99 protein-coding genes, 4 pseudogenes and 1 riboswitch (2 of these 104 only partly in view) are annotated in these 115,343 nt (G+C 67.8%); of the genes and pseudogenes, 30 read left to right on the forward strand and 73 right to left on the reverse strand.

What is annotated here, in order from left to right; translation table 11 throughout:
* The 4 genes in view from ACWDPV_RS10425 to ACWDPV_RS10440 are tightly spaced (at most 35 nt apart) and all read left to right on the forward strand, a layout consistent with a single transcriptional unit that may run on beyond the window.
* Window positions 1–1,937 carry the 3' portion of a glycosyltransferase gene (locus ACWDPV_RS10425; RefSeq protein ID WP_449742890.1) on the forward strand. Its footprint begins 136 nt before the window's first position, so 1,937 of the gene's 2,073 nt are visible here — the last part of the coding sequence; the start codon falls outside the window, past its left edge; it ends in the stop codon at window positions 1,935–1,937.
* Complete coding sequence (locus ACWDPV_RS10430; RefSeq protein ID WP_449742891.1) at window positions 1,934–4,150, forward strand: hypothetical protein; 2,217 nt, start codon at window positions 1,934–1,936, stop codon at window positions 4,148–4,150. The genes ACWDPV_RS10425 and ACWDPV_RS10430 overlap by 4 nt, the downstream gene beginning before the upstream one ends.
* Window positions 4,147–4,344, forward strand: a complete 198-nt coding sequence (locus ACWDPV_RS10435; protein WP_449742892.1) for a hypothetical protein — start codon at window positions 4,147–4,149, stop codon at window positions 4,342–4,344. Before ACWDPV_RS10430 ends, ACWDPV_RS10435 begins: the two co-directional genes overlap by 4 nt.
* Window positions 4,345–4,379: 35 nt before the next feature.
* Window positions 4,380–5,270 (forward strand): glycoside hydrolase family 16 protein, encoded by an 891-nt coding sequence (locus ACWDPV_RS10440; RefSeq protein ID WP_449742893.1) that lies wholly within the window; start codon window positions 4,380–4,382, stop codon window positions 5,268–5,270.
* Window positions 5,271–5,315: 45 nt separating this feature from the next.
* On the opposite strand, the gene ACWDPV_RS10445 is transcribed toward ACWDPV_RS10440, so the two are convergent.
* Both ACWDPV_RS10445 and ACWDPV_RS10450 read right to left on the reverse strand, forming a co-directional pair.
* Complete coding sequence (locus ACWDPV_RS10445; RefSeq protein WP_449742894.1) at window positions 5,316–6,713, reverse strand: lipopolysaccharide biosynthesis protein; 1,398 nt, start codon at window positions 6,711–6,713, stop codon at window positions 5,316–5,318.
* Window positions 6,710–7,561, reverse strand: coding sequence for a glycosyltransferase family 2 protein (locus ACWDPV_RS10450; protein ID WP_449742895.1), 852 nt, complete (start codon window positions 7,559–7,561; stop codon window positions 6,710–6,712). The genes ACWDPV_RS10445 and ACWDPV_RS10450 overlap by 4 nt, the downstream gene beginning before the upstream one ends.
* A 176-nt stretch (window positions 7,562–7,737) precedes the next feature.
* On the opposite strand from ACWDPV_RS10450, the gene ACWDPV_RS10455 reads away from it, so the two are divergent.
* Window positions 7,738–8,562, forward strand: coding sequence for a 2-amino-3,7-dideoxy-D-threo-hept-6-ulosonate synthase (locus ACWDPV_RS10455; protein ID WP_449742896.1), 825 nt, complete (start codon window positions 7,738–7,740; stop codon window positions 8,560–8,562).
* On the opposite strand, the gene ACWDPV_RS10460 is transcribed toward ACWDPV_RS10455, so the two are convergent.
* The 3 genes and pseudogenes from ACWDPV_RS10460 to ACWDPV_RS10470 all read right to left on the reverse strand — a co-directional run bounded on the left by ACWDPV_RS10460 (window position 8,563) and on the right by ACWDPV_RS10470 (window position 10,202).
* Window positions 8,563–8,694, reverse strand: a complete 132-nt coding sequence (locus tag ACWDPV_RS10460; protein ID WP_449743009.1) for a hypothetical protein — start codon at window positions 8,692–8,694, stop codon at window positions 8,563–8,565.
* Between the two features lie 28 nt (window positions 8,695–8,722).
* Window positions 8,723–9,211, reverse strand: a pseudogene (locus tag ACWDPV_RS10465) (glycosyltransferase family 2 protein); the annotation flags it as partial.
* Window positions 9,212–9,215: 4 nt separating this feature from the next.
* Entirely contained in the window at window positions 9,216–10,202 is a 987-nt protein-coding gene (locus ACWDPV_RS10470) for a glycosyltransferase family 2 protein (RefSeq protein WP_449742897.1), read from the reverse strand.
* A gap of 124 nt (window positions 10,203–10,326) precedes the next feature.
* Between ACWDPV_RS10470 and ACWDPV_RS10475 the strand changes: the two genes are divergently transcribed.
* Both ACWDPV_RS10475 and ACWDPV_RS10480 read left to right on the forward strand, forming a co-directional pair.
* Window positions 10,327–11,148 carry an SDR family oxidoreductase gene (locus ACWDPV_RS10475; RefSeq protein WP_449742898.1) on the forward strand — a complete coding sequence of 274 codons (822 nt, stop codon included), beginning with the start codon at window positions 10,327–10,329 and terminating at the stop codon, window positions 11,146–11,148.
* A 34-nt stretch (window positions 11,149–11,182) separates the two neighbouring features.
* On the forward strand, window positions 11,183–12,322 hold the full coding sequence (locus ACWDPV_RS10480) for a lycopene cyclase family protein (RefSeq protein ID WP_449742899.1): 1,140 nt from the start codon (window positions 11,183–11,185) through the stop codon (window positions 12,320–12,322).
* A 77-nt stretch (window positions 12,323–12,399) separates the two neighbouring features.
* Here the strand turns inward: ACWDPV_RS10480 and ACWDPV_RS10485 are convergent.
* Both ACWDPV_RS10485 and ACWDPV_RS10490 read right to left on the reverse strand, forming a co-directional pair.
* Window positions 12,400–12,684: pseudogene (locus ACWDPV_RS10485) on the reverse strand (polynucleotide kinase-phosphatase); the annotation flags it as partial.
* A pseudogene (locus tag ACWDPV_RS10490) lies at window positions 12,618–12,770 on the reverse strand (3' terminal RNA ribose 2'-O-methyltransferase Hen1); the annotation flags it as partial. The pseudogenes ACWDPV_RS10485 and ACWDPV_RS10490, both read right to left, overlap by 67 nt.
* A 199-nt stretch (window positions 12,771–12,969) precedes the next feature.
* Between ACWDPV_RS10490 and ACWDPV_RS10495 the strand changes: the two are divergent.
* Window positions 12,970–14,682, forward strand: a pseudogene (locus ACWDPV_RS10495) (flavin-containing monooxygenase); the annotation flags it as partial.
* A 52-nt stretch (window positions 14,683–14,734) separates the two neighbouring features.
* On the opposite strand, the gene ACWDPV_RS10500 reads toward ACWDPV_RS10495, so the two are convergent.
* The 8 genes from ACWDPV_RS10500 to ACWDPV_RS10535 form a co-directional block, all read right to left on the reverse strand.
* On the reverse strand, window positions 14,735–15,091 hold the full coding sequence (locus tag ACWDPV_RS10500; protein ID WP_449742998.1) for a DnaJ family domain-containing protein: 357 nt from the start codon (window positions 15,089–15,091) through the stop codon (window positions 14,735–14,737).
* Window positions 15,092–15,181: 90 nt separating this feature from the next.
* Window positions 15,182–15,613, reverse strand: coding sequence for a metal-sulfur cluster assembly factor (locus ACWDPV_RS10505; RefSeq protein ID WP_449742900.1), 432 nt, complete (start codon window positions 15,611–15,613; stop codon window positions 15,182–15,184).
* Window positions 15,610–16,080, reverse strand: coding sequence for a Fe-S cluster assembly sulfur transfer protein SufU (gene sufU, locus ACWDPV_RS10510; RefSeq protein ID WP_449742901.1), 471 nt, complete (start codon window positions 16,078–16,080; stop codon window positions 15,610–15,612). Before sufU ends, ACWDPV_RS10505 begins: the two co-directional genes overlap by 4 nt.
* On the reverse strand, window positions 16,080–17,360 hold the full coding sequence (locus tag ACWDPV_RS10515) for a cysteine desulfurase (RefSeq protein WP_449742902.1): 1,281 nt from the start codon (window positions 17,358–17,360) through the stop codon (window positions 16,080–16,082). Before ACWDPV_RS10515 ends, sufU begins: the two co-directional genes overlap by 1 nt.
* 56 nt (window positions 17,361–17,416) lie before the next feature.
* Window positions 17,417–18,190, reverse strand: a complete 774-nt coding sequence (gene sufC / locus ACWDPV_RS10520; protein WP_449742903.1) for a Fe-S cluster assembly ATPase SufC — start codon at window positions 18,188–18,190, stop codon at window positions 17,417–17,419.
* A gap of 105 nt (window positions 18,191–18,295) precedes the next feature.
* Window positions 18,296–19,477 carry a Fe-S cluster assembly protein SufD gene (gene sufD, locus ACWDPV_RS10525; protein ID WP_449742904.1) on the reverse strand — a complete coding sequence of 394 codons (1,182 nt, stop codon included), beginning with the start codon at window positions 19,475–19,477 and terminating at the stop codon, window positions 18,296–18,298.
* Window positions 19,477–20,931 carry a Fe-S cluster assembly protein SufB gene (gene sufB / locus ACWDPV_RS10530; RefSeq protein WP_449742905.1) on the reverse strand — a complete coding sequence of 485 codons (1,455 nt, stop codon included), beginning with the start codon at window positions 20,929–20,931 and terminating at the stop codon, window positions 19,477–19,479. The genes sufD and sufB overlap by 1 nt, the downstream gene beginning before the upstream one ends.
* Window positions 20,928–21,761 carry a helix-turn-helix transcriptional regulator gene (locus tag ACWDPV_RS10535; RefSeq protein ID WP_449742999.1) on the reverse strand — a complete coding sequence of 278 codons (834 nt, stop codon included), beginning with the start codon at window positions 21,759–21,761 and terminating at the stop codon, window positions 20,928–20,930. Before ACWDPV_RS10535 ends, sufB begins: the two co-directional genes overlap by 4 nt.
* Before the next feature lie 160 nt (window positions 21,762–21,921).
* Between ACWDPV_RS10535 and mptB the strand changes: the two genes are divergently transcribed.
* From mptB to ACWDPV_RS10555, 4 genes are all read left to right on the forward strand, one after another.
* Window positions 21,922–23,721, forward strand: a complete 1,800-nt coding sequence (gene mptB / locus ACWDPV_RS10540) for a polyprenol phosphomannose-dependent alpha 1,6 mannosyltransferase MptB (RefSeq protein ID WP_449742906.1) — start codon at window positions 21,922–21,924, stop codon at window positions 23,719–23,721.
* 79 nt (window positions 23,722–23,800) lie between these two features.
* Window positions 23,801–24,883 (forward strand): ABC transporter ATP-binding protein, encoded by a 1,083-nt coding sequence (locus tag ACWDPV_RS10545; protein WP_449742907.1) that lies wholly within the window; start codon window positions 23,801–23,803, stop codon window positions 24,881–24,883.
* The gene (locus ACWDPV_RS10550; protein WP_449742908.1) at window positions 24,880–25,677 is read left to right on the forward strand and encodes an ABC transporter permease; all 798 of its coding nucleotides are present in this window, start codon (window positions 24,880–24,882) and stop codon (window positions 25,675–25,677) included. The genes ACWDPV_RS10545 and ACWDPV_RS10550 overlap by 4 nt, the downstream gene beginning before the upstream one ends.
* A gap of 55 nt (window positions 25,678–25,732) precedes the next feature.
* Complete coding sequence (locus tag ACWDPV_RS10555; RefSeq protein ID WP_449742909.1) at window positions 25,733–26,752, forward strand: COX15/CtaA family protein; 1,020 nt, start codon at window positions 25,733–25,735, stop codon at window positions 26,750–26,752.
* Window positions 26,753–26,824: 72 nt separating this feature from the next.
* On the opposite strand, the gene ACWDPV_RS10560 is transcribed toward ACWDPV_RS10555, so the two are convergent.
* A complete protein-coding gene (locus ACWDPV_RS10560; protein ID WP_449742910.1) occupies window positions 26,825–27,199 on the reverse strand; it encodes a hypothetical protein in 375 nt (124 codons plus the stop codon).
* Window positions 27,200–27,329: 130 nt separating this feature from the next.
* On the opposite strand from ACWDPV_RS10560, the gene ACWDPV_RS10565 reads away from it, so the two are divergent.
* Window positions 27,330–27,839: a phosphoribosyltransferase gene (locus ACWDPV_RS10565; RefSeq protein ID WP_348803735.1), complete on the forward strand. Its 510-nt coding sequence runs from the start codon at window positions 27,330–27,332 to the stop codon at window positions 27,837–27,839.
* A gap of 53 nt (window positions 27,840–27,892) precedes the next feature.
* Window positions 27,893–28,858, forward strand: a complete 966-nt coding sequence (locus ACWDPV_RS10570) for a quinone oxidoreductase family protein (RefSeq protein WP_449742911.1) — start codon at window positions 27,893–27,895, stop codon at window positions 28,856–28,858.
* A 36-nt stretch (window positions 28,859–28,894) separates the two neighbouring features.
* On the opposite strand, the gene ACWDPV_RS10575 is transcribed toward ACWDPV_RS10570, so the two are convergent.
* Window positions 28,895–29,797, reverse strand: a complete 903-nt coding sequence (locus tag ACWDPV_RS10575; RefSeq protein ID WP_449743000.1) for a heme o synthase — start codon at window positions 29,795–29,797, stop codon at window positions 28,895–28,897.
* Between the two features lie 628 nt (window positions 29,798–30,425).
* Between ACWDPV_RS10575 and tkt the strand changes: the two genes are divergently transcribed.
* Genes tkt through pgl form a run of 5 tightly spaced genes read left to right on the forward strand, consistent with a single transcriptional unit; the run spans window position 30,426 to window position 36,911 of the window.
* Window positions 30,426–32,504 (forward strand): transketolase, encoded by a 2,079-nt coding sequence (gene tkt, locus ACWDPV_RS10580; protein ID WP_449742912.1) that lies wholly within the window; start codon window positions 30,426–30,428, stop codon window positions 32,502–32,504.
* Window positions 32,505–32,551: 47 nt separating this feature from the next.
* The gene (tal, locus tag ACWDPV_RS10585) at window positions 32,552–33,673 is read left to right on the forward strand and encodes a transaldolase (protein ID WP_449742913.1); all 1,122 of its coding nucleotides are present in this window, start codon (window positions 32,552–32,554) and stop codon (window positions 33,671–33,673) included.
* On the forward strand, window positions 33,612–35,222 hold the full coding sequence (zwf, locus tag ACWDPV_RS10590) for a glucose-6-phosphate dehydrogenase (protein WP_449742914.1): 1,611 nt from the start codon (window positions 33,612–33,614) through the stop codon (window positions 35,220–35,222). The genes tal and zwf overlap by 62 nt, the downstream gene beginning before the upstream one ends.
* A gap of 34 nt (window positions 35,223–35,256) precedes the next feature.
* Window positions 35,257–36,171 carry a glucose-6-phosphate dehydrogenase assembly protein OpcA gene (locus ACWDPV_RS10595; protein ID WP_449742915.1) on the forward strand — a complete coding sequence of 305 codons (915 nt, stop codon included), beginning with the start codon at window positions 35,257–35,259 and terminating at the stop codon, window positions 36,169–36,171.
* The gene (pgl, locus tag ACWDPV_RS10600; RefSeq protein ID WP_449742916.1) at window positions 36,171–36,911 is read left to right on the forward strand and encodes a 6-phosphogluconolactonase; all 741 of its coding nucleotides are present in this window, start codon (window positions 36,171–36,173) and stop codon (window positions 36,909–36,911) included. Before ACWDPV_RS10595 ends, pgl begins: the two co-directional genes overlap by 1 nt.
* An 18-nt stretch (window positions 36,912–36,929) precedes the next feature.
* Here the strand turns inward: pgl and ACWDPV_RS10605 are convergent, their stop codons facing one another.
* From ACWDPV_RS10605 to ACWDPV_RS10680, 16 genes are all read right to left on the reverse strand, one after another.
* Window positions 36,930–37,712: an ABC transporter permease gene (locus tag ACWDPV_RS10605; protein ID WP_449742917.1), complete on the reverse strand. Its 783-nt coding sequence runs from the start codon at window positions 37,710–37,712 to the stop codon at window positions 36,930–36,932.
* Between the two features lie 125 nt (window positions 37,713–37,837).
* Window positions 37,838–38,668: an ABC transporter ATP-binding protein gene (locus ACWDPV_RS10610; protein ID WP_449742918.1), complete on the reverse strand. Its 831-nt coding sequence runs from the start codon at window positions 38,666–38,668 to the stop codon at window positions 37,838–37,840.
* A gap of 19 nt (window positions 38,669–38,687) precedes the next feature.
* The gene (locus ACWDPV_RS10615; RefSeq protein ID WP_449742919.1) at window positions 38,688–40,787 is read right to left on the reverse strand and encodes a glucose PTS transporter subunit IIA; all 2,100 of its coding nucleotides are present in this window, start codon (window positions 40,785–40,787) and stop codon (window positions 38,688–38,690) included.
* Window positions 40,788–41,065: 278 nt separating this feature from the next.
* Entirely contained in the window at window positions 41,066–43,900 is a 2,835-nt protein-coding gene (gene ppc, locus ACWDPV_RS10620) for a phosphoenolpyruvate carboxylase (protein ID WP_449742920.1), read from the reverse strand.
* Window positions 43,901–44,050: 150 nt separating this feature from the next.
* Window positions 44,051–44,290: a preprotein translocase subunit SecG gene (gene secG / locus ACWDPV_RS10625; protein ID WP_348803724.1), complete on the reverse strand. Its 240-nt coding sequence runs from the start codon at window positions 44,288–44,290 to the stop codon at window positions 44,051–44,053.
* Between the two features lie 119 nt (window positions 44,291–44,409).
* The gene (gene tpiA / locus ACWDPV_RS10630) at window positions 44,410–45,231 is read right to left on the reverse strand and encodes a triose-phosphate isomerase (protein WP_449742921.1); all 822 of its coding nucleotides are present in this window, start codon (window positions 45,229–45,231) and stop codon (window positions 44,410–44,412) included.
* Complete coding sequence (locus tag ACWDPV_RS10635; protein WP_449742922.1) at window positions 45,228–46,439, reverse strand: phosphoglycerate kinase; 1,212 nt, start codon at window positions 46,437–46,439, stop codon at window positions 45,228–45,230. Before ACWDPV_RS10635 ends, tpiA begins: the two co-directional genes overlap by 4 nt.
* A 36-nt stretch (window positions 46,440–46,475) precedes the next feature.
* On the reverse strand, window positions 46,476–47,492 hold the full coding sequence (gap, locus tag ACWDPV_RS10640) for a type I glyceraldehyde-3-phosphate dehydrogenase (protein WP_348803722.1): 1,017 nt from the start codon (window positions 47,490–47,492) through the stop codon (window positions 46,476–46,478).
* A gap of 182 nt (window positions 47,493–47,674) precedes the next feature.
* The gene (whiA, locus tag ACWDPV_RS10645; RefSeq protein ID WP_449743001.1) at window positions 47,675–48,652 is read right to left on the reverse strand and encodes a DNA-binding protein WhiA; all 978 of its coding nucleotides are present in this window, start codon (window positions 48,650–48,652) and stop codon (window positions 47,675–47,677) included.
* 104 nt (window positions 48,653–48,756) lie between these two features.
* On the reverse strand, window positions 48,757–49,761 hold the full coding sequence (locus tag ACWDPV_RS10650; RefSeq protein ID WP_449742923.1) for a gluconeogenesis factor YvcK family protein: 1,005 nt from the start codon (window positions 49,759–49,761) through the stop codon (window positions 48,757–48,759).
* Window positions 49,758–50,657, reverse strand: a complete 900-nt coding sequence (gene rapZ, locus ACWDPV_RS10655) for an RNase adapter RapZ (RefSeq protein WP_449742924.1) — start codon at window positions 50,655–50,657, stop codon at window positions 49,758–49,760. The genes ACWDPV_RS10650 and rapZ overlap by 4 nt, the downstream gene beginning before the upstream one ends.
* Before the next feature lie 62 nt (window positions 50,658–50,719).
* Complete coding sequence (gene uvrC / locus ACWDPV_RS10660) at window positions 50,720–52,813, reverse strand: excinuclease ABC subunit UvrC (RefSeq protein ID WP_449742925.1); 2,094 nt, start codon at window positions 52,811–52,813, stop codon at window positions 50,720–50,722.
* 565 nt (window positions 52,814–53,378) lie between these two features.
* Entirely contained in the window at window positions 53,379–53,852 is a 474-nt protein-coding gene (locus ACWDPV_RS10665) for a PH domain-containing protein (RefSeq protein WP_449742926.1), read from the reverse strand.
* Window positions 53,853–53,884: 32 nt separating this feature from the next.
* Window positions 53,885–54,370, reverse strand: coding sequence for a 6,7-dimethyl-8-ribityllumazine synthase (ribH, locus tag ACWDPV_RS10670; RefSeq protein WP_449742927.1), 486 nt, complete (start codon window positions 54,368–54,370; stop codon window positions 53,885–53,887).
* Window positions 54,367–55,659 carry a bifunctional 3,4-dihydroxy-2-butanone-4-phosphate synthase/GTP cyclohydrolase II gene (locus ACWDPV_RS10675; protein ID WP_449742928.1) on the reverse strand — a complete coding sequence of 431 codons (1,293 nt, stop codon included), beginning with the start codon at window positions 55,657–55,659 and terminating at the stop codon, window positions 54,367–54,369. Before ACWDPV_RS10675 ends, ribH begins: the two co-directional genes overlap by 4 nt.
* Window positions 55,659–56,300, reverse strand: a complete 642-nt coding sequence (locus tag ACWDPV_RS10680) for a riboflavin synthase (RefSeq protein WP_449742929.1) — start codon at window positions 56,298–56,300, stop codon at window positions 55,659–55,661. The genes ACWDPV_RS10675 and ACWDPV_RS10680 overlap by 1 nt, the downstream gene beginning before the upstream one ends.
* A gap of 54 nt (window positions 56,301–56,354) precedes the next feature.
* Window positions 56,355–56,508: riboswitch (FMN riboswitch) on the reverse strand.
* A 145-nt stretch (window positions 56,509–56,653) separates the two neighbouring features.
* Between ACWDPV_RS10680 and ACWDPV_RS10685 the strand changes: the two genes are divergently transcribed.
* Window positions 56,654–56,926 carry a lipopolysaccharide assembly protein LapA domain-containing protein gene (locus ACWDPV_RS10685; RefSeq protein WP_449742930.1) on the forward strand — a complete coding sequence of 91 codons (273 nt, stop codon included), beginning with the start codon at window positions 56,654–56,656 and terminating at the stop codon, window positions 56,924–56,926.
* 51 nt (window positions 56,927–56,977) lie between these two features.
* Here ACWDPV_RS10685 and ribD read toward each other — a convergent pair whose 3' ends face one another.
* Genes ribD through map form a run of 3 tightly spaced genes read right to left on the reverse strand, consistent with a single transcriptional unit; the run spans window position 56,978 to window position 59,524 of the window.
* Window positions 56,978–57,994 (reverse strand): bifunctional diaminohydroxyphosphoribosylaminopyrimidine deaminase/5-amino-6-(5-phosphoribosylamino)uracil reductase RibD, encoded by a 1,017-nt coding sequence (gene ribD / locus ACWDPV_RS10690; protein WP_449742931.1) that lies wholly within the window; start codon window positions 57,992–57,994, stop codon window positions 56,978–56,980.
* A 26-nt stretch (window positions 57,995–58,020) separates the two neighbouring features.
* Window positions 58,021–58,713, reverse strand: a complete 693-nt coding sequence (rpe, locus tag ACWDPV_RS10695; RefSeq protein WP_449742932.1) for a ribulose-phosphate 3-epimerase — start codon at window positions 58,711–58,713, stop codon at window positions 58,021–58,023.
* A gap of 43 nt (window positions 58,714–58,756) precedes the next feature.
* Window positions 58,757–59,524, reverse strand: coding sequence for a type I methionyl aminopeptidase (map, locus tag ACWDPV_RS10700; RefSeq protein ID WP_449742933.1), 768 nt, complete (start codon window positions 59,522–59,524; stop codon window positions 58,757–58,759).
* A 77-nt stretch (window positions 59,525–59,601) separates the two neighbouring features.
* Between map and ACWDPV_RS10705 the strand changes: the two genes are divergently transcribed.
* A complete protein-coding gene (locus ACWDPV_RS10705) occupies window positions 59,602–59,868 on the forward strand; it encodes a helix-turn-helix domain-containing protein (RefSeq protein WP_449742934.1) in 267 nt (88 codons plus the stop codon).
* Window positions 59,869–59,993: 125 nt separating this feature from the next.
* Here the strand turns inward: ACWDPV_RS10705 and ACWDPV_RS10710 are convergent, their stop codons facing one another.
* The 8 genes from ACWDPV_RS10710 to mihF all read right to left on the reverse strand — a co-directional run bounded on the left by ACWDPV_RS10710 (window position 59,994) and on the right by mihF (window position 68,491).
* Window positions 59,994–61,466, reverse strand: coding sequence for an RsmB/NOP family class I SAM-dependent RNA methyltransferase (locus ACWDPV_RS10710; protein ID WP_449742935.1), 1,473 nt, complete (start codon window positions 61,464–61,466; stop codon window positions 59,994–59,996).
* Window positions 61,463–62,404: a methionyl-tRNA formyltransferase gene (gene fmt, locus ACWDPV_RS10715; RefSeq protein ID WP_449742936.1), complete on the reverse strand. Its 942-nt coding sequence runs from the start codon at window positions 62,402–62,404 to the stop codon at window positions 61,463–61,465. Before fmt ends, ACWDPV_RS10710 begins: the two co-directional genes overlap by 4 nt.
* Window positions 62,405–62,448: 44 nt before the next feature.
* A complete protein-coding gene (locus ACWDPV_RS10720; RefSeq protein WP_449743002.1) occupies window positions 62,449–64,386 on the reverse strand; it encodes a primosomal protein N' in 1,938 nt (645 codons plus the stop codon).
* 78 nt (window positions 64,387–64,464) lie between these two features.
* Window positions 64,465–65,676, reverse strand: a complete 1,212-nt coding sequence (gene metK / locus ACWDPV_RS10725; protein ID WP_449742937.1) for a methionine adenosyltransferase — start codon at window positions 65,674–65,676, stop codon at window positions 64,465–64,467.
* 104 nt (window positions 65,677–65,780) lie between these two features.
* The gene (gene coaBC, locus ACWDPV_RS10730) at window positions 65,781–67,070 is read right to left on the reverse strand and encodes a bifunctional phosphopantothenoylcysteine decarboxylase/phosphopantothenate--cysteine ligase CoaBC (protein ID WP_449742938.1); all 1,290 of its coding nucleotides are present in this window, start codon (window positions 67,068–67,070) and stop codon (window positions 65,781–65,783) included.
* A gap of 15 nt (window positions 67,071–67,085) precedes the next feature.
* Window positions 67,086–67,385: a DNA-directed RNA polymerase subunit omega gene (gene rpoZ, locus ACWDPV_RS10735; protein ID WP_348803699.1), complete on the reverse strand. Its 300-nt coding sequence runs from the start codon at window positions 67,383–67,385 to the stop codon at window positions 67,086–67,088.
* A 129-nt stretch (window positions 67,386–67,514) separates the two neighbouring features.
* The gene (gene gmk, locus ACWDPV_RS10740) at window positions 67,515–68,153 is read right to left on the reverse strand and encodes a guanylate kinase (RefSeq protein WP_449742939.1); all 639 of its coding nucleotides are present in this window, start codon (window positions 68,151–68,153) and stop codon (window positions 67,515–67,517) included.
* Window positions 68,154–68,176: 23 nt separating this feature from the next.
* Window positions 68,177–68,491 (reverse strand): integration host factor, actinobacterial type, encoded by a 315-nt coding sequence (gene mihF, locus ACWDPV_RS10745; RefSeq protein ID WP_020791706.1) that lies wholly within the window; start codon window positions 68,489–68,491, stop codon window positions 68,177–68,179.
* A gap of 551 nt (window positions 68,492–69,042) precedes the next feature.
* On the opposite strand from mihF, the gene ACWDPV_RS10750 reads away from it, so the two are divergent.
* Window positions 69,043–70,914 (forward strand): alpha-amylase family protein, encoded by a 1,872-nt coding sequence (locus tag ACWDPV_RS10750; protein WP_449742940.1) that lies wholly within the window; start codon window positions 69,043–69,045, stop codon window positions 70,912–70,914.
* A 41-nt stretch (window positions 70,915–70,955) separates the two neighbouring features.
* Window positions 70,956–71,399, forward strand: coding sequence for an SRPBCC family protein (locus ACWDPV_RS10755; protein WP_449743003.1), 444 nt, complete (start codon window positions 70,956–70,958; stop codon window positions 71,397–71,399).
* Window positions 71,400–71,515: 116 nt separating this feature from the next.
* Here the strand turns inward: ACWDPV_RS10755 and ACWDPV_RS10760 are convergent, their stop codons facing one another.
* The 12 genes from ACWDPV_RS10760 to ACWDPV_RS10815 form a co-directional block, all read right to left on the reverse strand.
* The gene (locus ACWDPV_RS10760; protein ID WP_449742941.1) at window positions 71,516–71,677 is read right to left on the reverse strand and encodes a hypothetical protein; all 162 of its coding nucleotides are present in this window, start codon (window positions 71,675–71,677) and stop codon (window positions 71,516–71,518) included.
* A gap of 37 nt (window positions 71,678–71,714) precedes the next feature.
* Window positions 71,715–71,846, reverse strand: a complete 132-nt coding sequence (locus ACWDPV_RS10765) for a hypothetical protein (RefSeq protein ID WP_449742942.1) — start codon at window positions 71,844–71,846, stop codon at window positions 71,715–71,717.
* A gap of 19 nt (window positions 71,847–71,865) precedes the next feature.
* Window positions 71,866–72,687: an orotidine-5'-phosphate decarboxylase gene (gene pyrF / locus ACWDPV_RS10770; protein ID WP_449742943.1), complete on the reverse strand. Its 822-nt coding sequence runs from the start codon at window positions 72,685–72,687 to the stop codon at window positions 71,866–71,868.
* A complete protein-coding gene (carB, locus tag ACWDPV_RS10775; protein WP_449742944.1) occupies window positions 72,684–76,019 on the reverse strand; it encodes a carbamoyl-phosphate synthase large subunit in 3,336 nt (1,111 codons plus the stop codon). Before carB ends, pyrF begins: the two co-directional genes overlap by 4 nt.
* Window positions 76,019–77,194 (reverse strand): glutamine-hydrolyzing carbamoyl-phosphate synthase small subunit, encoded by a 1,176-nt coding sequence (gene carA, locus ACWDPV_RS10780; RefSeq protein ID WP_449742945.1) that lies wholly within the window; start codon window positions 77,192–77,194, stop codon window positions 76,019–76,021. Before carA ends, carB begins: the two co-directional genes overlap by 1 nt.
* Window positions 77,191–77,829 (reverse strand): PH-like domain-containing protein, encoded by a 639-nt coding sequence (locus tag ACWDPV_RS10785; RefSeq protein WP_449742946.1) that lies wholly within the window; start codon window positions 77,827–77,829, stop codon window positions 77,191–77,193. Before ACWDPV_RS10785 ends, carA begins: the two co-directional genes overlap by 4 nt.
* Window positions 77,826–79,151 (reverse strand): dihydroorotase, encoded by a 1,326-nt coding sequence (locus ACWDPV_RS10790; protein ID WP_449742947.1) that lies wholly within the window; start codon window positions 79,149–79,151, stop codon window positions 77,826–77,828. The genes ACWDPV_RS10785 and ACWDPV_RS10790 overlap by 4 nt, the downstream gene beginning before the upstream one ends.
* Window positions 79,148–80,128, reverse strand: coding sequence for an aspartate carbamoyltransferase catalytic subunit (locus ACWDPV_RS10795; protein WP_449742948.1), 981 nt, complete (start codon window positions 80,126–80,128; stop codon window positions 79,148–79,150). Before ACWDPV_RS10795 ends, ACWDPV_RS10790 begins: the two co-directional genes overlap by 4 nt.
* Entirely contained in the window at window positions 80,128–80,715 is a 588-nt protein-coding gene (pyrR, locus tag ACWDPV_RS10800; RefSeq protein ID WP_449742949.1) for a bifunctional pyr operon transcriptional regulator/uracil phosphoribosyltransferase PyrR, read from the reverse strand. Before pyrR ends, ACWDPV_RS10795 begins: the two co-directional genes overlap by 1 nt.
* Window positions 80,716–80,814: 99 nt before the next feature.
* Window positions 80,815–81,288: a transcription antitermination factor NusB gene (nusB, locus tag ACWDPV_RS10805; protein WP_449742950.1), complete on the reverse strand. Its 474-nt coding sequence runs from the start codon at window positions 81,286–81,288 to the stop codon at window positions 80,815–80,817.
* Window positions 81,289–81,303: 15 nt separating this feature from the next.
* Window positions 81,304–81,867 (reverse strand): elongation factor P, encoded by a 564-nt coding sequence (gene efp, locus ACWDPV_RS10810; RefSeq protein ID WP_348803683.1) that lies wholly within the window; start codon window positions 81,865–81,867, stop codon window positions 81,304–81,306.
* 37 nt (window positions 81,868–81,904) lie between these two features.
* The gene (locus ACWDPV_RS10815; protein WP_449742951.1) at window positions 81,905–83,011 is read right to left on the reverse strand and encodes a M24 family metallopeptidase; all 1,107 of its coding nucleotides are present in this window, start codon (window positions 83,009–83,011) and stop codon (window positions 81,905–81,907) included.
* 126 nt (window positions 83,012–83,137) lie between these two features.
* Here ACWDPV_RS10815 and ACWDPV_RS10820 point away from each other — a divergent pair, with 126 nt between their 5' ends.
* A complete protein-coding gene (locus ACWDPV_RS10820; RefSeq protein ID WP_449742952.1) occupies window positions 83,138–83,641 on the forward strand; it encodes a B-4DMT family transporter in 504 nt (167 codons plus the stop codon).
* A gap of 149 nt (window positions 83,642–83,790) precedes the next feature.
* Here ACWDPV_RS10820 and aroB read toward each other — a convergent pair whose 3' ends face one another.
* The 6 genes from aroB to ACWDPV_RS10850 all read right to left on the reverse strand — a co-directional run bounded on the left by aroB (window position 83,791) and on the right by ACWDPV_RS10850 (window position 89,851).
* Window positions 83,791–84,915 carry a 3-dehydroquinate synthase gene (gene aroB / locus ACWDPV_RS10825; RefSeq protein ID WP_449742953.1) on the reverse strand — a complete coding sequence of 375 codons (1,125 nt, stop codon included), beginning with the start codon at window positions 84,913–84,915 and terminating at the stop codon, window positions 83,791–83,793.
* Window positions 84,912–85,490 carry a shikimate kinase gene (locus tag ACWDPV_RS10830; RefSeq protein ID WP_449742954.1) on the reverse strand — a complete coding sequence of 193 codons (579 nt, stop codon included), beginning with the start codon at window positions 85,488–85,490 and terminating at the stop codon, window positions 84,912–84,914. Before ACWDPV_RS10830 ends, aroB begins: the two co-directional genes overlap by 4 nt.
* A complete protein-coding gene (aroC, locus tag ACWDPV_RS10835) occupies window positions 85,487–86,695 on the reverse strand; it encodes a chorismate synthase (protein WP_449742955.1) in 1,209 nt (402 codons plus the stop codon). The genes ACWDPV_RS10830 and aroC overlap by 4 nt, the downstream gene beginning before the upstream one ends.
* On the reverse strand, window positions 86,683–87,120 hold the full coding sequence (locus ACWDPV_RS10840) for a prepilin peptidase (protein WP_449742956.1): 438 nt from the start codon (window positions 87,118–87,120) through the stop codon (window positions 86,683–86,685). The genes aroC and ACWDPV_RS10840 overlap by 13 nt, the downstream gene beginning before the upstream one ends.
* 137 nt (window positions 87,121–87,257) lie before the next feature.
* Window positions 87,258–88,151 (reverse strand): shikimate dehydrogenase, encoded by an 894-nt coding sequence (locus tag ACWDPV_RS10845; protein WP_449742957.1) that lies wholly within the window; start codon window positions 88,149–88,151, stop codon window positions 87,258–87,260.
* On the reverse strand, window positions 88,148–89,851 hold the full coding sequence (locus ACWDPV_RS10850; RefSeq protein WP_449742958.1) for an endolytic transglycosylase MltG: 1,704 nt from the start codon (window positions 89,849–89,851) through the stop codon (window positions 88,148–88,150). Before ACWDPV_RS10850 ends, ACWDPV_RS10845 begins: the two co-directional genes overlap by 4 nt.
* Here ACWDPV_RS10850 and ACWDPV_RS10855 point away from each other — a divergent pair.
* On the forward strand, window positions 89,835–90,059 hold the full coding sequence (locus ACWDPV_RS10855; protein ID WP_449742959.1) for a hypothetical protein: 225 nt from the start codon (window positions 89,835–89,837) through the stop codon (window positions 90,057–90,059). The two genes, ACWDPV_RS10850 and ACWDPV_RS10855, sit on opposite strands and share 17 nt — an antisense overlap.
* A gap of 186 nt (window positions 90,060–90,245) precedes the next feature.
* Here ACWDPV_RS10855 and ruvX read toward each other — a convergent pair whose 3' ends face one another.
* The 8 genes from ruvX to aspS all read right to left on the reverse strand — a co-directional run bounded on the left by ruvX (window position 90,246) and on the right by aspS (window position 105,740).
* Complete coding sequence (ruvX, locus tag ACWDPV_RS10860) at window positions 90,246–90,677, reverse strand: Holliday junction resolvase RuvX (protein ID WP_449742960.1); 432 nt, start codon at window positions 90,675–90,677, stop codon at window positions 90,246–90,248.
* Window positions 90,677–93,346 (reverse strand): alanine--tRNA ligase, encoded by a 2,670-nt coding sequence (gene alaS, locus ACWDPV_RS10865; protein ID WP_449742961.1) that lies wholly within the window; start codon window positions 93,344–93,346, stop codon window positions 90,677–90,679. The genes ruvX and alaS overlap by 1 nt, the downstream gene beginning before the upstream one ends.
* 231 nt (window positions 93,347–93,577) lie before the next feature.
* A complete protein-coding gene (locus ACWDPV_RS10870; protein ID WP_449743004.1) occupies window positions 93,578–94,978 on the reverse strand; it encodes a replication-associated recombination protein A in 1,401 nt (466 codons plus the stop codon).
* Between the two features lie 8 nt (window positions 94,979–94,986).
* Window positions 94,987–96,291: a hypothetical protein gene (locus tag ACWDPV_RS10875; protein ID WP_449742962.1), complete on the reverse strand. Its 1,305-nt coding sequence runs from the start codon at window positions 96,289–96,291 to the stop codon at window positions 94,987–94,989.
* A gap of 113 nt (window positions 96,292–96,404) precedes the next feature.
* A complete protein-coding gene (locus ACWDPV_RS10880) occupies window positions 96,405–97,499 on the reverse strand; it encodes a transglutaminase family protein (RefSeq protein WP_449742963.1) in 1,095 nt (364 codons plus the stop codon).
* Window positions 97,496–100,306 (reverse strand): circularly permuted type 2 ATP-grasp protein, encoded by a 2,811-nt coding sequence (locus ACWDPV_RS10885; protein WP_449742964.1) that lies wholly within the window; start codon window positions 100,304–100,306, stop codon window positions 97,496–97,498. Before ACWDPV_RS10885 ends, ACWDPV_RS10880 begins: the two co-directional genes overlap by 4 nt.
* Window positions 100,303–103,770: a transglutaminase family protein gene (locus tag ACWDPV_RS10890; RefSeq protein ID WP_449742965.1), complete on the reverse strand. Its 3,468-nt coding sequence runs from the start codon at window positions 103,768–103,770 to the stop codon at window positions 100,303–100,305. Before ACWDPV_RS10890 ends, ACWDPV_RS10885 begins: the two co-directional genes overlap by 4 nt.
* A gap of 122 nt (window positions 103,771–103,892) precedes the next feature.
* Window positions 103,893–105,740 carry an aspartate--tRNA ligase gene (aspS, locus tag ACWDPV_RS10895; RefSeq protein ID WP_449742966.1) on the reverse strand — a complete coding sequence of 616 codons (1,848 nt, stop codon included), beginning with the start codon at window positions 105,738–105,740 and terminating at the stop codon, window positions 103,893–103,895.
* 190 nt (window positions 105,741–105,930) lie between these two features.
* Between aspS and ypfJ the strand changes: the two genes are divergently transcribed.
* The 4 genes from ypfJ to ACWDPV_RS10915 all read left to right on the forward strand — a co-directional run bounded on the left by ypfJ (window position 105,931) and on the right by ACWDPV_RS10915 (window position 109,658).
* Window positions 105,931–106,803, forward strand: a complete 873-nt coding sequence (ypfJ, locus tag ACWDPV_RS10900) for a KPN_02809 family neutral zinc metallopeptidase (protein ID WP_348803663.1) — start codon at window positions 105,931–105,933, stop codon at window positions 106,801–106,803.
* 89 nt (window positions 106,804–106,892) lie between these two features.
* Window positions 106,893–108,485 (forward strand): DUF885 domain-containing protein, encoded by a 1,593-nt coding sequence (locus ACWDPV_RS10905; protein ID WP_348803928.1) that lies wholly within the window; start codon window positions 106,893–106,895, stop codon window positions 108,483–108,485.
* 33 nt (window positions 108,486–108,518) lie between these two features.
* Window positions 108,519–108,791, forward strand: a complete 273-nt coding sequence (locus ACWDPV_RS10910; protein ID WP_449742967.1) for a hypothetical protein — start codon at window positions 108,519–108,521, stop codon at window positions 108,789–108,791.
* Between the two features lie 45 nt (window positions 108,792–108,836).
* Window positions 108,837–109,658: an alpha/beta hydrolase family protein gene (locus ACWDPV_RS10915; RefSeq protein WP_348803661.1), complete on the forward strand. Its 822-nt coding sequence runs from the start codon at window positions 108,837–108,839 to the stop codon at window positions 109,656–109,658.
* A 585-nt stretch (window positions 109,659–110,243) separates the two neighbouring features.
* Here the strand turns inward: ACWDPV_RS10915 and hisS are convergent.
* Window positions 110,244–111,512, reverse strand: a complete 1,269-nt coding sequence (gene hisS, locus ACWDPV_RS10920; protein WP_348803659.1) for a histidine--tRNA ligase — start codon at window positions 111,510–111,512, stop codon at window positions 110,244–110,246.
* Window positions 111,509–112,267 (reverse strand): MBL fold metallo-hydrolase, encoded by a 759-nt coding sequence (locus tag ACWDPV_RS10925; RefSeq protein ID WP_348803657.1) that lies wholly within the window; start codon window positions 112,265–112,267, stop codon window positions 111,509–111,511. Before ACWDPV_RS10925 ends, hisS begins: the two co-directional genes overlap by 4 nt.
* Before the next feature lie 349 nt (window positions 112,268–112,616).
* On the opposite strand from ACWDPV_RS10925, the gene ACWDPV_RS10930 reads away from it, so the two are divergent.
* Window positions 112,617–113,561: a peptidylprolyl isomerase gene (locus tag ACWDPV_RS10930; protein WP_348803927.1), complete on the forward strand. Its 945-nt coding sequence runs from the start codon at window positions 112,617–112,619 to the stop codon at window positions 113,559–113,561.
* A 115-nt stretch (window positions 113,562–113,676) separates the two neighbouring features.
* Here ACWDPV_RS10930 and ACWDPV_RS10935 read toward each other — a convergent pair whose 3' ends face one another.
* Window positions 113,677–115,343, reverse strand: the 3' portion of a protein-coding gene (locus ACWDPV_RS10935) for a RelA/SpoT family protein (protein ID WP_449742968.1). The gene runs 841 nt beyond the window's last position; only the last 1,667 of its 2,508 coding nucleotides appear in the window; the start codon falls outside the window, past its right edge; its stop codon occupies window positions 113,677–113,679.

A 115,343-nucleotide genomic window follows, 5' to 3' on the forward strand; every position in this document is an offset into this window, starting at 1 on the left:
AGCTCGGCACGGACGACCGCCTCATCGTGGTCGCCGACCACAACGATGAGCTGCTCGGCTGGGTGAAGAGCCGGGTCCACGACGATGCGCGTCGGGTCGACGTGGTGCCCAACGCCCACGCCCGCGGCCTGTCCGGCGCCCGGAACACCGGGTTGGACTGTTCGGACGAGGACGTGCTCGTCTTCCTGGACGACGATGCGGTCCTCGCCGACGACGGTCTGGCGGCGGTGCGCCGCGCATTCGCTGACCCGTCCGTCGTCGCCGTCGGCGGAGCGGTCACACCGCAGTGGTCCGGCGGCACCGCACCCCGCTGGTTCCCCGACGAATTCGGTTGGGTCGTCGGCTGCGACTACCGCGGCATCGCCAACGACGGCGCCGACATCCGCAATCCCATCGGCGCCGCCATGGCGGTGCGGCGGTCGGCGCTGGCGGAGATCGGCGGTTTCGCCACCGAACTCGGCCGCGTCGGTGACCTTCCGGTGGGCTGTGAAGAAACACTCATGGGAATCGAGGTGCATCGCACGTTCCCGCGGGGGCGCGTGATCCGCGACGCCGGATTCGGCGTCGCCCACAGCGTCTCAACCGATCGCGAATCCACCCGCTACTTCCTGCGGCGGTGCCTCAACGAGGGCAAATCCAAGGCCGTTCTGTCGAGGATGGCCGGTTCCGGCGACGCGCTGTCGGCCGAGACCTCCTACGTGCTGCGGACCATCACCTCCGGCGTGGTGCGCTACCTCTCCCACGTTCTACGCGGCGACCCCGCCGCCGCCGCCCGCCTGGCGATGATGATCATCGGGGTCGCGGTCACCGCCGCCGGCACCGCATGGGGCACCGGCGCCGGTGCACGCCGGCGCGCCGCCGCCGACTCCCGGCTCGTGCCGGCGCGGTCACGGCGTCGGCGGGCCTCCTCGATCGCGCCCGACGATCTGGTGACGGTGGTGATCCCCACCATCGGCCGCGACCTGTTGATCGACGCCGTGGATGCCGCTCTGGCACAAGACCATCCGAACATCGAGGTCGTCGTGGTGGACAATCGCCCGGGCTATGGCCGGGTACCGACCATTCTCGCGGATCGGCACGATCGGCGTCTGCGCATTGTCAATGAGACCTTCCCCGGCATCTCCGCGGCGCGCAACGCCGGAATCCGTGAGGCCCGCGGCCGCGTCGTCGCTTTCACCGACGACGACGCCAGACCCGCGGCGGACTGGGTGTCGACCATCGTCAGGGCGTTCACCGACGATACGACCGGATCGGTGGGGGCGGTCACCGGACGCGTGGTCGGGATCGACACCCCCACCGAACTCCAGGAACTGTTCGAGGATGCCAAGGTCTTCGACAAGGGCTCCGACGCGACGATCTGGGCCCTGACACCCGACCCGGAGCATGTGGCCGCCGGTGTCGCCGGGTCGCACAACTTCTTCTTCCCCTACACCGCCGGACAACTCGGCAGCGGCAACAATCTCGCCCTCGACGTCGAGATCCTGGACGACACCGGCATTTTCGACGAACGATTGGGCACCGGCACCCCGTCCAACGGCGGCGAGGACCTCGATCTCATGCGCGAGATCATCCTGTCCGGATGGGCCATCGCGTACCGGCCGGATGCGGTGGTGACCCACTATCACCGCGACAACATGGACGATCTGCGGACCCAGGCGTACGGATACGGCACCGGCATGTCGGCGTCGGTGACCAAACTGCTGTTCTCCCGCCACGCCGTCGCCGTGGCCAAGCGGATCCCGGCCGGACTCTGGGCACTGCTCGTTCCCGGGTCGGAGAACACCTCGGCGTTCTCGCGCGCCCAATGGCCTGCCGAACTGCGCAACCTGGAACTGCGGGGCTACCTCGCCGGCCCACTGCTGTTCGGCCGCGGGCACCTGCGCTGCCGTGACCGCCGGCGACAGGTCACCGGGCCAGGGACGGATCGCTCGTCGTGACACTCACACTCCACCGCTCCTCCTCTAGGCACACCACACCGGATGCACCCATCGCCTACGGATTTCCGCCCGGTGGGTCGCTTGTCGTCGGTGGGGTGCTGGCCGCAACGCTTCTCGTGCTCGACCTGCTGGACGGACTCGGTGCCGACCCACTTCCCACCGCCGTCCGCGCGCTGCTGGTGTTCGCCGGCATCCTCACCCTTCCGGGCATCCCGATCGTCGTGGCACTGCGGATCCCCGGGCGGGCGCTGTCGGGCATCCTGATCCCCGCCATCTCGCTGTCGGTGACCGTCCTGCTGACCCAGACCACGATCGTCGCCGACTGGTGGAGTCCCGTACGCACACAGGCGATCCTGGCCGCCGGTTCGCTCGCCGCGTGCATCTGGGCCCGTCGCACCCTGCCCACCCACACCCGCACGGGATCATTCGGTTTCGACCGATCCCACTGGACCCGGCGACGCGCGATCGCACTCGCCACGCTCGCCGCGTCGCTGGGATGTTTCGGGCTGGCCGTCGCCGATCTCGATGTCGCCGACACCGGCCGCTTCGGGGTCATCTCCGCCCTCGACCCCGTCTACTTCCTCGGACTCGGACTGCTGGCCGCGGTCATCGTGGCGGCATTGCTGTCCCGGCGACTCGACACACTCGTCCTCGGCGCCGTCACCGTCGTGACAGTGGCCTACAACTCGATGTTGGTGGGTGGCGCCACCGGCGAGACGTCGATTCCCACCTCGTTCGTCCATCGCGGCTTCATCGACGTCCTGGCCGCCAGTCACCATCTCCCCGACCAGATCAACGCCCGTTTCAGCTGGGCCGGATTCTTCGCGATGTCGGCGCACGTGAAGGTCGTCGGCGGGATCGATGACCTGACGCCGGTGTTGCTGTGGGCGCCGTTCGTCGCCGGGGTCGTCGTGTCGTTCGGCATCTACGCGATCGCGATCGCCATCACCGGACGTGCCCGGCTGGCCTGGGTGTCGGTACTGCTCTACCACGGGTTCAACTGGTACCAGCAGGATTACTACTCGCCGCAGTCCATGGCGATCATCGGATACACGGCCATCCTCGGAACCCTGCTGTGGCAGTTGCGCACCGCGCCGTTGCCGGGACTCGAGGGTGGGCGGATCGCGCGGATCATCAACGGATTCCGCCGAACTCCCGGTCGGGTGCCGGGCTTCGGTCCGGGCCGCACGGTGGGCATCGAAGTGGTCCTCGTCGTGATCATCGCCGGCAACACCGTGTCTCACCAGATGACGCCCATGCTCACAGTGCTGGCGCTGGCGGCCTTCGCCGCGACCGGGACCACCCGCTACCGCACCCTGTGGCTCGCGGCCGGACTGATCTTCGCCGCCTGGTTCTCCTACGGCGCCACCGACTTCTGGCTCGGGCATCTGCAGGGCCTGGTCGACGAGGTGGGCAAGGTGGGGCAGTCCGTCGAGGCCGGCGTCGGCGATCGTCTCAGCGGCGATCCGACGTACACCCGCATGCAGTACCTGCGCATGCTCGCCTCCGGTGGCTTCGCCGCAGTCGGATTGATCGGCTGGCTGATCTGGCGGTCGAAGAAGGCCTGGTCCGTCGGCGGGTTGCTCTGCGCCGCGCCCTTCGTGCTCGTCGCGTTGCAGAGTTATGGCGGCGAGATGATCATCCGCTGCTTCCTGCTCGCGTCCCCGGTGCTGGCACCGTTCGCTGCGCTGGCGCTGGCCGCGGGCGGCGCCGGACTGCGGCGACGGCTACGCGCTACCCACTTCCGATATCTCGGATACGCCCTGCTGTGGGCACTGGTGATGATCCTGGCGCTGCTGGAGACCACCAACCGCGGCCTGAACACGGCGTTCGAGGCGACCGCCCGCGACGAGGTCACCGTGACCGATGAGTTCATCGCCTCCGTCCCACCGGACGCCACGGTGATGAGTTTCAGCTACGCACCGCAGAGCACCGGCGTGCGGCGCATCCTCGACCCACACGGGCCGCGGTTCTCCTTCATCGACTCCTTCCCATGCCTCGACAACGTCGCGCAGTGCGCCCGCGAGCGATGGCCGGACTACATCTACGTGACCAATCAGGGATTGAAAATGCTCGAACTGCAATACGGCCAGTCACCCGACGCGCTCCGGGACGCCATCGACGGGCTGATACGGACCGGCGAGTATCGTCTCGTCGTCCGCACCGAGAATGTCGAGATCCTGCGCGCCGGAACACCTCTGGAGGGCCAGTGAGCATCACCGTCGTTCTGCTCGTGATCAGCGCGGTACTGCTGGTGCTGGGTGCGGCGCTGCGCGAGGTCGAGGTGGGCTCCGACGGCGCCTCCCGCCGGGGCGCGCCGGCCCACCGACTCACCCTGGTCACCGCCGGATGCGTCATCGTGGCGGCGTGTCTGACCTTGCAGCGGTTGGCGGAAATGGCACTGTGAGGCGCCATGGACACCGCCGAACACGTTGTCTGGCCATGGTCATCGGCATCATCACGTCGGCGATGATCAGCAATGGATGCACCGTCGGCGACGGCGACGGTCTCCACAATGCCGCCCAGACGACGTGTCTGAGCGACCGCGGCCCGGACGGATCGGGTACCACCCCCGAGACCGTCGATCGGGCCCTGTGGAAACGAACCTTCCTCGACACATTCGACCGGTGCGACCTCGGCGACCAGTGGGGCACCTACTCCGGCAGTCCCGGGGGCAATCCGGTGGGTCAGTGGGATGTCTCGATGGTGTCGGTCGACGACGGCGTGATGCGCCTGTCGGGCAAGAAGACCCCCTCCGGATGGGTCACCGGCGGCGTCTCGAACTACCCGGTCACCCAGACCTACGGACGCTGGGAGATCCGCATGCGCGCGACGCCGAGCGCGGATCTGTCCTACCACATGCTGTTGTGGCCCAAATCCGACGAGTGGCCACCGGAGATCGACTTCGCCGAAAGCATCGCCTCACGGCGAGACGCGATCTCGGCGTTCGTGCATTGGAAAGACGACGGGGAGAACCACAAGGCACAGGCGGATGCCACCGGCGACTTCGCCGACTGGCACGTCGTCGGTGTCGAATGGCTACCCGGCCTGATCCGATACCTCCTCGACGGCAAGGTATGGGCCGAGGTCCGCTCGGCCGAGATGGTACCGACGGTTCCCATGTGGTTGGGCATGCAGGTGGAGGCCGGCGCATGTGAACGGCGCGCCGACTGGGGAATGACACCGTGCGCCGCCGGTGACCCGCGTCCGGTCACCGCCGAGGTCGACATCGACTGGGTGGCGGTCTACGCACCGGTCGATGACGTGGCTGCGTTCACCCGCGCCGGATACCTCCAGCCGACCCCGGGAGCAATCCAACTCCACGACAAGTGATCTCGAGACCCCAACGTGCGCCGGCCTGCGATCGAACGAACCCAATCAGGCCGCGATGCGCTCCGGAGTCGACGACGCGACGACGGGACGCAGCGGGGCGCGTCCCCATACCGCACGCGCCACCGGAATGATCACCAGTGCCGCCGCAGTGCCCTCGGCCAGGATCATCGCCCAGCCGGCGGCAACCAGGCCGTGCTCACCAATCCATAATGCGGTGGCCGACAACATGATCGTGGCGCTGATGATCTGCACGACGAGCGCCGGCCACAGCCGGCACCGTACCCGGGAGATCGCGACGTAACACAGTCCGACCGCCGCCAACGGCAGAGCCACCGCTCCCAGGCGCAGGAGCGGCGCACCGTACTCGGCGTAGTCGGGGCCGGCCAGGCGCAGGAACAGCGGACCGATCACCTCGAAGCCGACGGCCGCCAAGGCCGCCCCGCCGATCATGATCGCCACGAACAGTCGTGTGAGACGCAGTGCCGCAGTCGAATCGGGCCCCGAACCGAAACCACCGTCGGCGTCTCCGCCGGGTCGGCGATCGACGCCGGCGGCGCTCATCGACGCGACGTACGGTCCCAACATCATGGTCAGCAGCACCAGCACCGCACTCACCAGTGACCAGACGATCGAGAAGTAGGCGTTGTGATCCGCGCCGACCCGTGCGATCACCACGGAGGGCAGGATCAGCGGCGTGATCGCACTCGCGATGTACACGCCGTAATTGCCGGCCAGGAACCGGCCCTGATCGCGCAACGGCGGCATCAGGGTCGCATCGGCCCGCGCAACCCGACGACGGAGTTCCCGTCCGGCGAACCACCACAGGACGCCGCCGGCCACCGCCGCCGTGACGATCCAGGTACCGACCAGCCCTGCGCGGCTGGCGAGTCCGGCGAGGGCGATCGCGGCGAGGAGTTTGACGGCGGCGTGGATGACGTTCTTCTGCGCTGACCACGTGGCCCGGCCCATGGCGATGCTCAGGTGATCGAGCAATGCGAAGGACGAGAGGACCATCACCACAACCGGGAAAAGAACCAGTTCGATTCTGCTGGTGAACATTTCATCGGTGGGCCCGACGAGCAGGAAACCCGTCGCGAGCACCGCACCACAGGTGGCGCCGATGCCGAGTCCGAGGGTGGGCAGGACGTAGCCCCGTCGACCCGCCACGGGCAGGAATCGCTCGAGATATGCACCCAGACCGAGGTTCCCGAATGCCGAGAGCATCGTGGCCGTGGTGATCACCGCCGCCGCGGCCCCGACCTCGCGAGCCGGATACAGGCGGCCGGCCACCACCCAGTAGACCAATCCGAGTGCCGCGGTGAGCATCCCGGATACGGCGACGGCGACCGACGTTTTGGCGAGCCCCGCGGATTCACCCGGCGCGTGCTGTCCCGATCCGCGCTCCCCCGGACCCGGTTCGCCTGCGACGCGGGCGGCGATCACCCCGCGAGTTCGTCGGAGACGACCTCGACGGCCGCCCCGGCACGCACGCCGTGCCGCGCTGCCGCGCGGTGGCTCCGCCAGTGCTTGAACTCCTGATTGATGGTGCGCAGCACCCGCATTCCGTCGCTGTAGGCGTTGAGGTTGCTGCGTCCGTGCAGACGCGGGCCCTCGAAGCTGCCGACCTCGGTGATCGCGAGTCCGGCGGTGGCCAGCCGGACATTGATCACCGTCTCGATCTCAAAGCCGTCACCCCACTGGGCGCGGCTGTACTGCGTCGGCGGCAACTCGATCTGCTCGGCGTGACGAGCCCAGAAGGCGTTGTAGCCGTAGCACAGGTCGGTGAACTTGGTGTGGAAGTACACGTTGACGATGGTGTTGAGGACCTTGTTGCCCCACCGCCGCAGGGTGGTGATGTCGGTGCTTCCGCCACGTCCGACGAAGCGGCTGCCCTTGGCGAGATCGGCCCCGTCGATCAGGGCGGTGACGAACAGCGGGATCTCGGCCGGGTCGGTCGAGCCGTCGGCGTCGATCATGACGATGATGTCACCGGTACATGCCTCGATACCGCAAGCCAGAGCGTTGCCCCTACCCGACCTCGACTGAGTGACGAAAGTGGCTTCGGGCCAGAGCTTTTGGGCGACGGCGACGGTGTCGTCGGCCGAGTTCCCGTCGACGAAGACGATCTGGTCGATGTCGTCGGGCATGCGGAATGCCACGTACGGGAGGTTCTTGGCCTCGTTCATGGCCCGGATGATGACCGACACACTCGGACGGCCCGTGCTGGCGTCGGAGATCGGCGACACCTCGGGCGATCCGGTCGAAGTGTCGGCTCGCGGGGTCTCGTGCATGCGGTCCCTACTCGTTGGGGTCGGTACTTCCTGAAGCTTGGCTTAGATTAAGCCTAAAGGTTAGGCTAACCAAAGACCAGCCTGGAGTCGCGCTTCTCACGTCGGCGGAAGCCGATGGCCAAGAGGATAGCCTAGCCTAAGCACAGGTTGGGAACCAGGCATTCAGGAGCACGTTGATGAGTACATTCGTGGACGGCCATCGCCGCCCAGCACCCACGGGCGGCAAGGCGATCCGGCTGTCGAGGATCGCCGACCCGACCACGCTGCGGTCCCAGATCGTGCCGATGGACCATTCGATCACCCTCGGTCCCCTCGGACCCGTCCAGCACACCGAACGCATGGTGCGCCTGCTGTCGGATTCCGGTTGCAACGCTGTGGTGTTGCACCGAGGCCGGGTGGGACAGGTTTCCCCGGCCACCTTCGCCTCCATGGGTCTGATCGTGCACCTGTCCGCCAGCACCTCCTTGGGACCGGATCAGGACGCCAAAGTCCTTGTCGGCGGCGTCGATTCGGCACTGCGCAGCGGAGCCGACGCGGTCAGCGTGCATGTCAACATCGGCTCCGGGACCGAGAGTGGCCAACTCGAGGACTTCGCGGCGGTCTCCCGGGAATGCGAGACGCTCGGCGTTCCCCTGCTCGCGATGATGTACGCGCGCGGCCCGGCGATTCCCAACCGGCCCACGACGGCAACGTTGGCGCACCTCGCCGCCATCGCCACCGACCTCGGCGCGGACATGATCAAGCTGGACTACGCCGAGTCGGCCGAGGCCATGCGCGCGGTCGTCGACTCCACCCCGGTACCGATCTACGTCGCAGGCGGCGCGACGCGCGATGACGACGACGCCATCGCATTCGGCGCGCAGGTGCTCGAGAGCGGGGTCGCTGGCCTGAGCTTCGGCCGCAACATCTTCGGGGCGGAGAACCCCTACCGGGTGGCCAACACTCTCGCCGATCTGGTTCATCGGCGCAGCGTCGGTGTCTCGACCCTCGAATCCGCCTGATCACCAGGGCAATTCCACCCGGCCATTCGCCCCGACAGCCCACATCATCGGCAGAACAGGAACACCCATGTCTTCGACCACCTCCAACGAGATCGTCGTCACCGACCAGATCATCCCGGAATCCGGCGTCACGCCGCATCCCTTCGCGTTCGACGACGTCGCGGCGCATCATCACCGAAGCGCCGCACAGACATCCGGCCAGCAGCAGCCGGTCGCGGCACGCACGATCGGTTCGCGGCATCCGCACCTGGACCGACATCGCGTCGAACAGTTCATAGTCGGTGCCGCACGCGATCCCGTCGGGATGGGCGGCAAACCACTGCAGCTGGGCGCGCAATCGGCCCGGCGGGCAGATGTCGTCGGCGTCCATCCGTGCGATGTAGTCGCCGGTGGCCTCGGACATCCCACGGTTGAGCGCGGCCACCAGGCCCGCATTGGGTTGCGAGATCACCCGGATCCGGGGGTCGGTGAGGGTGGCCAGCTCGGCCATCCCGGCATCGGTGGAGCCGTCGTCGATCACCAGCAGTTCCAGATCGTCGACGCCCTGCGACAGGATCGATTCCGCCGCCTCGACGATGTATCCGGCCGCGTTGAAGGCCGGCATCAGCACGGTTACCAGCGGCGCCCGGCCACCATCGGCGTTCACCATCGGGTCACCGCCACCTCAGCACCGCCGAATACAGTCCGGGGACAAGCTTCACCAGGACCGCAAAGATCATCTCGCGGAGGTATTTTCCGGCCCACAGGGTCGGCAGGTCACCCAGTGAGATGTCGTCGCGGACCCGGGTCAGCGCGGTCCGATACAGATCGGAGCGATGGCCCGACGCATGCGCGGAACGCATCGCGACATGGGTCACCGATGTGAGCACCTCGCGATACCGGAAGCCGACGAAGTTCCGCCACCACCCCGCATCGCGGGTGGTGGCGCAGATCAGTTGGCGGACATCGTCTTCGACGACAAAGAGATCGAGCGTCGAAGGACTCAAGGCGGTCGACAGGGAACCCTCGCGGTAGAGGTAGCGGTACAACGGCTCCGCCACGAGGGCCACACGTTCCATCGACAGGGACAATCGGACGCTGGTGGCGAAGTCCTCATACGCTTGATCCTGTGCCCACGGTCGCTCACCGAGAATCTCGCGGCGGAAGAGTTTGGTACAGGCGTACGCCTTCGCCCGCCCGCACAGGATCTCCCGGGCATACTGCTCGCCGGTGAGGACCGCCTCGGGCGGTGACGCCTCGTCGATCTGGAGTACCACACCGTTCTCGTCGACTCGACGCGTCCTCGTCACGCCGATCTGCGCGTCGTGTGTGGTCATCGCGGCCACGATCCGGGCGACGAAATCGGCGTCGGCCTCGTCGTCGCTGTCGAGAAACCAGACGAGATCGGTCTGGACCGCCGCCAGTCCGGTGTTGCGGGCCCGTCCCAACCCCCCGTTGCGTGATTGCCGGATCAGGCGGTACTCGCGTCCGGCGTCGTCGAGTGTCTGCCGGGCGACGGGAACGGAATCGTCGTCGCCGCAGTCGTCGACGATGACGATCTGGTCGACGGGATAGGTCTGTGCCAGTACCGATTCGATGCAACCCTGGACATAGGGAGCACTCCGGTAGACCGGAATGATGACACCGACGCTCGGCTTCACGCGGCACACCCCTCCTTCCCGGTCCTGCCGATTAAGGATAGCCTAAGCACATTCACATGCCGCGGGCGGGATTGCGGGAAACACCTCGTGCACACGCCGCCGCGGCCGCACGTAGGGTGACACTGTGACCGACACCACTGCGACGACCGACACCACCGCGCGTGCGAACACCGCATTCCCCGCTCCTGACCTCACCGGTCGTTCGGCCCTCGTGACTGGTGCGAGCCGTGGCATCGGCCTGGCCATCGCCACCGAACTCGCCCGCCGCGGCGCCGCCGTTGTCATCACCGGCCGCAAACCCGACCCGCTCGCCGAGGCCGCCGCGGCGATCCACGCCGGGGTACCCGATGCCACGGTCACCGATGTACCCGGCAACACCGGCGACGCCGACCACCGCACTGCCGCGGTCGCGGCCGCCGTCGCCCAGGGCGGCATCCACATCCTGATCAACAACACCGGGATCGCCCCGACCGCGGGCCCCCTGATGGATGCCGACCTCGACGCGGTGCGCAAGACCTTCGACACCAATGTCGTCGCCGCACTCGGTTTCATCCAGGAGGCATACCGGGCCGGGATGGCCGAGACCGGTGGCACCGTCGTCAACGTCGTGTCGGTCGCGGGACTTCGGTCCACCGGCGTGATCGCCGCATATGGCGCGTCGAAGGCCGCGCTGATCCGCCTTACCGAAGAGCTGGCGTGGGAACTGGGCCCGGCCGGGATCAGGGTCAACGCGATCGCCCCGGCGATCGTGCGCACCAAGTTCGCCGATGTCCTGATCAGTGGCGACAACGGGGCCAAGGCGATCGCCGGTTACCCCACCGGTCGCCTCGGCGAGCCCGAGGACATCGCCCGCGCGGCGGCGTTCCTCGTCGGCGACGAATCATCGTGGATAACCGGGGAGACCCTCCGGGTGGACGGCGGCCTGATGTCCACCGGTTCGATGTGAGCGCGCCGGCCCCGTCGTCGACGTCATCGGCCCGATGAGCAGCACATCCGTAATCGTCGTGGGCGCGGGCCCGTCGGGCCGTGCCCTGAGCCACCGGCTCCTGCACCACGGGGTCGCGGTGACTCTGATCGATCCGGCGCCGCACCGGCGCTGGACGCCCACCTATGCCGCCTGGACCGACGAGCTGCCCACCTGGGTTGGCGGTGACATGGTCGCGGCCCGCGTCGACTCGGTGTCGGTTTATGCGTATCGGCGGCGAGACATCGCCCGCGGCTACACCGTCTTCGACACGCAGCGACTACAAAACGGACTCTCCATCGACGATGCACACGTGGTCGACGCGAAAGCCGTGGAGGTACAGACTCATTCGGTGATCACCGACGACGGCGAGTCGATCACCGCCGACCACGTGATCGACTGCCGCGGCACCTCGGCCCGTCACCTGCCGCGCCAGACCGCCTACGGTGTGATCGTCGGAGACGACGACGCGCGCCGCGTGCTCGACGGATCGCCGGCCATCCTGATGGATTGGCGCGCACCGGAACACACCGCGCCGTGGCAGCACGGTGGACCGTCGCCCTCGTTTCTCTACGCCGTGCCACTCGGTGCGGACACGGTCCTGCTCGAGGAGACCTGCCTGGTGGGCCGGCCCGCACTCAGGATTCGTGAGCTGCGCGACCGTCTTGCCCGTCGTCTCGCGGCCTATGGCCTCGCCGACGCCCGCCTCCGCGGCTCGGAGACGGTGGCGTTCCCCATGCTGCCCGACACCCGAACACCCTGGGAGACAACTCCGTTGACCTTCGGTGCGGCCGGCGGGCTGCTCAACCCGATCAGCGGGTACGGGGTGGCCACCGCGTTGCGCTGTGCCGATCTGCTGGCGCGCGGAATCCGCGACGGGGATGATCCCACCGAACTGCTGTGGCCCTTCTCGGCGCGCCAGGTGTGGCGACTGCGATTGCGCGGTCTCGGGGTGCTACTCGGCCTCGATCCCGCACAAACCGTCACCTTCTTCGCCGCGTTTCTCGCACTGCCGGTGAGCGCACAACGCAGCTACCTCAGTGAGCGCACCGATCTGGCCGGCGCGCTGGCAGCGATGCGATCGGTCTTCGCCGCACTCGACCACCGCACCCGACTCCGGTTGATGCGTGAGGTCACACGCCCCGGGCTCGGTTGATCACTCCCGTGAGAGCGCCGTCAATGTGTGGCCAAGCGCTGTCAACGTGAGGCGGGCGCTGCGCACGGGCCTGGCGGTCAGAGGCGGGTGTCCACCGGCTCGGATTCGAGGGCCAGCACACCGAAGACGCATTCATGCACCTGCCACAGCGGGGCACCCTCGACGTGACGCGCCAGTGCCTCCCTGCCCAACCGGTGCTCACGCGCGGCCATCGACCTCTTGTGCCGCAGGTCGCGGGATAGCAGGCGGCCAAGATCGTCGAGGTAGCCGGGGCCGTAGATGATGCGCAGGTAGCCCGGCACACGGTCGGATCGGCCACCGGATAGAACACCGTCGCCACGCCCTGGCTGGTCTCGAACCGCTGGACCCGGTCGGGATGCTTGTGCAGTAGGAAACCCAGATTGGTGGCGGGCGTCGTCGGGTCATCCGAGCGTGCCTCGATGGTCATGAACACACCGCAACGATAGCGATGCAGGCAAGCCATTTCGGGTTCCGAACCACGTGCCGACTATCGGTTTTGCGTGGTTTGCGCTGGTCACGCAAACCGAGGCCGAGTTGGGCGGACTTCGGGATAATGTTAGCCTTCCCTAACGTGCGGCCTCGATGTGTGTGAGGCCGAGTCACGTTGCACTCCCGGAAGGCATCACATGAAGGTCTGCGTCGTCGGCGCCGGTCCCTGCGGACTGACCACCATCAAGCAACTTCTCGACGAGGGCCACGAGGTGGTCTGCTTCGACAAGAATCCCTCCTCCGGCGGCATCTGGCTGCGCGAGGGTGACGACGGCTCCACGATGAAGGCCTATGACAGCCTGATGCTGACCATCTCCATGAAGCTGATGGCCTACTCCGATTTCCCCTTCCAGGGTGGTCGCGTCTTCTATTCGCGCCGTGAGTATTTCGAGTACTTGCAGGAATACGCGACGACCTTCGGCCTACACGACCACATCCGGTTCGGTCACGAGGTCACCGATATCGTGCGCAAACCGTCGTCGTGGACGGTGACCGTGCAGCACAACGGCGTCGAGACGATCGAGGACTTCGACGCCGTGGCGGTGTGCTCGGGGCCGTTCAAGACCCCGCATCGCGACATCCCCGGTCTGGAGAACTTCACCGGCGAGATCGTCCACTCCGCCGAATACCGCGACAACGAACGGTTCCGCGGCAAGAAGGTCCTGGTGGTGGGGATGGCCGAATCCGGTGCCGACATCGTGCGAGAGGTCGGCGACGTCGCCGACGAGTGCACTCTCGCGATCCGGTCCTACACCTATCTGCTGCCACGCATCTTCAACGGCACCCGGACCACCGACAACGGCACGGTCCGCTCGCACCATCACGAAATGCTGGACCGCTCTTCGCATTACCCGTTCGCCCTGGACACGATCTGGGGCCGCAGCCCGATCGCCAAGGCGGTGTTCGGGGTGGTGTCGGTGGTCCTCGGTGTCCTCACCACCGCACTCGGCGCGGCCCGGGTCTACCGCGACAGGCTGATCCCGTCGATGCGCGCCGCGCAGCCGGAACTGAACCCGATGCGCGAGGCCGTCGATCCGCCCAAACTCGACATCGGCACCGAGCACAACGACGCCAACTTCGAGATGATCCGCACCTGGAATCGCCGCTCACACCCGAACGGCAGTTGGGCGCAACGTGGGATCTTGTGCAAGAACGTCAGTTTCATCCCGCATCTGGTCAGTGGTCGCATCACCCTGAACGACGCCGGCATCTCCTCCTCCGACGGCAACACCGTCACTTTCGGTGACTCCACCGTGGGCGAGTACGACACCATCGTGTTGTGCACCGGCTTCACCAAGGAGGAGTTGTCAATCGGCGACCTGCAGGTCAAGGACGCCAACGTGCGCAACCTGTACAAGCACTTCCTGCATCCCGAACATCAGGGAACCGCCGCATTCATCGGTTTCGTCCGTCCGTTCTCCGGCGGCATCCCGATCTGCGCGGAGATGCAGGCCCGGTACTTCGCCCGCGTGCTGAGCGGAAAGCTCACTCCCCCAGCCGATCTCGACGAACGCATCGGCCGTGAGAAGGAATGGGAGGAGCACTGGACCGAGTTGAGTCCCCGCCACACCGAGGCCATCCCGTCGCAGGTCCTCTACCTCGACGCGCTCGCACGCGAGATCGGCTGCCTGGTACCGATGAGCATGATGCTGCGCAACCCGAAACTGTTCATCCAGTTGTGGTTCGGCTCGTTCAACCAGGCCTGCTATCGCATCGTCGGACCGCATAACCGCGGCCGGGCGGCACTCGACGACCTGTACTCCGAGATCGTCGACAACCGACGCGAGATGGCCTTCCGCATGTCGACGTTGCGGTTCCTGCCGACCGATGTGCATCCCGAACACATGATGTCGCAACGGTTCTCGCGGGGCAGTTGTCACACCGGGCGGGCGGGACGTGCGCTCAGCGCAGTTCGCGCCACCGGGCCACCATGTCGTCGACGTCGATGGTCCGCGCGACGATGTGCGACGCCGGCCCCAGGCTCGGACGTAACCGATCCTGTTTCACCCGCTTGTTGTAGTCGTCGAGGATCGCCCGCACCGCCTGCTCGTCGGAGATGCCGCGCAACGACTCCGGGAATGTGTCGGCTTCTTTGCGCAGTTGCAGAGTCGGCGGTAGCAGGGCGGTGGAGTCGAGTTCCTCGTCGCGGATCTTCTGCTTGGCCCACCAGTCGGGATCGTCGAGTCCGGACAGGTTCAGCGGCTTGCCCATGCCGGGGAGATTGTCGAAGTCGCCGCGTTCGGTGGCCTCGCGGATCATCTTCTCCACGCGATCCTCGTGCCGCTGCGGTTTCCACCGGCGGACACGACGGAAGTGCCCCTCCGGTGGATCGGTCCTTTCGGTCACGCCTCAGACGGTGAAACCGAGGGCACGCAGTTGCTCGCGGCCGTCGTCGGTGATCTTGTCCGGGCCCCACGGCGGCAACCAGACCCAGTTGATCTCCATGTCGGTGCACAACCCGCTGCTGACCAGGGCCGACCGCGACTGATCCTCGATCACGTCGGTCAATGGGCACGCCGCCGACGTCAACGTCATGTCGATCTTGGCGACCGCGTCGTCGGTGATCTCGATGTCATAGACCAGACCCAGATCGACGACGTTGATCCCCAACTCGGGATCGACGACATCGCGCATCGCTTCTTCGACGTCCTCCAGCAGCGGCAGCGACGTGCTCACCGGCGCTGGTACCGCAGTGGTCGGGACCTCGGTGCTCGGCGCCTCGGTGGTTGTGGTGCCGGTGTCTGTGGCATCGATTGCCGTCTGATCAGTCTCGTTGCTCATGCGAGTTCCGCTCGTTGTGTCTCAATGGATTCCACCGACTGGGCCAGTGCGTCCTTGAACGCCAGCCAGCCGAGCAGCGCGCATTTGACGCGCGCCGGATACTTGCTCACACCGGCGAAGGCGATGCCGTCACCGATCACGTCCTCGTCGCCCTCGTCCTTACCGCGTGAGGTCATCATGGCGTTGAAGGATGCGATGGCGGCCAGCGCGTCGTCGAGGCTGCGACCCACGATCTGGTCGTAGAGCACCGATGTCGACGCCTGCGAGATCGAACATCCCTGTCCGTCGTAGGAGACGTCGGCGATCGTCTCGCCGTCGTCGCTCAGCGCCACCCTCAGGGTCACCTCGTCACCGCACGTCGGGTTCACGTGATGGACCTCGGCGCGGAACGGTTCCCGCAGTCCGCGACCGTGCGGATGCTTGTAGTGATCGAGGATGACGTCCTGGTACATCTGCTCCATCCGCATCAGCCGGCCACCCCGAAGAACTTCTGCGCCGTGCGGATGGCGTCGGCGAGGACGTCCACCTCGTCGAGGGTGTTGTAGGCGGCAAACGATGCGCGTGCCGTCGCTGCGATTCCGAAGCGACGATGCAGGGGCCAGGCGCAGTGATGGCCGACCCGGATGGCCACACCTTCGTCATCGAGAATCTGCCCGAGATCGTGGGCGTGGATGCCGTCGACGACGAAGGACACGGCTCCGCCCCGGTTCTCGGTGGTGGTGGGACCGATGATGCGCAGTCCGTCGATCTCAACCAAACGTGTCAACACCCGGTCGACCAGCGAGTGCTCGTGGGCGGCAACGGCATTCATCCCCAACAGCGACAGGTAGTCGACGGCGGCACCGAGCCCGACGACCTGCGAGGTCATCGGCACACCGGCCTCGAACCGCTGCGGCGGTGCCGCATACGTCGAGACCTCCATGGTGACGGTCTCGATCATCGATCCGCCGGTGATGAAGGGCGGCAAGGCATTCAGCAGTGCGCTCTTGCCGTAGAGGACCCCCACCCCGGATGGCCCAAACATCTTATGCCCGGAGAATGCGGCGAAATCGACGTCGAGCGCCGCGAAGTCGACCGGCATGTGCGGCACCGACTGGCAGGCGTCGAGCACCACCAGCGCGCCGACCTTGCGAGCACGGCTCACCAGTTCGTCGACGTCGGCAACGGCACCGGTCACATTCGACTGGTGCGTGAACGACACCACCTTCACCGTCTCGTCGAGCACCAGGGAGTCGAGATCGATGCGGCCGTCATCGGTCACGCCGTACCAGCGCAGGGTCGCACCGGTGCGCCGGCACAACTCCTGCCACGGAACGAGATTCGCGTGATGCTCGAGTTCGGTGATCACCACGGTGTCACCGGCACCGAGCGCGCGTCCGCCGAAGACGGCGGCGCTGCGGTCGTCACCGAGTGTGTAGGTGACCAGGTTCAGCGACTCGGTCGCGTTCTTGGTGAACACGATCTCGTCGACGCCCGCACCGACGAACGCGGCGATCTTCTCGCGCGCCTGTTCGTAGGCGTCGGTCGCCTCCTCGGCGAGCTGATGCGCGCCACGGTGCACGGCGGCATTGCGCGTGGTCAGGAACTCGCGTTCGGCGTCGAGAACCTGTACCGGGCGCTGCGAGGTGGCCCCGGAATCCAGGTACACCAAAGGTTTGTCGTCGCGGACGGTCCGTCCCAGAATCGGGAAATCGGCCCGCAGTGACGCCACGTCGAAGCCTGCCACCGGTGCGGCGGAGAGAGTCACGACGCCTCCTTCACGATGATCTCGGTTCGGTGATCGGCGATCCCGGTGAGCCCGACTCAGCGGGCCGCGGCCGCCGAGGTGAAACGCACGTAGCCGTTCTCCTCGAGTTCATCGGCCAGCTCCGGACCGGCGGACTCCACGATTCGACCGCCCACGAAGACGTGCACGAACTCGGGCTTGATGTAGCGCAGGATGCGAGTGTAGTGGGTGATCAGCAGGATGCCGCCGTTCTCGGCTTCCTTGTAGCGGTTCACACCCTCGCTGACCACGCGCAGCGCGTCGACGTCGAGACCGGAGTCGGTCTCGTCGAGAATCGCGATCTTCGGCTTGAGCAGGTCGAGCTGCAGGATCTCGTGGCGCTTCTTTTCGCCACCCGAGAAGCCCTCGTTGACACTGCGTTCGGCGAACGACGGATCGATCTCGAGCGCGGTCATCGCCTCCTTGGTCTCCTTGACCCAGTGACGCAGCTTCGGTGCCTCACCGCGGACGGCGGTGGCGGCGGTGCGCAGGAAGTTCGACATCGACACCCCGGGCACCTCGACGGGATACTGCATCGCGAGAAACAGACCGGCGCGGGCCCGTTCGTCGACGCTCATCTCGAGGACGTCCTCACCGTCGAGGGTGATCGATCCCGAGGTCACCTGATACTTGGGATGCCCGGCGATCGCATAGGACAGCGTCGACTTACCGGAACCGTTGGGGCCCATGATCGCGTGGGTCTCACCGGAACGAACCGTCAGGTTGACGCCCTTGAGGATGTGGATCGGCTCTGCCTCGGAGTCGCTCTGGGCGACGTCGACATGCAGGTCGCGGATTTCGAGTGTGCTCATTGGTCGTGGTCTTTCGTTGTGTGGGCTGGGTGATCTCGATACGGGCCCCGCTACGCTCGGGCCTACTCGATCAGCGGGTGGATACGACGAGGGGGCCGCAGACGCTCAGGTGCCGGCGTTCTCGAGTTCGGCTTCCACCGCCGCCTCGAGGCGTTCTCGCAGATCGGGGACCGAGATCTTGGCGATGATCTCGCCGAAGAATCCACGGATCACCAGACGTCGGGCCTGATCCTCGGGGATTCCGCGGGCCTGCAGGTAGAACAGCTGCTCGTCGTCGAAACGTCCGGTGGCACTGGCGTGTCCGGCGCCGACGATCTCGCCGGTCTCGATCTCGAGGTTGGGCACCGAGTCGGCGCGGGCCCCGTCGGTCAGGACGAGGTTGCGGTTGAGTTCGAAGGTGTCGGTGCCCTCGGCCTCGGGCCGGATCAGCACGTCGCCGATCCAGACGGTGTGCGCCTCCCTGCTCCGGTCGCTCGGATCGCCTTGCAGCGCACCCTTGTACACCACGTTCGAGCGGCAGTTGGGCTGGCTGTGGTCGACGAGCAGACGCTGTTCGAGATGCTGTCCGGCGTCGGCGAAGTACAGACCCCACAGTTCGACATCGCCGCCGGGTGCGTCGTAATGGACCACCGGTGACAGGCGGACGAGGTTGCCGCCGAGACTGACCGCGAAGTGGCGCACCACCGCGTCGCGCCCGACCTTGATGTGATGCGCGGCCACATGGACGGCGTCGTCATCCCAGTCGTGCACGTTGACCACGGTCAGTGACGCCTGGTCGCCGACCACGAACTCGACGTTTTCGGCATAGGTACCGCCCCCCTCCTGGTCGAGGACGATCACCGCCCGGGAGAAAGGCTCCAGCCGAATCTGGATGTGCCCGTAGGCGACATCACCCTCACCGGGCCCGGTCACCCGGATGGACACCGGGTCACTCAATTCCACTTCCTTGCCGACGGTCACCACGGTGGCCTCGTCGAATGTCGAATATGCTTGCGCCGCAACCCGATCGAACGGAACGCCACCATCGCCGAGGCGGGGATCGTCACGTTCGACGGTCTCGGCGGTGACGCCGTCAGTGACACCGTCGACGGTCACCTTCGCGATCGCGGTGGCGGTCGCCGTTCCGTCGTGCAGTCCGCGCAGGCGACGGAACGGGGTGAACCGCCACGCCTCCTCGCGGGGGCTGGGAACCTCGAACGCGTCCACGTCGAAGGACGTGAACTGTTCGCCTTTGTTGACCGGGGCGGCCGCATCGGGTGCGGTCACCGGGAGTGTGGGGTCCGCCATCAGCCGACGGCTCCTTCCATCTGCAGTTCGATGAGCCGGTTGAGTTCGAGGGCGTACTCCATCGGCAATTCCTTCGCGATCGGCTCGACGAAGCCGCGCACCACCATCGCCATCGCCTCGTCCTCGGTCAGGCCACGGCTCATCAGGTAGAAGAGCTGATCGTCGGACACCTTGGAGACGGTCGCCTCATGACCCATCGTGACGTCGTCCTCGCGGATGTCGACGTAGGGGTAGGTGTCGCTGCGGGAGATCGTGTCGACCAGCAGCGCATCGCATTTCACCGTCGAGCGGCTGCCGTGCGCACCGTTGTTGATCTTGATCAGGCCGCGGTAGGAGGCGCGGCCACCGCCACGTGCGACCGACTTGGACACGATGTTGCTCGACGTGTTGGGCGCCAGGTGCACCATCTTCGATCCGGTGTCCTGGTGCTGCCCCTCGCCGGCGAATGCCACCGAGAGCACCTCACCCTTGGCGTGTTCGCCGGTGAGCCACACGGCCGGGTACTTCATGGTGACCTTGGAGCCGATGTTGCCGTCGATCCACTCCATGGTGGCGCCGGCCTCGGCCTTGGCGCGCTTGGTGACCAGGTTGTAGACGTTGTTCGACCAGTTCTGGATGGTCGTGTAGCGGCACCGCCCACCCTTCTTGACGATGATCTCGACGACGGCCGAGTGCAACGAATCGGTCTTGTAGATCGGCGCGGTACATCCCTCGACGTAGTGCACGTAGGCACCCTCGTCGACGATGATCAGGGTCCGCTCGAACTGACCCATGTTCTCGGTGTTGATGCGGAAGTAGGCCTGAAGCGGGATGTCGACGTGCACACCCGGCGGGACGTAAATGAACGATCCGCCCGACCACACCGCGGTGTTGAGCGCGGAGAACTTGTTGTCGCCGGCCGGGATCACGGACCCGAAGTACTGACGGAACAGTTCCGGGTGCTCCTTGAGACCGGTGTCGGTGTCGAGGAAGATCACGCCCTGCGCCTCGAGATCCTCGCGGATCTGGTGATACACGACCTCCGACTCGTACTGCGCGGCGACGCCGGCGACGAGGCGCTGCTTCTCGGCCTCGGGGATGCCGAGCTTGTCGTAGGTGTTCTTGATGTCCTCGGGAAGCTCATCCCACGTGGTGGCCTGCTTCTCGGTGGACCGCACGAAGTATTTGATGTTGTCGAAGTCGATGCCGTCGAGTTCGGCACCCCAGTGCGGCATCGGCTTGCGATTGAAGATGCGCAATGCCTTGAGGCGCTGTTCAAGCATCCACTCCGGCTCACTCTTCTTGCCCGAGATGTCGGCGACGACCGCGTCGGACAGGCCGCGCTGCGCACTCGCACCCGCGACATCGGAATCGGCCCAGCCGTATCCGTAGTTGCCCAGCGAGGCGATTGTCTCTTCTTGCGTGAGCGGCGCCGCCTTGTCCGGGGCGGCGACCGAGGGATCGGTGACTGTCATCGCGAAGCCTTTCGACTCGTGGTGGGGCGAGCGAATGCGGGCTGTGCATCGCTCGTTTGTGCATCTGCGGAGCCCGGTGGGCTCGAGGGGACCGGCGGCGGCGACGTTGCCGATGACCCGTCGGGAGGTGGATCCGGATGAGGCAGTGGTACATGGGTGGTGCAGGCGCAATCGCCGTTGGCGATGGTGGCCAAACGCTGCACGTGGGTGCCGAGGAGTTCGGTGAACACCGCGGTCTCGGCCTCGCACAGTTCGGGGAACTCGGTGGCGACGTGGGCAACCGGGCAATGATGCTGACAGATCTGCATCCCCGAACCGACCTGGCGGGTGTTGGCGGAATAGCCGGCGCCGGTCAGGGCGTCGGCGATGTCGGTGACGGTACCGGCGACGGCGTCGGCGTCAGCCGCCGGAGTCACCTCGGCGACGATGCGCTCGACGCGCTCCCGCGCGAATTCCGACACGGCCGCCGACCCGCCGAGATCGCGCAGCTTGCGCATGGCGGCACCGGCGAGATCGTCGTAGGCGTGCCGCAGTTTTCCGCGTCCGGCGGCGGTGATCTGGAAGAACTTCGCCGGACGACCACGTCCACCGCGATGGCCGAAGGCCGCCGAGGCCTCCTCGACGTCGCCCGCCGCGGCGAGCGCGTCGAGGTGTCGACGGACGCCCGCGGCGCTGATGCCGAGGCGCTCACCGATCTCGCCCGCGGTCAGCGGACCGTCCTCGACGAGGAGATTCACCACTGCCGCCCGGGTTTGACCGTCGGTGTGCACACCGGCATGCGCCGAGTCGGTCGACGACACGACCTCACCGCGCACTGATCCACCTGGCATGGTTTTCACAACACGAGTGTGACGTAAATGATTCCCGGGTTCCAGCAAGGGTGCCCTTAGCGGCGCTCATCACAGTACGACTGCGACCACGATGCGGCCGACGTGGCACACCGTCGTGCGGCGTCGATGACCTTGAGTGGCGATGACCTAGAGTCGTCGTGTGCCAGAAACCACGGTGCTGCGTCGGGCACTGGATTACGTCGGATTGAGCAAACCCGCTCGATCGACGCCACGCGACCCCGACACACGCGGTGGATACGGCGTGAGCATCGCCAAGATGCACGACCGTGAACGTGAGGTCGGGCCACTCGATGCGGCCGAGAACCGACGACTGACCCGCATCAAACTCTTCGGTGCGACGGGCACGATCCTCATGCTCGTCGGTTCCCTGGCCACCGGGCAGATCCCGGTGCTGCAGAATCCCGTGGCCGGTGTCCGCGTGTTGTCACTGCCGTCGCGGATGTGGAGCACCGCGCTGACCCTGTCGATCGGCGGCACCATCATGCTGGTGGTGGCCTGGCTGTTGATCGGCCGGTTCGCCGTCGGCCGGTTCAGTGTCGAGGTCCTGCACGGACGAAGCCCGGAACGCCGCATGACCCGCGCACAGGCCGACCGGACCCTGCTGCTGTGGATCGCCCCGATCGTCATCGCCCCGCCGCTGCTGAGCAAGGACATCTACTCCTACCTGGCGCAGAGTGCGATCGCCTACCGCGGGATGGACCCGTACACGGTCAGCCCGCTGCGCGGACTCGGTGTCGAGAACACCCTGACCCGCTCGGTGCCCAACCTGTGGCGCGACACCCCGGCGCCGTACGGGCCGTTCTTCATCTGGATCGGCAAGGGCATCACCGCGCTGACCGGGGACAACATCACCCTGGCGATCTTCGCGCACCGGATCGTCGCCCTGATCGGCATCGCCCTGATCGTCTGGGCATTGCCCCGACTGGCGCGGCGATGCGGTGTCTCCCCCGTCGCCGCGCTGTGGCTCGGCGCGATGAATCCGCTGGTCATCCTGCATCTCGTCGGCGGCATCCACAACGAGGCCCTGATGCTGGGCATGATGCTCGTCGGTATCGAACTCTCGTTCCAGGCGATCTACGGCGCCGATCCGCTGTGGCCGCCCGGTGCTCGACTGCCCAGCCGGGCGGGCTGGTTGCTCGTCGCGGGCGCGGCCATCATCTCGATGAGTGCGCTGGTGAAATTCACCTCGATCCTCGCGCTCGGCTTCGTCGGAATCGCCCTGGCGCTGCGCTGGGGCGCGACACTTCCGGCGCTGCGACGTGCACCGCCGGGCCAGTGGTGGCCGCGCTCGCGCCGGACCGTTAGGGCACTCGTCGCCTCCGCCGGACTGCTCGCCGTCATTCTCGCGGTGGTGATGGTGCTGGTCTGCCTCGGCACCGGCCTGGGCTTCGGCTGGACCAAGACCCTCTCGACGGGCGCCGTGGTGCGTTCCTGGATGTCCATGCCGACGCTGCTGTCGGTGTCGGCCGGTCGGGTCGGGGTGTTCCTCGGCCTCGGCGACCAGACACAGGCCATCCTCGATGTCGTACGGCCCCTCGGGCAGCTCATCGCCGCGATCTTCGTGGTGCGGTGGATGCTGGCGACGCTGGCCGGCCGGTTGCATCCGCTGGGCGCACTCGGGGTGTCGATGGCCACCGTGGTGGTGTTCTTCCCATTCGTCCAGGCCTGGTACCTGTTGTGGGCGGTCATCCCGCTCGCCGCCTGGGCCACCCGTCCCTGGTTCCGGATCGCGACCATCTCGGTCTCGGCGATCATCGCGATCGTCGTCATGCCGACCAGTTCCAACACCAGCGGCGTCGTCCTCGCCCAGGGCCTGCTCGCCGGTGTGATCATGGTCGCGGTCATGACCGCCCTGTTCTTCGAGGACTGGCCGTGGCTACGCAGGCGACGGCGCAGGTCCGGCGACCGCGCCACCGAGACGACGCCGACCTCGACGTGATCGGCACCGCGTCAACGAGCAAGCGCCGACGGCTGCCGTGGTTTTTTCCCTGCGCCCACGAGGGCATAGTCTGGCCCGTGTGCGCAGCGCGACCCACCCACCGTCGAGCGACGATCCGATGACGGGTCGTCCGCACGATGGTCGCCCGCAGGGCACTCGTCGGGACGGTCTTCGTCAGGACGGTGGTCCTGACGGTGCTGGTCCACACAGCGCGTCCGCGCCGAGGGCCACCGACAACCACGACGTCGAACCCGCCCTGCGGATCCGCGGACTGGTCAAACGCTTCGGTGGACACACCGCCGTCAACGGTCTCGACCTCGATCTCGCCGCGGGAACGGTCCTGGCACTGCTCGGACCCAACGGTGCCGGCAAGACCACGACGGTGGAGATCTGCGAAGGGTTCCAGACCGCCGACGAGGGAACGGTGCGGGTCCTCGGACTCGACCCGACCCGTGACAACAACGAACTCCGCCGGCACATCGGAGTGATGTTGCAGGGTGGCGGGGCCTACCCCGGTGCGCGCGCCGAGGAGATGCTCCGACTGTGCGCCGCCTACAGCGCCGATCCGATCGACCCGGATTGGCTGCTCGACGCACTGGGCCTACGCGACGCGGCCCGCACCCCATTCCGGCGCCTGTCCGGCGGCCAGCAGCAACGGCTCTCGTTGGCCTGCGCCATCATCGGCCGGCCGGAGTTGGTCTTCCTCGACGAGCCCACCGCGGGCCTCGACGCCCATGCCCGGCTGGTGGTCTGGGACATCATCGACCGGCTGCGCGGCGACGGTGCGGCCGTCCTGCTGACCACCCACCTGATGGACGAGGCCGAAAACCTCGCCGACCATGTGGTCATCATCGATCGGGGCCGGGTCGTCGCCGACGGCTCACCGGCCGACCTCACCAGCCGTGGGGCCGAGAACGAATTACGCTTCACCGCGCCCCGCGGCCTCGACCTGACGCTGCTCGAGTTGGCCTTGCCCGAGGGCTACCGCTGTTCGGAGACCGGACCGGGCAACTACCTGGTGCTGGGCACGGTCACGCCTCAGGTGCTGGCGACCGTCACCGGGTGGTGCGCGAAGATCAACGTCCTGGCGACCGATCTGCGGGTCGAGACCCGCAGCCTCGAGGATGTGTTCCTGGATCTCACCGGACGGGCACTGCGATGACCGGCCTGACCACGAATCGATTCCCGGCAGGCACCTTCACGCCCGGCGCCGGCGCGGCGTCCCTGCCCAAGATCCTGGCCGCCCAGACGCGCCTGGAACTGCGCCTGCTGCTGCGTAACGGCGAGCAACTGCTCCTCACGATGTTCATCCCGATCACGCTGCTCATCGGGCTGTGTCTGCTGCCCCTCGACACCGATCTGGGCTCGAGCACCGCCGAACGCGCGGCGACGTTCGTCCCCGCGATCATGACCGTCGCGGTGATGTCCACGGCCTTCACCGGTCAGGCGATCGCGGTCGGCTTCGATCGTCGCTACGGAGCGCTCAAACGGCTGGGGGCGACCCCGATCCCGCGGTGGGGGATCATCGCCGGGAAGTCGTTGTCCGTCGTCGCCGTCGTGGTGATGCAATCGATCATCATCGGCGCGATCGGCGCCTCCTTCGGCTGGCGACCCGGCCTCGCGGGGCTGGCGATCGGTGCGGTCGTCATCGCGATCGGCACCACCGCCTTCTCCGCACTGGGTCTGCTGCTCGGCGGCACCGGTAAGGCCGAGGTCGTTCTCGCGGTCGCCAACCTGCTGTGGTTTGCCATGGTCGGGATCGGCAGCGTCGTCATCATGGAGTCGCGGATCCCCACCGCCCTGTGGTGGATAGCGAGATGCATTCCCTCCGGTGCCCTGACCGAGGCGCTGGAACGCGCCACGCACAGCCAATTCGACGTCTTCGGCGTCGTGGTGCTGATCCTCTGGGCGGTCGTCGGCGGCACCGCCGCCGTGCGCTGGTTCCGATTCGAGTGATCTCATCAACCCCTGACCCGATAATTCTCACAGCCCCCACGACGACCGGACCGCGATGACCACCTTCGACAAATCCACTTCCGACAAATCCGGTGCCACAACGGCCGGCACATCCGACGCCGCGACGACGGCGCCCTCGGGATTCGCTCGGATCCCCGGATTCGGCCGTCCCACCGCGCGTTTCGTCCACCGGTGGGCCGTCGCGCTGCTCGTGGCCAACGTCGGGATCGTCGTCACCGGCGGGGCCGTGCGGTTGACCGGATCCGGCCTCGGCTGCCCCACCTGGCCGCAATGCACCGACGGATCGTTCGTGCCGCATCAGGCGCTCGGCTACCACGGGGTGATCGAGTTCGGCAATCGCATGCTCACGTGGGTGTTGATCGCCATCGCCATCGCCACCTGGGTGGCGGTGTGGCGGCAGGCGTCATCGCAACGCCGCAATCGGGTGTTGGTCACCCTGCTCGCGCTGGGTATTCCGTTCCAGGGGGTCGTCGGCGGCATCACGGTGCTCACCGATCTCAACCCGTGGGTGGTGTCGCTGCACTTCCTGCTGTCGATGCTGCTGGTGTCCGGGGCCACCGTCCTGGTGTTCCGCACCACCCCGTATCCGCGGGAACAGTCACCGGCGGGCCTCGCCTCCCGGACCGGGTTGCTGCTGTCGTGGGCGGTGTATGTGGTGACGTGGGTGGCCATCTACCTGGGCACGGTGGTCACCGGATCGGGCCCGCACGCGGGCGACGCCGAGGCCCCCCGCAACGGCCTGACGCCGTCGCAGACCACCCAGCTGCACGCCGACTCGGTGTTCGTGCTCATCGGGCTGGCCGTGGCCGCGGTGGTGGTCACCCGGGTGATGCGACTCCCCCAGTCCCGCGCCGCACTGATCTACGTCGGGCTGCTGGCACTGCAGGGCGTCATCGGAGTGGTGCAGTACAGCACCGACCTGCCGATCGTGCTGGTGTTGCTGCACATGCTCGGAAGCGCGCTTCTCCTGATCGGAGCCACCTGGCTGGTGCTGTGGTTCGGGCAATCCGAGCGGTCGACCGCCGAAAACGTCACACCCGTCCCGGTTCCCTGACACCCGTGCGGCCCAGAGGACGATCCTCGGCGCCGCACGGGTTCGGAGTACGGACGTGTGGTTCTCAGTACGTCAGAGTATCGCCTGGTTACGCGGCTTCGGGAAACGCTTCTGGTGGGCAACCCAACCGGCCATCTGCCGGTAGTGACCGGGCTTGACGTTCGTCGACGAGGTCAGGTCCCGATCCCATTCACCGATCTCGAGTCCGTCGACGGCCTCGACGACGGCGGCGGCGGTGTCGATGTCGTCGACGACGCGGTCACCGAGAATGCCGCCATCCCGACCGACCAGGGTGATGCGGACACCGGCCGCGCCGATCGGCTGCAGGACGGCCGTCGCCGACCCGCCCTCGCGGGCCACGAACTTCCGGATCGAGGAGACGACCTCGCCGGGCAGTGACGCCTTCGGGGCCGGTGCGGCAGGGGCGGATTCGGGCTGGTCGCTCATGGTTGACGAGCATACCGGCGAGCGGGTCACCGGCGACCATCCCCTCGCCGCGAGTGTGAGCGGAGTCGCTGCCCACCCCGAATCCCGCTCTCACCGTGTACTCCGCCGTGTTCATTGGCACAGTTGAGCAATGTCGAGCATCGAGAACACCGACCGCGAGATCCTCACCTGGGAGTTGAACGGGGTGGCCTGCCGGGAACTGGCCCAACAGGTCGCCGACGACGGATTCGTCCCCGACATCATCCTGGGCATCGCCCGGGGCGGGCTCATCCCGGCCGGGGCGATGGCCTACGCCCTCGACTGCAAACTGATGATCTCGCTCAACGTCGCCTTCTACACCGGTGTCGGCGAGACACTCGCCGAACCCGTGATGCTGCCGTCGTTGCTGGAGAGCAGTGGCCTGCACGATCAAAAGGTCCTCGTCGTCGACGACGTCGCCGACTCGGGCAAGACGCTGGCCCTGGTCGATGACTACTGCGAACATCAGGGGCGCGTCGCCGAGGTCCGCAACGCGGTGATCTATCAGAAGCCGCACACGATCACCACACCCGACTACTTCTGGCGAATCACCGACAAGTGGATCAACTTCCCGTGGTCGGTTCAGCCGCCGGTCACCGGAACGGGGCTCGCCGACTCCTGACGGCATCAACCCGGCCCGAACCGGTGGATCCACCCGCGGTGTAGAAACGAGACATGCGAGCAATCGAGGTCACCCGACATGGCGGTCCGGACGTTCTGAGCTATGGCACCGTCGACGATCCGATCCCCGCTCCGGACGAGGTGCTCGTGCGGGTCGCTGCATCGGGAGTGAACTTCATCGACACCTACCTCCGGCGTGGCCTCTACCCGTCCGCGCCGCCGTACATCCCGGGCAGCGAGGGCGCCGGTGACGTCGTCGCCGTCGGAGCCGACGTCACCGACCTCGCCGTCGGTGACCGCGTCTGCTGGTGTGACACCCCGGCGAGCTACGCCGAACTCGTCGCCGTGCGCGCCGCCCGAGCTGTGCGCATCCCCGACGGCGTCTCCGACCAGGTGGCGGGTAGCTCTCTGCTGCGCGGACTGACCGCGCACTACCTGCTCGACGGGAGCGCCCATCCGTCGGCCGGTGACGCGATCCTCGTCCACGCCGGCGCCGGCGGGGTGGGTCTGATCCTCACCCAACTCGCCAAGCGCAAGGGTCTGCACGTCATCACCACGGTGTCCGGCGACGAGAAGGCCGAGCTCTCCGCGGCCGCGGGCGCCGACCACGTATTGCGCTACGGCGACGACCTCGTCGAACGGGTACGCGGACTCACCGACGGTGCAGGTGTTCGCGTCACCTACGACGGGGTGGGCGCCGACACCTTCGATCAGTCGGTCGCGATTACCGGCATCCGCGGCATCGTCGTCCTGTTCGGCGCAGCCAGCGGACCCGTGCCGCCGTTCGATCTGCAGCGTCTCAACGCGGCCGGATCACTGTCGGTGACCCGCCCCACGCTGGCCCATTTCATCGCCGACACCGAAGAACTGCGGTGGCGGGCATCGGAGTACCTCGGGGCCATCGCCGACGGTCTGGAGGTGCGGGTGGGCCAGCATTATCGGCTGGCCGACGCGGCGCAGGCACATACCGATCTGGAGGGGCGGGTAACCACCGGAACCTCGGTCCTGCTGCCGCGCTGAGCAGCTGCCCCGCTGAGCGGTTGTGCGGGCCCGGCCTCATAACAGGTCGGCGATGATCGGCAGGTTGACGACGGCGTCGATCGCGAGGCCGCAGAAGAGCACCGCGAGGTACTCGTTGGATTGCAGGAAGATCTTCAGCGGCGTGACCTCGGCACCGTTGCGGGTGTCGCGGTACAGCTTGTGCACCCGGCTGAGGAACCAGGCACCGGCGAGGACCGCCACCGCGGCGTAGATCCAGCTCGCGGCCGGGATCAGCACCAGCGAGGCGATGACCGTGGCCCAGGTGTAGAACATCATCTGCCGGGTCACATACTCGTCGGAGGCGATGACCGGCAGCATCGGCACGCCGGCGGCCTTGTAGTCCTCGCGGTAACGCATGGCCAGCGCCCACGTGTGTGGGGGCGTCCAGAAGAAGATCACCAGGAAGAGCACGATCGGCTGCCAACTGAGCGACCCGGTGACCGCGGCCCAGCCGACCAGGGTCGGCATGCACCCGGCGGCGCCTCCCCACACCACGTTCTGCCAGGTGCGACGCTTGAGGATCAGGGTGTAGATGCCGACGTAGAAACCGATGGTGGCGGTCACCAGCAGCGCGCTGAGCAGGTTCGCGGCGAAGTACAGCACCAGGAACGACGCCACCCACAGCAGCAGGCCGAACACCAGCGCACTTCGGGTCGCGACCGCACGGCGCGCCAACGGACGGCGGGCGGTGCGGCGCATCTTCTTGTCGATGTCGGCATCGGCCACCATGTTCAGGGTGTTCGCGCTCCCCGCGCCGAGCCACCCACCGATCAGGGTGAAGGCGATGACCGCGATGTCAACGTGGCCGCGGGAGGCCTGCAGCATCACCGGGATGGTGGCCACCAACAGCAACTCGATGACCCGCGGTTTGGTGAGGGCGATGTAGGCCATCACGGTCGCGCGGGCGCGGCCGATCAACGAGGCGCTGTCCGCGCCGACCGGCGCAGTGTCGGCGGAGCCCGTGGTGCCGTGGGAGTTCGTGGTGCCGTGGGAGTCCGTGGTGTCCTCGGCGGTCACCCGAACCTCGTCGGGCGCGCCGTCCCGGGAAGCAGGCCGGCGAGGCGCGGGGCCGTGGGATGCGCTGCCGTGGGAGGAGGTGTACCGGGAGGCGGCGGCGCCTTCTCCGCTCGCACGTTCCCCAATCCTCACGTCCACTCCTCGCCTGCCCTGGCCGTCTGTTGTCCGGGTGATCGCGTCACGCTCCCTGCCCGCAGGTACACGGTGGTCCGGTGGAGAACCGACCTGACGTCTCACGCCTCGTGGCACATCCAGGGCAGTTGTCCGACTCCAGAAATACTGCGCCACGGCTACTACACAGCATGGTAGACCGTGTGGTTCTCGATCGAAGAATTGAGTGTCGTCACCGTCGAGTCCCTCGGGTGCCGGGCACCGGTCCGGTCGGGCCGATTACTCTGGGTCAGGTGAGGCCCTGCCGATGTCCACGCACGCCGGTTCCGATCCCGGTGTGTCGGCGCGTCGGCCCCCGGTCACAGCATCACCGCACCCCCTCGCATGCACCCCGATAGCAACAGGAGACGGCACCACCGTGGCTGACACAGACGAGATCCGCGAACTCACCACCGCGGTTCACCCGCAGGACTGGACCGAAGTCGATTCTCGCGCCGTGGACACCGCGCGTGTCCTCGCCGCGGACGCCGTGCAAAAGTGCGGGAGCGGCCACCCGGGCACCGCGATGAGCCTGGCGCCGCTGGCCTACACGCTGTATCAGCGGGTCATGCGCCACGACCCCGCCGATGTCGAGTGGGTCGGCCGCGACCGGTTCGTCCTGTCCTGTGGACACTCGAGCCTGACCCAGTACATCCAGCTCTATCTCGGTGGTTTCGGGCTGGAGTTGCCCGACCTCGAGGCGTTGCGCACCTGGGAGTCGCTGACCCCCGGCCACCCGGAGTACCGCCACACCCGCGGCGTGGAGATCACCACCGGCCCGCTCGGTCAGGGCCTGGCGTCGGCGGTGGGTATGGCGTATGCCGCCCGATACGAGCGCGGCCTGTTCGATCCCGATGCCGCACCCGGCACCAGCCCGTTCGACCACTTCATCTACGTCATCGCCTCCGACGGTGACATCGAGGAGGGCGTCACCTCCGAGGCCTCCTCGCTGGCCGGCACCCAGGAGCTGGGCAACCTGATCGTCTTCTACGACAGCAACCACATCTCCATCGAGGACGACACGCAGATCGCGCTGACCGAGGACACCGCGAAGCGTTACGACGCCTACGGCTGGCATGTACAGCACGTCGAGGGCGGTGAGAACGTGACCGCCATCGAGGCGGCCATCACCTCGGCCCAGCAGGTGACCGACCGTCCGTCGCTGATCGTGGTCCGCACCATCATCGGCTTCCCCGCCCCGGACAAGATGAACACCGGCGGTATCCACGGCTCGGCGCTGGGCGCCGACGAGGTGGCCGCCACCAAGAAGGTGCTGGGCTTCGACCCGGAGAAGGATTTCGAGGTCGCCGACGAGGTGATCGCGCACACCCGCACGCTCGGCGAGCGTGGCGCCGCCGCCCACGCGGACTGGCAGAAGAGCTTCGACGCCTGGGCCACCGCCAACGCGAACCGCAAGGCACTGTTCGATCGCCTGTACGCGCACGAGTTGCCGGACGGCTGGACCGACGCGCTGCCGACCTGGGAGCCGGGCAGCAAGGCGCTGGCCACCCGCGCTGCGTCGGGCAAGGTCCTCTCGGCGTTGGCGCCGGTGCTGCCCGAACTGTGGGGTGGTTCGGCCGATCTCGCCGGTTCCAACAACACCACGATGGACGGCGCCGACTCCTTCGGCCCGACCTCGATCAGCACCAAGTCCTGGTCGGCCAACCCGTACGGCCGTACCCTGCACTTCGGCATCCGCGAGCACGCGATGGGCTCGATCCTGTCGGGTATCGCGCTGCACGGCCCGACCCGCGCCTATGGCGGGACCTTCCTGCAGTTCGCCGACTACATGCGGCCGGCCGTGCGTCTGGCCGCGCTGATGGAGATCGACCCGATCTACGTGTGGACCCACGACTCGATCGGCCTCGGCGAGGACGGCCCGACCCATCAGCCCGTCGAGCATCTCGCCGCGCTCCGCACCATCCCTCATCTCGACGTGGTGCGGCCCGCCGACGCCAACGAGACCGCGCACGCCTGGCGGCACCTGCTGACCCGCCGGGATCATCCGGTCGGGCTGTGCCTGACCCGTCAGGGTGTCCCGGTCCTCGAGGGCACCTCCTTCGACGGGGTGGCCGCGGGTGCCTACGTCCTCAGCGATCCCGAGAGCGACCCGCAGGTCGTGTTGATCGGCACCGGTTCCGAGGTCCAGCTTGCCGTCGAGGCCGAGAAGATCCTGGCGGACAAGGGAATTGCGGCTCGCGTCGTGTCCATGCCCTGCTTCGAGTGGTTCTTTGAGCAGGACCAGGCATACCGCGATTCGGTGCTGCCGCCGTCGGTGCCCCGCGTCTCGGTCGAAGCGGGAATCGCCATGCCCTGGTACCAGATCGTCGGGGATTCCGGGGCGATCGTGTCGCTGGAGCACTTCGGTGCCTCGGCCGACTACAAGGTGCTCTTCGAGAAGTTCGGAATCACCGCCGACGCTGTCGCCACCGCGGCACAGGGCGTTGTCGCCGGCTGACCTGGCCGGGCGAGAAGTCCACACCCACGAGAACCCAGGAGAGAATCGTGACCCAGAACGCCAAGCTCGCCGAACTGTCCGCCGCCGGGGTATCCGTGTGGCTGGACGACCTGTCCCGTGACCTGATCTCCTCCGGCGGCCTGCAGGAGGTCATCGACACCAAGTCGGTGGTCGGCGTGACCACCAACCCGTCGATCTTCCAGGCCTCCATCTCCTCCACACGCACCTACGACGCCCAGATCGCCGAACTCGCGGCGCGTGACGCCGATGTGGACGCCACCATCCGCACCATCACCACCGATGACGTGCGTGCGGCGTGCGACGTGCTCGCACCGGTGTACACCGCGTCGGGCGGCATCGACGGCCGGGTGTCGATCGAGGTCGATCCGCGTCTGGCACACCAGACCGACACCACCGTCGCCCAGGCCGTCGAGCTGTGGAAGATCGTGGATCGGCCGAACCTGCTGATCAAGATCCCGGCCACCAAGGCGGGCCTGCCCGCGATCACCCGCGTCCTCGCCGAGGGCATCAGCGTCAACGTGACGCTGATCTTCTCCGTCGAGCGCTACCAGGGTGTGATGGAGGCCTACCTCGCCGGCATCGAGGCCGCGGCCGAGGCGGGCCACGACCTGTCCGCGATCCACTCGGTGGCGTCGTTCTTCGTGTCCCGGGTGGACACCGAGATCGACAAGCGCCTCGACGCGATCGGCACCCCGGAGGCCGTCGACCTCAAGGGCAAGGCCGCCCTCGCCAACGCCCGGCTGGCCTACTCGGCGTATCAGCAGGTGTTCGAGGTCGAGTCCCGGTTCCCCGAACTGCTCGCCAAGGGCGCCAACCCGCAGCGTGCGCTGTGGGCATCGACGGGTACCAAGAACGCCGACTACCCCGACACCCTGTACGTGAGTGAGCTCGTCGCGCCGAACACCGTGAACACGATGCCGGGCAAGACGATGGACGCCTTCGCCGATCACGGCTGGGTCAACACCGACTCCATCATCGGGACTGCCGCTGCCTCCCAGGAGACGTTCGACGCCATCGCGGCGCTGGGCATCGATCTCGTCGACGTCTTCGCCGTCCTCGAGGACGAGGGCGTGAGCAAGTTCGAGGATGCGTGGAACGAACTGCTCGACGCCACCTCCGAGCAGCTCTCCGCGGCGAAGAAGGCCTGAACGCGTGGCGTCGTCCTCGCAGAGCCCGACGTGGAAGAACCCGTTACGCGATCCCCGTGACAAACGGCTGCCGCGGATCGCCGGACCGTCGAGTCTGGTGATCTTCGGTGTGACCGGGGACCTGGCCCGCAAGAAACTGATGCCGGCCGTTTACGACCTGGCCAACCGGGGTTTGCTGCCGCCGTCGTTCGCCTTGGTCGGCTTCGCCCGACGCGACTGGGACGACGAGCATTTCTCCACGGTTGTCCATGACGCGGTGCGACAGCACGCCCGGACCGGTTTCCGGGAAGAGGTGTGGGAACGCCTCGCCGAGGGGTTCCGCTTCGTGCACGGTTCCTTCGACGACGACGACGCCTTCCTGCGGTTGAAGCAGACCCTCGCCAAGCTCGATGAGGAGCGCGGCACGGACGGCAATCACGCCTTCTACCTGTCGATCCCGCCGAAGGCCTTCCCGACGGTGTGTGAGCAGTTGCAGCGCAGCGGTCTGGCCACCGAACGGGACGACCACTGGCGCCGGGTGGTGATCGAGAAGCCGTTCGGTCACGACCTGGAGTCGGCGAAGGAACTCAACGCAATCGTCAACGCGGTCTTCCCCGAGTCGTCGGTGTTCCGCATCGACCACTACCTCGGCAAGGAGACGGTGCAGAACATCCTCGCGTTGCGGTTCGCCAACCAGCTCTTCGATCCGCTGTGGAGTTCGCACTACGTCGACCACGTGCAGATCACCATGGCCGAGGACATCGGCCTCGGTGGTCGCGCCGGGTACTACGACGGGATCGGCGCCGCCCGCGACGTCATCCAGAACCATCTGCTGCAGCTGATGGCCCTCGTCGCGATGGAGGAGCCGATCTCCTTCGAGCCCAAACAGTTACAGACCGAGAAGATCAAGGTCCTCTCCGCGACGCGCCACATCCTGCCGCTTGAGGAGAACTCGGCGCGCGGCCAGTACGGGCCCGGATGGCAGGGCAGCGAACAGGTCCCGGGTCTGCAGGACGAGGAGGGGTTCGCCGCCGACTCGACCACCGAGACATACGCCGCCATCGCCCTGGAGGTGGACTCACGGCGGTGGGCCGGGGTCCCGTTCTATCTGCGCACCGGCAAGAGGCTCGGACGTCGGGTCACCGAGATCGCGCTGGTGTTCAAACGCGCACCGCACCTCCCGTTCGACAAGACGATGACCGAGGAACTCAGCCAGAACGCCCTGGTCATCCGGGTGCAACCGGATGAGGGGATCACGCTCCGGTTCGGTTCCAAGGTGCCCGCGTCGAGCATGGAGGTCCGTGACGTGAACATGGACTTCAGTTACGGCACCGCCTTCACCGAGGCGTCGCCGGAGGCCTACGAGCGGCTGATTCTCGACGTGCTCCTCGGCGAACCCTCGCTCTTCCCGGTCAACGACGAGGTCGAACTGTCCTGGAAGATCCTTGATCCCATCCTGGCGAACTGGGCTGAATCGGGTAAGCCGGACTCCTACGAGTCGGGGACATGGGGACCGGCCTCCGCCGAGGAGATGATGGCCCGGGCCGGGCGGGCGTGGCGGCGCCCGTGAACACCACGGATTCGACGCAACCGGGAGGACACCGATGATCATCGACATGCAGGAGACCTCGACCAACGAGGTTGCCAAGAAGATGGTGCAGGTGCGTGAATCCGGCGGCGCGATCAGCCTGGGCCGCGTGCTGACGCTGGTGGTGGTCGCCGAACACGGCGAACCGACCGAGGCCGCGATCGAGGCGGCCGTCGACGCGAGCAGTGAGCACCCGAGCCGGGTGATCGTGTTGGCGTGCGGTAGCCGCAAGGGCGAGTCGCGACTCGACGCGCAGATCCGGGTTGGCGGCGACGCCGGCGCCTCGGAGGTGGTGGTGCTGGCGATGCAGGGCCCGCTCGCCGATCAACCGCACAGCGTGGTCACCCCGTTCCTGTTGCCGGACTGTCCGGTGGTGGTGTGGTGGCCGGGTGCGGCACCGGAGAATCCCGCCCGTGACCCGATGGGCCGGATCGGCAAGCGGCGCATCCTCGATGCCAGCAAATCCGCTCATCCGGACACGGTGCTCGAGCGTCGCCTGGCGACCTACTCCCCCGGCGACACCGACCTGGCGTGGACACAGATCACCCATTGGCGCGCACTTCTCGCCTCGGCCATCGACCGTCCGCCGCACACCCCGGTGCAGTCGGTGGAGGTCACCGGTCCGGGCCACTCCCCCGGGATCGACCTGCTCGCGGGGTGGTTGCACTGGGCGTTGGGCGTGCCGACCACCCGCTCGATCGGCAGCTTCGAGGTGCGGTTGTTCCGCGACGAGGGGGCCACAGTGCTCTCCATCGATCAGAACGGCAACGCCGTCATCTCCGTTCCCGGTAAGCCCGACGGCCGGGTGGCCATGTTGTCACGTGATCTCCCGGTCTACCTGGCCGAGGAGTTGCGTCGACTCGACACCGATGAGGTCTACGAGCTGTCGCTGCGTGGTGCCGTCGAGGTCGCCCGTCAGGGGGCTGCGTGATGACCACGGAGACACTGGTTTTCGAGGACAAGGCCACCCTTGTGAGTACGGCCGCGAGGCGGTTCGTCGATCTCGTCACCACCGCGCAGGCGCAACGAGGTGTCGCGTCGGTGGTCCTGACCGGGGGCAGCAACGGGATCGCGATCCTCGCCGCGCTGGCCTCCGACAGCGGTTCAATCGACTGGTCGATGGTCGACATCTATTGGGGGGACGATCGTTTCGTCCCCGCCGACGATCCGGAACGCAATTACGGCCAGGCCGTCGAGGCGCTGCTCGGCTCGGTTCCGGTCGATCCGTCCCGAGTCCATCCGATGGCCCCGTCGGACGGACCCCTCGGCGACGACATCGAGGCGGCCACGGCAGAGTATGCGGCCACCCTCCTGGCGGCCGCCGGCGGGGGCGTCTCCCCGGCCTTCGACGTGCACCTGCTCGGGATGGGCGGCGAGGGACACATCAATTCCTTGTTCCCGCACACGCCGGCCACTGCGGAAACCGAGAGAACGGTTGTGGCCGTGGCGAATTCGCCGAAGCCACCGCCTCGTCGCATCACCCTGACGCTACCGGTGGTCAACCGTAGCCGGGCGGTGTGGTTCCTGGTCGCCGGCGCCGACAAGGCGCAGGCCGTCGCCGCGGCTCATGCCGGTGCCGATCCCGCCGACTGGCCGTGCGCCGGAGCCCACGGGACCGAGGAGACCGTGTGGTTCCTCGATCGCGCGGCCGCCGCGGATCTGCCCGACTGAGGCGGCTGACGGCTCGGTTCACTCCCACCGGAAGAACCGGACGGACAGGGCGCCGAGGACCACCGACCAGGCGAGCAGTGTCAGAAGATAGGTCCACGAAGGCCATCCGCCCTGCGCCGAATCGGTGAGCGCCGCGACCGAGGCGCCGCTGGGTGTCGCGTCGGAGATGGCGCGAAGCCACTCCGGCATGCTCTGTCGCGGCCACCACAGGCCGGCGAAGAACTGCAGCACGAAGAAAAGCACGGTGCCGGCGGCCGCGGCGACCTTGTTGTTGGCGAACACCGCCGCGATCATCATGCCCAACGAGATCATGGCGGCTGCCGAGAACACGACCGCGATTGCGAATCCGAGGAGGTTTCGCGGTACCGCCGCGCCGACGATGCCAGGCATGACGACGATGAGGACCACGACCGCGATCTCCACCGCGAACGTCAGGATGACCTGCGCGATCAGCAGTGCCGCAGGGGTTGCCGGAGTGGTGCGCAGACGCTTGAGGATGCCGCGCTCCCGATAGCGCGTCAATGTGTCGGGCAGGATCTGCACGCTGAGCATCACGGACGAGAACATCACCAGGATCGGCTGGTAGACGGCGAACCAGCTGTTCCCGTCCAGGTACGCCTGGGGCTCTCGGGTCGCCGGGATCGCACCGAGCACCACCGCCGCGACCACCGGCAACACACCCACCCAGACCACCAGCATCGGGTTGCGGCGCATCAAGCGCGCTTCGCTGATCAGCAGTGGACGCAGGCCACGCAAACCGGCACGAGAATGCGCATGTCCCAGAAGGGGGGTGGCGGCCATGCCTCAGCCCTCCCCTCGGTCGGCCTCGACCTGTCGGCCGTCTTCTCGATCGACCACCGCCACGAACGCATCCTCGAGCCCCGCCTGATCGACCCGTAGCCGCATGGCCCGCGCACCCTGGTCGTTCAACGCCAGCACCACATCGGTGACGACCTCGGCGTCACCGACCACTTCGACATGATCGCCGTTGTCAACGGTGACGCTGTGCACCGACGGCAGGGCACGCAGGACCGATACATCGATCGGCGCACTGGGTGTGAATCGCAGTTTCTGCGTCGCCAACACCCGGAGGCCAATCCGTCGGGGGTGTCGAGTGCGACCACCCGGCCGTGATCGATCACCGCCACCCGATCGCAGAGATGCTGGGCCTCGTCCATGAAGTGTGACACCAGCAGGATCGTGGTGCCCCGATCGCGCAGTTCGCGCAGCACCTCCCAGACCGCGCGTCGTGCCCGCGGATCCAGGCCGGTGGTGAGTTCGTCGAGAATGGCCAGCCTCGGCTGACCGATCAAGGCGAGTGCCACCGACAATCGCTGTTTCTGTCCGCCGGAGAGCCGGTGGAAGTAGGAGTCGCGAACTTCGTCAAGTCCCAGCCTGGTCAGGAGCATCCCGGCGTCGGCGGGGTCGCGGTAGAACTGCGCGAACAGATCCAACGCCTCGACGACCCTGATCTTGTCGGGCAGGAGACCTTCCTGCGGTTGGATACCGACGACCTCACGCATTGCCGTCTGATCATCTGCCGGGTCATATCCCAGCACGTCGACGTCGCCACCGTCGCGGACTCGTAATCCGCCGATGCACTCGACGGCGGTCGTCTTTCCCGATCCGTTGGGCCCGAGCAGGCCGAAGATCTCACCCTCGGCCACCCTGAACGAGATATCCAGCGCACCCACATCTCCCGGATACACCTTGCGCAGGTGACGAACGTTGATCGCTACCTCGGCTGCGGCCGGCACCCCGCCAGTCTATGGCAGCTCAGGTCGCCGCCGCCTTCGCCTTCGCCTCCACCGCGACGAGCGGATCGCCATGTTTGACCGAGACTGCACCCTGGGCGATCTTGGTGACCGAGGCGAACTTCTTGGTGTTCATCACCACGACGGGAGTGATCAGCGGATAGCCCGCGGCCTCGATCACCGCACGGTCGAAGGTGACCAACGGTGTTCCGGCGGTAACCTTCTGGCCCGCCTTCACCTTGACATCGAAGCCCTCACCCTTCAGTTGCACCGTGTCGATACCGACGTGAATGAGCAACTCGATGCCGCCGCCGAGGACCAACCCGAAGGCATGGCCGGTCGGTTGCGCCGCCACCACCATGCAGTCGGCCGGCGCGTAGACGGTGTCGCCGGACGGGATGATCGCGGCGCCGCCGCCCATCGTGCCGCCGGCGAAGGCGGGATCGGGGACCTCGGTCAGGGAGACCACCGTGCCGTCCAGCGGCGAACCGATGTCGGTGACGTCGCCACCACCGGTCGGCTCCTTGAGACTCATTGCGGCAGGGTCGGAAACGGACGTGGCACCGGCCGTGGCCGGGGCGGCGGTCGCCGCCTCCCCGGCCGCCTGCACGCCCAGGGCGGAGTCGTCGAGCGGAACGGCGCCGGGCGTCTCGAGGCCTTTCGCGCGGGCGGCCTCGAATTCGGCCTGCTGTTCGGGGGTGCGATATCCGGCCAGGATCACCAGCACCATGGCCGTGATGAAGGCGGCGGCCACCGCGATCCCGTACAGTCCGATCGGGTCGAAGGCAGGGATCGTCAGCAACGAGGTGAATACGAAGGCGTTCGTCTTCACACCGCCGCCCACGCCGATGATCACACCGCCGACCAGACAGCCCACGAGCATTCGTGGATATATTCGTTTGAACCGCAGGTGGATTCCGTAGAGCGACGGTTCGGAGATGCCGCCGAGCAGGCCCGCCGCGAGGGCACCGGTGGCGGTCTGGCGCATCTGTGAATCACGCTCCCGCCACGACAGGTACAGGACGCCGGCGGTGGCCCCGAAGCAGGCGAAGTTCCACGCGCCCATCGGCCCCTGGATGAAGTCGTATCCCAGCGTCTGGATGTTGATGAGCATGATGGCGTTGATCGGCCAATGCAGTCCCAACGGCACCATGAACGGATAGGCCAGCGGGATGACGATCGCGAAGATCAACGGGGAGAAGTCGTTGATGGACTTGAGCAGATCACCCAGGCCCGCTCCGACGTACACCCCGATCGGGCCGATGATGAACGCGGTCAACGGGATCATGATCAGCATCGCGAAGAACGGCACGAAGATCAGTTGCACGTTGGACGGGATGAGCTTGTTGAGCAGCTTGTACAGCGCACCGAGCACCGCGGCCATCAGCAACGGCGGGAAGACCTGGGAACTGTAGTCGTTGACGGTCAACGGCAGCCCGAAGACATCGATCGTCTTGACCGTGAAACCGAAGATCGTGTGCGTGGTGGCGATGTCGGCGAACCCGGTGTACGCGGGCAGCATCAACACGGCCATGATCGCGAAGCCCACCCAGGGATCGGCGTTGACCTTCTTCGACGCGTTGTAGGCGATCATCAACGGCAGGAACACGAATACGCACTGCCAGCACAGGTTGATGAACGTCCACGACGGACTCAGCGTGACGCCCGGTGCGTTCCAGGACGGGATGACGTCCAACGTCGCCATCAGCGACATGAAGGTGATGAACAGCGACGCGCCGAGCAGTGCACCGAGAATCGGCCGGAACGAGTCGGACAGGTACTCGAACAGGGTGTCCAGCCAGGCGGTCTTGCCGCGTGGCCCCTGGGCGCGCGCCGCCGCCTTGATGTCGGCGTCCGATGGGGCACCGACGGTCGCCATCGCCGGCAGGTCCATGATCTCGTTGTAGATCGTCTGCACGCCACCGCCGATGATCACCTGATAGCCGGTGGTCGCCTGCGGCACCGCTCCCAGCACGCCGTCGATGGCCTCGACCCGGTCCTTGTCGACTCCGGAGTTGTCGTGGAGCTGGAAACGCAATCGCGTCGCACAGTGGGTGAGGCTGGTGATGTTCTCCGGACCGCCGACCGCCGCGACGATCTCCGATGCCGATGTTGGGGACATGTCTGCACCTCGCAGTCCGAGAAACGCTGTTCATACCCGGACGCGGGCGGTCCCCCAGACGTCTGCAACCGGCCCTGTGACAGTAGAGCGCCGCGAGACAGCCCGTGACCTACTTCACCAAAATCGCGGTTGAATCGGCACCGTCGGTGCGCACCACCCGGTGGAAGTGCACCGAGCATGCACGAAGAGCGGAGACACCCGTTGCCGGGCGTCTCCGCTCTTCGTCACCTCTGTGTGGTTCTTCGTCACCTCTGTGTGGTGCGTGTCCTGGCCGGCCCCTAGCCGCTGTTGCGCAGCGCGGTGGCCAATCCGTTCATCGTCAGCTGGATGCCGCGACGGATGCGCGGCTCGTCGTCGCCGGCACGGAACCTGCGCAGCAACTCCACCTGCAGCAGATTCAGCGGCTCCAGATACGGGAAGCGGTTGTACACCGACCGTTTCAGCGCGGCATTGTCGGCCAGCAGATCGTTGGTCTCGGTGATCTTCGCGTACATCGCGATGGTGCGTTCGTGTTCGTCGACGATCATCCCGAACACCTTGTTGCGCAGTTCCTCGTCGGGAACCAGCTGCGCGTAACGATGCGCCAGGCCCATGTCCGATTTCGCCAGGACCTGCGCCATGTTCGACATGACGGTGCGGAAGAACGGCCACTGCTCGTAGTAGCGGCGCAGGGTCGTCAGCCGCGTCTCGTCGTCGCCGATCCACTGCTCGAAGGCCGAACCCGTGCCGTACCAGCCAGGCAGCATCACCCGCGACTGCGTCCACGACAGCACCCACGGTATCGCCCGTAGATCGGAGATCTTCTCGGTCTGCTTCCGCGAGGCAGGACGCGAACCGATGTTGAGCGCACCGATCTCCGACAGCGGGGTCGAGGTCGTGAAGTACTCGACGAAGCCGGGTGTCTCGTGCACGAGTTTGCTGTAGGCCGAGCGCGCCAGTGCGGCGATCTCGTCCATCGCGGTGTAGGCCTCCTCGGACTCGTCGCCGAGGCCCTCCACATCGAGCAGGGACGACTCGATCGTCGCCGCGAGCAGGGTCTCCAGGTTCCGCTCCGCCGTCACCGGCTCGGCGAACTTGGCGGCGATGATCTCGCCCTGTTCGGTCAGTCGCAACGATCCCTGCACCGCACCCGGGGGCTGGGCCAGGATCGCGTCGTAGCTCGGACCGCCGCCACGGCCGACGGTGCCGCCGCGACCGTGGAACAGGCGCAACCGGATCCCGGCCTTCCTCGCCGCCTCGACCAGGTCGAGTTCGCCGCGATACAGCGCCCAGTTGGCAGCCATGTAGCCGCCGTCCTTGTTCGAGTCCGAATAGCCGAGCATCACTTCCTGCATGTCGGCCTGTGAGGCGACCAGATCCCGGTAGAACGGCAGATCCAGTACCGCCAGCAGGGTTTCGGCACCCTGCTGCAGGTCCTCGATGGTCTCGAACAGCGGCACGATCCGCACCGTGGACACCAGCGAACCGGTCTCGTCGATCTCGATCAACCCGGCTTCCTTGAGCAGGATCATCGGTTCGAGCATGTCGCTGACCGAGGTACACATGCTGATGATGTAGTTCGGCACCGCATGCGGACCGAACTTCGCCACCGCCCGCGCGGCGGCACGCACGATCCCGAGCTCCTTGATGGCCAGCTCGCTCAGATCGGCGTCGGGGCTGGTCAGCGGCCGACGTGCGGTCAGTTCGGCGGTGAGGATCTCCACGCGCTCGGCCTCGTCGAGCGACTTGTAGTCCGGATGTACGCCCGCCCAGGCAAGGAGTTCGGCGATGACATCCTCGTGCATGTCCGAGTTCTGTCGCATGTCGAGCCCGGAGAGATGGAAACCGAAGGTGCGCACCGCCTCCCGCAAGGTCAACAGGCGGTCGTCGGCGATGATGTCATCGCCGGTGGACCGCAGGCCCTCATCGATCACGTCGAGATCGGCGAGCAATTCACCGGCGGTGACGTAGGGCTCGGCGCCGTCGAGCAGGAACAGGTCCGACTGCCGCATCACCTCTTCGCCGAACAGTTCGGTGGCCGTGGCGACGAGGCGAGAGCGGATGTGGCGCAGGGCGCGACGGAACGGCTCGTCGGCGGCGGGGTCCTCCCGCCCGACCCCGGCGAGTTCGTAGATCGGGTCATCGGCCGAGATCAGCCGCGTCGACATGCTCAATTCCTGTGCAAGACTGTGTAATTCATTGAGATGATGACCGACTGCGGTACGCGCGGCCAACGTCGTGGCCATCTCCACGATCTCGGCGGTGACGAACGGGTTGCCATCGCGGTCGCCGCCGATCCAGGATCCCATCCGCAGCATCGGCTCGTCGGCGAGACCGGCGTCGGGGTACGCCGCGCGCAGCGACTCCCGCACCCCGGTGTTGATCGTGGGGATCACGTCGAAGAACGCGGCGTCGTAATACCGCAGCCCGGAACGGATCTCGTCCTGGATGGTGAGTCGCTCAAGCCGGATCAGCGCGGTCTGCCACAGCGTGAGGATCTGCCGGCGCAGCCCCTGAATGACCTCGTCGGCCTCCGACGGTGTCAATTCGGTGCGGTCGCGGTAACGCATCAGTTCGGTGATTCGGTTCTGCGCCTCGAACACCGAACGACGACGTGTCTCGGTGGGGTGCGCGGTGATCACCGGGACGACCGTCGCGTCCGCGAGGGACGCCCCCACCTCGGCGTCGGACAGATCGGCGGCGGCGAGTTTCGCGTAGGTCGCTGCCAGGCTGCTGTCCTGCGGTGGGTCGCCGGCGCGCACGTGGATCGCGCGGCGACGCTCCCGGTGGATGTCCTCGGCCAGGTTGGCCAGCAGGGCGAAGTTGCTGAAGGCGCGGATGACCGGCATCGCCTTGTCGAGGTCGAGATCGGTGAACAGGTCGGCCAGTTCGGCCCGATCGATCTCGGCGCGGCGGATCTTGAACGCGGCCACCCGGGCGTTCTCGACCAGATCGAACACATCGGTTCCCGAGTGCTCCCGCACCATGTCGCCCAGGATCCCACCGAGGAGCCTGATGTCCTCCCGGAGAGGCTCGGTGAGCGCACGGCCCTCCTCGTCCACGGTGATGTGGTCGACGATGGGAATCGAGGGACGCCAACCCGGAGCGCCTGCGGACGGGTTCGATTGAGTCATGGGTGCAAGTATTCCGCGTCGACATCACCGTGGCATCTCGGGACAAGCCTCGTCACACAAACGCAAAGTGGCCCGGTTCCCCCAAGTCGGGAGACCGAGCCACGATGACCAGGCCGATCGCGGCCGGTCGAGCAGATCAGACGGAGCAGATCAGGCGGACAGCTTGATGTCGACGCCGATGCCGATGATGAAGATGAACCAGATGAGGCCGACGAAGATGGTCAGTCGGTCGAGGTTGCGCTCGACCACGCTGGATCCGGACAGACTGGACTGCACGCCGCCGCCGAACAGCGACGACAGGCCGCCACCCTTGCCCCGGTGCAGAAGAACCAGGATCACCAGCAGCACGCTGGTGATGATGAGGCCGATATCCAGCACAGTTTCGAGCACGGCGTAGGAATTCCTCTTCGATCGTCGGTGCGCACATCCCCCGCGGATGCACATCTGGGCAGGCCAGATCACCGTCAACGATGACCCGGCCCGCCCAGTGTACGCGTCGGAACTCCCCGTCAGGGCAGCGGGCCGCCCGCGGCGATCGCCGAGAGCGTCGCGAACTCATCGGCCTTGAGCGACGCCCCACCGACCAGAGCCCCGTCGACGTCGGTCTGACCGACGATCTCGCCGACGTTCTTCGAGTTCACCGACCCCCCGTAGAGCACGCGGACCGACGCGGCGGTCGACTCGTCGGCGATCTCCGCCAGCGCTGCTCGCACCGCGGCACACACCTCCTGTGCGTCGGCGGCACTGGCCACCCGCCCTGTGCCGATCGCCCAGACCGGCTCGTAGGCGATGACGACCTTGCCGATGTCCTCGGCCGACAGCCCCGCCAGCGATCCCTTGAGCTGGGTGACGTTGTAGGCCACATGCTCGCCGGACTCGCGGATGTCGAGTCCCTCACCGATGCACACGATCGGGGTCAGACCGTGCTTGAGTGCCGCTTTGGTCTTGGCCAGCACGACCTCGTCGGTCTCGGCGTGCATGGTGCGGCGCTCGGAGTGCCCGACCACCACGAAGGTGCATCCCAGCTTGGCCAGGAACGCCCCACTGATCTCACCGGTGTAGGCACCCGAATCGTGTTCGGACAGATCCTGCGCACCGTAGGTGAGCAGCAACTTGTCGCCGTCGACGACAGTCTGTACCGATCGGATGTCGGTGAACGGCGGGATCACCGTCACGTCGACCTTCTCGAAGTACTTGGCCGGCAACGCAAATGCGATCTTCTGAACCAGCGCGATGCCCTCGAGGTGGTTGAGGTTCATCTTCCAGTTGCCGGCGATCAGGGGTTTGCGGGCGCCGGGAGCCAAGCGAGCGGGCCCTGTTGATTCGCTCATGATTCCAGCACCTTCAGACCGGGGAGTTCCTTGCCCTCCAGGTATTCCAGCGACGCTCCGCCGCCGGTCGAGATGTGTGAGAAGTCGTCGTCGGGGAGCCCGAGGGTCCGCACCGCCGCGGCCGAGTCACCGCCGCCGACCACCGAGAACGCGCCGCCGGCGGTCGCCGCGGCGATCGCCTCGGCCACGCCCTTGGTGCCCGCGGAGAACTTCTCGAACTCGAATACGCCCGACGGGCCGTTCCAGAAGATGGTCTTGGCGCCGGAGAGCAGCGCGGCGAAGCGCTTGACCGACTCGGGACCGATGTCCAGGCCCATCCAGCCGTCGGGGATGGCGTCGACGGCCACCGTGTCGGATTCGGCGTCGGCGGCGAACTTGTCGGCCACCACCACGTCGACCGGCAGGTGGATCACGTCGCCGAACCGCTCCAGCAGGTCCTTGCAGACGTCGATCTGATCCTCCTGCAGCAGCGACGATCCGACCGAATGCCCTTGCGCGGCAAGGAAGGTGAAGGCCATCCCGCCGCCGATCACCAGGGTGTCGACCTTGGGTGCCAGCGCCTCGATGACGCCGAGTTTGTCCGACACCTTGGAGCCGCCGAGAACGACCGCGTACGGACGGTCCGGATCCTCGGTGAGCGTCGAGAGCACCTTCACCTCGGCTGCCACCAGTTCACCCGCGTAGTGCGGGAGCAGCTTGGCGACGTCGTAGACCGAGGCCTGCTTGCGGTGCACCACTCCGAAACCGTCGGACACGAAGGCACCGTCGTCACCCACGAGTTCGACGAGCGCCTTGGCGAGGGATTCCCGTTCGGCCTCGTCCTTTGAGGTCTCCCGCGGATCGAACCGGATGTTCTCCAGCAGCAGCACGTCGCCGTCGGTCAGCCCCTCGGCGCGGGCGAGCGCGTCGGACCCGACCACGTCCGCGGCGAGTTGGACGTTGCGGCCCAGTTCCTCACCGAGGCGCGCGGCCACCGGCGCCAATGAGTACTTCGGATCCGGTTCGCCCTTCGGCCGGCCGAGGTGAGCGGTGATGATCACCTTCGCCCCGGCTTCGATGAGCGCCGTCAGCGTCGGCAGAGAGGCGAGGATGCGGCCCGGATCGGTGATCGTCGATCCGTCCAGCGGGACGTTGAAGTCCGACCGAACCAGCACCCCGCGACCCGAAACGCCTTCGGCCAGAAGGTCTTTCAGAGTGGGTACACCCATTGCAGCGTTACTCCGTTGAGGTTGTGGACGTGTCGATCAGAGCGACTTGCCGACCAGGCCGGACAGGTCCACGAGGCGGTTGGAGTAGCCCCATTCGTTGTCGTACCAGGAGACGGCCTTGACCTGATTGCCGATGACCTTGGTCAGGCCCGCGTCAAACAGCGACGAGTGCGGATCGGTGACGATGTCGCTGGAGACGATCGGTGCGTCGTAGTACTTGAGAATGCCCTTGAGCGGCCCGTCGGCGGCGGCCTTCATGGCGGCATTGATCTCGTCGGCGGTCGCGGACTTCTCCAGGATCGCCGTGAGGTCGGTCACCGAGCCGGTCGGGATCGGCACGCGCAGTGCGTAACCGTCGAGCTTGCCCTTGAGTTCCGGCAGCACCAGGCCGATGGCCTTGGCCGCACCGGTCGAGGTGGGCACCACGTTGATCGCGGCGGCGCGCGCACGGCGCAGATCCTTGTGCGGACCGTCCTGCAGGTTCTGATCCTGGGTGTAGGCGTGCACGGTGGTCATCAGACCGGAGACGATGCCGAACTCGTCGTTGAGAACCTTGGCGAACGGCCCGAGGCAGTTCGTGGTGCACGACGCATTGGAGATGATGTTCTGGCTGCCGTCGTACTTGTCGTCGTTGACGCCCATGACGATGGTGATGTCCTCGCCGCTGGCGGGGGCGGAGATGATGACCTTCTTGGCACCGGCATCGATGTGGCCCTTGGCCTTCTCCGCCGCGGTGAAGATACCGGTCGACTCGACGACGACGTCGACACCGAGGTCTCCCCACGGGAGGGCGGCCGGGCCTTCCTTGACCTCGAGCGCCTTGATGCGCTGGTCGCCGACAACGATGAAATCGCCGTCGAGGGAGACGTCCTGCGGCAGGCGTCCCAGGATGGAATCGAACTTCAGCAGGTGAGCGAGAGTCGCATTGTCAGTGAGGTCGTTGACTGCGACGATCTCGATATCGGTGGTGCCCAAAGCCTTTTGCGCCTCTACGGCACGGAAGAAGTTGCGGCCGATGCGGCCGAATCCGTTGACGCCTACCCGAACAGTCACTTGATCGCTCCTTAGCGTTGGTCTCGGCGAGGACGAGGCGCCCGCGCCGCTCCGGTGGGCCGGTCCGCTCCTGGCAGACCGACGTCACCATCAGCCTAGTGGGACGCCCAATCGATGGCAGCCCGACGGGTCGATTAACGCTGCCCGGCCCGGTGGGGTGATCGCCTGGGTCCGGCGTCGCCTCACTCGTCCTCGAGCAGTTCCGAGGTGACCGCGGACTCGGTGTCCGGGAGGCCCTCGGCGTGTGCCTTCTTGTCCGCCGTCGACAACAACCGCCGAATCCGGCCGGCGACCGCATCCTTGGTCATCGGCGGGTCGGCGAGCTGGCCCAGTTCCTCCAGCGACGCCTGTCGGTGTGTGATCCGCAGATGTCCGGCCGCGGCGAGATGGTCGGGCACCTCGTCGCCGAGGATCTCCAGGGCCCGTTCCACCCGGGCGGCCGCGGCCACCGCGGCCCGCGCCGAACGACGCAGGTTCGCGTCGTCGAAGTTGGCGAGCCGGTTGGCCGTCGCGCGCACCTCACGGCGCATCCGTCGCTCTTCCCAGATCAGCCGGGTGTCGTGGGCACCCATCCGGGTGAGCAGCGCCCCGATGGCCTCGCCGTCGCGGATCACCACGCGGTCGGCCCCGCGGACCTCCCGGGCCTTGGCCGACACCCCGAGACGTCGGGCGGCACCGACGAGCGCCAGCGCCGACTCCGGTCCGGGGCAACTCACCTCCAGCGCCGAGGAACGTCCCGGCTCGGTCAGTGAGCCGTGCGCCAAAAACGCTCCGCGCCAGGCGGCCTCGGCATCGGCGACGCTGCCGCCGACCACCTGGGCGGGTAGCCCGCGAACCGGCCGGCCGCGCAGGTCGAGCAGTCCCGTCTGTCGGGCCAGACCTTCGCCGTCGTTGGTGACCCGCACGATGTAGCGGGCGGTCTTGCGCAGACCTCCGCCTCGCAGGACGTGCACCTCGGAGGTGTGTCCGTACAGATCGTGGATCTCGCGACGGAGGCGCCGGGCGACGTTGCCCATGTCGACCTCGGCTTCGACGACCACGCGACCACCGACGATGTGCAGTCCTCCCGCGAATCGCAGTAATGCCGACACCTCGGCCTTACGCGGGTTCACCTGCGTCACGGTGAGCCGACTCAACTCGTCCTTCACCGCAGCAGTCATCGCCACCGGTCCCTGGCCTCCTGTCATCGACTCACACCCACACCGGCCGCACTCACGACCGCCCCCCGTATTGCCGCCCGCCCCCGCATTCTCGTCCGCACAGCCTATCGGCTGAGTTCACGTAAGCACAGTTGCTTCACCAGGGCAGCGACTTTGACCGGGTCATGGACGTGGCGTCCCGGCACGGCGAGATCACCCACGTCCACGGTCGCGCCGAACTGTGCCGCCGCACGTTCGAGGTGTTCCCGCTCCCGGCCGGCCGGCACCGAGGCCTCGTCCACGACGACGTGATCGATCCGCAGCGTATCGGCATGTGCATGCAACACGTGCAGGTGCCGCTCCACCGAGAAACCGGGCGTCTCGCCCGGCTCGGGCGCCAGGTTGACGAACAGGATCTTGCGGGAGTTGCTGCGCCGCAACGCATCCAATTGATCAGGAACCAGCACATGCGGGATCACGCTGGAAAACCAGGACCCCGGGCCGAGTACCACCAGATCTGCCTCGTCGATCGCGGCCAGTGCCGGTTCACACGCAGGCGGATCGTTGGGTATCAGCCGCACCCGACGTACCTTGCCCGGTGTGGTGGCAACCGCGACCTGCCCACGGATCACTCGCGAGATCCGCGGATCCGATTCCAATCCCGAGACATCCGCCTCGATCTCGAGTGGCACCGCCGACATCGGCAGGACGCGGCCGCCCACGTCGAACACCCGCATCATCTCATCGAGCGCGGTCACCGGGTCGCCGAGAACTTCGGTCAGCCCGGCCAGCAACAGGTTGCCCACCGGGTGACCTGCCAGCGCCCCGTAGCCACCGAACCGGTGCTGCAGTGCCTCCGCCCACAATTCGTGCCGGCGCCGACCCTCGGCCCGATCACCGTCCGACGACATCTCCTCGAGTGCTGCGGGGGCGCACATCAGGGCCGCGATCGCCATCCGCAGATCGCCCGGCGGGATCACGCCCAACTCGCCACGCAGCCGCCCCGATGAGCCGCCGTCATCGGCGACGGTGACCACGGCGGTGATATCGGGACTCAGGTAGCGCATCGCCGTCAACGTCGCATACAGGCCGTGCCCGCCGCCGAGCGCGGCGATCTTCATCGACGTCATTCGCGTCCCAGATCCCGATGCATCACCCGGACGTCGTAGCGGGCCGCGCCGCCGTCGTCGGCCAACGCCCGAAGATGGCGGGCCAACTCCTCGGCAATGGCCACGCTGCGGTGCTTGCCACCCGTGCATCCGATACCGATCGTCATGTAACGCTTACCTTCTCGCAGATAGCCCTTGCCCACCACACCGATCAACTCGGTGTAGAGATCGACAAATCGTCCGGCTTCCTCCTGACCGAGGACATAGTCGCGGACCGGCGCGTCGCGGCCGTTGAGTTCACGGAGTTCGGCGACCCAGTACGGGTTGGGCAGGAACCTGACGTCGGCGACCAGGTCGGAGTCGATCGGGAGACCGTACTTGAATCCGAAGGACTGCACCGCCACGCTCAACCTGGAGTTGGCGTCGTGCGGATACGAGTCCTCCACCACCTCACGCAGTTTCGCCACGGTCAGCGAGGAGGTCTCGACGACGAGGTCGGCGGTGTCCTTGATCGGCGCCAGGATCACCCGCTCCCGCGCGATGCCCTCGATCAGGGTTTCACTGCCCTGCAGGGGATGTCGGCGACGAACCTGTTCGAATCGGCGGACCAACACCTGATCGGAGGCGTCGAGAAACAGCACCCGCGTCTGCGTTCCCGATTCCTCGAGTACCGAACGCAGGGAACGAACCTCATCGCCGAGCGATGAATCGGTGGCGCGCAGCACCATCGCCAGACGCAGGATGGGCGGGTCGCTGTCACGCACGACGTCGACCATCGTCGAGATCAGCGCCGGCGGCACGTTGTCGGCGACGTACCAGCCGTCGTCCTCGAGCACATTGGCCACCGTCGAACGCCCCGCGCCCGACATGCCGGCCACGAACAACACCATCAGGGAGTCGCCGTCGTCGTTGCTCATGGATACTCCACTCACTCGCTGGTGGTCTGCGGGCGCTGGGCCCGCCTGATCATTGCCGGTCGTCATCGGGTGCTGCTCGCTTCCGGGGTGCTGTGTTCGACATTGTGGTTCGGACCGGGCTGTTCGGGAGCTCCGGAGGTGACACCGACCGTGTCCGGATCAGCAGTGTCCGGACGGGCCGTGACGTCGGTGGACGCGGGCTCCGACTCGGTGGTGTCGGCGGCCAGCGCGTCGTGCACCACGGTCGCGGTGGTGACACCGATCCCGGGGACCTGGGCGATGTCATCGACCGAGGCCTCCCGCAGACGCGCCACCGAACCGAAGTGGGTGACCAAGGCGTTGCGCCGGGTGCGGCCGAGACCGGGCACGCCGTCGAGGACCGACTCGGTCATCCGTCTGCTGCGCTTGCTGCGATGGAAGGTGATCGCGAACCGGTGCGCCTCGTCACGGACCCGTTGTAACAGGAAGAGCGCTTCGCTCGACCGTGGCAGGATGACCGGTTCGTCGTCGCCGGGAACCCAGATCTCCTCTAGTCTCTTGGCCAGGCCGATGACCGCGACGTCGGTGACGCCGAGTTCGTCGAGGACCGCCGCGGCGGCGTGTACCTGGGGCGCGCCACCGTCGACGACGAAGAGGTTGGGCGGATAGGCGAAACGCCTGGGCTTGTGGGTATCCGGGTCGATCACCTGCGAAGCGACACCCTGCTCCTGATCGGCTCGATGCCGCAGGAAACGACGCCGGGTGACCTCGGCGATGGAGGCCACGTCGTCGGAGCGGCCTTCCCCGGCCGCCTCGCGGATCGAGTAGTGGCGGTAGTCCGACTTGCGGGGCAGTCCGTCCTCGAACACCACCAGCGACGCGACCACGTCGGTCCCCTGGACGTGGCTGATGTCCACGCATTCGATGCGCAGCGGCGCCTGATCCAGGCCGAGACCCTCTTGGAGTTCGGTCAACGCCGCCGATCGCGTGGTCAGATCACCCGCGCGACGTAACTTGTGCTGCGCCAGGGCCTCTGACGCGTTGCGTTCGACCGTCTCGAACAGGGCCTTCTTGTCACCACGCTGCGGCACTCGCAGGCTGACCCTGCTGCCCCGCAGGTCGGAGAGGAACTCGGTGAGCTCATCGACCTCGGCGGGCACGGCGGGGACCAGCACTTCACGCGGAACCGACTCCCCGCGGGCACGGTCGGAACCGACGGATACGGTGGCGTCGAGATCGACCTGCGCACCATAGAACTGGGTGAGGAACTGCCCGACCTGCTCGCCGAGCGAATCGTCGTCGGACTTCTCGACCACCCATCCCCGTTCACCGCGGACACGTCCGTCTCGGACGTGGAAGATCTGCACCGACACCTCGAGGTCGTCGCCGACCATGGCGATGATGTCGGCATCGGTGCCGTCACCGAGGACCACCGCCTGCTTCTCCATCGCCCGCCGCATGGCGCCGAGGTCATCCCGCAGTCGGGCCGCGCGTTCGAAATCGAGTTCCGTTGCCGCCGCGGTCATCTCGCGTTCCAGACGTTTCATCATCTGGTCAGTGCGGCCGGCGAGGAAGTCACAGAAATCGTCGACGATCTCGCGGTGTTCGGTGGCGGAGACCCGCCCGATGCAGGGCGCGGCGCACTTGTCGATGTAGCCGAGCAGGCACGGGCGATCGATTTGTCGGTGACGTTTGAACACCCCGTTCGAGCATGTCCGCGCGGGAAAGACCCGCGTCAGCAGGTCGACGGTCTCACGGATGGCCCACGCATGTGAGTACGGCCCGAAATAGCGCACGCCGCGTCGCCGGGGACCGCGGTAGACGAACAGCCGCGGATACTCCTCGTTGAGGGTGACCGCGAGCATCGGATAGCTCTTGTCGTCGCGGTAACGGACGTTGAAGCGCGGATCGAATTCCTTGATCCAGTTGTACTCGAGTTGGAGTGCCTCGACCTCGGTGCCGACGACGGTCCACTCCACCGATGCGGCCGTCGTCACCATCTGCCGGGTACGCGGATGCAGCGACACGATGTCGGCGAAGTAGGAGGTCAGCCGCGACCGCAGATTCTTGGCCTTACCGACGTAGATGACCCGCCCATGGGTATCGCGGAACTTGTAGACGCCGGGATCGGTGGGAATCGTCCCGGGCGCGGGACGGTAGGTACTCGGGTCGGCCACCACTCCAGGCTAGTCGTCCGTCCCGACAGGCGGGTCGCTCACTCGTCGCGCGGCCCCGACATGTCGGTCCAGACCCTCAATCCATCGGTCGAGCCGGGCGGAGCGCTAGCGTTGGCCGCCGCACTGAGCTCCGCCGACACAAAACCCCTGTCCGCCGGGCCGAGCTTGCCGTGGTCGAGGTCGAGACCCGGTGAGACAAGACTGAAACCCTTTCCACCCCAACCTCATCGGGCCATACACACCCTGCGGATAGAAAACACTTGCGAGTGGCGATGGGAGTCCATACGAGAACATATACGCCGCAACGGCTTTCTCGGGGGGAGGTGACATCAGCATGACAGACACCACCGACACTCCCCCTATGTCACGACCACTGCAGTTGATGCATCAACTCTCCGAGATCTTTGATGAGTTGGCCGAGACTCCGATGACCGCCTGCTCGGACCTCGAGGTGGTAGGGGCGGCGACACGCGGCGGCTATCGCTCCGGACCGGCTCGAACCAGCAGATCAGGGTACGCTCGCCGACCCACGTCGACTCGGCCAACCAGGTTGGGCTCTGGCTTCTTATCGAGTAGACCTGCGGTAGCGCTGTTCGATCTGGCGATAGCGCTCCATCGCGGCGACGGCGCGCTCACCATCCCCCGCCTGGATCGCGAGGACGGGCACGTGCTCATCCGCAGGAAGCTCGAGTTGGCCGCCGAACCCCTTGTCGGGGTAGGTCAATCCACGCACCTGATCCCAGGTGAAGAGTCGCTCGGTGGCGAGATTGCGAACCGACACCCCCCTGCTGCCCACTCGTAGCCGAGGTCTGGTGAGCAACATGCACGCACCAGCGATCACGATGCCGATGGTGATCACGGCGGCCTGATCCGACCAGCCGATGTTGTCGGGGCCGGTGTTGGAGATGGTCAGCAACAGCCCGAAGGTGATGTGGATGATCAGGACCACGACGGCGGCCGCGACCGCGATGACAGCGAGCCGACGCGAACGGTAGTCCATGTCCCACTCCGCGCTGCCGGTATCGGATTGGCCGGTCATCTTGGTATATCCGAGGTTTCGCGCCGCATCACTCACGAGGAGACGCCGGTACGCAGCGACCGCAAGGTCAACGCCGACGCCAACGCCGCGGTGGTGGCCTGAGCTCCCTTGTCCTCCTTGGAATCCGGGAGTCCGGCCCTGTCGAGGGCCTGTTGTTCGGTGTTGGTGGTGAGCACGCCATTGCCGACCGGTGTCGACTCGTCCAACGAGACGCGGGTCAGACCGGCGGTGACCGCGTCGCAGACGTAGTCGAAATGTGGTGTCTCACCCTTGATCACGACACCGAGGGCGACCACCGCGTCGTGGGTTCGGGCCAGTGCCTGCACGATCACGGGCAGTTCGATCGCCCCGGCGACGTGCACGATCGTGGGGTCGGTCACGCCATGCTGCTCGGCGGCACGAACGGCTCCGTCGAGCAGTGCGCGGCAGATCGTCTCATGCCATTGCGAGGAGACGATCGCCAGTCGCAGTGCGCCCGCATCGCCGAGGTCGAGGGTGGGTTCGCCGTGACCGCTCACGCGAGATCCCCGTCCCCGGCCGCCGCCGGCGCCTCCCAGGTGTCCAGCCCGGTCAGATCGTGACCCATCCGGTCGCGTTTGGTCTGCAGGTAACGCAGGTTCTCCTTGTTGGCACGTACCGGCATCGGGACCCGTTCGACGATATGCAGTCCGTAGCCGTCCAGGCCGACGCGCTTGGCCGGATTGTTGGTGAGCAGACGCATCGACGACACACCGAGATCGACAAGGATCTGAGCGCCGAGACCGTAGTCGCGGGAGTCGGCGGGCAGGCCGAGTTGCAGATTGGCGTCGACGGTGTCGGAGCCGGCGTCCTGCAGCTGATAGGCCTGCAGCTTGTGCAGCAGACCGATGCCACGACCCTCATGCCCGCGCATGTAGAGGACGATGCCGCGTCCCTCGTCGGCGACCATCTCCATTGCGGCGTCGAGTTGCGGACCGCAATCGCAGCGCAGTGAGCCGAACACGTCACCGGTGAGACACTCCGAGTGCACCCGCACCAGCACATCGCTGCCGGTGCCGTCCTCGCCGGCGATGTCGCCCTTGACGAGCGCGATGTGCTCGACGTCGTCGTGGATGCTGGTGTAGCCCACGGCCCGGAAGTCCCCGTGGCGGGTGGGGATTCGCGCATCGGCCACACGAACGACGTGCTTCTCGTGGCGGCGACGCCAGGCGATGAGGTCGGCAATCGAGATCAGTGCGAGGTCATGTTCGTCGGCGAAGATCCGGAGCTCGTCGGTCTGGGCCATCGCGCCTTCGTCCTTTTGCGACACGATCTCGCAGATGACACCGGCGGGGGTGAGTCCGGCCAGCCGGGCCAGGTCGACCGCGGCCTCGGTGTGGCCGGGACGGCGCAACACACCGCCTTCCTTCGCACGTAACGGCACGACGTGACCCGGCCGGGTGAAGTCCGCGGGCCCGGTCGTCGGGTCGGCGAGCAGGCGCATCGTGACCGAACGGTCGGCGGCGCTGATACCGGTACCTATGCCCTCCTTCGCGTCGACGGTGACGGTGTAGGCGGTGCCGTGCTTGTCCTGATTGATCGAGTACATCGGCGGCAGACCGAGCCGATCGCAGTCCTCACCGTCGAGCGGGACACACAGATACCCGGAGGTGTAGCGCACCATGAACGCCACCAACTCGGGGGTGGCCTTCTCCGCGGCGAAGATCAGGTCGCCCTCGTTCTCGCGGTCCTCGTCGTCGACCACGACGACCGCCTTGCCCGCGGCGATATCGGCGATCGCACGTTCGACCGTGTCGAGTTGGACTCTCTCGGTTGTGGTGTCACTCATCACTTCGCCTCTGTCTTGCTCTGGTGTTCGGTCTTCGTGTTCTGGGCGCTCTGCAGTCGCTCAACGTATTTCGCGATGACATCGACTTCGAGGTTGACCACAGCGCCCACCGATGCGGTACCCAGGTTCGTTTCCTGCAACGTTGTCGGGATCAGCGAAATTTCGAACCAGTCACCGGTGTCGTCGACACCGACGGCGGACACGGTCAGGGACACCCCGTCGACGGTGATCGAACCCTTCTCGACGAGGTAGCGACTCAGATGCGAATCCATGCCGATCCGTACGACCGTCCAGTTCTCTGACGGGCTGGTGGCCCGGATGGTGCCGGTGCCGTCCACATGTCCCTGGACGATGTGCCCACCGAATCGGCCGCCCGCGGGCATGGCGCGTTCCAGGTTGACGGGACTGCCGGGCTCGAGTCGGTCCAGCGAACTGCGGTGCAGGGTTTCGGCCATCACGTCGACGGTGAACTTCTCGTCGTCGTATTCGACCACCGTCAGACAGACACCATTGACGGCGATGGAGTCGCCGAATCCTGCGTCGGAGGTGACCAGCGGGCCACGGATGGTGAGTCGGGCGGCGTCGGTGAGGTCGTCACGACCGACGAGTGAACCCAATTCTTCGACGATGCCGGTGAACACCTGCTCCTCCTGTCGACCTTCACTCGGGAGCGGACAGGACGGCGCCGGTCGCCGTCATGTTCTCTCGCATCCGGACTGTGACCGTCGGCTCCGGAATCACACCGGAATCTGCTGACCCCGTCGGTGAGACGGGCGCTCGCGGGCTCGGTGCCGCAACTGCGACGCCATCACCGCCGGTGGGGAGTTTCACCCCGCCCCGAGAACGTACGACATCGACGCTAGCACGTGGGAAAACGCCGAACCAGTACGCCGGTCCACTTACGGTTCTCGCCGGGGTCGGGCGGGTAACATCACGCCGTGGATTGTCCCGGGCCGCTGCAGTCGGCCCGGCACTCGAGAAGGGCAACGCGAACATGGCCGATCCCAGAACGACGACGTCTCCCGGTGCGTCGCGACGCTCCCCCGGAAACGTGGTTGCCGGACTGCTGAAACGCTTTTGGCTCCCGCTGATCCTGATTGTTGCCGCGGTGATCTTCATCGCCCAGAACACCCAGCATGTCAGCGTCGACTTCCTGTTTCTGCAGATCAGTTCCTGGCTGTGGTTGATCCTCACGATCGTCGCCGTCGGCGGGGTGCTCGCCGGGTGGATTCTGGGCCGCAACGGAGCGCGAAAGAAGTCGGACTGACACCCGGCGGGCTTCGTCGTGAGGCGGCCCGGACCGGATCGGTGCGACGACTCAGTTCGACAACCGCGGACAGCGGCAGGTCAGCAGGATGTCGTCACCCAGTCGTTCGATTCCGTCGAGTCGCAGTCGGGTCGCATCCGACAGGGTGGTGACCGCGTCGCTGTGCACCGCTGACGCCCCGGCACCGAGGACGGTCGGGGCGAGGTAGGCCTCCACCTCGTCGACGAGGCCGGCGTCGAGGAACGCCCCGATGATGCGGGGACCGCCCTCCACGAGCACCCAGGTGGTGTCATCGAGTGCGGCGAGAACCTGCTCCGGGTCGTGGGTGTGGACGTGGCGGAACTCACCGAACGGACGGCTGATCGCCGCACCGTCCGGAATCTCTCTGTGCCCCACGGCAACCCGGATCGGCTGCCGGTCGGAGAGGGAGCCGTCGGGCAGGCGTGCCGTCAACGCGGGATCGTCGGCGAGCACGGTGCCGGTGCCGACGATGATGGCGTCGATCTCGGCGCGCTGCCGGTGCGCTCGGGCCCGGGCGACGCCACCGGTGATCCACCGACTCGTTCCGTCCGGGGCGGCGATGCGGCCGTCGAGGGTGGCAGCGATCTTCGCGGTCACCAGGGGCCTGCCGTACTGCTGCCGAAACAGCCATCCGCGCAACGGGCCCGACCGTGCGGCCGCTTCGCCGACGGCGTCGATCACCTCGACGCCCGCGGCGCGTAAGCGGTCGGCGCCACCGGATGCGGTGGGATTCGGATCGGCGACCGCGTAGACGACCCGACGCACGCCTGCCTCGATGAGCGCCACGGCGCACGGCCCGGTGCGGCCGGTGTGGTTGCACGGTTCGAGTGTGACCACCGCGGTCGCGCCGCGGGCGGCCTCACCCGCCGCCCGCAATGCCATCACCTCGGCGTGCCCCTCGCCGGCGCGTTGGGTGTGGCCGCGCGAGATCTCGGTGCCGTCGTCGGCGATGATGAGCGCCCCGACCGCCGGATTGGGTCGGGAAAGACTCAGCGCCAGAGACGAATAGGCGATCGCGTCGGCCATCGCCGCGTCGAGGACGGTCATCGGGGGCGCCACGGCGTTGCTCGCGGCTAGTCGACGCGCGCTGCGGCGGCCTTCTCGCGGAGCGCCGCCACCGCAGCTCCGGCATCCTCGGCTCCGTAGACCGCCGACCCGGCGACGAAGCAGTCGACGCCGGCCTCGGCCGCCTCGGCGATCGTGGCGTCGGCGATGCCCCCGTCGATCTCGACGAGCAGGCGCAGATCGCCGGAGTCGATGACCTTGCGGATCTCGCGGACCTTGCCGAGCACCTCGGGCATGAACTTCTGACCACCGAACCCGGGTTCCACACTCATCACGAGCAGGGTGTCGAACCCGCGCAGAATCTCCAGGTAGGGATCGAGCGGCGTGCCGGGCTTGATGGCCAGCCCGGCCTTTCCACCGGCAGCGCGGATGTCCTTCGCGACCGAGACCGGGTCGTCGGTGGCCTCCGCGTGGAAGGTGACGTTGTAGGCGCCGGCCTCGGCATATGGCGGGGCCCAGCGGCCCGGGTCCTCGATCATCAGATGACAGTCGAGCGGGATGTCGGTGGCCTTGAGCAGGCTTTCGACGATGGGCAGCCCCAAGGTCAGGTTGGGGACGAAGTGGGCGTCCATCACGTCGACGTGCAACCAGTCGGCGCGCGAGGGACCGGGACCGGACACGGCGGCGGCCTCGGCGGCCAGATTGGCGAAGTCGGCCGACAGGATCGACGGCGCGATCATCGGGGCAATCGGGGAACTCATGGCAGACAATTTACGCGGCCGGTGGTCGTACGGTGGGCACCGGTCACTCGGGCAGCGTCAGGATGCGCGGTCCGTCGTCGGTGATGGCGATGGTGTGTTCGGAGTGCGCGCCGTACGAGCCGTCGGCCAATCGCAGCGTCCAGCCGTCCGGGTCGGTGACCAGCTCGTCGGTGCCCAACCCCCACCACGGTTCGAGCGCCAGGGTCATTCCGGTCGCCAGTTTCAGCCCCCGATGCGGCCTGCCCCGGTTGGGGATGTGTGGGTCCTCGTGCATCGTCTTTCCCAGGCCGTGCCCACCGAAGTCGGTGTTGACCCGGTAACCGCCTCGCCGCGCGACCGCTCCGATCGCGGCGGACACGTCGCCGAGCCGATTGCCCGGCAGCGCGGCGGCGATACCGGCGTCGAGGGCGGAGCGGGTGGACGCGACGAGCGCGTCGATCTCGGTGGTCGCCGTTCCGACGGGAACAGTGATCGCCGAATCGGCGACCCAGCCGTCGATCGACACGGCGAGGTCGAGGCTGAGCAGATCACCGTCGGCGAGAACGTAATCGTGCGGAAGGCCGTGCAGCACAGCAGCATTGACGGACAGGCAGATGACATTGCGGAACGGCCCACGCCCGAAGGACGGCGAGTAGTCCCAGTAGCACGACACCGCTCCCCGCTCGTCGAGCATCGTGCGTGCGTGGTGTTCGAGATCCAGCAGGTTCACGCCGGGTTCGGCGCGTGCCGCGAGTGTGTGGAGCACCTCGGCCACAAATCGGCCCGTCACCGCCATCGCGTCGATCTCTCGGGGTGACTTGAGTTCGATCATGCCGGGCAATCCTTCGGTCGTCGGTATTTCAATACCAACGTACCAGGAGCGGTAAACAAATACCGTAGGCTGGGGACATGGTCCGCATCCCCCTGACACCGGAACAGATCGAGGCAGGCTGCCGACTCGGCGCCCTCTTGCGTTCCCAGCGCGCCGGCCGCGACCCGGAAGCCGTTGCGCGACAAGCCGGTATCTCGCCGGAAACCCTCCGCAAGATCGAGGTGGGGAGGATACCGAGTCCGAGCTTCGGGACCGTCGTGGCCATCTGCGACGCCATCGACCTGCCGATTCAGGTCGCGGTCGAGGTCTGGCGAAACGGTCCGGCAACGTCGGTCGCAATGTAGTCAGGTCGCAGCCACTCCGCTGACAGCGCTCTGCCCGTTACCTGACAGGTCCTCGAGCGCTGTCAGTATGTGGGCGAGCGCTGTCAGTGTGTGGGCGAGCGCTGTCAGTGGGTGAGCGAGCGCTGTCAGTCCTTGGTGATCGCCGCGAGGAACATGGCGTCGGTGCCGTGGATGTGCGGCCACAGCTGCACGTGCGGACCGTCGCCGACGTTGTCGGCACCGACCAGCGGACGCGCGTCGAGTTGCCGGGCACCGTCGACGGACGCGACGACCTCGTCGACCACACCGGTGGTCTCGGCGGGATGCGGTGAGCAGGTCGAGTAGACGACGATGCCTCCGGGCCGGACCAGCCGCAGCGCCTCGTTGAGCAAGTCCTTCTGCAGCGCAACGAGTTCCGGCACATCACTCGGCTGCCGACGCCAGCGCGCCTCGGGGCGACGACGCAACGAGCCCAAGCCGGTGCACGGGGCGTCGAGCAGGATGCGGTCGAAGCCGACAGCCAACCCGGTGTGTTCGACGATGCCGCGGGCGTCGGCCACATGCACGTCGACGGGCAGGTCGCGCACCACCCCACGGATCAGGTCGGCGCGGTGGGCGCTGACCTCGATGGCGTCGAGGTGGGCGTTGTCGATGTCGGCGATCGCGCCGATCAACGCGGCCTTGCCACCCGGTCCGGCGCACATGTCCAGCCAGCGTCCGCCGTCCTCGCCGATGTCGGCGACGGTGACCGCGCGGGCGACGAGCTGGCTGCCCTCGTCCTGTACACCGGCGTATCCCTGCCGGATGGCCTCGACGTCGCCCGGGTCGCCACCGGGGAGGTAGACGCAGTACGGCGAATAGCGACCGACCTCTCCCCCGCTGGTCAACGCCAACTCCTCGGCGGTGATGAAGCCCGGCCGGGCGACCAGATGCACCGGCGGGCGCTCGTCGTCAGCGGCCAACGCCGCCTGCAACTGCCCGTACGACCCGCCGAGCGCGTCGAAGAACACCTCCGCGATCCACCGCGGATGCGCGTAGCGAAACGCGAGATTGCCGAGGAGATCCTCGCTCATCGGCGGGGCGAGTTCGTCGGTCCACAGATCTTCGTCGCGTTGGGACACCTTGCGCAACACCGCATTGACGAATCCGGCCGGACCCTGCCCGTCCTCCGCACGCACCAGGTCGACCGATGTCGACACCGCCGCGTGTGCACCGATGCGGGTGCGCAACAGCTGATAGGTTCCCAGCCGCAACACGTCGAGGAGCTTGCCGTCGATCTCGGCGACCGGACGTCCGGCAGCCGCGACGATCACCGCGTCGAGAAGCCCCTGGGCGCGCGCGGTCCCGTAGGTCAGTTCGGTGGCCAGGGCGGCATCCCGCCCACTGATATGACGCTCCCGCAACAACTTCGGTAACAGGAGGTTCGCGTAGGCGTCGCGTTCGCGCACCGCGCGTAATACGTCGCGGGCGGTGGCGCGGACCGGGTCGACGGCCTTGTCACGGATCTTGGGATCGCCGCGGCCATCGCGGCCCGGCCCGGTGCGTCGCTGCTGTGCCCGAGGCTGCCCGCCGCGTCCGCGGCCCTGATCGCCGTACCGGTCTCCGCGCGGTCTGCTCACCCGAACACACTCCCCTCATCCAGTCGCGCGCCGCGCGCCCAATCGGTGGCCGGCATCGGCTTCTTGCCGGGTGCCTGGACCAGCCCGAGCCGCACCGGCGCGGTGGCAGTGCCCACGTAGACGGCCTTCTTGGTCAGATGCAGGGCCCCGGGAGCCAGCGCCTCGGGGGCCTGCGGATCGCCGGCGGTCAGGGCCACCGGACCGAGTTTCAGCCGCACGTCGCCCAGCGTCGTCCAGGGTCCCGGCGCGGGTGTGTGCGCACGAATCCGACGGTCCACGATGTGCGCGGGCAGATCCCATCGCACCGCCGCATCATCGACCTCGACCTTGGGGGCGTGGCTGATCCCGTCGGCGGGCTGCGGTTGCGGCACCAGCCGGCCCGCCTCGATGCCGCCGAGTGTGTCGGCGAGCAGGCCCGCGCCCGCCTCCGCCAGCCGGTCCAGGAGGTCACCGCTGGTGTCGGTGGCGCGGATGGTCTCGGTGAGCACGCCGTACACCGGTCCGGTGTCGAGGCCCTTCTCCAGCCGGAACGTGCTGGCACCGGTGGTCTCGTCGCCGGCGGCGATGGCGGCCTGCACCGGGGCCGCGCCACGCCACGCCGGCAGCACCGAGAAGTGCAGATTGATCCACCCGTGGGTGGGCAGTTCCATCAACGCCGGCGGTACCAGTCCCCCGTAGGCGACGACGGCGCCCACGTCGGGGGCCCACTGCGCGAGGGTGTCGGCGACCTCCGGCTCGGACAGGCGGCGTGGGGTGAGGACGGGAATCCCGTGCGTGTCGGCGAGTTCGGCGACCGGCGCGCGACGCACCTTGCGTCCGCGACCGGATACCGCATCGGGACGGGCGATGACGCCGACGATCTCGTGAGCGGGATCATCGATCAGCCGCTGCAGTGACGGCACCGCCACCTGCGGCGTTCCCGCGAACACGATTCTCACGTGTCATTCCTCCTCATCGCCGGCACATCTGCTCACATCACAACTCATCCGATGGTAGGCGGGTCGACCTGAACGCGGATCGGTCCGGTCTGTCGCGCCGCGTTGCGATGGACCTGTGCGGCCGCCAGCGCACGTGCGAGGTCGCGGCCGTGACGCCGATCGGTGCGAACGAGGAGTCGCTCGATCTCCCCGAGGTCCTCCCCATCGCTACCCGGAGGTGGACGGACGCCGTCGGGCAGCGGCACCGGCCCGAGCACGTCGGCCCCGGACGGAAGGTCCAGCAGGTCCATGAAGGTGTTCACCGACTCGGCGGGGCCGTCCACCGAGGCCATCGTGACGGCCGGCGGGAATCCCAGTTCGGTGCGGTGATCGAGTTCGGTGACCGCGAATCCGACCGGGTCCCAACGAATGACGGCCTGAACCGCGGGCAGCGACGAGTCGGCCACGATGACCACTGCCCCACCGTCGCGTCGGGACCGCACCTGCGCACCGATGGCCAGCCACCTGCGCACGGCGTCCTCCCCGGCACGCAGATCGGCGCGGTCGAGTTGTGCCCAGGTGTCGAGGATCACCGCGGCTCCGTATCCACCCGGCGCCATCGGCTCGGCACCCGGCGTGGCCACGACGACCCGCTTGCCCGCGGGCACCTCGTCGATGACGGTGCTCCCGCCACTGGTCACGACGGGCACCCCGGCGAACGCGCGGCCCAACTCCTCGGCGGTGCGACGCGCCCCGAGGGTCAGGGCCCGCACCGCGGTGCCCCCACATTCCGGACAGCGAAACGACATCTCGGCACGCCCACACCATCGGCAGCTCAGGGCGCCGTGCGCGTCCATCTGAAGCGGACCGTGACACGCCCGGCACCGGGCATGGGTGCGGCACTTGGCGCAGGCCATCGACGGGATGTATCCGCGTCGGGGAACGCTGAACAGTACCGGAGCACCCTCGGCGAGGGCCCTGCGCGCGGCCTCGAAGGCGACCGCCGGGATGCGGGCGGTACGGGCCAGCGGGTCGCGGGCGATACGGACGTCCTCGTCGGTGATGGCCTCCACGGCCGGACTGCGGTCCCGCACCACGGCGCGGTCGGCGACGAGGTCGTGGGCCCACCCGGACGAGACCAGTGCCTGGGCCTCCGCGGTCCGCGCGAAGCCACCGATGACCAGCCCGGCCTGCTCCTGATGGGCACGTAGCACCGCGACCTCACGGGGATGCGGGTACGGGGCGCGGGGTTCGTTCAGGCTGTCGTCACCGTCATCCCAGACCACGATCAGACCCAGGTCGTGGACGGGGGCGAAGATCGCCGATCGAGTGCCCAGCACGACGTCGGCGACACCACGCCGCGCCGCCAGCCACCGGCGATATCGCGCGGTCGGCCCCAGGCCGGCCGACAACGTGACACAGCGGTCGCCGAGCAGGGGTTCGCACGCCGCCGCGACCCGATCGAGGTCACGTTGATCGGGCACCACCATCACCACTCCGCGGCCGGCGTCGGCGGTGATCGCGGCCAGGTCGGCGAGTCGTTGTGGCCACGGTTCCGCCGGAGCCGCCTGCCACACCGCACGCGGCGCACCCGCGGCCAACGATTCGAGAAAAGACGCACCGGTGCGGTAGGTCGTCCAGTGACTCCGGTCGGGGACGACGATGGCGGTGGTCGGCGGTGGGCTCGGCTGCGCCTCGGTGCGCGCATGGCGTGGTGGCACGGCCAGCCGCAGCACGTCCGACATCGTTCCGGCGTACCGATCGGCCACCGCGCGCGCGAGGTGGCCGATCGGCTCGGTGAGTACCGGCTCCGCGGACACCACCCGATCGAGGAATCCGAGCTTGCCCTCATGCTCGGACACCTCGACCCGCTCGAGCAGGAATCCGTCGACGAGGCGTCCGGCGAAACGTATCCGGACCCGCACGCCGGGGACGGCGTCGGCGTCCTGGTCGGTGTCGATCAGATAGTCGAACGGGCGATCGAGGTGCGCCAGGCCGAGCATCGGCAGCACCTTGGCGATCGGTGCCGTCGCGGCACGTTCACGAGCCCCGGCACGCGTGGTACCGGCCACGAATGTGCGTCAGAGACCGGCGGCGGCGCGCAGCTTCTCGGCGCGATCGGTGCGCTCCCACGGCAGATCGACATCGGTGCGACCGAAATGTCCATATGCGGCGGTGGGACCGTAGATCGGACGCAGCAGATCGAGGTCGCGGATGATGGCCAGGGGACGCAGATCGAAGACCTCGGAGATCGCCCGCTGGATCGTGGCCGGGTCGGTCTTCTCGGTGCCGAAGGTCTCCACGAACAACCCGACCGGCGCGGCCTTGCCGATGGCGTAGGCCACCTGGACCTCGATTCGGTCGGCCAGTCCGGCGGCGACGGCGTTCTTGGCGACCCAGCGCATCGCGTAGGCGGCGCTGCGGTCCACCTTCGACGGATCCTTGCCGGAGAAGGCGCCACCGCCGTGGCGGGCCATGCCGCCGTAGGTGTCGACGATGATCTTGCGGCCGGTCAGTCCGGCGTCACCCATCGGTCCACCGAGGACGAACTTGCCGGTCGGATTGACCAGCAGTCGCACTTCGGAGGTGTCGAGGTCGGGCAGTTCGAGGTCGGCGAGGACGCTCTGGAGGACCTGTTCCCGCAGATCGGGGGTGAGCATCTTCTCGAGATCGATATCGGCGGCGTGCTGGGTGGAGATGACCACGGTGTCCAGGCGGACCGGCTTGTCGCCGTTGTATTCGATGGTGACCTGGGTCTTGCCGTCGGGTCGCAGGTAGGGCAGCACACCGGACTTGCGGACCTCGGTCAGGCGCCGCGACAGCCGATGCGCGAGGGCGATCGGAACCGGCATGAGCTCGGGGGTCTCGTTGGTGGCGTACCCGAACATCAGACCCTGATCGCCGGCGCCCTGGGCGTCGATCTCGTCCTCGGAGATTCCGCTGCGGTTCTCGTGGGAATTGAACACCCCACCGGCGATGTCGGGTGACTGCGCGCCGATCGCGATGTTCACCCCGCAGGAGGCGCCGTCGAAGCCCTTGGTCGACGAGTCGTACCCGATCTCGAGGATCTTCGCGCGGACGATGCCGGGGATGTCGACGTAGGCGTCGGTGGTGACCTCACCGGCGACGTGCACCTGACCGGTGGTGACGAGCGTCTCCACCGCGACGCGGGCCTTGGGGTCGTCGGTGAGGATGGCGTCGAGGATCGAGTCGCTGATCGCGTCACAGATCTTGTCCGGGTGCCCCTCGGTGACGGACTCGCTGGTGAAAAGGCGTGACGCGCTGCTGGTCATCGGATCCTCTCGGGTCATGTCGGCGGTTCACCCCGACTGTCGGGGGCCCTCTCCGGTGGTGGTGTCAAAACTACTAGAGCGGTGTGACACGGGTGGTTCGGGTGTCAGGCGCCCGATCCATCAGGCACCAGCGAACGGACCGCGTCAAGAATCCGGCTCGCCATGAGTGTTTTCGATCCCGGCGGCAACGCCGTTTCCTCCCCCGTCGCCGCGAGCAGCCACCCGGTGTTGTCCTCGGTGCCGAAGGCCCTGCCATCGCCGACCGCGTTCACCACGAGCAGGTCGCAGCCCTTGCGCTTGAGTTTCGCACGTCCGTGGTCGAGGACGCCACCGGTCTCGTCGCCGGTCTCCGCGGCAAATCCGACGATGACCGTGTCGCCGGCGATGTCGCCGGCATCACGCGCCTGCACCAGTCCGCGCAGGATATCGGGATTGGTGGTCAGTTCGATGGGCGCGGGACCCTCGTCACCCTTCTTGATCTTCGACTCGTTCATCGTGACCGGGCGGAAGTCGGCGACCGCCGCGGCCATGATCACCACATCGGCGTCCGCGGCGTGCGTCGTCATTTCGTCGGCAAGCTCGCGGGCGGTGGAGATCGGCACGATGCGCACCGCGGGCGGCTCGCCCGCCCCCTTCGTGGAACCGGCGACGACGGTGACCGATGCGCCGCGTTGGGCTGCGGCACGCGCCAACGCGAAACCCTGCTTTCCGGAGCTGTGATTGCCCAAAAACCGCACCGGGTCGAGGGCCTCGCGGGTACCGCCGGCGCTGATGAGCACCCGCAGGCCGGTCAGATCGTAGGGCAGCGCCTCGGCGCGATCGAGGAGCAGTTCACCGATGAGGGCGATCTCCTGCGGTTCGGGTAACCGGCCGGGACCGGAGTCGGTCCCGGTGAGGCGGCCCGACGCCGGGGTCATCACGACGTTGCCCCGGTCCCGCAGGGTCGCGACATTGGTCTGGGTGGCCGCGTGACGCCACATCTCGGTGTGCATCGCCGGTACGTAGAGCACCGGGCACGTGGCCACCAGCAGGGATGCGGTCAGCAGGTCGTCGGCGCGTCCGGCCACGGCACGCGCCATCAGGTCGGCGGTGGCCGGGGCGATGATCACCAGGTCGGCGTGCTGCCCGAGGCGGACGTGCTCGACCTCGTCGACCCGCTCGAACACCTCGGTGCTGACCGGGTTCCCGGACAGCGCCTCGAAGGTGGCGGCACCGACGAATTCCAGCGCGGCGCGCGTCGGGATCACCCGGACATCGTGCCCCGCCTCGGTGAAGTGGCGGATCAGCGAGCACACCTTGTAGGCGGCGATCCCGCCTCCGACGCCGATCAGGATGCGTTTGCGGCCCCGCGCAGTGGAACTGGTCGGGGCCGCGTCTGCCGTCACTCCGGTCATCACCGGCGGCGAGCTCTACTCGCCCTCGGTGTGCTCGAGCAGGTCGGAGTGGATCTCACGCATCGCGATCGACAGCGGCTTCTCCTGCAGACCCGGCTCGACCAGCGGGCCGACGTACTCGAGGATGCCGTCACCGAGCTGGTTGTAGTAGTCGTTGATCTGCCGCGCCCGCTTGGCCGCGTAGATCACCAGCGCGTACTTCGACGACGCCCGCTCGAGCAGATCGTCGATGGGTGGATTGGTGATACCCAGCGGAGTGTCGTAGGCCGGTGCGTCGGCGATCTCGGTCATGTCGAAATTGGTCTGTGCGCTCACGCGAACTCCTGCCGTGGTGTGCGGATGTCGATCAGGCGGCCTGGTGCCGGGCGGTCCCGCTTCGGGTCGGCCCGACCGCGCTGGGTCTCTGGGTCCCGGACGGACGTGCCGCTCGGGGGTTGTCGGCGATCAGTGACTCGGTTCGGCACTCCGGTGCGACCCGGGATGCGTCTCCGGTCGATGCTGATCAGGCCCGACCAGCAAGGATACCAATTCATCGGCCGCGGAGTCGACTCGGGAGTTGACGATCACCTCGTCGAACTCGCCTTGCGCGGCCATCTCCGTCCGTGCGGTCGCCAGTCGGCGGTCGATCTGCTCGGGACTCTCGGTCCCGCGCCGACGCAATCGGGCCTCCAGCTCGTCCCAGCTCGGCGGTGCCAGAAACACCAGCGTGGCCTCCGGCAGTCGTCGCCGGACGTTGCGGGCGCCGACGAGGTCGACCTCCAGCAGGACCGGCACACCGGAGGCCAGGGCCTGTTCCACGGGACGCAGCGGCGTCCCCGAACGCTGCAACCCGCCGTGGATGTCGGCCCACTCGAGCAGTTCGTCATCGGCGATCATCCGGTCGAACTCGGCGCGGCTGACGAATCGGTAGTCACGTCCGTCGACCTCGCCCGGTCGCGGGTCGCGGGTGGTGGCCGACACACTGAACCAGAGGTTCGGGACCGCGTCGCGGACCCGCGCGACCACCGTCGATTTCCCCACGGCAGAGGGGCCGACCAGAACAACCAGCCGACCCCTCGTACGTGTGGGTAGCGAACCCGTCACGCTGCCGTTCTCGGCGTCGTGACTCAGGAGCTGAACTTCTCGAGCAGCGCCTTGCGCTGACGATCACCGAGGCCACGCAGGCGGCGCGTCGGGGCGATCTCCAGCTCGGTCATGATCTCCTGTGCCTTGACCTTGCCCACCTTGGGCAGGGCCTCGAGCAGGGCAGAGACCTTCATCTTGCCCAGGATCTCGTCTTCTTCGGCGTCCTTGAGCACCTGCTTGAGGTCGGTGCCGCCACGCTTGAGGCGCTCTTTGAGCTCGGCGCGTACTCGGCGTGCGGCAGCAGCCTTCTCCAACGCAGCGGCGCGCTGCTCGTCTGTCAACTGGGGAAGCGCCACGGTTTCCTCCGTCTTTCGTTCTCGATCTGGACTGCACCGGCACCGTGTGGTGCCCGGTGGCGTGTGGCCGCTCGGCTCGGGTGCTCATCGGTCTCGATGACCAAGCACTCGCCGTAAGGGCGCGGCGAAAGCGACCGTACCCATCTGAGCAGGCATTTGCGAGGGCCACCCCGGGTTTGCGTCGCGGGGGCGATGCTGTAGGCGGCTCACGAATCGGCCGCGTGGCCGCGGCACGATCGTCGACAACGCTACCCCATCGCCGACGTACATCGTGCACATCACCGCAGGTGACGGGCCTGTCGTTCGGCGCACGTGGCTGCCCGTCGCTTCTCCGGTTCTGTCGCGGCGACCATTGCGGCTGAGCCCCGTGTGACGTGTGGGACATCGACGGACGGGTCGAACTTTCTTCGGCCCGCCCAGCGTGTCGTGCGGCGATGCGACCTCGCATCGCGTGTCGGCGCCGTCGGTTACTGTCGGCACATGCGACGGTGCACCGGGCCAGAAACCAGTCGATCCCGCGCCCACACCCGGCCCGGGATCGGGTCACCGGGGTGAGCACCTGGGCCCTGCGGGTCGAGCGCTACCGTGACGACCTCGTCGACGCCGTCACCCAGGTCTACGGCGCGTCGTCGCGGCCCACCCTGATCCCCCGACTTCTCGGTACGGCCGAACGCGCCTTCGCGGCCCGATCCGCCGACCTTCGCGAACTCGACGAACGCCGACTGCTGCGACCCGACTGGCTCCAGCAACCCGACATGGTCGGCTACGCCGCGTACACCGAACGGTTCGCCGGCACCCTGGCCGATGTCGCCGACCGCGTCGGCCACCTCCGCGAACTCGGCGTCACCTATCTGCATCTGATGCCGCTGCTGGCGCCGCGTCCCGGTGACAACGACGGCGGATACGCAGTCGCCGACTACCGTCGCGTGCGTCCCGATCTCGGCACCACCGACGATCTCGCCGCTCTCGCCGCCATCCTGCGGGCGTCGGGGATCAGCCTCGTCGTCGACCTCGTGCTCAATCACGTGGCCCGCGAACACGAGTGGGCACGTGCGGCCGTCGCCGGCGACCCGCACTATCGTGACTACTTCCTCACCTTTCCCGACCGCGACGAACCCGACCGCTACTCCGCGACGTTGCCGGAGGTCTTCCCCGATTTCGCCCCGGGGAACTTCACCTTCGACACCGAGATGAACCGGTGGGTGTGGACGACATTCCACTCCTGGCAGTGGGATCTCAACTGGGCCAACCCCGACGTGCTCGTCGAGTTCGCCGAGATCATTTTCTTCCTCGCCAACCTCGGCGTGGAGGTGGTGCGCCTGGACGCGATCGCCTTCCTCTGGAAGCGGATGGGCACCGACTGCCAGAATCAGCCCGAGGTCCACGCCATCACCCAGATCCTGCGCGCACTGACCCATATGGTGGCTCCCGCTGTCGCGTTCAAGGCCGAGGCGATCGTCGGGCCCGCGCAGCTCGTCGCCTACCTGGGCGTGGGGCGACACTACGGACGGATCAGCGATCTCGCCTACCACAACTCGCTGATGGTGCAGATCTGGTCGATGATCGCCTGCGCCGACACCCGGTTGGCCGCGCACGCGCTCGGCAGTCTGCCGCCGACGCCGGCGACCGGCACCTGGATCTGCTACGTCCGCTGTCACGACGACATCGGCTGGGCGATCGACGATGCCGATGCCGCGGCGGTCGGACTCGACGGCGCGGCACACCGGCGATTCCTCTCCGACTGGTACAGCGGGGAATTTCCGGAATCCCCCGCGGCGGGACTGGTGTTCCAGGCCAACCCGCGCACCGGCGACCGCCGGATCAGCGGTACCGCGGCCGCTCTGACCGGCCTGCAGACCGCCATCGATGACGCCTCCGTCAACGCCGCTCTGGGCCGAATGTTCTTGATACACGCCATCATCTACGGGTGGGGCGGAATCCCGGTGATCTGGAGCGGCGACGAACTGGGCACGCCGAACGACGCGCACTGGGCCGCTGAACCCGGCCACGCCGACGACAACCGCTGGGCACATCGTCCGCGCCTCGATCCGGCGCGGCCGGCCCTGCGCGACGATACGACGACGGTCCCGGGGCGCTTGTTCGCCGGCCTCCGCCATCTGGGACGGATCCGTTCCTCGCTGCCGCACCTGCACGCGCGAGTCCCCAGCGAGATCGCGTGGGCCGACGGACCGGTGCTGGTGACACTGCGGCGCGCGCCGCTGGGGCCGATGATCTGCGTCTACAACGTGAGCGCTTGCACGGTGTCGTTCCCGGTCGAGGTGATCACCGGCCACGGATTCGCCCGGCCGTGGGATGTGATCTCCGACCGGGCGGTCACCGCCGACGCCGATGGGCTGCTCTGGTTGACGCCGTATGCGGCGTGGTGGGTCATCGAGACCGCACCAGAACCCGGCGTAGCGTGAGGCCCGTGACGGCATACGAGCAGAGCGAATCCGAGCAGCGGGTGGTGAGCGCTTCCCGCGGCGTCGATGCCGACGCCGCGGCGATCTTCGAGCTCATCGCCGACCCGGCCCGGCAACCCGAATGGGATGGCAACGACAACCTCGCGCAGGCACCGACGGGTCAACGTGTCCGCGCCGTCGGGGATGTCTTCACCATGGAGCTCACCACGGGCGCGATCCGGGAGAACCGGGTCACCGAATTCGTGGAGGGCCGTCGCATCGCGTGGATGCCCAACGAACCCGGACAGGCCTGTCCCGGACACCTGTGGCGGTGGGAGCTCGATCCCCTGGCCGACGGGACGACGCGGGTCACCCACACCTATGACTGGACCCGACTGGATGACGAGAAGCGCCTGGTGCGGGCGCGGGCCACGACACCGGATAGGTTGGCTGAGTCCATCCGACGATTGGCCGCCATCGCCGAACAGGGTTCCGATCGTCGATAACCGGGGCATCGACCTATCACGCGGGCATCGTCATCGGCACCGCTGTCGAGCCGCGTCGGCGCTGACCTCGCGGCCGTCACCGAAATACCTCAGCTTCGTGACGCCGGGACGCATGTTCACACCCGTGTACACGTGCACCGCACCCGAGTCGCGAATTTCGCGGAGGAGATCTGGGCATACTCGGCTCCCCACGGCACCGACATCGACGGGTCCGCGGTGACCTCGACGTAGACGACGGCTTCTCCGACGACCGAGATATCGCGGAAGTACGCGGTCACCGATCCCGGAGAGCCCGAGGTAGTCAGCCCGAGGTAGTCAGCCCGAGGTCGTCATCCCCGAAATCGTCATCACCGTCGACCCGGCCGACGACACCACGTCGACCGCGCGCGGGTCGTCTCCGCCGCCGCATCCCGCGAACAGTAGCGTCGCGGCGGGATCCAGACCCACCCCGCACGTCGCCTCCCGATCACGAGAGTGCCCGCTCCACCTCGTCCCGGGTGCGCGTGAACTCTCCGCTCAGGGCGGCCACATCCGGCCCGGACCGCAGCACCCCGCGGCTCGAGGCGGGTAGCACCCAGGACGGGTCGGCCCCGGCGAAGACCTCCGGCAGGTCGCTCGGCGTCGCCCCCTGAGCGCCCAGCCCGGGCGACAAGATCGGTCCGTTCAGGCCGGCGAGGTCCAGTCCATGCGCGCGGGTCGCGCCGACGACGAGTCCCAGAGTGCCGGTGCCGTCGACATTCTCGGCGGCGGCGGCATCGACGATGCGTTGGCCCACCGGACGGCCGTCGGCGTCGGCGAGCTGTACCGGGGCACCTTCCGGGTTCGACGTCCGGGCGAGCACGAACACTCCCCGACCGCCCGCACGCGCGAGGTCGATGGCCGGCGACAGGGATCCGAACCCGAGATACGGGGACGCCGTCACCGCATCCGAGCACAGCGGGGAGGCGTCGTCGAGCCAGGCCGTGGCATAGGCGGCCATCGTCGAACCGATGTCGCCGCGTTTGGCGTCGGCGAGGACGAGCGCACCGGCCTCGCGGCAACCGGTGATGACGCGTTCGAGGACCGCGAAGCCGGCCGCCCCGAACACCTCGAAGAACGCCACCTGCGGTTTCACCACGGCCGCAACGGGTCCCAGCGCCTCGACGCAGATGTCGACGAAGCGGGCCAGACCGTCGGCGTCGACGCTCAACCCCCACTGCGTCAGCAGTTCGGCGTGTGGGTCGATACCGGCACACAGCCGCCCCCGCCCGGAGACGGCCTCGCGGTAGCGCGACCCGAAGCCGGTCACCGCTCGTTCACCAATGCCGCATGCCGACGTTGCAGCGCCTCGACGCCCATGCTCTTGTTCCGCGCGGCCTCGATCCCCTGCACCGCCGCACTCGCCCCCTGCACGGTGGTGATGCACGGAATGCCGGCGGCGACGGCGGCACTACGTATCTCGTAGCCGTCGACACGGGGTCCGGACTGTCCGTACGGGGTATTGATCACCATCGCCACCTCGCCGGCCCGGATCGCGTCGAGGATCGTCGGCTCACCCGGTCCGGCCTCGAAGTGCTTGCGCACCGTGGTGGCATCGATCCCGTTGCGACGCAACACGTCTGCGGTGCCCTCGGTGGCCAGGATGGTGAATCCGAGGTCGGCGAGGTGCTTGACCGGGAACAGCAGTGCACGTTTGTCCTTGTTGGCCACCGACACGAACACCGCACCGTTGGTGGGCAGCGATCCGTAGGCCGCGGTCTGCGACTTGGCGAATGCCCGGCCGAAGTCCGCGTCGATACCCATCACCTCGCCGGTGGACTTCATCTCCGGACTGAGCAGGGAGTCGACGCCGGTGCCGTCGTGGCGGCGGAACCGGTTGAACGGCAACACCGCTTCCTTCACCGCGATCGGCGCATGCGACGGGGCGTCGCCGCCGTCGCCGTCGGCTGCCAGGATCGCCTGCTCGCGCAGTTCGGCCATCGAGGTACCCAGCATCACTCGCGCGCAGGCCTTGGCCAGCGGGATCGCGGTCGCCTTGGAGACGAACGGCACGGTGCGGCTCGCCCGCGGATTGGCTTCCAGCACGTAGAGAACATCGTCCTTGAGGGCGTACTGCACGTTGAGCAGCCCGCGCACCCCGATGCCCTTGGCCAGGGCCTCGGTGGATTCGCGCACCATCGCCAGATCCGCACGGCCCAGGGTCACCGGCGGCAGCGCACACGCCGAGTCGCCGGAGTGGATGCCGGCCTCCTCGATGTGCTCCATGATCCCGCCGATGTAGACCTCCTGACCGTCACACAGCGCGTCGACGTCGATCTCGACGGCGTCCTCGAGGAAACGGTCGACCAGCACCGGATGATCGGGGGTGAGTTCGGTGGCACGGGAGATGTAGTCCGCCAAGGACTTCTCGTCGTAGACGATCTCCATGCCACGGCCACCCAGCACGTAGGACGGACGTACCAGAACCGGGTAGCCGATCCGTGCGGCGGTGTCGCGGGCCTCGTCGAAGGAGGTCGCGGTGCCGAACGCCGGGGCGGGCAGGCCCGCGGCGGTGAGCACCTTGCCGAACTCGCCGCGGTCCTCGGCCAGATCGATGGCCGCCGGGGAGGTGCCGACGATCGGCACCCCGGCCGCCTCGAGGCGATGGGCCAGTCCGAGCGGGGTCTGCCCACCGAGTTGCACGATGACCCCGGCCACGGTGCCCGACTCCGATTCGGCGTGGAAGACCTCGAGGACATCCTCGAAGGTCAGCGGCTCGAAGTAGAGACGGTCGGCGGTGTCGTAGTCGGTGGAGACGGTCTCCGGGTTGCAGTTGACCATCACCGTCTCGTAACCGGCCTCGCTCAGGGTGAGCGCGGCGTGCACACACGAGTAGTCGAACTCGATGCCCTGCCCGATCCGGTTGGGTCCGGACCCGAGGATGAGTACCTTGGGCCGCTCGGTCTGCGGTGCCACCTCGCTGGTGGCCGCCGGATCGAGCTCATAGGTGGAGTAGTGATACGGCGTGCGGGCCTCGAACTCGGCGGCACAGGTGTCGACGGTCTTGTAGACCGGCCGCACGCCCAGCTCGTGACGAAGTGCGCGAACCGCGTTCTCGTCGGCGAGGTCGCCACGCAGCGCCGCGATCTGGCGGTCGGAGAAGCCGGTCGACTTGGCTTCCCGGAGAAGCTCTTCGGACAATTCGTCGGCGTCGCGGATATCGGCACCGAGCGCGGCGATGCCACCGATCTCGGCGAGGAACCACGGGTCGATCTTGGTTGACTCGTAGAGATCCTCGACGCTGGCACCGGCCTCGAAGGCCAACATGATGCCGTAGAGTCGGCCGTCCTTGGGGACCGAGAGCTCCTCGAGCAGTGCGGGCAGGTCGATGGTCGCGGGGTCGACCCGGCCCGGTTCGGTCCAGAATCCGGCGGCCTTGGTCTCCAGGGATCGCATCACCTTGCCGAGTGCCTCGGCGAAGCTGCGGCCGAGGCTCATCGCCTCACCCACCGACTTCATCGTGGTGGTCAGCGTGTCGTCGGCACCCGGGAACTTCTCGAACGCGAACCGCGGCGCCTTGACCACCACGTAGTCCAGCGTCGGCTCGAAGCAGGCCGGGGTTTCCTTGGTGATGTCGTTGGTGATCTCATCCAGGCTGTAGCCGATGGCGAGCTTCGCGGCGATCTTGGCGATCGGGAATCCCGTTGCCTTGGAGGCCAATGCGGACGACCGGGAGACGCGCGGGTTCATCTCGATGACGACGAGGCGACCGTCGGCGGGGTCCTGGGCGAACTGGATGTTGCAGCCGCCGGTGTCGACGCCCACCTCACGAAGGATGGCGATCGAGAGGTCGCGCATCTTCTGGTATTCGCGGTCGGTCAGGGTCATCGCGGGGGCCACGGTGACCGAGTCGCCGGTGTGCACGCCGACCGGGTCGACGTTCTCGATGGAGCAGATGACGACCACGTTGTCGCGGTTGTCGCGCATCAGCTCGAGCTCGTATTCCTTCCAGCCGAGGATGGATTCCTCGATGAGGACGTTCGCGGTCGGCGACGCGGCGAGACCCCCGCCGGCGATGCGGTCGAGGTCGGCCTCGTCATAGGCCATGCCCGAGCCGAGTCCACCCATGGTGAACGACGGCCGCACCACCACCGGATAGCCGAGTTCGGCGACGGTCTCCCGGACCTCTTCCATCGTGTGGCAGACCGCCGAGCGGGCGCTCTCGCCACCGACCTTGGCGACGATGTCCTTGAACATCTGCCGGTCCTCACCGCGCTGGATGGCGTCGAAGTCGGCACCGATCAGCTCGATGCCGTACTTCTCCAGCGAACCCCTATCATGCAGTGCCACAGCGGTGTTGAGGGCGGTCTGGCCGCCGAGTGTGGCCAGCACGGCGTCGATCGGGTGGCCGGCGTCACGTTCGGCCTCGATGACCTTCTCGACGTACTCGGCGGTGATCGGCTCGATGTAGGTGGCGTCGGCGAACTCCGGGTCGGTCATGATGGTGGCCGGATTCGAGTTCACCAGGCTCACCCGCAGACCCTCGGACTTCAGGACGCGGCAGGCCTGGGTTCCGGAGTAGTCGAATTCGCAGGCCTGGCCGATGACGATCGGTCCGGAGCCGATCACCAGGACGTGCTTGAGATCGGTGCGGCGCGGCATCAGGCCCTCGTTCCGTTGGCGCGGTCACTCTCGAGCAGGGTGACGAATTTGTCGAAGAGGTAGGCGGCGTCGTGCGGACCGGCCGCGGCCTCCGGATGGTATTGGACGGAAAACGCTCTGCCGGAGAGCAATTCGACGCCCTCAACGGTGCCGTCGTTGGCGCAGACGTGGCTGACCCGGGCACGTCCGAAGTCGGTGTCGAACTCCTCACCCGCTTCGCCTTCGAGGGCGAAGCCATGGTTCTGCGAGGTGATGGAGACCGCGCCGGTGGCGTGGTCGATGACCGGGATGTTGATGCCGCGGTGACCAAAGGTCATCTTGTAGGTGCGCCGGCCCAGTGCGCGGCCGAGGATCTGGTTGCCGAAGCAAATTCCGAAGAGCGGCAGATCCGCACCGAGGACCTCTCGGGTCAACGCCACGGCGGCGTCGGCGGTGGCCGGGTCGCCGGGACCGTTGGACAGGAACACACCGTCGGGCCTCAACTCGGCGATGTCGGCGAAGGAGGCACTCGACGGCAGAACACGCACCGCGACCCCACGCTGCGCGAACATCCGCGGCGTGTTGGTCTTGATGCCCAGATCGATGGCGGCGACGGTGTAGCGCGTCTCACCGGCCGGCTCCACGAGGTAGCCGGTGTCGGTGGACACCTCGCCGGCGAGGTCGGCGCCCTTCATCGACGGTTGACTGCGGACACGTCCGAAGAGTTCTTCGGCTCCCGCCCCGTCGAGTGCGGCACCGGAGAATACCCCGGCCCGCATCGATCCGTGATCGCGCAGCGTGCGCACCACGGTGCGGGTGTCGATGCCGGAGATGCCGACGATGCCCTGGCGCACCAACTCGTCCTCGAGCGAGGTGGTCGCACGCCAATTCGACACGCGGCGTGTGGGATTGCGGACCGCGTAGCCGGCCACCCAGATCTTCCCGGAATCACCGTCGAGGCTGCCGCTGCCGGCGCTGCCGGTGGATTCGCCGTCCTCGGTGTTCCAGCCGGTGTTGCCGATCTGCGGGGCGGTGGCCACCACGATCTGCCGGTGATAGCTGGGGTCGGTGAGGGTTTCCTGGTAGCCGGTCATCGCCGTGCAGAACACGGCCTCGCCGAGGGTTTCGCCGACGGCGCCGTAGGCCCGGCCGGAGAACACCTGACCGTTCTCGAGCACCAGAACCGCTGCGGTCATTGATCTTTCCTCTGTTCGGTCTCGGAGCGCGCCGGGGCTGCGGTCGCCGTCTCCTCGGGGGTGGTGGGCTTGGACGTAATGGCCGCGGCATCGGTGGATTCGGCATCGGTGGATTCGGCGTCGGTGGCCGCGGAGTCGGCAGGGTGGGTGTCGTCGATCCAGCCGGGATAGATGCTCTTGTCGTCGGCGCGGAATCCGGAGTCGATCTCGGTGCCACCCGGCAACCTCCAGCGGATCACCAGCACTCCGTCGGCGCTCATCACCTTGCCGGCGTGACCACGTTCGGTCCGCACCGCGGTGATCGATGCTCGGGGAATCCAGATCTCGCTCGCACCGGTCCGTTCGATCAGAATCCCGTCAGGATGTGCGGACAATCGCGCGGACGCCCGATCGCCGAAGTCCCCCACCGCAATCCGATTCTGCCAGCTCGGCGCGAGGGTGGCGCCGAGGTAGAGCCCGGTGTCGGGACCACGCAGCGTGTCTCCGAGTTCGGCCGGCGCCGTCGGGATCTCGCCGATGATCTCGGCCTGTCGGCGTCCGCGGTTGCGCCACCCGCGCACCACCAGGGCGACCAGCGCCAACCACACCACCAGCACCACGATGACGATGATCAGGTCGGTCCACAGCTCGTTCATGCGCTCGCCCGTCCGTCACGGGCGGTGACGACGCCGCGCAGAAGCGTCGCGACCACGGTCGCCGGCATCGTCATGGATTCATACGGAGTGTTGTCCGACAGGCTTGCCAAGTCGGTACCGTGCACCACCCACGACCGGTCCGGATCGACGATGGTGAGATTCGCCGGCTCCCCCACCGCGATGGGACGCCCCTGATCGGTGAGACCGACGATCTCCGCGGGGCGCTCACTCATCACGCGCGCCACGCCACGCCAGTCGAGCAGACCGGGAACGACCATCGTCTCGACGATGATCGGCAGTGCGGTCTCGAGGCCCAGCATTCCCGGTTTGGCGAGGGCGAATTCGCAGCACTTCTCCTGCGCCGCATGCGGTGCGTGGTCGGTACCGACGCAGTCGATGATGCCGTCGGCGAGGGCCTGACGAAGCGCGAGATTGTCCCGGGTTTCGCGCAGCGGCGGATTGACCCGGTTCACCCCGTCGTAGGTGGTCAGCCGTTCGTCGTTGAGGAACAGGTGATGCGGGGTCACCTCGGCGGTGATCGCGATGCCCTGGTCCTTGGCCCAGCGCAGCAGTTCGACGGTGCCCTCGGTGGACGCGTGGCAGATGTGCACGCGCGCGCCGGCGTCGCGGGCCAGCAACGCGTCACGGACGACGATGGATTCCTCGGCGGCGCGCGGCCAACCGGCCAGTCCGAGTCGGGCGGCGTTCGGACCCTCGTGTGCGACAGCACCTTTGGTGAGCCGAGGCTCCTCGGCGTGCTGGGCGATCAGCACCCCGAGGCCGGTGGCGTACTCCAGGGCCCGACGCATGATCAGCGGATCGAAGACGCACTTGCCGTCGTCGCTGAACAGCCGTACACCGGCGGCGCCGGAGGCCATCATGCCCATCTCGGCGAGTTGTTCGCCCTTCAGGCCGACGGTGACCGCCCCGACCGGGTGCACGTCGACGAGTCCGACGTCGCGCCCGACCCGCCAGACGTTGTCGGTGATGGTCGAGTTGTCGGCAACCGGGTCGGTGTTGGCCATGGCGAACACCGCGGTGTAGCCGCCGAGCGCGGCCGCGCGGGAGCCGGTTCGAATGGTCTCGGTGTCCTCGCGCCCGGGTTCGCGCAGGTGGGTGTGCAGGTCGACGAGACCGGGCAGCAGCACCGCTCCCGCGCCGTCGATGATCTCGGCACCCTCGGGGACGGTGAGCGAGGATCCGATCTCGGTGATGGAGCCGTCGATCACCGCCACATCCACCGGATCGCCCTCGCCGTAGGGGCGCACCCGTTGCAGGACAACGGTTCCGGTGGCATCGGGTCCGGGGATCGGGGCGCTCACAGTGTGACTCCTGTCTGGTCGGTCGTGTCGGTGCCGACGAGCAGGCGGAACAGCACCGCCATCCGCACGTGCACGCCGTTGCGGACCTGTTCGAGGACGGTGGCCTGCGGTGCATCGGCGACGGAGAAGCCGATCTCCATGCCGCGCAGCATTGGTCCGGGGTGCAGCACCACCGCGTCGTCGTCGAGCAGGGCGAGCCGTCGTGCGTTGAGTCCGTAGCGCACCGAGTACTCGCGGGAACTCGGGAAGAAGCCACCGTTCATGCGTTCGGCCTGCACGCGCAGCATCATCACCGCGTCGAGGGTGGGCAGTTCGGCGTCGAGGTCGCCGGTCACGGTGACCGGCCACTGGTCGACCCCGACCGGCAGCAGGGTCGGTGGGGCGATCAGCACCACCTCGGCCCCGAGGGTCGCCAGCAGGTGGGCGTTGGATCGCGCCACCCGCGAGTGCAGCACGTCGCCGACGATGCCGATGCGGCGGCCGTCGAGGGAGCCGAGTCGCTGGCGCAGGGTCAGCGCGTCGAGCAGCGCCTGGGTGGGATGTTCGTGGGTGCCGTCACCGGCGTTGATGACGGCGGGCCCACCGGTTTCCCGGCCGTTGGGCCCGATACCGGCGCCGCCGGTCCACTGCGCGATCTGATGGGCCGCGCCGGAGGCCGGATGCCGCACGATCAGGGCGTCGGCGCCGATCGCGCGCAGCGTCATCGCGGTGTCTCGCAGGGATTCTCCCTTGCCGACCGAGGAACTCGACGCCGAGACGTTGATCACGTCGGCGCTCATCCACTTGCCCGCCGTCTCGAAGGACACGCGGGTGCGGGTGGAGTTCTCGTAGAACACCGTCATCACGGTGCGGCCTCGCAACGTCGGGAGTTTGCGCACCTCCCGGCCGGTGAGTGCCTGCTCGAAGCGTTCGGCGTCGTCGAGCAGTTCGGTGGCGTCGTCGCGGGTGAGGTCCTGGGTGGAGAGCAGGTGCCGCATCAGGCCTGCACCGCCCCGGCGGAGCTGAGCACGACCTCGTCGACGCCGTCGTGCTCGGTGAGGTGGACCGCCACGTTCTCGTCGCGGGAGGTCGGGATGTTCTTGCCGACGTAGTCGGCGCGCAACGGCAGTTCGCGGTGACCGCGGTCGATGAGCACGGCCAGCTGGACAGCGGCCGGGCGCCCCAGGTCACGCAGTGCGTCGAGGGCGGCCCGCACCGTCCGGCCGGAGTAGAGCACGTCGTCGACGAGGATGACGATCGCATTGTCGACGCCACCGGTGGGCACCATGGTGCGTTCGAGGGGGCGGTGTGGTTTGTCGCGTAGGTCGTCGCGGTACAGGGTGATGTCGAGGTATCCGACGGGGATCTCCCGACCGGCGAACTCGGCGATCTTGGCCGCCAACCGGTCGGCGAGAGTCGTTCCGCGGGTGGGAATTCCGATGATGATGACATGCGGCGCGTCGGGGGCGTCGAGAGTATTCTTCTCGATCACCTGATGGGCCACCCGGGCGATGGTTCTCGACACATCGCCGGCGTCGAGCAGAACGCGCCGATTGGGTGGGGCACCGTCGGTAGGCGTGACCACGCCGACCTCCTTCTCCGCCTCACGGGACGGATCGTTAAAGGATGTCTTTCTCGTCAGGTACCTTACACGCCGCCGTCGGGTGCGCTGACGTCGGCGCAGTCAGATCTGCGGCGGGTCCGTCCGCGGCTGCGCGGCGGCGGCCGCCCGCACCTGCGGAGCGAGTTCGGCGATCGTCCCGAGCACTCCGTTGACGAAGGCCGGGGAATCGTCGGTCGACAGTTCCTTGGCCAGTTCGACGGCCTCATCCACCACCACGACCGGGTCGACGTCGGTGGCATTGAACAGTTCCCACGTCGCCTGACGCAGGATGGCGCGATCGACCGCCGGCAGCCGCTCGAGGGTCCACCCCTTCAGATGAGAGGAGATCACCGCGTCGATCTGGGTGCTGTCGGCGACAAGGCCGTCGATCACCCGCTGGGTGTAGGAATGAATCTGTCCGACGCTCTCGTCGGAGTTGACCAGAATGCGGCGTTCGGCGATGAGGCTGTCGGGGGCGACCCCCTTGGCCTCCGCTTCGAACAACAGGTCAACGGCGCGTCTGCGCGCCTTGTGTCGGGTTCCGGGCTGCTTCACTTGGGGAGGTCTCGCTCAGCTGTTGACGCGGCCGAGGTAGCTGCCGTCGCGGGAGTCGACCTTCAGCTTGTCGCCGGTGTTGATGAACAGCGGAACCTGGATCTCGGCGCCGCTCTCCATGGTGGCGGGCTTGGTGCCGCCGGTGGAACGGTCACCCTGCAGACCGGGATCGGTGTGGGTCACCTCCATCTCGACGGTGACCGGAAGCTCGATGAACAGCGGATTGCCGTCGTTGAGGGAGACCTGCACGGTCATGTTCTCCAGCAGGAAGCGGGCGCCGTCACCGACGACGGCCGGCGGGAGCGCGTACTGCTCGTAGTCCTGGGTGTCCATGAACACGTAGTCGGTGCCGTCGTTGTAGAGGAAGGTCATGTCACGGCGGTCGACGGTCGCGGTTTCGACCTTCACACCGGCGTTGAAGGTCTTGTCGACGGTCTTGCCCGAGAGCACATTCTTGATCTTGGTCCGCACGAAGGCCGGGCCCTTGCCGGGCTTGACGTGCTGGAATTCGAGGATCTGCCACAGCTGGTCGTCCATGCGCAGCACGAGGCCGTTCTTGAAATCGGCGGTGGTCGCCATAGGTGTCGTCTTCTTTCCTGGATTTGTCCGATTGCCGTCAGATGACGGTGAATGCCTTGTCGGTGGCGGTCAGCAGCTCCGGATCGCCGTCGGTGACGACGAGGGTGTCCTCGATCCTGACTCCGCCTCGCCCCGGGAGGTACACCCCGGGTTCCACGGTCACCGCTGCGCCGCATGGCAGTGTACCCGTCGCCAGTTTGCCGATTCCCGGTGCTTCGTGAATCTGCAGGCCGACGCCGTGGCCGAGGCCGTGCACGTAGTCGTCGCCGTGGCCTGCGTCGGCGATGATCGCGCGGGCGGCGGCGTCGATCTCGCGCAGATCCGCACCCGGTGCCAGTGCTGCCCGGCCGGCGGCCTGCGCGGCGGCGACGAGGTCGTAAATGTCCTTCTGCCATGCTGCCGCTCGGCGTAGCACGAAGGTGCGGGTCATATCCGAGTGATAGCCGCCGTAGAGCGCCCCGAAGTCGATCTTGACCAGGTCGCCGTCGGCGAGGACCGCGTCCGTCGGCCGATGATGTGGGATCGCCGAATGTGCGCCGGCGGCGACAATCGTCTCGAATGCGATGCCGTCGGCACCGAGCCGGTACATCGCCCACTCGAGGGCCCGCGCGACCTCGCGTTCGGTGGCCCCGGCCCGGATCACGCCGTCGGTGATGATCGCGGCCAGCGCGTCGTCGCCGATCGCGCAGGCCTGGCGCAGCAACGCGATCTCACCGGCGTCCTTCACCTCGCGGAGGCCCTCGACCAGGCCAGATCGGCCGACGAGGTCGACACCGCCGGGTGCCGTGTCGGCCAGTCGCCGATGCGCGGCGACGGTCAGGGCGTCGGCCTCGAACCCGATCATCGTGGCACCCGCCGCGGCGGCGACCCCGAGCAGTTCCTGCGGGCAGTCGCGTGCGATGACGGCGGTGAGGTCACCGGCCTGCGCGGCGACCTGGGTGAGATATCGGCCATCGGTGCAGATGCGGTCGGTCTCGGGACCCGACGCCGAGATGAGCAGCGCGCCGTTGGACCCGGTGAACCCGGTCAGATACCGCAGGTTGATCAGGTCGGACACGATCAGCACGTCGACGGGCGCCTCGTCGGCGGTCAGCAGACCTCGCAGGCGTTCGCGGCGGGCGGCGTGGTCGGGGGTGGTGGGCATTCCTCCACGCTACGACGTCGTCGTCACTTTCGACGCGGCCACCGCCCCGGCCGGCGACGCTCACCGGCAACACCCAACTGTGGCCAACGGCACTCTGCGAGCTCCCTCTCTTGTACTCTTCTCGCCATGGCTCTCCCTTGGTTGCTGCGCGGTGTGGTGATGACCGCCGTCCACGTCGGTGTCCGCGTACTCCTCGGCATCGCGATCATCCACTCCCCGCTGCATTCCACGGTGTGGAAGACCATCGCGGTGGCAGCTGTCGTCCTCGTGGCGGTGCTGTGGGGCGGAATCGACGGAATCTCCGACGCACGCGCCAATCCCGACCCGGACGACTACGACGACCTCACCGTGCGCTGGCTCAAGGCCGGCGTCCTTGCCGGCGCCGCGTCGGCGATCATCTCGTGGGTGCTGGGCACCTTCGTGTTCGCCGGGATCGGCCAGGCCAATTTCGCCGTCGAGTTGTTCGCCGGCGGTTCGTTCACTGCGCTGCTGATCTTCGTGCCCGCCTTCGTGGGTGCGGCGGTCGGTCGCTTCCTGATCCGGCGGGATCAGCGCAAGAACGCACCCGACACCAGCGACTGGTCGGTGCATCCCGAGGCGGAGAAGACCGAGCAGATCGAGCGGGTCTGAGGCGAGTCCGGGCACTCGAGGCAGCGTGCCCGCGGTGCCTCGAGCGTCGGGATCAGCGGTGACCCCGATGTCGGGCGAGTCGCAGGCGTCCTCGAGCTCCTCGGCGTCGGTGACACCAGGCACTGCTCACACGCGCGGCGACCCGACGACTACAACAGAGTGACGCCGTTCGGCGCGGCGTCGGCGGCCACCGCCGAGTAGGCGGCCGCGATCAGCGACGGATCCGGTCCCTCGAGTCGCCCCGGCTTGGCGAGTCCGTCGAGGACGACGAAACGCATCACACCCGAGCGATTCTTCTTGTCCCCGGCCATGGTCGTCAGCAGGTCACCGAGCGCGTGGGCGTCGTAGGTGGTGGGCAATCCGACGAGATCGAGGATCGACTTGTGGCGGTCGGCAGTGGCGTCGTCCAGACGCCCGGCCAGGCGCGCGAGCTCGGCGGCGAACACCAGTCCGACGGCCACGGCGGCACCGTGGCGCCAGCGGTACCGTTCACGCCGCTCGATGGCATGGCCGAGGGTGTGCCCGTAGTTCAGGATCTCGCGGAGTGAGGCCTCTTTGAGGTCGGCGGACACCACGTCGGCCTTCACCTGCACCGACCGCCGGATGAGCTCCGGCAGCACTGCTCCGGTGGGATCGGTGGCCGCGGCCGGATCCGCCTCGATGAGGTCGAGGATCACCGGATCGGCGATGAAACCGGTCTTGATGACCTCGGCGAGGCCGGCAATGACCTCGTTGCGCGGCACGGTCTCGAGGGTGGCGATGTCGATGAGGACGGCGTCGGGTTCGTGGAAGGCCCCGACGAGATTTTTCCCGGCGTCGGTGTTGATGCCGGTCTTGCCGCCGACGGCGGCGTCGACCATGGCCAGCAGGGTCGTCGGGACGTGGATGACGCCGATGCCCCGCATCCAAGTGGCGGCGACGAATCCGGCGAGGTCGGTGGCCGCTCCCCCACCCAGCGACACGATCTTGTCGTTGCGTTTCAGGCCGATCCGGCCGCACACATCCCAGCAGAACTCGGCGACCTTGAGGTCCTTACCCGCCTCGGCGTCCGGGATCTCCACGCGATGTGCATCGAATCCCTTGTCGGACAGGAACTCCCTGATCTGTTCGGCGGTCTGCGCGAGGGTCGGCTGGTACAGGATGGCCACCCGGTCGGCACCGGCCGCAGCCTGCGCCAGATCACCGAGAAGGCCACGACCGATGATCACCTCATAGGGCGACGATGCGTTGACCGCGATGCGGACGGGTTCGGTCGACGTGGCGGGGTCGGTCATGACGTCCTCTCGGGAACTATTTCGCGAAGTTCGTGGGCGATGGCTGTGACGATCTCGTCGGCGACCTGCTCGGGATCACCGGCCGCGGCATCGACCTCGATGGTGGCCACTCCGGCGTAGGTGTCGGCGCGCTGCTCGAGCAATTCGCGGTATCGCGCAGCCGGTTCGGCGGACGCGAGCAGCGGCCGATCCGAACCCGACACCCGCGCGAAGCCGGATTCGGCACCGACACGCAGATGAATCACCCGGTGTCCGGCGAGGCCGTCGGCGACCGCCGGCGTCGTCACCGCACCACCTCCGAGTGCGACGATTCCGCGATGATTCTCCAAGATGTCGAGGACGACGTCGCGTTCGATCTCCCGGAACCGGATCGGTCCGGAACCGGTGAAGATCTCCGGGATCGTCTGCCCCACACGGTGTTCGATCTCGGTGTCGGTGTCGATGAAGTCGACACCGAGGCGATCGGCGAGAACCTTTCCGACGGTGGACTTTCCGGCCCCCATGAAGCCGATCAGGACCGCCGCCGGACGATCGGGCCCGCCGACCTGTGCACCGGTGTCGCCGGGGGCCGTCATGAGCGGGGCGGCCGGGTCGCGACGTGTTTCAGGTAGCCCCGCAGGTTCTCACTGGTCTCGGCCACCGAATCGCCACCGAACTTCTCCAGCGCGGCCTGCGCCAGCACGAGCGCAACCATCGACTCGGCAACCACACCCGCGGCCGGCACCGCACACACATCCGAGCGCTGATGGATCGCACTGGCCTGATCACCGGTGCTCATGTCGATCGTCGACAACGCCCGCGGCACGGTCGAGATCGGCTTCATCGCCGCCCGTACCCGGATGTCCTCGCCATTGGACATGCCGCCTTCCAGGCCACCGGCGCGGTTGGTGGACCGCAGCACACCGTCGGGGCCGGGCACCATCTCGTCGTGCGCCTGGCTACCGCGGCGGCGCGCGGTGGCGAAGCCGTCGCCAACCTCGACCCCCTTGATGGCCTGGATACCCATGAGGGCACCGGCCAGGCGCGCGTCGAGTCGGGTCTCGCCGCTCACGTGGGAACCGAGTCCGACCGGCACGTTGGTGGCGACCACCTCGACGACGCCGCCGAGGGTGTCGCCGTCCTTCTTGGCGGCCTCGATCTCGGCGATCATCTGAGTCTCGGCCGTCGTATCGAAGGCCCGCACCGGGCTGGCGTCGATGGCCTCGAGATCGGCGATCGTCGGGGCCGGACCCACATAGGGATCGCTCGCACCGATCGAGATGACGTGGGAGACGATGTCGATCCCGAGTACCTGACGCAGGAAGTTGCGGGCCACGGTCCCGGCGGCCACCCGGGCGGCGGTCTCGCGGGCACTGGCCCGCTCGAGGATCGGCCGTGCGTCGTCGAAGCCGTACTTGAGCATGCCGGAGAAATCGGCATGCCCGGGACGTGGCCGGGTCAGCGGCGCGTTCCGCGCACTGCCCTCGAGGTCGGCGGCGTCGACGGGATCGGCGGCCATCACGGTTTCCCACTTGGGCCACTCGGTATTGCCGATCTCGATCGCGATCGGCCCGCCCATGGAGCGGCCGTGACGCATGCCGCCGATCACGGTGACCTTGTCGGCCTCGAACTTCATCCGGGCGCCCCGGCCGTAGCCGAGTCGACGACGGGCCAATTGCAGGGCGATATCAGATGACGTGACCTCGACTCCGGCGACCATTCCCTCGACGATCGCCACGAGGGCCGGGCCATGGGACTCTCCGGCGGTTATCCAGCGCAACACAAGGATCAATTGTTCCATGCGCCGACGACGACCCCGACCGCGGCCGTGACCAGGAAGGCCCCGGCGAGTGCGGGCCCGTGCGGTCGGCGCACTCGTCCACCGCGACCGAGCACGAATTCGGCCAGCGTGATCACCTGCGCGATCAGCACCATCACCAGCGCCGACACCGGGTCGCCGAGCACACCACCGAGGACGAAGGCGAGCTTGGCGTCGCCGGCGCCACACGCACCTGCAAGGAATCCCAACAGGTAGGCCAGGGACCCGGCGGACGCCGCGGCCAACACGACGGGATGGATGCCGCCGGCGATGATCACCGCAGCGACACCAGGGACGATGGCGATGTTCGGTATCCGGGAATGCCGGTGATCGAATCCGGCGATCACCGCCAGCCACGCGAGGATCACCGAAGTTGCCGACGCTGTGACGGCCGCTGCAGGGGTCATCAGTGCAGTGTCACCGACGATGGGCACCACGCCACGTCACCGAAGCGGGCATCGCCGCCCACCTGTGAGCCCCGGAGGCTCTGGGGATGACGGTGAGGACGCGCGGGCGCCGGTCTGTCCGGTCGGCCCGCACCGGCTCACCCGGCCGCGGCGCCGATCACCGCCGCCATCGCCTCCCGCGGAGCGGGATACCCGGTGAACTGCTCCACCTGGGAGAAGGCCTGGTTCAACAACATCACCAGACCACCGACCACCCGTCCGCCGGCCTCGGTGACCGCGGCGGCGAGCGGGGTCGGCCACGGATCGTAGATCACGTCGACCACCCGGGCGGCCGCCGACAGCGAGCCGACCACGGCGGCGGCCCCCGCGGCGGGTGCGGTCGACACCGTCACCGCGGATTCGGCGCAGCGCCGGGTGAGCTCGTCGTCGGAGGCGAACGACAGCAGGGACGCGCGGACCCCGAGTCGGTCGGCGAGGTCGAGTACTCCGCGCGCCCGGTCGGCGCTACGGGCGACGACGGTCACGTCATCGACTCCGACCGCCACCAGCGCGGCGACGGTGGGCAGGGCTGTCCCACCGGCTCCGACGACGACGGCTGCGCGGGGCAGCGTGGCGCCGACCGTCTCGGGGAGCACCCCGAGCGCTGCGAGCGCGCCGGTCATCCCGTCGATGTCGGTGTTGTCGGCACGCCATCCGGTCTCGGTCCGGACCAGGGTGTTGGCGGATCCCACCAGTACCGCCCGCGGGGTGCGTTCGTCGGCGACCCCGAGGGCCGCCAGCTTCGCGGGCATCGTCACCGAGAACCCGACCTGCGCCGGGTTCGCCGAACGCACGATCGTCGGCAGTGTGTCGGCGGTGCATTCGGTACGCACGTAGGTCCAGTCGGCCAGGCCGAGGGCACGATATGCCGCCAGGTGCAGGTCCGGCGACCGCGAATGCGAAATGGGTGAGCCGAGAACCGCCGCGGCACGCGCATGTCGTCCGCCCACCGGCTCGGCCGGCATCGGTCGGTCCAACGGCAGAGGGCTCATCGGCACGTGATGAACCTGTTGCGGCACGCGGTACTGATGTTGCGCCGATGCTGATCGAAGTCGGCGGTGAACAGGGTCGTCCCCTTCGCGTCGACGGTGACGAAGTACAGCCAATCGCCGTCGGCGGGCTGCTCCATCGCCTCGAGTGCCTGCTCCTCGACCGCCCCGATCGGGGTGGGTGGCAGCCCCCGGATCACATAGGTGTTCCACGGCGTACCGGCCCGCAGGTCCTCGTCGTGCACGTTGAGGTCGACCACCTGAGCGGTGTAGTTGGCCGTCGAGTCGAACTCCAGCCTCTGACCCTTGTCCAACCGGTTGAGGATGACCCGGGCCACCTTGGGGTAGTCGGCCGGATTGACCTCGCCCTGCAGCAGCGAGGCCGCGACCAGCGTCTGGTACGGGCTCAGACCGGAGCTGTTGTTGCTCAACAGCCCCCACTTCTCATACGTCGCGGCGCTCTGGGTGATCAGTGTGTGCAGGATCTCGGTGGCCGACTGACCCGGGTCGATCGATTCCCATGTCCCGGGGGCGATGAGACCCTCGATCCGACGATGGTCCCCGTCCAGACCGGTCACCGCGGCGCGCGCCCACGACGGAATCCCCAGGTCGGTGACGCTCCCCTGCGCGGCGGCGTCGTCGAGTTGCTCGACGGTCACCCCGATCCGTCGGCCGTTGATGTCCACCCCGGTCTGATTGGCGATCATCTCGAAGATGCCCGGGGTGACCCGCCCGGAGGTGTCCCGCTTGGTGTCCACCGGGGTGCCCGGGGGAACCACGATCCGCCCGACGCGGTGCGCCGCATCCGGATCGGAGATCATCTCGACCGCCGTCGACGCCGGGATCTCGGTGCGCATCTTGTAGTACCCACTCGACAACGACGCATCACCCGCGGCATCGACAAAGGCGTGCACGCTGCCGACCACGTCGTCGTCGACGAGGATCTGCCCCATCTGCTTGATCGTCGTGTCATCGGGGATGTGCACCAACACGTCGCCGGTGCCCTGGGCATTCGTATAGTCCTTACGCGAATCGAGCAATCCCGCCTTCTTCGCGCCCACCAGACCGACCCCGACCACCAGCAACAACACCACGACGGCGGCGATGATCATCCCGATCCGACGACGCCGACGGCGGCGGATGCCGGCGGGCCGCCGATCCGGATGATCGTCGACCGGTGCTCCGTCGGTCTCTGCGACGACGGTGTCGGCGACGGTCCGGTGATCGGCGGTGTCGTGCGCGATGACCGTGTCGTGGGCTGCGGTACCGGCGAAACCGGATCCACCCTCGTCCGACTCGGTCGGATCTGCCAGTGCCGCAAGCGCTCCGGGCGCCACCACCCGTGACGTGACGGACGTCGGATCGACCGTCTCGGTGGGCATCTCATCGGTGCCTAACCCGTCGAGGTCGCTCTGCTCGGTCTGCTCGGTGCCGATCTGGTCCGCATCGACGTCTTCTTCGAGTGGAGCGGTGGGCGTCGCGGCGCTGACCGACTGCTCGGAGACCGACTCTTCGGTGACCGACTCTTCGGTGACCGACTGCTCGGTGACCGACTGCTCGGAGACCGGCTGCTCGATGACCTCGGTCGCAGGCTCGGGACGCTTGCGCAGGTCGGTGACGGCGGCCTCGTCGACCGTCGGCGTCGCGACCGGCGCCATCTTGCGGGTGTCGACCGTGGTGTCGATCGTGTCGGTGCGAGCCACCCGGGCCCGCATCGAGGTCGGCGCCAACCCCGTCGGGGCGGCGCCCGGTGAGGCCGGCGCGCTGCTGCGGTTCGGGCCGGGGGTGGTCGCAGGAGCCGGACCGGCGGTGCCGTCCGCGCGACGCCGGCGGTGCCGGGTGCTGGGTCGCCCCTCGACCGATTGCGTGAAGTACCGCAACCGTTCGGGATCCATGCTCCCGCCGGTGTGATCGGACTGCTCTCGATGGCGACTCCGATGCCGTTCGTCGGTCACCGCGGATACCCTCCCTGGTTCCGGTTCGACGGTGTGGCTGCTCGCCGCACCGCCCCCCGGCACGTGCGCACTTCACGCAGCACCAACGCTGCGTGACGATCGGACTCTCCGATCGATGGACGTCGGCCGAATGCGCGCGGACTCATCGTCGCGCGTCCAACCATCCCTGCAGAATAGCGACCGCGGCCGCCTGATCAATGACCCCGCGCGAAGACTTTGCCGAACGGCCGCTGGCGCGCAATGCCTGCGCCGCGGTGACCGTAGTGAGACGCTCGTCCACATACTCCACCCCGACCGGCGCAATTGCACTGGTCAGGGCGTCGCCGAACTCCCGGGCCGCCGCCACCGCGACGCCATCGGTGTTGCGCAGGGTCTTGGGCAATCCGATGATCACGCCGATCGCCTCGTACTCGGCCACCAGCGTCGCGATCCGGGCGATGTCGGTGCCACCGGAACTGTCGCGACGCACGGTTTCCACCGGCGTGGCGAGGATGCCGTCGGGATCGCAGACCGCCACACCGATGCGCACACTGCCCACATCGATGCCGAGGCGACGTCCCCGCTGCAATGGCATCAGCCGAGCAACTCGCGAATCCGGCGAACCGCCGCGTCGACGCCGTCGGGATCGGTGCCCGATCCCTGCGCGAGATCCGGTTTGCCACCGCCGCGGCCGCCGACGAGTCCGGCGATGTCCTTGACGATGTCACCGGCCTTGGTGCCCGCGGACCGCGCCGCGTCGGTGGTGGCGATGACGAACGGCACCTTGGTGTCGGCACCGTCCCCGGTGGTCGAGAAGAGCGCGACGACCGCCGCCCGATCGGCGACCCGGCCCCGCAGATCGGTGGCCACCGACCGCAGACCGTTCGCGTCCAGGCCCGGCAGGATGCCGCTGACCAGCAGTGTCGAGCCCACCGTCGTCGCCTCGTCGAGCAGTCCGGAGGCCGCCGCGCGTGCCGCGTCGGCCCGCAACTTCTCCACCTGCTTCTCGGCGTCGCGCAGCTTCGTGACGAGGGACTCGACGCGTCCGGGCACCTCCTCGGAGGGCACCTTCAACGACGACGCCAGCCCGGCGAGCAGGGCGCGTTCCTTGGACAGATAGCGGAACGAGTCCATCCCGACGTAGGCCTCGACACGTCGGACACCCGATCCGACCGAGGATTCACCGATCACCGTCACCGGCCCGATCTGCGCCGACGATGCGACGTGGGTACCACCGCACAATTCCATCGAGAACGGCCCGCCGATCTCGACGACGCGGACCTCGTCGCCGTAGTTCTCGCCGAACAGGGCGAGCGCCCCCATCGCCTTGGCCTCGGTCAACCCGGTCTCGAAGGTGTTCACCGGATAGTTGGCCTCGACCGCGGCGTTGCTGATCTCCTCGATCTCGGTGCGCTGCGCCTCGGTCAGTGCCGAGCCGGAATGGAAGTCGAAACGCAGGTATCCGGGCCGATTGAGCGAGCCGGCCTGCGTGGCGCTCGGACCGAGGACCTGCCGCAGCGCGGCGTGGACCATATGGGTTCCGGAGTGTCCTTGGGTGGCGCCGTGCCGCCACGCCTGGTCGACCGCCGCGATCACCTCGTCGCCCTCGACGATCTCCCCGGCCTCGACCACCACACTGTGCAACCACACGGTCTTCCCCGCACGCTGGACATCACGCACCCGCAGGCGGGCACCGGTGCTGGTGGTGATGCTGCCGGTGTCGGCCATCTGACCGCCGGACTCCGCGTACAGCGGTGTGCGGTCGAGGATCACGGTCAGTTCCTGACCCGCGGTGGCGTTGCGTACCCGCACCCCGTCGGCGATGAGTCCGAGGACCCGGGCCTCCGACACCAGCTCCTCGTAGCCGGTGAACTCGGTGGGACCGCGGTCGAGGAACTCGCGATAGATGCCGGCGTCGGCGTGCCCGGTCTTGCGGGCGGTCGCATCGGCCTTGGCGCGGGCCTTCTGTTCGGCCATGAGTTCGGTGAAACCGGTCTCGTCGACCTTCAGCCCGGCCTCCGCGGCCATCTCCAGGGTCAGATCGATCGGGAAGCCGTAGGTGTCGTGCAGGGTGAAGGCGTCGTTGCCGGACAAAATCGTCTTGTCGGCCTTTTTGGTGGCCGCGGCCGCGTCGGCGAACAGCTTGGTGCCGGCGGCGAGGGTCTTGGCGAAGCTGTTCTCCTCCCCCTCGGCGACGGTGAGGATGTGGTCCCGCTGCGCGGCGAGTTCCGGATACGACGGGGCCATCAGGTCGATCGCCATGCCGACGAACGCCCCGATCGTCGGTCCCTGCGCGCCGAGGAGACGCGCCGAGCGGACGACGCGCCGCAGGAGTCGGCGCAGCACGTAGCCACGGCCGTCGTTACCGGGCAGCACGCCGTCGCCGATGAGCATCGCCGAGGTGCGAGTGTGGTCGGCGATGACGCGGAATTTCACGTCGTCGTCGTGATGGCCGGCGCCGTAGGCGCGTCCGGTGACCTCGGCGGCGAGGTCGATGATCGGCTTGAGCAGATCGGTCTCGTAGACGTTGTCGACACCCTGCAGCAGGCATGCGACACGTTCGATACCCATGCCGGTGTCGATGTTCTTCTTGGGCAGCGGCCCGAGGATCTCGTAGCCCTCCTTGCCGCCGCCGGGACCGCGGACGTTCTGCATGAACACGAGATTCCAGATCTCGATGTAGCGGTCCTCGTCGGCCTCCGGGCCACCCTCGACGCCGTAATCGGGGCCGCGGTCGTAGAAGATCTCCGAACACGGCCCGCACGGCCCGGGCACACCCATCGACCAGTAGTTGTCCTTCAGACCACGCCGCTGGATGCGCTCGGCGGGCACCCCGATCTCGTCGCGCCAGATGGACTCGGCCTCGTCGTCGTCGAGATAGACCGTGGGCCACAGCTTTTCAGCCGGGATGCCGTATCCGCCGTCCTCGACGCTGTTGGTCAGCAGCGTCCAGGCGAAGTTGATGGCGTCGCGCTTGAAATAGTCGCCGAAGGAGAAGTTGCCGGCCATCTGGAAGAACGTGTTGTGGCGGGTCGTGATGCCGACCTCGTCGATGTCGAGGGTCCGGACGCACTTCTGCACGCTGGTCGCACGATCGAACGGCGGCGTCTGTTCACCGAGAAAGTACGGCTTGAACGGCACCATGCCCGCGTTGACGAACAACAGGTTCGGGTCGTCGAGGATGAGCGAGGCACTGGGCACCTCGGTGTGCCCGGCGGAGATGAAGTGATCCAGGAATCGCTTCCGGATGTCATGCGTCTGCACTGCGGTGTCGTCCTCGGGAAGTGGTTGGGCTATCTGCGACTTACCAGCCTACCGTCGAGTACTTCCCGGCGATCTCACCGGCGCCGGGATACGCCCGCCACGCCTGCCACACCCGGCTCGTGAGCGGCGGACAGTGAGAGAGCGCTATCAGTGGGTGAGAGAGCGCCGTCAGTGAGGAGCCGAGCGCTATCAGTGAGGGCGAGAGCGCAGTCAGTCGGTGAGAGAGCGCTGTCAGTGTGATCGCGAGCGTGAGGTCACCCGCCGGATGATGGATCGCAGTTTGTTGACCCGCGGCCCGATCTCACGTTCGAAACCGTGGTCGGTGGGTTCGTAATAATCGACGCCCACCAGATCATCGGGTGGATACTGTTGCGGCACAACACCATCGGGGTCGTCATGGGGATACCGGTAGCCGACCCCGCTGCCCAGCGTCTTCGCGCCGGCGTAGTGACTGTCACGCAGATGAGCGGGTACCGCGCCGGCCTTCCCAGCCTCGACGTCGGCAAGTGCGGCGCCGATCGCGGTCACCACCCCCGCCGACTTCGGGGCGGTCGCGAGATGAATCGTGGCCTGGGTGAGGGCCAGTTTGGCCTCGGGCATGCCGACCAGCGCGACCACCTGTGCGGCGGCCACGGCCGTCTGCAGTGCGGTCGGATCGGCCATGCCGATGTCCTCGCTGGCGTGGATCATCAGCCGTCGTGCGATGAATCGCGGGTCCTCCCCCGCGCTGATCATCCGGGCCAGATAGTGCAGCGCGGCATCGACGTCGGACCCGCGGATCGACTTGATGAACGCCGAAGTGACGTCGTAGTGCTGGTCGCCGTCCCGGTCATAGCGCACGGCGGCCTTGTCGATGGCCGCCTCGACGTCGGCGAGATCGACCGGCGGCACGGCGTCACCCTCGTCCGGGTCCGTGTCGGAGAGCACCGTGTCGGCGGCCGCCTCCAACGCCGTCAGTGCGCGACGCGCATCCCCGCCGGCGACGGCGACGAGATGGTCGTAGGCGGCGTCGGTGACCGCGACCCGGCCGCCGAGCCCACGGTCGTCGGCGACGGCGCGCCGCAGCACCTCGCGGATGTCGTCGTCGGTGAGCGATCGCAGTCGCAGCACCAGCGATCGGGACAGCAGCGGCGACACGACCGAGAAGGACGGATTCTCGGTGGTGGCCGCCACCAGCAGCACGATGCGGTTCTCCACCGCGTGCAACAGTGCGTCCTGCTGGGTCTTGGAGAAGCGGTGGACCTCGTCGATGAACAGAACGGTCTGCTCGCCGTCGACGAGTCGGCGACGGGCGACCTCGATGACCGCACGCACCTCCTTGACCCCGGCCGACAGCGCCGACAACGCCTCGAACCGACCACCGGCGGCCGTCGAGATCAACGACGCCATGGTGGTCTTGCCCGTCCCCGGTGGGCCGTAGAGCAGGACCGATGCCGCACCGGACCCGCTGATCAGGCGCCGCAGAGGTGACCCGGTTCCGAGCAGATGCTGCTGACCGACGATCTCGTCGAGGGTGCGCGGACGCATCCGCACGGCCAGCGGCCCAGTCGGCGACGATCCGGTGACACCGGCCCCGGTGTCACCGCTGGTGGGCATTCCGGGAGGCTCCGGTGGCTCGAACAGTGCGTCCATCTCGAGGGTCAGGAGAGCCACACCCGGTGCAACGCCACACCCATCGCGGTCGCGAAGTCGGCGATCTCCGGATCGACCGACGCCGCCGCCGTCGCCAGATCCGACCACCGCGCGACGATCACCCGAGGATCGTTGGTGTGCAGGGCCCAGTCGTGGGCGTAGTGCGAGCCGACCGCCTCGTCGGCGTCGATGTCGACGGTGTCCAGATCGAGGTCGCCGATCCCCAGTCCGTCGATCCTCACACCGTCGACGGCGGTGCCGTCGAGGTCGCGCAGGTCGACACCGTGGGCAGCGAGATCCTCGTCCCCGTGGCCGACGGGCAGGTGCGCGGCACCCCCGATGTCGGCGTCGTCGTCGGGCAGCATCCAGATCGTCGACAACCACACCCAGAGCAGCCGTGCGATCACCAGGGTGCGTTGCAGGTCGCCGTCCCGACGCAGCGCCGGCCAGATGCCGTGGACCTCCGAACGCCACGCATCGACCATGGCGATCTCCAGGTCACCGTGCCGATCGAGGGCCTGCGGGCCCAGTTGCGCGGCGAAGGTGACCAACGCGTAGGCGATGTCGAGGCTGGCGTCCCGGAAGCCACCCCACTCGTAATCCATGAACTGCACGCCCGCCTCGTTGAGCAGGATGTTCTCCGGGCCCACATCCGACGGGCTGAAGGCGCGGTGATCGCCCTCGTCGAAGAGCCGGCAGGCGGTGTCGAGCGCGCGGACGACGCTGCACCCCATCTCGACGCCGAGATCGGCGGCCCGGGCACGGGCCACCCGTGACGCGCGCAGTGCCTCCTCACGCAGCAGGTCACCGCCCTGGGTGCCGGCCGGTCCGCGCCGGACCAGCGCCGCGAAGTCTCCTTCGCCACCGACGGTGGCCGCGTGCATACGGCCGAGCGCCTGACCCCACGCGCTGATCGCCCGGGAGGTCTCGACCACATCGGTCCCGGCGAGCAGATCGGTCATGGCGTTGCCTCGTCCGAGGTCGGACAGCACCATCAGTCGTACATCCGGATCCGATGCGATCAGCTGCGGGCCCGGCCGGGACTCGGTGGGCAGCGCGGTGGCGTACTTGTAGGACGCGATCTCGCGGTGGAACGCGTGCGGATCCTCGTGTTGCGGCAGGGCCTTGATGACGAGGGTGCGATCCATCGACAGCGGATTCTGGGCGACTCGTACGCGCACCACGATGGTGCGCCCACTTCCACCGAGATCCTCCGGTTCGGCGAGCACCACCGGCGAACCGGCTCGATGCGACAACAGGGCCTCTGCTGCACGCACCACACTGGTGATGCGGCTTTCTGTGATGACCGTCATGGCGCCTTCCACGCTACCCAAAGACACCGACAGACGTCAGTGCCGCATTCGTTTCGTGATCGTTCAGATGACCCCGCGCAGCGCCGAGATGGTCGGCGGGATGGCCGCTGACCTCAGCCGATCCCCTCATCGGGGGACCATTTCGGTGACGCCGGCGGTGCGGAGCGACCCACCGCGGCGGGTTCGTCGGTGGATGATTCGTCGGTGGATGATTCATCGGTGGATGATTCTTCGGGGGACGATTGCTCGGGGGACGCCGACCTCCCCGCGAGCGCCCCGTCCCCGGGGTCGATGCCGTCCTCGAGGGGACTGACATCGACGGAGACATCGATCTCGCTGCGCGTCGCATCGGTGTAGATCACCCCACGCAACGGCGGCACATCGTCGTAGTCACGGCCCCACGCCACCGTCACATGACGCTCGTCGACGAGTTTGTCGTTGGTCGGATCGAACGCCAGCCAGCGGTCACCGGGCAGCCACACCGCGGCCCACGCATGGCTCGCATCGGCGCCGAAGGTGCGTTCCCGGCCGGGCGGCGGATCGGTGGCCAGGTATCCGGATTCGTAGCGCGCGGCCAGCCCCACCGACCGGAGGCAGGCGATCGCGACCCGCGCGAAGTCCTGGCAGACCCCTTCGCGACGCGACATCACGGTGTCGACCCGCGTGCTGATCGCCGTGGCGCCGGACTTGTAGGTGAAATCGCGGAAGATCCTCGAGGTCAGGTCGACGACCGCATCGATCAGCGGCCGCCCCGGGGTGAACACCTCACGTGCGTAGTCCCGGACCGCGTCGGTGATCTCCGGCGGGTCGAGATCGAGGGTGAACTCGGCGGCCAGACCCGCACCGGCGGCCACCGGACGGGCCTCCTCCCACGGCGCCCGTACGGCGGGACTGACCAGTAGACCCGAGTCGATCGGGTCGACCTCGACCACCGACGTCCCGGTCACCACCAGCGCCAGGTGATCGGCGTGCACATGGAAGTAGGTGTCGGTGTTGCCATACGCGTCGAGTCCCGAGGACCGGTCGTCGGGATCGGGATCGATCGTGACGTCGGTGTCGAGGACCCGCTGGTGCGGCAGCTCGCGCGGGGTCAGATAGCACCGGCCGTACGACGAGGACACCTCGGCGTCGTAGGTGTAACAGGTCCGGTGGATCACCCGGTACCGGCGAGTGGTCGGCACGGTCGAGGTCGCCTCGGGTGCGCTCACGTGTCACCACCTCCGACACCCCAGATCGGCTGGGCGGGCAGCGGCGGCGCAAACCGGGTGCGCGTCAACGTATCCGACAGGTCGGTGGATCCTTCACGCAGAGTGGTCAACAGTTCGACAAGGTCGCCGCGATGTCCGTCGTCACCCAGTGCCCCCAGGTCGGCGGGATCGATGCGCCGCAGTTCGGCCGTCATCTCCTCGACGATGCGTTCGGCCACCGCCGACCGGAGTTCCTCGGGCAGTCCGGTCAGATCGGACCGGAGCCGGTCGAGCTGATAGATCATCGCCCGCGGATTGGTCTCGTCGAACAGCAGCAACTGCACGACCGGCAGCAGCTGATACAGCCCGCGGCTGCGTCGACGGTAGATGACCGCCGATTCGTTGGCGATCAGGAACGATTCGAGCAGCGCCTGCTCCACCGACGTCTCGTGCGGCGACGCGAACAGAGTGGCGGTCAGGTCCGCGAGGGTGATGATGCGCTCGATCCGGCGTCCGACGTCCATCAGCAACCACGCGGCGTCGTGCACCATCGACTCCGCCTGCAACCCCGACAACCCGAGCACGCCGTGCAGGATGTCCTCGTGGGTGCGGGCCAGATCGGGTCCGAGATCCAGCGCAGCGTCCCCGAAGATCCCGTCGGTGCGCGCACCGGTGGCGGTGTCGATCTCGTGGGCGCGCCCGACTTGCCGCGCCAGGGTCTCCATCGCCCGTTCCATCGGCGTCAGCACCATCCACGTGCTTGTCGACATCTGATCGCGGACGGCGCGTGCGGTCGCGACCAGACGTTCGACCGCGTACGCGACGGTGCCGGGCACCCACCGGTCGATGGTCAGATCGGTGATCCGCACGATGGCCTCGTTGACCTGTGCCGGCGACGGATGCCGATTGACGTCCTCGACCAGCAGATCCGCGGTGTGCAGGTGCTCGGCGGTGCCGGTCACCGTGGCCACAGCATGCAGCAGCAGCGGCACGGCCGAGGTGCCGTTCATCCACGGCCGGTACTGGAAGTCCTGGTAGCGCTCGCGGGCCACCTTGGCCAGCCGGGTCACCAGTTCGGTCCGTTCGCCGTAACGACCGAACCAGAACATGTCGGCGAGCACGCGTGGGCTCGCGCCGGCGGCGACCTCCTGATAGTCGGAGACCGACACCCGCTCCGGACGGATCGTGATGACCTCTTCGGCCGGTTCCCCGCGGGTTTCGGAGCGGCGCGACACGTGCCCGCCGACCTCGGTGCTGGTCACCCACACGTCCTTGGCCGCGACCGTCTGCAACGCCGCACCGCCGACGCCGTCGGCGAGCACCGATCCCAGTCCACCCGGCATCACCGCATAGGTGGGGCCCTGCGCGACGCTGAACGCGCGGACCGACACCGGCGCCGCACGGAGCACGCCCCCGGCACGTCCGGGGAACGCACCCTGGGTCATCGTCGGTGCCACCGAGTAGTGCTCGATGGTGCGCGCCACCCAGTCGATGCCGCGCACGCCGATGCGGTCGGTCAACTCCTCGCGTTTGGCCCTGTCGAGGAGCGGGCCGATCAGCTCGTCACCGGTTCGGACGTTCGTCAGCACGAGGCGGTCGAGATCGGCGAGGACCTTGGTGCGCTGCAGGTCGTCGCCGGCCCACAACGTCGGCACCGACGGCAGGGCGAGTTCCTCGTCGAGAAGGACCGGGGCGATGCGGTCGAGCACCGTGTGCAACGCCGGGTTCTCACACACCCCACTGCCCAGGGTATTGACGACGGTGACGGTGCCGCGCGAGATGGCCTCCACCAGCCCGGCCACACCCAACCGGGAATCGGTACGCAGGTCCAGCGGGTCGGCGTAGGCGGCGTCGAGTCGGCGCAGGAGCACGTCGACGCGTTTGAACTTGCCCAGCGACCGCATATAGACCGCGCCGTCGCGGACGGTGAGGTCGGCACCCTCGACCAACGGCACACCGAGCGTCGAGGCGAGATAGGCCTGGTCGAACGCCGTTTCGGACATACTGCCCGGACTCAGCACGGCCACCGTCGGATCGTCGACGCCGCGCGGCGCGTAGTCGAACAGGGCCAGACGCAGGGTTCCGGCGAACGTCGTCATCGGTCGCGGCGCGCACGACTGGAACAGTTGCGGGAAGGTCCGCGAGACCAGCCGCCGGTCGACGATCGCGAACCCGATGCCCGACGGTGCCTGGGTGCGGTCGGCATAGGTGACGAAACCGCCGTCGGGCATCCGACACAGGTCGACCGCGTGCAGGAACAGAGCATGCGGACCCGGGACCTGCAGTCGCGCGGCCTTACGGATGTAGCCGGGATGGCCGAACACCATCGCCGGCGGCACCAGGCCCGAGGTGATGAGCTTCTGATCGCGATAGAGGTCACGCAGGATCAGGTCGAGCAGCATCGAGCGCTGCGTGATCGCCTTCTCCAGCGAGGCCCACTCGACGCCGTCGACGATGAGCGGCACCGGATCGACCTGCCACGGCCGGGCGTCTGTCGCCGACCCGTCGAAGGCGTTGTAGACGACACCTTCGTCACTCGTCGCCGATGCCAGCCGCGCGGCGGCAGCGGCCAGCCGCGCATCGCCGCGCATGCCGTAGCCGGAGACCAGCTCGTCCCATGCCGGACGCACCGCGCCGTTGGCGTCGAGCATCTCGTCGTAGTGGCCCATTCCGGCGGCGCCGGGATCCGTGTCGGCGGCACCAGGATCCGGGTCGGCAGCAGCGGCGACCGCGCCCTCACCGAGCTGGTCGAGATCGAACAGCGCAAATCCGTCGGAGCGATACCGGTCGAACACCGCGGGTAGCCGACCACCCGCAGAAACAGTCACCGGAGAACTGTACGTGCCCGGCGTAGATCGAGTACCGCCGGGACCCCGGCGTCGACGGCCTGCCGGGCCTGACGCTCCCGCAACAGCCCGACGTCGAGGTCTCCGCTGGTGTGCCCGGAGGCCTCGAAGCGGCCGTTGCGCCGCGATTCGGCCTCCACCGCGTTGACCGGCGGCCGGTCGTAGGCGCGTCCACCCGGGTGGACGACGTGATACGTCGCGCCGCCCACCGAACGTCCGTTGACCGTGTCGACGAGGTCGAACGTCAGAGGCGTGTCGATGGTGATCGTCGGATGCAGGGAGCTCGGGGGCTGCCACGCCCGGAACCGGATGCCGGCGACACGTTCGCCGGTACGGCCGGTGCCGCGCAGCGGTACCGGGTGCCCGTTGCAGGTCAACACGTACCGATCGTCGTCCCCGCCGGTGACGCGGACCTGGACGCGTTCGATCGACGAGTCGACGTAGCGGGCCGTGCCGGTCCCGGTGGATTCCTCACCGAGGGTGTTCCACGGCTCGATCGCGCCGCGCAGCTCGACCTCCTGGTCACGGATCTGCACGGTGCCCAACCGCGGGAACCGGAACTCGGTGAACGGGTCGAGCCACGAGGTGTCGAACGGATACCCGGCCTCGCGCAGTTCCTCGGCCACCAGTGCGATGTCGGAGATGATGTAGTGCGGCAGCAGGTACTTGCCGTGCAGGTCACCGCCGTGGCGGATGAGACGTGCCCGGTAGGGGTGCTCCCAGAACCACGACACCAGCGAACGCACCAGCAGCGACTGGACCATCGCCATGCGGTGATGCGGCGGCATCTCGAAGCCGCGCAGTTCCAGCAGGCCGAGGCGGCCGCGTGGCGAGTCGGGGCTGTAGAGCTTGTCGATGCAGAACTCGGCGCGGTGGGTGTTGCCGGTGATGTCGGTGAGCAAATGCCGCAGGGCACGGTCGGTGACCCACGGGTTCGGCGGCGCGTCCGCGCTCTCACCGGCGGGTGCCTTCTCCGACAGCCGGTCGATCTCGGCGAACGCGATCTCCAGTTCGTACAGCGCCGATTCGCGCCCCTCGTCGGCACGCGGTGCCTGCGACGTGGTTCCCACGAATTTGCCGCTGAACAGGTAGGACAGCGCAGGATGCCGCTGCCAATAGGTCAGCATCGAGACCAGCAGGTCGGGGCGGCGCAGCAGCGGCGAATCGGCCGGGGTGGGCCCGCCCAGGGTGATGTGGTTACCACCGCCGGTGCCGCCATGACTGCCGTCGAGGTCGAAGGTCTCGGTCCCCAGCCGGGTGTGGCGGGCGTGCTCGTACAACGACGCCAGCAACTCCGACTGGTCGGCGAAGCTCGTCGTGGGCTGGATGTTGACCTCGATGACACCCGGGTCGGGGGTGACGGTCAGGGTGGTCAGACGCGGATCCGCGGGCGGTCCGTATCCCTCGATGACCACCGCGGTCGAGGTGGCCGCGGCGGCCTCCTCGATCATCCCGACGATCGCCAGATACTCCTCGAGGGTGGCGGTCGGCGGCAGGAACACGAACATCGTGTCGCCGCGCTTCTCGGCGACGACCGCCGACCGCGGGACGAAGGCGGCCGGGTGCATGTCGATGACCTGGTAGCCCAACGTCTCTGCCGGATCGTCGGGCAGCGCCTCGTGCGGCGCGGACGGGTCGGCGACGAACATCGCCGGCGCCGGTCCCCACGACAGTGAGTTCAACGGCAGCCGCAGCCCTGCCGGCGAAGTGCCCGCGGTCAGTACCAGCCGACCGCGTCGGGTGGTCCAGCGGGCACTGTTCCACGCGGTCTCGTCCTCGGACCGGCTCAGCGGCAACACATAGGCGGTCGGGTCGACCACGGCGGCGTCGAGGCGTTGCAGCAGGTCGCGACGCGCTTCGGTGGAGTCCGCGGGCGGTTCGATGTCGGTGTCGGGATCGTCGATTTCCACGGCGGCCTCGGCCCGCGCGAAGGCGCGGGCGGTCGGCGTGGTCGGGTCCATGCCCGGATCGCCGGGCGGCAGCGCGGCCAGTTCACGCATCCGCACGAGCGGATCCTCGAAGGCCGGCATGACCTGCGACTCGGGCAGGCCCAGCGCACCGGCGAACGACAGCAGCAACTTCTCGGCGGCCGCCGCACCCTCGGCGGTGGGTGCCGGTCCGGCGATCTCGGTGGCGATGGACTCGTCGGCGGCGCTGCGGCTCGACCACGGGTCGGCGAGCAGTTCCGGACGTGTCCAGATCGGCTTGCCGTCTTCTCGCCACATCAGCGCGATCTGCCAGCGCGGGAGCGGTTCACCCGGATACCACTTGCCCTGACTGCGTTGCACGAGTCCCTGCGGCGCGTAGTCCTTCTGCAGGCGGCCGGCCAGCTCGGAGGCCAGTTGACGTTTGTGTGGACCGTCGGCGGCGGTGGTCCATTCCGGATCGCTCTGATTGTCGATGCTGACGAAGGTCGGTTCGCCGCCCATCGTCAGGCGAACGTCACCCGCCTTCATCTTGGCGTCCACCACGGCGCCGAGGTCGACGACCCGTTCCCACTGGGAGGCCGTGTAGGGCAACGTGACCCGCGGGTCCTCGTGGTAGCGGCTGACGGTGTTGGAGAAGTCGAGGGTGGCGTGGCACGGGCCGGTGGCCCCGGTGATCGGCGCGGCCCCGCCCGGGCTGGGCGTCGCGGCGAGCGGGATGTGTCCCTCACCGGCGAACAGTCCCGACGTCGGGTCCATCCCCACCCAGCCGGCGCCGGGCAGATAGACCTCGGTCCAGGCGTGCAGGTCGGTGAAGTCGGCGTCGGGTCCGGACGGACCGTCGAGCGACTTCACATCGGAGGTCAGCTGCACCAGGTACCCGGAGACGAAGCGGGCGGCCAGGCCCAGCTCCCGCAGCAACGCCACCAGCAGCCACGCCGAGTCACGGCACGACCCGATCGCCGAGGACAGCGTGTACTCCGGACTCTGCACACCCTGCTCCAGACGCACGGTGTAGCCGACGGCCTGCTGGACCGCCTGATTGAGTCCGACGAGGAAATCGATGACGCGGATCTTCTTCGTCGGCAGATGCCGCGCCGCGAACTCGGCCACGTCCGGATGCACCGGGGCCCCGGCGAACTCGCCCTCGTTGACCCCGACGGGCCGCAGGTAGACCTCGAGGTCCTCCTTCAGCTCGGCCGGGTACTCGAAGCCGTAGTGCTCGGCCCAGTCCTCGATGAAGAAGTCGAACGGATTGATCGCCGTGAGGTCGGCAACCAGACTGACCGTGATCGACAGGGATTTGGCGGGCTCCGGGAAGACAAGGCGCGCAAGGTAATTGCTGAACGCATCCTGCTGCCAGTTGAGGAAGTGATCACTTGGCTCGACCTTGAGTGAATACGCCTCGATCGGGGTCCGCGAATGTGGGGCCGGGCGGAGCCGGACCACATGCGGAAAGATCTTGACGGGTCGGTCGAAGGCGTAGCTGGTGCGATGCTCCAGCGCGACCTTGATGGTCATGGGTCGACCACCTCTCTATCGGTCACCGGGTGAACTCGGGCGATGAGTCCTTACGGGGTCAAATCTCATCACAGATGTTGCGGTTGTGCCCGCCGTGCGACGGGCGTCACCGGCGAGGTCGATCAGCTGTCGGCGGAAGCGGGTGCGTCGGCCACCGCGGCATCGGCGGCCGGCGCGTGGCGGACCACCGGCTTGGCATCGATTCCCGACTCCTTGCGCTGCTGCGCGGTGATCGGCGCCGGGGCCTCGGTCAACGGATCCACGCCACCACCGGACTTGGGGAAGGCGATGACCTCACGGATCGACGACTCCCCGGCGAGCAGGGCGGTGATGCGGTCCCAGCCGAAGGCGATGCCCCCGTGCGGCGGGGCACCGAAGGCGAACGCGTCGAGCAGGAAGCCGAACTTCTCCTGCGCCTCCGCCGGCCCGATGCCCATGATCTCGAAGACCCGTTCCTGCACGTCGCGGCGGTGGATACGGATCGACCCACCACCGATCTCGTTGCCGTTGCAGACGATGTCGTAGGCATAGGCCAGCGCCGCACCGGGATCGGACTCCAGATGCTCGAGCGACTCCGGTGTGGGTGAGGTGAACGCATGGTGCACCGCGGTCCACGCACCCGATCCGACCGCGACGTCACCGGCCGCGGTCGCCTCACCGGTCGGCTCGAACAGCGGGGCGTCGACGACCCACACGAACGCCCAGTCGGCGGTCGCGGGATCGATGACCTCCCCGGGGGCCGGGATCAGGCCCTGACGGGTCGCGATCTCGACCCGCGCGGCGCCGAGCAGCGCCCGCTGGGCCTTGGCCGGTCCGGCCGCGAAGAACACGCAGTCCCCCGGCGCCGCGCCGACATGGGCTGCCAGCCCCGCGCGTTCGGCGTCGGAGAGGTTCTTGGCCACCGGCCCACCGAGCGTGCCGTCCTCGCCGATGAGGACGTAGGCCAGGCCCTTGGCGCCACGCTGCTTGGCCCACTCCTGCCAGGCGTCGAGCGTGCGCCGCGGCTGCGCCGCACCGCCCGGCATGACGACCGCACCCACGTACGGCGCCTGGAAGACCCGGAACGGGGTCTGCGCGAAGTACTCGGTGCACTCCACGAGCTCGATCCCGAATCGCAGGTCGGGCTTGTCGGTGCCGTACCGGCGCATCGCGTCGGCGTAGGTCATCCGCGGGATCGGGGTGGACAGTTCGACGCCGACGAGGCGCCACAACGCCACCAGAACCTCCTCGGCGAGGGTGATCACGTCATCCTGGTCGACGAAACTCATCTCGACGTCGAGCTGGGTGAACTCCGGCTGCCGGTCGGCCCGGAAGTCCTCGTCGCGGTAGCAGCGGGCGATCTGGAAGTAGCGTTCCATGCCGGCGACCATCAGCAGCTGCTTGAACAACTGCGGGCTCTGCGGAAGCGCATAGAAGTTACCCGGCTGCAGTCGCGCGGGCACCAGGAAGTCGCGCGCGCCCTCGGGAGTGGACCGGGTCAGTGTCGGCGTCTCGATCTCGACGAAGTCGCGGGCCAGCAGCACACCGCGGGCGGCGGCGTTGACCTTCGAGCGCAGCCTCAGCGCCGCTCCCGGACGGTCCCGACGCAGGTCGAGGTAGCGGTAGCGCAGCCGCGCCTCCTCCCCGGGCGACTCATCGAGCTGGAACGGCAACGGCGCCGACTCGTTGAGCACGTGCAGCTGCGCCGCGTTGATCTCGATCTCCCCGGACGGCAGATTCGGGTTCTCACTGCCCTCGGGGCGGACCTCGACGACACCGGTCACCGCGATGCAGTACTCGGCGCGCAACCGATGCGCGGCCGCGGCGACCTGCTCGTCGCGGAACACGACCTGCACCAGTCCGCTGCTGTCACGCAGATCGATGAACACCACGCCACCGTGGTCGCGCCGGCGGGCCACCCATCCGGCGACGGTGACGGTCTGCGTGGCGTCTGCGCGGCGCAGAGATCCGGCCTGATGCGTGCGAAGCACTGGAGTCCTTCCTGGGGTGGAAAAGCTGGGGTGGAAAAGTCGGTGGGACGAATGCCCGGGTCAATCGTACGTAGCCGCCCGCGGCGTCGGCCCACCCGGTTGGTACCGCGGCCCGACCGGGTGGCGGCAGGCCACGCCAGAGTGGACCGAACACCCCGGGATGTCCGTGTTTCGTCGGTACGCTTCCCCCATGACCTTTCAGGGCAGTGGTCCCCTCGACACCGGGAACGTCTCCGGCGGCGGGGGCGGCGGAGGTGGCGGCGGACGCATCGCGCTCGGAGGCGGTGCCGGCCTGATCATCACGATCGTCGCGCTGCTCTTCGGGGTGAATCCGGGTGACATCCTGGGCGGCGGAGGCACCGGCACGTCGACGAATTCCGCCGCGTCGTCGGAGATCCAGCAGCACATCGACTCGTGCACCGTGGAGATGGCCAATCAGGGTGACGAGATCTGTCGCATCGTGGCCACCACGAACAGCCTCGACACGGTCTGGCCGACCCTGATGAGCAGCTACACACCGCCCAAGACCGTCATCTTCAACGATTCGGTGAACACCGCGTGCGGCGCCGCCACGTCGGCGACCGGGCCGTTCTACTGCCCCGCCGATCAGACCGCGTATTTCGATCCGTCGTTCTTCCGGACGCTGGAACAGATGGGCGGCAGTGACGGTGCCCTCGCCCAGGAATACGTCGTCGCCCACGAGTACGGGCATCACGTGCAGAACCTGACCGGTGCCCTGCAGAAGGGCCAGCAACTCGGGTCGCAGGGACCGCGATCGGGTTCGGTACGTGTCGAACTGCAGGCCGACTGCCTGGCCGGGGTGTGGGCCAATCACGCCGACGACGACAACCTGCCCTTCGCACTCAATGACCTGACCCAGGATCAGATCGCCGGGGTCATCCAGACCGCCAAGGCGATCGGCGACGACACGATCCAGGGTTCGAACTCCAACCCGGAGGGCTGGACCCACGGGTCGGCGCAGCAACGCGCCCGGTGGTTCACCGTCGGCTATCAGAGCGGTGACCCCAAGCGGTGCGACACGTTCGCGACCAACGACCTGTGACGGCCACGACGCCGGGACCGACGCCGGGATCACCGGGGGCGCGACCCGCGACGCCGGTCGATGCGCTCGCCGCGGCCCACGTGACGGCCATGGCGGCCGCCGACCCGATCCTGGCCACCGAATTCGGTCTGCCGGGCCACGATCACGCGCTGACCGATTTCTCGCCGGACGCCGTCACGGCGCGCGCCGATCAGGTACGCGCGACCTTGGCTGCGCTGTCCGCCACATCCCCCACCGACGACGTCGACCGCGTCACGATCGCCACGATGACCGCATCCCTGCGCCGCGAACTGGCGCTGGCCGATGCGGGCGAGTCGACCGGCGTGTGCAACGTGATCACCTCCCCGCTGCAGGCCATCCGCGACGTCTTCGACCTGATGCCCACCGCCACAGAAGCGGCTCGGGCCGATGTCGTGGCACGGCTCGCGGCCATCCCGGACAGCCTGGCGGGCGCGATCGCCGGCCTGGATCACCGCCTGGCCACGGGCCCACCGTTCGCCCGTCGCCAGGTGCTGCTCGCCGCCGAGCAGGCCGACACGGCACCCGCCGCGATCACGGCCACGACGGGCGCGATCGACGCCGATCCGGCACTGGCCACCGACCTGCAGCGCGCCACGCAGCGGGCCGGGGCCGCCTTCGCGGCGTACGCCGATCACCTGCGAACCCGGATCGCGCCCGGCGCCTCCGACGCTGATGCGGTCGGCCGGGATCGCTATCTCCTGCACCTGCCGCATTACCTCGGCGCCGACGTCGATCCGGACGAGGCGTACGCGTGGGGCCTGACGCAGTTGGCACAGATCACCGCCGAACAACGCGAGATCGCCGCGGCCCTGGGCCACGGCGGTGACGTGGCGGCGGCACTGGCGCATCTGGACGCCGATCCGCGGTATCAGATCCACGACAAGACGGCCTTCGTCGACTGGATGCAGCAGACCTCCGACGACGCAGTGGCCGGCCTGGCCGGGACCCACTTCGACATTCCGACCCGACTGACGCGACTGGAGTGCCGATTGGCCCCGTCGTCGACGGGCATCATCTACTACACCCAGCCCAGCGCGGATCTGACCCGGCCCGGACGCATGTGGTGGGCGGTGCCGCCGGCCCAGACGGTGTTCCACACCTGGCAGGAGAAGACCACCGTCTACCACGAGGGGGTGCCCGGCCATCACCTGCAGCTCGGGTCGGCCATCGTCGACGACGACCTGAACGCCTGGCGCAAGCTGGCGTCGTTCACGTCCGGACACGGGGAGGGCTGGGCCCTCTACGCCGAACGCCTGATGGCCGAGCTCGGGTGGCTCGACGATCTCGGTGACCGGATGGGAATGCTGGATTCGCAACGACTTCGGGCCGCACGCATCGTCGTCGACATCGGTGTGCACTGTGGCCTGCGGGCACCAGAGCACCTCGGCGGTGGCGTCTGGGATGCCGACAAGGCGTGGACCTTCCTCACCTCGTCGGTGGCGATGGATCGCGCGGTGCTGCGATTCGAACTGGACCGCTACCTCGGCTGGCCCGGTCAGGCACCGTCCTACGCTCTCGGACAACGGGTCTGGCAGCAGACCCGCCAGGCCGCCCTGGCCGCGCACCCGGAGTGGACGCTCAAGGATTTCCACACCCGGGCGTTGGCGTTGGGTGGGGTGAGCCTCGACGTGCTGGTCGGCGAGATGACCGACGCGGCGTAGCGCGACGCCGAGTCGTCGGCGATGATCGGGCGCATGGGATTGCTGCGCCGCTCGCCGATCTTGTCCGACCGGGGCCCGAAGCTCACTCCGGTCGAACGGGACACCGCCCGGCGCCGGGCCCAGCGTGCGGCGTGGGCGGCCCGCACCAGCGTGACCATGACCGCGCGGCGTGCCTACCGCGATTACCGCGCCACGGCCGGTGACCGGTTCATGGCGTGGCCGCTGTGGGAGCGGCACTACCGCGAGGCCTATCGGGGTGGCGCGGCGCACTCGTCCGGGGAGCAATTCTCCAGTTGGGACGATTGAGACGAACCCCGGTGGCGCCCCGGCACTCCCGAGTACCGTGAGCCCATGACGGCCGATTCCGCCCCCACCGAATCCATTCCGGCCACCGACGCCGATTATCCGGATGCGTCGGTGCGTTACGGGCCCGCCCGGTCCCAGCTCGCCGACATCTTCGAGCCCGCCGAACCGACCGATTCGCTGGTGATCCTGCTGCACGGCGGATTCTGGCGGGAATCCGACCGCACCCGCACCTGGCCGGTGGGACGCGAACTCTCCGGCGCCGGACATCTCACCGCGGCCGTCGAATACCGCCGTGGGCCGGGGAGCTGGGCCGACGCCTTCGACGACGTGATCGGCGCGATCGACGAGATCGGGCTCAGCGGAAGGGAATTCACCATAGGAAACGACGCGCCGCGGGTGACGACCCTGGTCGGCCATTCGGCCGGCGGCCAGCTCGCGCTCTGGGTGGCCGGTCGCGCTTCGCTGCCCGAGGGAAACCGTTGGCGCACAGAGCATCCGACCATCACCGGAGTGGTCGCGCTCGCGCCGATCGCCGATCTGGCCCGTGCCGCCGAACTCCGTCTCGGCGACGACGCGGTCGCCGAATTCCTCGGCGGCACTCCCGAAGAGATCCCCGAGGTGTATGCCGTCGCCGACCCGGTCCGCCTCGCACCGGCTGTGGACGTCCACATCCTGCACGGCGCCGACGATGTCGATGTCCCGGTCGAACTGTCCGAACGGTATGTGGCACAAGCGAAGCCATCTGGGGACTCGAACGTGTCACTCGAGGTGGTCGACGGCATCGGCCACGAGTCGTGGGCCGATCCGGCCGGGCCGGGGTGGCGGCACCTGGTCGGCGCACTCGATCGGGTGACCGCGCGACGGTGACCTGAGTCAGGTGATCTCGACCAGGCAGGCGGTCGGGTAATGCGGATCGGAGGAGTCATCCGTGGTGTAGACGTGGGTATATTCCGGCGGACAAGCGATTTCACCACCGACAACACGGTCGCTGATGATCCGAAAGGCGCCGGGATGGCAACTCGTCGGGAAGAGCCCCACTCCCGAGGTGAAGCGATAGCAAAGGCCGACAGGCGCACCCAGTAGCGAGGATGAACTCGTAGGCGGGGTCGTGGGAGACGGAATCGTGGGAGACGGTGTCGTGTAAGTGGGCGAGGTGTAGGTCGGCGTTGCGTAGGTGGACGACTCCGTGGTTTCCGACGACGCCTCGGCCTGGGGCGTGCCACCGACTCCGATGACCGGCAGCCCGCAACCGGACAACGCACCGGCGAGGGCGCCGACTGCAAGGATTGCGGTGCCGCCGACTATCGCGCTTCGTCGATGACCTCGTGTGCCGTGACCTGTCATGGCAACCTCCGGGAGTCGCTGCAATCCGATCGCTACAGCATGCCCGCCATATGTGATTCACATCACACACTGCGCCGGGATTACTCCGTTCGACAGACGCCCCCGGAATCAGCGACCCAGCAACCCACTCACCTCGTCGACGACGCGCGCCAGCTCCACCTGATGCTGGTCACCGGTGCCGAGGTTCTTGATCTCCAGCTTCCCCTCGGCCAGTTCGCGATCCCCCAGCACGAGCGCGAGACGCGCGCCGGAACGGTCGGCGGCCTTCATCGCGCCCTTGAGTCCGCGATCGCCGTAGGCGAGGTCGACGCTGATCCCGGCGGCCCGCAGTTGTCCTGCGACGGAGACCAATTCGGCCTTCGCCTCCGCACCCATGGGCACCCCGAACACCTCGACCCGCGCGGCGTCGGCGTCGGCGACGCCCTCGGCCTCCAGCGCGAGCATCGTCCGGTCGACGCCGAGACCGAATCCGATCCCGGACAGGTCCTGCTTGCCGCCGATCTGGCGCATCAGTCCGTCGTAGCGTCCACCGCCGCCGATGCCCGACTGCGCCCCGAGTCCGTCGTGGACGAACTCGAAGGTCGTCTTCGTGTAGTAGTCGAGACCGCGGACGAGACGCGGGTTGATCTCGTAGGGCACCCCGAGCCGTTTCAGGTGCGCGAGCACGGTGTCGAAGTGGGCGCGCGCGTCGTCGCTCAGATAATCGAGCAGCAGCGGCGCATCGGCGGTGGCCGCCTTGATCTCGGGTCGCTTGTCGTCGAGCACCCGCAACGGATTGATCTGCGCGCGGGCGCGGGTCGGCTCGTCGAGATCGAGCCCGAAGAGGAACTGCTGCAACGCCTCCCGATACCGCGGACGACTCTCGTCATCGCCGAGTGAGGTGATCTCCAGGCGGAAGCCGGACAGCCCGAGCCGCCGGTACCCCTCGTCGGCGATCGCGATCACCTCGGCGTCCAGGGCCGGGTCGTCGACGCCGATGGCCTCCACGCCGACCTGCTGCAACTGCCGATAACGACCGGTCTGCGGCTTCTCGTACCGGAAGAACGGTCCGGCGTAGCAGAGTTTGACGGGCAGTTGTCCGCGGTCGAGGCCGTGCTGGATCACCGCACGCATCACCCCCGCGGTGCCCTCGGGCCGCAGTGTCACCGACCGCTCACCGCGGTCGGCGAAGGTGTACATCTCCTTGCTCACGACGTCGGTGGACTCGCCGACGCCGCGCGCGAACAAGGCGGTCTCCTCGAAGACCGGCAACTCGATGTGGCCGTAACCGGCGCGGCGCGCGGCCTCGGTGAGGGTGTCGCGGACACGACGGAAGTCGGCCGAACGCGGCGGGTAGTAGTCGGGAACTCCGCGGGGCGCGGAGAAGTCGGCGCTCACAGTCGTCGAGATCCCTTCGTCGAGGTGTCGTCCGCGGCCCGCGCGGACGGGTCGGCTGCCACGTCGACGAGGAACGGGTTGGTGCGCCGCTCCTGGCCGACCGAGGTCTGCGGGCCGTGGCCGGGCAGCACCTGTGTGTCGTCGGAACGGGTCAGCAGCCGCGCACCGATCGACTCGAGCAGCTGTTGATGACTGCCGCCGGGCAGGTCGGTCCGGCCGATGGACCCGGCAAACAGTACGTCACCGGAGAAACACACGGGCACCGTGGCCCCGGCGTCGGCCCCGTCGCCGGACTGCTCATCGGGAATCGGCACGTCCATGGTCAGCAACACCGATCCCGCGGTGTGTCCCGGCGCGTGGTCGACGGCCAGGCGCAGGCCGGCCACCTCGACGTCCTCACCGTCGACGAAATCGACGACCTTCTCCGGTTCACGGAAGGTCAGCGAACCGATCATCGGACCGAGTGCGGGCCCGAGGCCCCGCGCCGGGTCGGCGAGCATGGGTCGATCATCCGGATGAATGTAGGCGGGGATGGAGAACTCGTCGCACAACTCGGTCGCGTTCCAGGTGTGGTCGAGGTGCCCATGGGTCAACAGCACCGCCACCGGAGTCAGCTGGTGTTCGGCCAGGATTTCCCGCACCCGGGGGGCCGCATCCTGGCCCGGGTCGATGATGATGGCCTCGGATCCCGGACCGGCGGCCACGATGTAGCAGTTGGTCTGGAACATCCCTGCAGGGAAGCCGGTGATGAGCATGCTCTCCATTGTGGCCCATCGGATCCAGGCGGTTTGCGTGGCCTGTCGGAACCGGCGATCTCCTCACGACCGTCACGTGCGGGGAGTGTCAAAGACCCGGTGCAGTGACTTCACAGGTGATACTGGCACACTGCATGGGGTGTTCGGTGGCCGCCCGGACATTCCAGAGCCGCAGCACCAGGTCAATCCAGCACCAGCACGATCGCAGCACCAGGACGAGGAGGGCGTGCAGAGCGTGGCGAGCGACAACGAGCCCGGCAAGCCGGAATCCCAAGACTCATCAGATCCGGCCGACGACACCGCGGTCGTCGACACGTCGACCGCGACCGACGCCGCGACCCGCCGCGCGCTGACCAATGAGCAGCGACGCGAGGCCGCCAAACGCAAGCTCGAGGAGCGCCTGGAGCGGGAACGGCAGGCACAGCGCAAGCGCAAGATCATGATCGGGACCATCTCCGGTGCGGTGGTGATCGCCGTGGTGGCGACCGCGACGTATTTCATCGTCGACAAGATCCAGACCGATCGGTTCAACGCCGCGCACACGACGTGTACCTACACCGACAAGGCCAGCAACCTGGCCGACGTGCCGACCAGCCCACCCGCCCAGGTCACCGATCCGGCGCAACGCGCGCTGTATCAGGAGCAGATCGACAAGGTCAACGCTGGCAAGGGCAACGAGAAGACGTCGCCGAAACCGGACTCGACCCAGCCCAAGGACGGGACCGCCACCCTCACCCTGAACACCAACCAGGGTGCGATTCCGATCGACCTCAACCGGACCGGCGCGCCCTGCAACACCGCCGCGGTGATCTCCCTTGCCGACAACGGGTACTACAACGGCAGCCCGTGTCACCGGATGACGACGGCCGACCTCAAGGTCCTGCAGTGCGGTGATCCCACCGGCAGCGGCCTCGGGTCGCCCGGCTGGACCAGCCCGGACGAGCCGCCGACCAATCTGAAACCGGTCGGTGAGGCCTCGGCCATGCAGCAGCAGGTGGTCACCTACCCGCGCGGTACCGTCGCCATCGCCAACAGCGGTCAGGCCCAACAGGGTGAGGCCAATTCCGGGGGGTCCGCGCAGTTCTTCGTCCTGATCCAGGATGGCCAACTGCCCCCGAACTACGCCGTCGTCGGCACCGTCGACGCCGCGGGAATGAAGGTCATCGACAAGGTGTACGCCGGCGGCGTCGAACCCGGCATCGGCACCAACCAGATGACCGGGGCACTCGAACGCAAGACCGACGACGGCGCGCCGAAGATCCCGGTGACCGTGGAGACCGCGGTGGTGTCCTGACACTCCGCTCGCGATCGCGATAACAGACAACCGATGGCCCGTCACCCCAGGTGGCGGGCCATCGGCGTCGATCGACGCCCGAGCGAGCGGCCGGTGACGGGTCGGTCAGTCGGTGTCAGGCCGCCGAGGTGACGCGGTAGACGTCGTAGACGCCTTCGACGTTGCGCACCACGTTCAGCACATGTCCGAGGTGCTTGGGGTCACCCATCTCGAAGGTGAACTTGCTGATCGCGACCCGGTCTCGGCTGGTGGTGACCGACGCCGACAGGATGTTCACCCGCTCGTCGGCGAGGACCTTGGTGACGTCGGACAGCAGCCGATGCCGGTCGAGCGCCTCGACCTGGATGGCCACCAGGAACACCGACTCGGGCGACGGCGCCCAGGACACGTCGATGATCCGTTCGGCCTGCCCCTGCAGCGACGCGGCGTTGGTGCAGTCAGTGCGGTGGACGCTGATCCCGCCACCCCGGGTGACGAAACCCATGATGGTGTCGCCCGGTACGGGCGTACAGCATTTGGCGAGTTTGATGAGCACATTGTCGACGCCCTCGACCACCACACCGGCGTCGCCGCCCTGACGAGATCGAGTCGGCATGGTCGACGGGGTGGTCAACTCGGCGATCTCGTCGGCGGCCGCATCGATGCCGCCGAGCGCGGCCACCAACCGGTTGACCACGTGCCGGGCCGACACGTGATTCTCCCCCACCGCCGTGTACAGGGCGCTGACGTCCTGATAGCGCAACTCGCGCGCCACCGCGGCCATCGAATCGGCACTCATCAAGCGCTGCAACGGAAGTCCACCCCGTCGGACTTCCTTCGCGATGGCGTCCTTGCCGGTCTCGAGGGCCTCCTCGCGCCGTTCCTTGGCGAACCACTGCCGGATCTTGGCCTTGGCCCGCGGGGACACCACGAAGTTCTGCCAGTCCTTGCTCGGTCCGGCGTTCGGCGCCTTGGAGGTGAAGACCTCGACCACCTCACCGTTCTCGAGTTGGCGTTCGAGTGCGACGAGACGACCGTTGACCCGCGCACCGATGCATCGGTGGCCGACCTCGGTGTGTACGGCGTAGGCGAAATCCACAGGCGTGGAGCCGGCCGGCAGGGTGATCACATCCCCCTTGGGGGTGAACACGAAGATCTCCTTGACGGCAAGGTCGTAGCGCAGGGACTCGAGGAATTCACCCGGGTCGGCGGCCTCCCGCTGCCAGTCGAGCAGCTGACGCATCCAGGCCATGTCGTCGACCTCGGCGACATCGGTGCGGCGGCCCTTGCGGTCCTTGTAGCCGCCCTCCTTGTAGCGCCAGTGCGCGGCGATCCCGAACTCCGCGGTGCGGTGCATGTCGTGCGTCCGGATCTGCACCTCGAGGGGCTTTCCCTCCGGACCGATGACCGTGGTGTGCAGCGACTGGTAGACGCCGAACCGTGGTTGCGCGATGTAGTCCTTGAACCGTCCGGCCATCGGCTGCCACAGCGAATGCACCACGCCCACCGCCGCATAGCAGTCGCGAACCTCGTCGCAGAGGATCCGCATGCCGACGAGGTCGTGGATGTCATCGAAGTCGCGACCCTTGACGATCATCTTCTGGTAGATCGACCAGTAGTGCTTCGGCCGGCCCTCGACGGTCGCGGTGATCTTGGCCGAGCTCAAGGCGTTGTTGATGTCGGCGCGCACCCGGGCCAGGTAGGTGTCACGAGAGGGCGCGCGGTCGGCGACCAGCCGCACGATCTCCTCGTAGCGCTTGGGGTGCAGGATCGCAAAGGAGAGGTCTTCCAGCTCCCATTTGA

The sequence above is a fragment of the Gordonia sp. NPDC003504 genome, assembly GCF_053587995.1.

What these genes read in the sequence shown, in the direction of transcription:
- ACWDPV_RS10440 (WP_449742893.1), top strand. Translation starts at nt 4,380, where the DNA reads ATGGTCATCGGCATCATCACGTCGGCGATGATCAGCAATGGATGCACC.
- ACWDPV_RS10450 (WP_449742895.1), bottom strand. Translation starts at nt 7,561, where the DNA reads ATGCACGAGACCCCGCGAGCCGACACTTCGACCGGATCGCCCGAGGTG.
- ACWDPV_RS10455 (WP_449742896.1), top strand. Translation starts at nt 7,738, where the DNA reads ATGAGTACATTCGTGGACGGCCATCGCCGCCCAGCACCCACGGGCGGC.
- ACWDPV_RS10480 (WP_449742899.1), top strand. Translation starts at nt 11,183, where the DNA reads ATGAGCAGCACATCCGTAATCGTCGTGGGCGCGGGCCCGTCGGGCCGT.
- ACWDPV_RS10500 (WP_449742998.1), bottom strand. Translation starts at nt 15,091, where the DNA reads ATGATCCGCGAGGCCACCGAACGCGGCGACTTCGACAATCTCCCCGGC.
- ACWDPV_RS10505 (WP_449742900.1), bottom strand. Translation starts at nt 15,613, where the DNA reads ATGAGCAACGAGACTGATCAGACGGCAATCGATGCCACAGACACCGGC.
- sufU (WP_449742901.1), bottom strand. Translation starts at nt 16,080, where the DNA reads ATGCGGATGGAGCAGATGTACCAGGACGTCATCCTCGATCACTACAAG.
- sufC (WP_449742903.1), bottom strand. Translation starts at nt 18,190, where the DNA reads ATGAGCACACTCGAAATCCGCGACCTGCATGTCGACGTCGCCCAGAGC.
- sufD (WP_449742904.1), bottom strand. Translation starts at nt 19,477, where the DNA reads ATGGCGGACCCCACACTCCCGGTGACCGCACCCGATGCGGCCGCCCCG.
- sufB (WP_449742905.1), bottom strand. Translation starts at nt 20,931, where the DNA reads ATGACAGTCACCGATCCCTCGGTCGCCGCCCCGGACAAGGCGGCGCCG.
- ACWDPV_RS10535 (WP_449742999.1), bottom strand. Translation starts at nt 21,761, where the DNA reads ATGCCAGGTGGATCAGTGCGCGGTGAGGTCGTGTCGTCGACCGACTCG.
- ACWDPV_RS10550 (WP_449742908.1), top strand. Translation starts at nt 24,880, where the DNA reads ATGACCGGCCTGACCACGAATCGATTCCCGGCAGGCACCTTCACGCCC.
- ACWDPV_RS10555 (WP_449742909.1), top strand. Translation starts at nt 25,733, where the DNA reads ATGACCACCTTCGACAAATCCACTTCCGACAAATCCGGTGCCACAACG.
- ACWDPV_RS10560 (WP_449742910.1), bottom strand. Translation starts at nt 27,199, where the DNA reads ATGAGCGACCAGCCCGAATCCGCCCCTGCCGCACCGGCCCCGAAGGCG.
- ACWDPV_RS10565 (WP_348803735.1), top strand. Translation starts at nt 27,330, where the DNA reads ATGTCGAGCATCGAGAACACCGACCGCGAGATCCTCACCTGGGAGTTG.
- ACWDPV_RS10570 (WP_449742911.1), top strand. Translation starts at nt 27,893, where the DNA reads ATGCGAGCAATCGAGGTCACCCGACATGGCGGTCCGGACGTTCTGAGC.
- zwf (WP_449742914.1), top strand. Translation starts at nt 33,612, where the DNA reads ATGCGTGGAACGAACTGCTCGACGCCACCTCCGAGCAGCTCTCCGCGG.
- ACWDPV_RS10595 (WP_449742915.1), top strand. Translation starts at nt 35,257, where the DNA reads ATGATCATCGACATGCAGGAGACCTCGACCAACGAGGTTGCCAAGAAG.
- pgl (WP_449742916.1), top strand. Translation starts at nt 36,171, where the DNA reads ATGACCACGGAGACACTGGTTTTCGAGGACAAGGCCACCCTTGTGAGT.
- ACWDPV_RS10605 (WP_449742917.1), bottom strand. Translation starts at nt 37,712, where the DNA reads ATGGCCGCCACCCCCCTTCTGGGACATGCGCATTCTCGTGCCGGTTTG.
- ACWDPV_RS10615 (WP_449742919.1), bottom strand. Translation starts at nt 40,787, where the DNA reads ATGTCCCCAACATCGGCATCGGAGATCGTCGCGGCGGTCGGCGGTCCG.
- ppc (WP_449742920.1), bottom strand. Translation starts at nt 43,900, where the DNA reads ATGACTCAATCGAACCCGTCCGCAGGCGCTCCGGGTTGGCGTCCCTCG.
- tpiA (WP_449742921.1), bottom strand. Translation starts at nt 45,231, where the DNA reads ATGAGCGAATCAACAGGGCCCGCTCGCTTGGCTCCCGGCGCCCGCAAA.
- ACWDPV_RS10635 (WP_449742922.1), bottom strand. Translation starts at nt 46,439, where the DNA reads ATGGGTGTACCCACTCTGAAAGACCTTCTGGCCGAAGGCGTTTCGGGT.
- whiA (WP_449743001.1), bottom strand. Translation starts at nt 48,652, where the DNA reads ATGACTGCTGCGGTGAAGGACGAGTTGAGTCGGCTCACCGTGACGCAG.
- ACWDPV_RS10650 (WP_449742923.1), bottom strand. Translation starts at nt 49,761, where the DNA reads ATGACGTCGATGAAGATCGCCGCGCTCGGCGGCGGGCACGGCCTGTAT.
- rapZ (WP_449742924.1), bottom strand. Translation starts at nt 50,657, where the DNA reads ATGAGCAACGACGACGGCGACTCCCTGATGGTGTTGTTCGTGGCCGGC.
- ACWDPV_RS10665 (WP_449742926.1), bottom strand. Translation starts at nt 53,852, where the DNA reads ATGACCGGCCAATCCGATACCGGCAGCGCGGAGTGGGACATGGACTAC.
- ACWDPV_RS10675 (WP_449742928.1), bottom strand. Translation starts at nt 55,659, where the DNA reads ATGAGTGACACCACAACCGAGAGAGTCCAACTCGACACGGTCGAACGT.
- ACWDPV_RS10685 (WP_449742930.1), top strand. Translation starts at nt 56,654, where the DNA reads ATGGCCGATCCCAGAACGACGACGTCTCCCGGTGCGTCGCGACGCTCC.
- ribD (WP_449742931.1), bottom strand. Translation starts at nt 57,994, where the DNA reads ATGACCGTCCTCGACGCGGCGATGGCCGACGCGATCGCCTATTCGTCT.
- rpe (WP_449742932.1), bottom strand. Translation starts at nt 58,713, where the DNA reads ATGAGTTCCCCGATTGCCCCGATGATCGCGCCGTCGATCCTGTCGGCC.
- map (WP_449742933.1), bottom strand. Translation starts at nt 59,524, where the DNA reads ATGATCGAACTCAAGTCACCCCGAGAGATCGACGCGATGGCGGTGACG.
- ACWDPV_RS10705 (WP_449742934.1), top strand. Translation starts at nt 59,602, where the DNA reads ATGGTCCGCATCCCCCTGACACCGGAACAGATCGAGGCAGGCTGCCGA.
- ACWDPV_RS10720 (WP_449743002.1), bottom strand. Translation starts at nt 64,386, where the DNA reads ATGCTCGGCCTGGCGCACCTCGATCGCCCGTTCGACTATCTGATCGAC.
- metK (WP_449742937.1), bottom strand. Translation starts at nt 65,676, where the DNA reads ATGACCAGCAGCGCGTCACGCCTTTTCACCAGCGAGTCCGTCACCGAG.
- coaBC (WP_449742938.1), bottom strand. Translation starts at nt 67,070, where the DNA reads ATGACCGGAGTGACGGCAGACGCGGCCCCGACCAGTTCCACTGCGCGG.
- carB (WP_449742944.1), bottom strand. Translation starts at nt 76,019, where the DNA reads ATGCCGCGCCGCACCGATCTCAAGCACGTCCTGGTGATCGGCTCCGGA.
- carA (WP_449742945.1), bottom strand. Translation starts at nt 77,194, where the DNA reads ATGACCGCAGCGGTTCTGGTGCTCGAGAACGGTCAGGTGTTCTCCGGC.
- ACWDPV_RS10785 (WP_449742946.1), bottom strand. Translation starts at nt 77,829, where the DNA reads ATGAACGAGCTGTGGACCGACCTGATCATCGTCATCGTGGTGCTGGTG.
- ACWDPV_RS10795 (WP_449742948.1), bottom strand. Translation starts at nt 80,128, where the DNA reads ATGCGGCACCTGCTCTCCACCCAGGACCTCACCCGCGACGACGCCACC.
- efp (WP_348803683.1), bottom strand. Translation starts at nt 81,867, where the DNA reads ATGGCGACCACCGCCGATTTCAAGAACGGCCTCGTGCTGCGCATGGAC.
- ACWDPV_RS10815 (WP_449742951.1), bottom strand. Translation starts at nt 83,011, where the DNA reads ATGCCCACCACCCCCGACCACGCCGCCCGCCGCGAACGCCTGCGAGGT.
- ACWDPV_RS10820 (WP_449742952.1), top strand. Translation starts at nt 83,138, where the DNA reads ATGGCTCTCCCTTGGTTGCTGCGCGGTGTGGTGATGACCGCCGTCCAC.
- aroB (WP_449742953.1), bottom strand. Translation starts at nt 84,915, where the DNA reads ATGACCGACCCCGCCACGTCGACCGAACCCGTCCGCATCGCGGTCAAC.
- ACWDPV_RS10830 (WP_449742954.1), bottom strand. Translation starts at nt 85,490, where the DNA reads ATGACGGCCCCCGGCGACACCGGTGCACAGGTCGGCGGGCCCGATCGT.
- aroC (WP_449742955.1), bottom strand. Translation starts at nt 86,695, where the DNA reads ATGGAACAATTGATCCTTGTGTTGCGCTGGATAACCGCCGGAGAGTCC.
- ACWDPV_RS10840 (WP_449742956.1), bottom strand. Translation starts at nt 87,120, where the DNA reads ATGACCCCTGCAGCGGCCGTCACAGCGTCGGCAACTTCGGTGATCCTC.
- ACWDPV_RS10845 (WP_449742957.1), bottom strand. Translation starts at nt 88,151, where the DNA reads ATGAGCCCTCTGCCGTTGGACCGACCGATGCCGGCCGAGCCGGTGGGC.
- ruvX (WP_449742960.1), bottom strand. Translation starts at nt 90,677, where the DNA reads ATGCCATTGCAGCGGGGACGTCGCCTCGGCATCGATGTGGGCAGTGTG.
- ACWDPV_RS10870 (WP_449743004.1), bottom strand. Translation starts at nt 94,978, where the DNA reads ATGGACGCACTGTTCGAGCCACCGGAGCCTCCCGGAATGCCCACCAGC.
- ACWDPV_RS10875 (WP_449742962.1), bottom strand. Translation starts at nt 96,291, where the DNA reads ATGACGGTCATCACAGAAAGCCGCATCACCAGTGTGGTGCGTGCAGCA.
- ACWDPV_RS10890 (WP_449742965.1), bottom strand. Translation starts at nt 103,770, where the DNA reads ATGACCATCAAGGTCGCGCTGGAGCATCGCACCAGCTACGCCTTCGAC.
- ypfJ (WP_348803663.1), top strand. Translation starts at nt 105,931, where the DNA reads ATGACCTTTCAGGGCAGTGGTCCCCTCGACACCGGGAACGTCTCCGGC.
- ACWDPV_RS10905 (WP_348803928.1), top strand. Translation starts at nt 106,893, where the DNA reads ATGGCGGCCGCCGACCCGATCCTGGCCACCGAATTCGGTCTGCCGGGC.
- ACWDPV_RS10910 (WP_449742967.1), top strand. Translation starts at nt 108,519, where the DNA reads ATGGGATTGCTGCGCCGCTCGCCGATCTTGTCCGACCGGGGCCCGAAG.
- ACWDPV_RS10915 (WP_348803661.1), top strand. Translation starts at nt 108,837, where the DNA reads ATGACGGCCGATTCCGCCCCCACCGAATCCATTCCGGCCACCGACGCC.
- ACWDPV_RS10925 (WP_348803657.1), bottom strand. Translation starts at nt 112,267, where the DNA reads ATGCTCATCACCGGCTTCCCTGCAGGGATGTTCCAGACCAACTGCTAC.